At 46.6% G+C, this 115,343-nt stretch carries 104 protein-coding genes, 2 tRNA genes, 1 other RNA gene, 15 pseudogenes and 1 other annotated feature (1 of these 123 running past the window's edge); of the genes and pseudogenes, 13 read left to right on the top strand and 109 right to left on the bottom strand.

Annotated elements, in window-relative coordinates:
• Positions 1–230: 230 nt before the first annotated feature.
• The 10 genes and pseudogenes from DW996_RS09250 to DW996_RS09285 form a co-directional block, all read right to left on the bottom strand.
• Positions 231–836 carry a hypothetical protein gene (locus tag DW996_RS09250; RefSeq protein ID WP_330428885.1) on the bottom strand — a complete coding sequence of 202 codons (606 nt, stop codon included), beginning with the start codon at positions 834–836 and terminating at the stop codon, positions 231–233.
• Between the two features lie 6 nt (positions 837–842).
• Positions 843–2,284 (bottom strand): annotated as a pseudogene (locus DW996_RS09255) (TIM-barrel domain-containing protein); the annotation flags it as partial.
• A 129-nt stretch (positions 2,285–2,413) separates the two neighbouring features.
• Positions 2,414–2,662 (bottom strand): annotated as a pseudogene (locus tag DW996_RS09260) (MFS transporter); the annotation flags it as partial.
• A 187-nt stretch (positions 2,663–2,849) separates the two neighbouring features.
• Positions 2,850–3,470, bottom strand: coding sequence for a zinc dependent phospholipase C family protein (locus DW996_RS09265; RefSeq protein ID WP_118281932.1), 621 nt, complete (start codon positions 3,468–3,470; stop codon positions 2,850–2,852).
• 142 nt (positions 3,471–3,612) lie between these two features.
• Entirely contained in the window at positions 3,613–3,954 is a 342-nt protein-coding gene (locus tag DW996_RS13420; RefSeq protein WP_147403551.1) for a hypothetical protein, read from the bottom strand.
• Positions 3,955–3,974: 20 nt separating this feature from the next.
• Entirely contained in the window at positions 3,975–5,297 is a 1,323-nt protein-coding gene (locus DW996_RS09270) for a methyl-accepting chemotaxis protein (protein WP_147403552.1), read from the bottom strand.
• 37 nt (positions 5,298–5,334) lie between these two features.
• Complete coding sequence (locus tag DW996_RS09275) at positions 5,335–6,177, bottom strand: aldo/keto reductase (protein ID WP_118281934.1); 843 nt, start codon at positions 6,175–6,177, stop codon at positions 5,335–5,337.
• A gap of 24 nt (positions 6,178–6,201) precedes the next feature.
• Positions 6,202–7,572, bottom strand: a complete 1,371-nt coding sequence (locus tag DW996_RS09280) for a GGDEF domain-containing protein (protein WP_118535526.1) — start codon at positions 7,570–7,572, stop codon at positions 6,202–6,204.
• 166 nt (positions 7,573–7,738) lie between these two features.
• A complete protein-coding gene (locus DW996_RS13625; RefSeq protein ID WP_279220163.1) occupies positions 7,739–7,864 on the bottom strand; it encodes a hypothetical protein in 126 nt (41 codons plus the stop codon).
• Entirely contained in the window at positions 7,861–8,772 is a 912-nt protein-coding gene (locus tag DW996_RS09285) for a LysR family transcriptional regulator (protein ID WP_118281936.1), read from the bottom strand. The genes DW996_RS13625 and DW996_RS09285 overlap by 4 nt, the downstream gene beginning before the upstream one ends.
• A gap of 123 nt (positions 8,773–8,895) precedes the next feature.
• Here DW996_RS09285 and DW996_RS09290 point away from each other — a divergent pair, with 123 nt between their 5' ends.
• The 3 genes and pseudogenes from DW996_RS09290 to sigG all read left to right on the top strand — a co-directional run bounded on the left by DW996_RS09290 (position 8,896) and on the right by sigG (position 11,966).
• The gene (locus tag DW996_RS09290) at positions 8,896–9,693 is read left to right on the top strand and encodes a DUF4866 domain-containing protein (protein WP_118535527.1); all 798 of its coding nucleotides are present in this window, start codon (positions 8,896–8,898) and stop codon (positions 9,691–9,693) included.
• Between the two features lie 13 nt (positions 9,694–9,706).
• A complete protein-coding gene (locus DW996_RS09295) occupies positions 9,707–11,050 on the top strand; it encodes a threonine/serine ThrE exporter family protein (protein ID WP_118535528.1) in 1,344 nt (447 codons plus the stop codon).
• Between the two features lie 114 nt (positions 11,051–11,164).
• Positions 11,165–11,966, top strand: a pseudogene (gene sigG, locus DW996_RS14870) (RNA polymerase sporulation sigma factor SigG).
• Here sigG and DW996_RS09305 read toward each other — a convergent pair.
• The 22 genes and pseudogenes from DW996_RS09305 to ssrS form a co-directional block, all read right to left on the bottom strand.
• Positions 11,935–13,536 carry an MBL fold metallo-hydrolase RNA specificity domain-containing protein gene (locus tag DW996_RS09305; protein ID WP_118535529.1) on the bottom strand — a complete coding sequence of 534 codons (1,602 nt, stop codon included), beginning with the start codon at positions 13,534–13,536 and terminating at the stop codon, positions 11,935–11,937. The pseudogene sigG and the gene DW996_RS09305 sit on opposite strands and share 32 nt — an antisense overlap.
• Positions 13,537–13,605: 69 nt before the next feature.
• On the bottom strand, positions 13,606–14,319 hold the full coding sequence (sigE, locus tag DW996_RS09310) for an RNA polymerase sporulation sigma factor SigE (protein ID WP_118281941.1): 714 nt from the start codon (positions 14,317–14,319) through the stop codon (positions 13,606–13,608).
• Between the two features lie 4 nt (positions 14,320–14,323).
• Positions 14,324–14,596 (bottom strand): sigma-E processing peptidase SpoIIGA, encoded by a 273-nt coding sequence (locus tag DW996_RS13630; RefSeq protein WP_158575302.1) that lies wholly within the window; start codon positions 14,594–14,596, stop codon positions 14,324–14,326.
• Positions 14,506–15,081: a sigma-E processing peptidase SpoIIGA gene (locus tag DW996_RS09320; protein WP_118535531.1), complete on the bottom strand. Its 576-nt coding sequence runs from the start codon at positions 15,079–15,081 to the stop codon at positions 14,506–14,508. The genes DW996_RS13630 and DW996_RS09320 overlap by 91 nt, the downstream gene beginning before the upstream one ends.
• A gap of 91 nt (positions 15,082–15,172) precedes the next feature.
• On the bottom strand, positions 15,173–16,411 hold the full coding sequence (gene ftsZ, locus DW996_RS09325) for a cell division protein FtsZ (protein ID WP_118281943.1): 1,239 nt from the start codon (positions 16,409–16,411) through the stop codon (positions 15,173–15,175).
• A 139-nt stretch (positions 16,412–16,550) separates the two neighbouring features.
• Complete coding sequence (locus tag DW996_RS09330; RefSeq protein WP_118535532.1) at positions 16,551–17,330, bottom strand: cell division protein FtsQ/DivIB; 780 nt, start codon at positions 17,328–17,330, stop codon at positions 16,551–16,553.
• Between the two features lie 28 nt (positions 17,331–17,358).
• A pseudogene (locus tag DW996_RS09335) lies at positions 17,359–18,482 on the bottom strand (FtsW/RodA/SpoVE family cell cycle protein).
• Between the two features lie 3 nt (positions 18,483–18,485).
• Entirely contained in the window at positions 18,486–19,847 is a 1,362-nt protein-coding gene (gene murD, locus DW996_RS09340; protein WP_118535533.1) for a UDP-N-acetylmuramoyl-L-alanine--D-glutamate ligase, read from the bottom strand.
• Between the two features lie 24 nt (positions 19,848–19,871).
• On the bottom strand, positions 19,872–20,825 hold the full coding sequence (gene mraY / locus DW996_RS09345; RefSeq protein WP_118281947.1) for a phospho-N-acetylmuramoyl-pentapeptide-transferase: 954 nt from the start codon (positions 20,823–20,825) through the stop codon (positions 19,872–19,874).
• 74 nt (positions 20,826–20,899) lie between these two features.
• A pseudogene (locus tag DW996_RS09350) lies at positions 20,900–22,647 on the bottom strand (peptidoglycan D,D-transpeptidase FtsI family protein).
• 31 nt (positions 22,648–22,678) lie between these two features.
• Positions 22,679–24,487 (bottom strand): peptidoglycan D,D-transpeptidase FtsI family protein, encoded by a 1,809-nt coding sequence (locus DW996_RS09355; RefSeq protein WP_178011081.1) that lies wholly within the window; start codon positions 24,485–24,487, stop codon positions 22,679–22,681.
• Between the two features lie 73 nt (positions 24,488–24,560).
• Positions 24,561–25,028 carry a hypothetical protein gene (locus DW996_RS09360; RefSeq protein ID WP_118535535.1) on the bottom strand — a complete coding sequence of 156 codons (468 nt, stop codon included), beginning with the start codon at positions 25,026–25,028 and terminating at the stop codon, positions 24,561–24,563.
• Between the two features lie 26 nt (positions 25,029–25,054).
• Positions 25,055–26,002, bottom strand: coding sequence for a 16S rRNA (cytosine(1402)-N(4))-methyltransferase RsmH (rsmH, locus tag DW996_RS09365; RefSeq protein WP_118281951.1), 948 nt, complete (start codon positions 26,000–26,002; stop codon positions 25,055–25,057).
• Between the two features lie 13 nt (positions 26,003–26,015).
• Positions 26,016–26,447: a division/cell wall cluster transcriptional repressor MraZ gene (mraZ, locus tag DW996_RS09370; protein WP_118281952.1), complete on the bottom strand. Its 432-nt coding sequence runs from the start codon at positions 26,445–26,447 to the stop codon at positions 26,016–26,018.
• 294 nt (positions 26,448–26,741) lie between these two features.
• A complete protein-coding gene (gene lgt / locus DW996_RS09375; protein WP_118535536.1) occupies positions 26,742–27,617 on the bottom strand; it encodes a prolipoprotein diacylglyceryl transferase in 876 nt (291 codons plus the stop codon).
• A 103-nt stretch (positions 27,618–27,720) separates the two neighbouring features.
• On the bottom strand, positions 27,721–28,029 hold the full coding sequence (locus tag DW996_RS09380; protein WP_118281954.1) for a DUF1540 domain-containing protein: 309 nt from the start codon (positions 28,027–28,029) through the stop codon (positions 27,721–27,723).
• A gap of 129 nt (positions 28,030–28,158) precedes the next feature.
• Positions 28,159–29,183: pseudogene (gene queA / locus DW996_RS14875) on the bottom strand (tRNA preQ1(34) S-adenosylmethionine ribosyltransferase-isomerase QueA).
• Positions 29,184–29,198: 15 nt separating this feature from the next.
• Positions 29,199–31,616 carry a phenylalanine--tRNA ligase subunit beta gene (pheT, locus tag DW996_RS09390; protein ID WP_118535537.1) on the bottom strand — a complete coding sequence of 806 codons (2,418 nt, stop codon included), beginning with the start codon at positions 31,614–31,616 and terminating at the stop codon, positions 29,199–29,201.
• A 20-nt stretch (positions 31,617–31,636) separates the two neighbouring features.
• The gene (gene pheS, locus DW996_RS09395; protein ID WP_118281957.1) at positions 31,637–32,656 is read right to left on the bottom strand and encodes a phenylalanine--tRNA ligase subunit alpha; all 1,020 of its coding nucleotides are present in this window, start codon (positions 32,654–32,656) and stop codon (positions 31,637–31,639) included.
• Positions 32,657–32,769: 113 nt separating this feature from the next.
• Positions 32,770–32,985, bottom strand: a binding site (T-box leader).
• 33 nt (positions 32,986–33,018) lie between these two features.
• A pseudogene (locus DW996_RS09400) lies at positions 33,019–34,017 on the bottom strand (YihY/virulence factor BrkB family protein).
• A complete protein-coding gene (locus DW996_RS09405; RefSeq protein WP_118535538.1) occupies positions 33,926–35,389 on the bottom strand; it encodes a SpoIID/LytB domain-containing protein in 1,464 nt (487 codons plus the stop codon). The pseudogene DW996_RS09400 and the gene DW996_RS09405 overlap by 92 nt, the downstream one beginning before the upstream one ends.
• 88 nt (positions 35,390–35,477) lie before the next feature.
• Positions 35,478–35,658, bottom strand: a non-coding RNA gene (ssrS, locus tag DW996_RS09410) — 6S RNA.
• Between the two features lie 130 nt (positions 35,659–35,788).
• Between ssrS and DW996_RS09415 the strand changes: the two genes are divergently transcribed.
• Positions 35,789–37,156, top strand: coding sequence for a citrate/2-methylcitrate synthase (locus DW996_RS09415; protein ID WP_118281960.1), 1,368 nt, complete (start codon positions 35,789–35,791; stop codon positions 37,154–37,156).
• Positions 37,157–37,194: 38 nt separating this feature from the next.
• Here DW996_RS09415 and DW996_RS09420 read toward each other — a convergent pair whose 3' ends face one another.
• From DW996_RS09420 to DW996_RS09430, 4 genes are read right to left on the bottom strand one after another with little or no spacing between them, the layout of a single operon-like run.
• Entirely contained in the window at positions 37,195–37,899 is a 705-nt protein-coding gene (locus DW996_RS09420; protein WP_118535539.1) for a sensor histidine kinase, read from the bottom strand.
• Complete coding sequence (locus DW996_RS14400; protein ID WP_330428894.1) at positions 37,896–38,126, bottom strand: response regulator transcription factor; 231 nt, start codon at positions 38,124–38,126, stop codon at positions 37,896–37,898. Before DW996_RS14400 ends, DW996_RS09420 begins: the two co-directional genes overlap by 4 nt.
• Entirely contained in the window at positions 38,032–38,292 is a 261-nt protein-coding gene (locus DW996_RS09425; RefSeq protein ID WP_330428895.1) for a response regulator transcription factor, read from the bottom strand. The genes DW996_RS14400 and DW996_RS09425 overlap by 95 nt, the downstream gene beginning before the upstream one ends.
• The gene (locus DW996_RS09430) at positions 38,289–38,636 is read right to left on the bottom strand and encodes a hypothetical protein (RefSeq protein WP_118281962.1); all 348 of its coding nucleotides are present in this window, start codon (positions 38,634–38,636) and stop codon (positions 38,289–38,291) included. Before DW996_RS09430 ends, DW996_RS09425 begins: the two co-directional genes overlap by 4 nt.
• A 166-nt stretch (positions 38,637–38,802) precedes the next feature.
• Between DW996_RS09430 and DW996_RS09435 the strand changes: the two genes are divergently transcribed.
• Positions 38,803–39,183, top strand: coding sequence for a response regulator (locus DW996_RS09435; protein ID WP_118281963.1), 381 nt, complete (start codon positions 38,803–38,805; stop codon positions 39,181–39,183).
• 3 nt (positions 39,184–39,186) lie between these two features.
• Positions 39,187–40,074, top strand: coding sequence for a chemotaxis protein CheX (locus DW996_RS09440; RefSeq protein ID WP_118535540.1), 888 nt, complete (start codon positions 39,187–39,189; stop codon positions 40,072–40,074).
• A gap of 70 nt (positions 40,075–40,144) precedes the next feature.
• Here the strand turns inward: DW996_RS09440 and thrC are convergent, their stop codons facing one another.
• Positions 40,145–41,629, bottom strand: a complete 1,485-nt coding sequence (thrC, locus tag DW996_RS09445; RefSeq protein WP_118535541.1) for a threonine synthase — start codon at positions 41,627–41,629, stop codon at positions 40,145–40,147.
• Positions 41,630–41,797: 168 nt separating this feature from the next.
• Between thrC and DW996_RS09450 the strand changes: the two genes are divergently transcribed.
• Complete coding sequence (locus DW996_RS09450) at positions 41,798–42,598, top strand: hypothetical protein (RefSeq protein ID WP_118535542.1); 801 nt, start codon at positions 41,798–41,800, stop codon at positions 42,596–42,598.
• A gap of 43 nt (positions 42,599–42,641) precedes the next feature.
• Here the strand turns inward: DW996_RS09450 and leuD are convergent, their stop codons facing one another.
• Together leuD and leuC are read right to left on the bottom strand one after the other, a co-directional pair.
• Positions 42,642–43,130 (bottom strand): 3-isopropylmalate dehydratase small subunit, encoded by a 489-nt coding sequence (leuD, locus tag DW996_RS09455; protein ID WP_118281967.1) that lies wholly within the window; start codon positions 43,128–43,130, stop codon positions 42,642–42,644.
• Between the two features lie 11 nt (positions 43,131–43,141).
• Positions 43,142–44,401, bottom strand: coding sequence for a 3-isopropylmalate dehydratase large subunit (leuC, locus tag DW996_RS09460; RefSeq protein ID WP_118282105.1), 1,260 nt, complete (start codon positions 44,399–44,401; stop codon positions 43,142–43,144).
• Between the two features lie 216 nt (positions 44,402–44,617).
• On the opposite strand from leuC, the gene DW996_RS09465 reads away from it, so the two are divergent.
• Positions 44,618–45,505 (top strand): LysR family transcriptional regulator, encoded by an 888-nt coding sequence (locus DW996_RS09465; RefSeq protein WP_118535543.1) that lies wholly within the window; start codon positions 44,618–44,620, stop codon positions 45,503–45,505.
• Between the two features lie 3 nt (positions 45,506–45,508).
• Positions 45,509–45,637: a hypothetical protein gene (locus tag DW996_RS13635; RefSeq protein WP_279220159.1), complete on the top strand. Its 129-nt coding sequence runs from the start codon at positions 45,509–45,511 to the stop codon at positions 45,635–45,637.
• A 73-nt stretch (positions 45,638–45,710) separates the two neighbouring features.
• Here DW996_RS13635 and ilvC read toward each other — a convergent pair.
• The 9 genes and pseudogenes from ilvC to DW996_RS09505 all read right to left on the bottom strand — a co-directional run bounded on the left by ilvC (position 45,711) and on the right by DW996_RS09505 (position 52,508).
• A pseudogene (gene ilvC / locus DW996_RS09470) lies at positions 45,711–46,738 on the bottom strand (ketol-acid reductoisomerase).
• A gap of 19 nt (positions 46,739–46,757) precedes the next feature.
• On the bottom strand, positions 46,758–47,258 hold the full coding sequence (gene ilvN, locus DW996_RS09475; protein WP_118281970.1) for an acetolactate synthase small subunit: 501 nt from the start codon (positions 47,256–47,258) through the stop codon (positions 46,758–46,760).
• 119 nt (positions 47,259–47,377) lie between these two features.
• A complete protein-coding gene (locus DW996_RS09480) occupies positions 47,378–48,373 on the bottom strand; it encodes an asparaginase (RefSeq protein ID WP_118535544.1) in 996 nt (331 codons plus the stop codon).
• Positions 48,370–49,047 (bottom strand): 4'-phosphopantetheinyl transferase family protein, encoded by a 678-nt coding sequence (locus DW996_RS09485; protein WP_118535545.1) that lies wholly within the window; start codon positions 49,045–49,047, stop codon positions 48,370–48,372. Before DW996_RS09485 ends, DW996_RS09480 begins: the two co-directional genes overlap by 4 nt.
• Positions 49,025–49,423, bottom strand: a complete 399-nt coding sequence (locus DW996_RS09490) for a DUF1284 domain-containing protein (RefSeq protein WP_118281973.1) — start codon at positions 49,421–49,423, stop codon at positions 49,025–49,027. The genes DW996_RS09485 and DW996_RS09490 overlap by 23 nt, the downstream gene beginning before the upstream one ends.
• Complete coding sequence (locus DW996_RS09495) at positions 49,420–50,796, bottom strand: glycoside hydrolase family 32 protein (protein WP_118535546.1); 1,377 nt, start codon at positions 50,794–50,796, stop codon at positions 49,420–49,422. The genes DW996_RS09490 and DW996_RS09495 overlap by 4 nt, the downstream gene beginning before the upstream one ends.
• 3 nt (positions 50,797–50,799) lie before the next feature.
• The gene (locus DW996_RS13640) at positions 50,800–51,240 is read right to left on the bottom strand and encodes a YitT family protein (protein ID WP_279220160.1); all 441 of its coding nucleotides are present in this window, start codon (positions 51,238–51,240) and stop codon (positions 50,800–50,802) included.
• Positions 51,228–51,668: a YitT family protein gene (locus tag DW996_RS09500; RefSeq protein ID WP_279220161.1), complete on the bottom strand. Its 441-nt coding sequence runs from the start codon at positions 51,666–51,668 to the stop codon at positions 51,228–51,230. The genes DW996_RS13640 and DW996_RS09500 overlap by 13 nt, the downstream gene beginning before the upstream one ends.
• 96 nt (positions 51,669–51,764) lie before the next feature.
• Positions 51,765–52,508 carry a DNA/RNA non-specific endonuclease gene (locus DW996_RS09505; RefSeq protein ID WP_330428897.1) on the bottom strand — a complete coding sequence of 248 codons (744 nt, stop codon included), beginning with the start codon at positions 52,506–52,508 and terminating at the stop codon, positions 51,765–51,767.
• A gap of 130 nt (positions 52,509–52,638) precedes the next feature.
• On the opposite strand from DW996_RS09505, the gene DW996_RS13430 reads away from it, so the two are divergent.
• Together DW996_RS13430 and DW996_RS09510 are read left to right on the top strand one after the other, a co-directional pair.
• Positions 52,639–52,815, top strand: a complete 177-nt coding sequence (locus DW996_RS13430) for a hypothetical protein (protein ID WP_243098743.1) — start codon at positions 52,639–52,641, stop codon at positions 52,813–52,815.
• A complete protein-coding gene (locus DW996_RS09510; protein ID WP_243069567.1) occupies positions 52,799–53,143 on the top strand; it encodes a hypothetical protein in 345 nt (114 codons plus the stop codon). The genes DW996_RS13430 and DW996_RS09510 overlap by 17 nt, the downstream gene beginning before the upstream one ends.
• On the opposite strand, the gene DW996_RS09515 is transcribed toward DW996_RS09510, so the two are convergent.
• The 36 genes and pseudogenes from DW996_RS09515 to DW996_RS09695 form a co-directional block, all read right to left on the bottom strand.
• Complete coding sequence (locus tag DW996_RS09515; RefSeq protein ID WP_118535547.1) at positions 53,144–53,554, bottom strand: YhcH/YjgK/YiaL family protein; 411 nt, start codon at positions 53,552–53,554, stop codon at positions 53,144–53,146.
• A gap of 67 nt (positions 53,555–53,621) precedes the next feature.
• Positions 53,622–54,062: a hypothetical protein gene (locus DW996_RS09520; protein WP_118535548.1), complete on the bottom strand. Its 441-nt coding sequence runs from the start codon at positions 54,060–54,062 to the stop codon at positions 53,622–53,624.
• Between the two features lie 92 nt (positions 54,063–54,154).
• On the bottom strand, positions 54,155–54,583 hold the full coding sequence (locus DW996_RS09525; RefSeq protein ID WP_118535549.1) for a DUF2812 domain-containing protein: 429 nt from the start codon (positions 54,581–54,583) through the stop codon (positions 54,155–54,157).
• A gap of 2 nt (positions 54,584–54,585) precedes the next feature.
• Positions 54,586–54,897 (bottom strand): PadR family transcriptional regulator, encoded by a 312-nt coding sequence (locus DW996_RS09530; RefSeq protein ID WP_118535550.1) that lies wholly within the window; start codon positions 54,895–54,897, stop codon positions 54,586–54,588.
• Between the two features lie 142 nt (positions 54,898–55,039).
• A complete protein-coding gene (locus tag DW996_RS09535; protein WP_118535551.1) occupies positions 55,040–55,765 on the bottom strand; it encodes a nitroreductase family protein in 726 nt (241 codons plus the stop codon).
• 22 nt (positions 55,766–55,787) lie between these two features.
• Complete coding sequence (locus tag DW996_RS09540) at positions 55,788–56,015, bottom strand: purine biosynthesis protein PurH (RefSeq protein ID WP_118281980.1); 228 nt, start codon at positions 56,013–56,015, stop codon at positions 55,788–55,790.
• Between the two features lie 15 nt (positions 56,016–56,030).
• Positions 56,031–57,161, bottom strand: a complete 1,131-nt coding sequence (locus tag DW996_RS09545; protein ID WP_118535552.1) for a DUF362 domain-containing protein — start codon at positions 57,159–57,161, stop codon at positions 56,031–56,033.
• A gap of 105 nt (positions 57,162–57,266) precedes the next feature.
• Positions 57,267–58,277, bottom strand: coding sequence for a GGGtGRT protein (locus DW996_RS09550; protein WP_118281982.1), 1,011 nt, complete (start codon positions 58,275–58,277; stop codon positions 57,267–57,269).
• A gap of 20 nt (positions 58,278–58,297) precedes the next feature.
• Complete coding sequence (locus DW996_RS09555) at positions 58,298–58,999, bottom strand: iron-sulfur cluster assembly scaffold protein (RefSeq protein WP_118281983.1); 702 nt, start codon at positions 58,997–58,999, stop codon at positions 58,298–58,300.
• A 141-nt stretch (positions 59,000–59,140) separates the two neighbouring features.
• Complete coding sequence (locus DW996_RS09560; protein WP_118281984.1) at positions 59,141–59,818, bottom strand: UDP-N-acetylglucosamine pyrophosphorylase; 678 nt, start codon at positions 59,816–59,818, stop codon at positions 59,141–59,143.
• Between the two features lie 18 nt (positions 59,819–59,836).
• Positions 59,837–61,920, bottom strand: a pseudogene (locus DW996_RS09565) (DNA topoisomerase).
• 4 nt (positions 61,921–61,924) lie between these two features.
• Complete coding sequence (locus tag DW996_RS09570; protein WP_118535553.1) at positions 61,925–63,286, bottom strand: ATP-binding protein; 1,362 nt, start codon at positions 63,284–63,286, stop codon at positions 61,925–61,927.
• A gap of 139 nt (positions 63,287–63,425) precedes the next feature.
• Complete coding sequence (gene asd / locus DW996_RS09575; protein WP_118535554.1) at positions 63,426–64,517, bottom strand: aspartate-semialdehyde dehydrogenase; 1,092 nt, start codon at positions 64,515–64,517, stop codon at positions 63,426–63,428.
• Positions 64,518–64,662: 145 nt separating this feature from the next.
• Complete coding sequence (gene argH / locus DW996_RS09580; protein WP_118281988.1) at positions 64,663–66,039, bottom strand: argininosuccinate lyase; 1,377 nt, start codon at positions 66,037–66,039, stop codon at positions 64,663–64,665.
• Positions 66,040–66,044: 5 nt separating this feature from the next.
• On the bottom strand, positions 66,045–66,680 hold the full coding sequence (locus DW996_RS09585) for an epoxyqueuosine reductase QueH (RefSeq protein WP_118535555.1): 636 nt from the start codon (positions 66,678–66,680) through the stop codon (positions 66,045–66,047).
• A gap of 3 nt (positions 66,681–66,683) precedes the next feature.
• The gene (locus DW996_RS09590) at positions 66,684–67,001 is read right to left on the bottom strand and encodes a hypothetical protein (protein ID WP_118535556.1); all 318 of its coding nucleotides are present in this window, start codon (positions 66,999–67,001) and stop codon (positions 66,684–66,686) included.
• Positions 67,002–67,081: 80 nt separating this feature from the next.
• Positions 67,082–68,011 carry a DUF5688 family protein gene (locus tag DW996_RS09595; RefSeq protein ID WP_118535557.1) on the bottom strand — a complete coding sequence of 310 codons (930 nt, stop codon included), beginning with the start codon at positions 68,009–68,011 and terminating at the stop codon, positions 67,082–67,084.
• A gap of 34 nt (positions 68,012–68,045) precedes the next feature.
• Positions 68,046–68,118: transfer RNA gene (locus DW996_RS09600), tRNA-Thr, on the bottom strand.
• 482 nt (positions 68,119–68,600) lie between these two features.
• Positions 68,601–69,386, bottom strand: coding sequence for a sporulation transcription factor Spo0A (spo0A, locus tag DW996_RS09605; protein ID WP_118281992.1), 786 nt, complete (start codon positions 69,384–69,386; stop codon positions 68,601–68,603).
• 100 nt (positions 69,387–69,486) lie between these two features.
• Positions 69,487–70,730, bottom strand: a pseudogene (gene spoIVB / locus DW996_RS09615) (SpoIVB peptidase).
• Between the two features lie 35 nt (positions 70,731–70,765).
• Positions 70,766–72,442, bottom strand: coding sequence for a DNA repair protein RecN (recN, locus tag DW996_RS09620; RefSeq protein ID WP_118535559.1), 1,677 nt, complete (start codon positions 72,440–72,442; stop codon positions 70,766–70,768).
• A gap of 40 nt (positions 72,443–72,482) precedes the next feature.
• A complete protein-coding gene (argR, locus tag DW996_RS09625) occupies positions 72,483–72,923 on the bottom strand; it encodes an arginine repressor (RefSeq protein ID WP_118535560.1) in 441 nt (146 codons plus the stop codon).
• Between the two features lie 45 nt (positions 72,924–72,968).
• Entirely contained in the window at positions 72,969–73,823 is an 855-nt protein-coding gene (locus DW996_RS09630) for an NAD(+)/NADH kinase (RefSeq protein WP_118535561.1), read from the bottom strand.
• 2 nt (positions 73,824–73,825) lie between these two features.
• Positions 73,826–74,629: a TlyA family RNA methyltransferase gene (locus tag DW996_RS09635; RefSeq protein ID WP_118281997.1), complete on the bottom strand. Its 804-nt coding sequence runs from the start codon at positions 74,627–74,629 to the stop codon at positions 73,826–73,828.
• A gap of 11 nt (positions 74,630–74,640) precedes the next feature.
• Positions 74,641–76,492, bottom strand: a pseudogene (gene dxs, locus DW996_RS14880) (1-deoxy-D-xylulose-5-phosphate synthase).
• Positions 76,493–76,504: 12 nt separating this feature from the next.
• A complete protein-coding gene (locus DW996_RS09645; protein WP_118535562.1) occupies positions 76,505–77,401 on the bottom strand; it encodes a polyprenyl synthetase family protein in 897 nt (298 codons plus the stop codon).
• A 2-nt stretch (positions 77,402–77,403) separates the two neighbouring features.
• Positions 77,404–77,622 carry an exodeoxyribonuclease VII small subunit gene (xseB, locus tag DW996_RS09650; RefSeq protein WP_118282000.1) on the bottom strand — a complete coding sequence of 73 codons (219 nt, stop codon included), beginning with the start codon at positions 77,620–77,622 and terminating at the stop codon, positions 77,404–77,406.
• A pseudogene (gene xseA / locus DW996_RS09655) lies at positions 77,604–78,829 on the bottom strand (exodeoxyribonuclease VII large subunit). The gene xseB and the pseudogene xseA overlap by 19 nt, the downstream one beginning before the upstream one ends.
• Positions 78,822–79,262 (bottom strand): transcription antitermination factor NusB, encoded by a 441-nt coding sequence (nusB, locus tag DW996_RS09660; RefSeq protein WP_330428904.1) that lies wholly within the window; start codon positions 79,260–79,262, stop codon positions 78,822–78,824. The pseudogene xseA and the gene nusB overlap by 8 nt, the downstream one beginning before the upstream one ends.
• A 99-nt stretch (positions 79,263–79,361) precedes the next feature.
• Positions 79,362–79,739, bottom strand: coding sequence for an Asp23/Gls24 family envelope stress response protein (locus tag DW996_RS09665; protein WP_118282002.1), 378 nt, complete (start codon positions 79,737–79,739; stop codon positions 79,362–79,364).
• Positions 79,740–79,805: 66 nt separating this feature from the next.
• Positions 79,806–80,735 (bottom strand): homoserine O-acetyltransferase MetA, encoded by a 930-nt coding sequence (gene metA / locus DW996_RS09670; RefSeq protein WP_118282003.1) that lies wholly within the window; start codon positions 80,733–80,735, stop codon positions 79,806–79,808.
• A 28-nt stretch (positions 80,736–80,763) separates the two neighbouring features.
• Positions 80,764–82,765 (bottom strand): annotated as a pseudogene (ligA, locus tag DW996_RS14885) (NAD-dependent DNA ligase LigA).
• A 1-nt stretch (position 82,766) separates the two neighbouring features.
• The gene (locus DW996_RS09680; protein WP_118535563.1) at positions 82,767–83,480 is read right to left on the bottom strand and encodes a pseudouridine synthase; all 714 of its coding nucleotides are present in this window, start codon (positions 83,478–83,480) and stop codon (positions 82,767–82,769) included.
• Positions 83,481–83,566: 86 nt separating this feature from the next.
• Positions 83,567–83,929 (bottom strand): SH3 domain-containing protein, encoded by a 363-nt coding sequence (locus tag DW996_RS09685; RefSeq protein ID WP_118535564.1) that lies wholly within the window; start codon positions 83,927–83,929, stop codon positions 83,567–83,569.
• On the bottom strand, positions 83,923–84,834 hold the full coding sequence (locus DW996_RS09690; protein ID WP_118535565.1) for a hypothetical protein: 912 nt from the start codon (positions 84,832–84,834) through the stop codon (positions 83,923–83,925). Before DW996_RS09690 ends, DW996_RS09685 begins: the two co-directional genes overlap by 7 nt.
• Before the next feature lie 45 nt (positions 84,835–84,879).
• Positions 84,880–84,953: transfer RNA gene (locus tag DW996_RS09695), tRNA-Arg, on the bottom strand.
• 144 nt (positions 84,954–85,097) lie between these two features.
• Here DW996_RS09695 and DW996_RS09700 point away from each other — a divergent pair.
• Both DW996_RS09700 and DW996_RS09705 read left to right on the top strand, forming a co-directional pair.
• Positions 85,098–86,132 (top strand): 3-deoxy-7-phosphoheptulonate synthase, encoded by a 1,035-nt coding sequence (locus tag DW996_RS09700; RefSeq protein ID WP_118535566.1) that lies wholly within the window; start codon positions 85,098–85,100, stop codon positions 86,130–86,132.
• A 20-nt stretch (positions 86,133–86,152) separates the two neighbouring features.
• Positions 86,153–87,487: a sodium-dependent transporter gene (locus tag DW996_RS09705; RefSeq protein ID WP_118535567.1), complete on the top strand. Its 1,335-nt coding sequence runs from the start codon at positions 86,153–86,155 to the stop codon at positions 87,485–87,487.
• A gap of 54 nt (positions 87,488–87,541) precedes the next feature.
• Here the strand turns inward: DW996_RS09705 and DW996_RS09710 are convergent, their stop codons facing one another.
• The 25 genes and pseudogenes from DW996_RS09710 to DW996_RS09835 all read right to left on the bottom strand — a co-directional run.
• The gene (locus DW996_RS09710) at positions 87,542–89,896 is read right to left on the bottom strand and encodes an efflux RND transporter permease subunit (RefSeq protein WP_158575306.1); all 2,355 of its coding nucleotides are present in this window, start codon (positions 89,894–89,896) and stop codon (positions 87,542–87,544) included.
• Entirely contained in the window at positions 89,893–90,207 is a 315-nt protein-coding gene (locus tag DW996_RS13645; RefSeq protein WP_118535569.1) for an efflux RND transporter permease subunit, read from the bottom strand. The genes DW996_RS09710 and DW996_RS13645 overlap by 4 nt, the downstream gene beginning before the upstream one ends.
• Positions 90,164–90,574, bottom strand: a complete 411-nt coding sequence (locus DW996_RS13650; protein ID WP_118535570.1) for an efflux RND transporter permease subunit — start codon at positions 90,572–90,574, stop codon at positions 90,164–90,166. Before DW996_RS13650 ends, DW996_RS13645 begins: the two co-directional genes overlap by 44 nt.
• Before the next feature lie 11 nt (positions 90,575–90,585).
• Positions 90,586–91,968 carry an efflux RND transporter periplasmic adaptor subunit gene (locus DW996_RS09725; RefSeq protein WP_118535571.1) on the bottom strand — a complete coding sequence of 461 codons (1,383 nt, stop codon included), beginning with the start codon at positions 91,966–91,968 and terminating at the stop codon, positions 90,586–90,588.
• A gap of 215 nt (positions 91,969–92,183) precedes the next feature.
• On the bottom strand, positions 92,184–93,668 hold the full coding sequence (locus DW996_RS09730) for a glutamate synthase subunit beta (protein WP_118535572.1): 1,485 nt from the start codon (positions 93,666–93,668) through the stop codon (positions 92,184–92,186).
• 16 nt (positions 93,669–93,684) lie between these two features.
• Positions 93,685–98,226 (bottom strand): glutamate synthase large subunit, encoded by a 4,542-nt coding sequence (gene gltB, locus DW996_RS09735; protein WP_199642639.1) that lies wholly within the window; start codon positions 98,224–98,226, stop codon positions 93,685–93,687.
• Between the two features lie 249 nt (positions 98,227–98,475).
• On the bottom strand, positions 98,476–99,093 hold the full coding sequence (locus DW996_RS09740; RefSeq protein WP_118282013.1) for a hypothetical protein: 618 nt from the start codon (positions 99,091–99,093) through the stop codon (positions 98,476–98,478).
• A gap of 65 nt (positions 99,094–99,158) precedes the next feature.
• Positions 99,159–99,703 (bottom strand): annotated as a pseudogene (locus tag DW996_RS14890) (NUDIX domain-containing protein).
• A gap of 96 nt (positions 99,704–99,799) precedes the next feature.
• The gene (gene rny, locus DW996_RS09750; RefSeq protein ID WP_442969794.1) at positions 99,800–101,296 is read right to left on the bottom strand and encodes a ribonuclease Y; all 1,497 of its coding nucleotides are present in this window, start codon (positions 101,294–101,296) and stop codon (positions 99,800–99,802) included.
• 169 nt (positions 101,297–101,465) lie between these two features.
• On the bottom strand, positions 101,466–102,080 hold the full coding sequence (locus DW996_RS09755) for a regulatory protein RecX (protein WP_118535574.1): 615 nt from the start codon (positions 102,078–102,080) through the stop codon (positions 101,466–101,468).
• A 10-nt stretch (positions 102,081–102,090) separates the two neighbouring features.
• Complete coding sequence (gene recA / locus DW996_RS09760; protein ID WP_118535575.1) at positions 102,091–103,119, bottom strand: recombinase RecA; 1,029 nt, start codon at positions 103,117–103,119, stop codon at positions 102,091–102,093.
• Between the two features lie 225 nt (positions 103,120–103,344).
• Positions 103,345–104,934: a peptide chain release factor 3 gene (locus DW996_RS09765; protein ID WP_118282018.1), complete on the bottom strand. Its 1,590-nt coding sequence runs from the start codon at positions 104,932–104,934 to the stop codon at positions 103,345–103,347.
• A gap of 637 nt (positions 104,935–105,571) precedes the next feature.
• A complete protein-coding gene (locus tag DW996_RS09770; RefSeq protein ID WP_118535576.1) occupies positions 105,572–106,192 on the bottom strand; it encodes a SpoIIIAH-like family protein in 621 nt (206 codons plus the stop codon).
• Positions 106,189–106,743 carry a stage III sporulation protein AG gene (locus tag DW996_RS09775; RefSeq protein ID WP_118535577.1) on the bottom strand — a complete coding sequence of 185 codons (555 nt, stop codon included), beginning with the start codon at positions 106,741–106,743 and terminating at the stop codon, positions 106,189–106,191. Before DW996_RS09775 ends, DW996_RS09770 begins: the two co-directional genes overlap by 4 nt.
• Complete coding sequence (locus DW996_RS09780) at positions 106,743–107,036, bottom strand: stage III sporulation protein AF (RefSeq protein ID WP_118282021.1); 294 nt, start codon at positions 107,034–107,036, stop codon at positions 106,743–106,745. Before DW996_RS09780 ends, DW996_RS09775 begins: the two co-directional genes overlap by 1 nt.
• Position 107,037: 1 nt before the next feature.
• Positions 107,038–108,099: a stage III sporulation protein AE gene (locus DW996_RS09785; RefSeq protein ID WP_118535578.1), complete on the bottom strand. Its 1,062-nt coding sequence runs from the start codon at positions 108,097–108,099 to the stop codon at positions 107,038–107,040.
• Entirely contained in the window at positions 108,096–108,473 is a 378-nt protein-coding gene (locus DW996_RS09790; RefSeq protein ID WP_118282023.1) for a SpoIIIAC/SpoIIIAD family protein, read from the bottom strand. The genes DW996_RS09785 and DW996_RS09790 overlap by 4 nt, the downstream gene beginning before the upstream one ends.
• Positions 108,474–108,484: 11 nt before the next feature.
• Positions 108,485–108,679: a stage III sporulation protein AC gene (gene spoIIIAC, locus DW996_RS09795; protein ID WP_118282024.1), complete on the bottom strand. Its 195-nt coding sequence runs from the start codon at positions 108,677–108,679 to the stop codon at positions 108,485–108,487.
• A gap of 4 nt (positions 108,680–108,683) precedes the next feature.
• Complete coding sequence (locus DW996_RS09800) at positions 108,684–109,199, bottom strand: hypothetical protein (RefSeq protein ID WP_118535579.1); 516 nt, start codon at positions 109,197–109,199, stop codon at positions 108,684–108,686.
• Positions 109,178–110,119 (bottom strand): stage III sporulation protein AA, encoded by a 942-nt coding sequence (locus tag DW996_RS09805; RefSeq protein ID WP_147403553.1) that lies wholly within the window; start codon positions 110,117–110,119, stop codon positions 109,178–109,180. Before DW996_RS09805 ends, DW996_RS09800 begins: the two co-directional genes overlap by 22 nt.
• Before the next feature lie 48 nt (positions 110,120–110,167).
• Positions 110,168–110,692, bottom strand: coding sequence for a ComEC/Rec2 family competence protein (locus tag DW996_RS09810; RefSeq protein ID WP_118535581.1), 525 nt, complete (start codon positions 110,690–110,692; stop codon positions 110,168–110,170).
• Positions 110,680–112,541, bottom strand: a pseudogene (locus DW996_RS15045) (ComEC/Rec2 family competence protein). The gene DW996_RS09810 and the pseudogene DW996_RS15045 overlap by 13 nt, the downstream one beginning before the upstream one ends.
• A gap of 7 nt (positions 112,542–112,548) precedes the next feature.
• Complete coding sequence (locus tag DW996_RS09825) at positions 112,549–113,499, bottom strand: GerMN domain-containing protein (RefSeq protein WP_118535584.1); 951 nt, start codon at positions 113,497–113,499, stop codon at positions 112,549–112,551.
• Positions 113,500–113,532: 33 nt separating this feature from the next.
• Entirely contained in the window at positions 113,533–115,026 is a 1,494-nt protein-coding gene (locus tag DW996_RS09830) for a sensor histidine kinase (protein ID WP_118535585.1), read from the bottom strand.
• 9 nt (positions 115,027–115,035) lie between these two features.
• Positions 115,036–115,343, bottom strand: partial view of a response regulator transcription factor gene (locus DW996_RS09835; protein WP_118282030.1) — the 3' portion only. The gene runs 385 nt beyond the window's last position; only the last 308 of its 693 coding nucleotides appear in the window; its start codon lies beyond the right edge, outside the window; its stop codon occupies positions 115,036–115,038.

Genomic DNA, 115,343 nt, shown 5'->3' on the forward strand with positions numbered 1-115,343 from the left:
ATTTGCCACAAGGAGTGTCCCTATTGGCTATTTGCGCCAAATGGGACACTCCTTGTGGCAAATGGAACGTCCCTGCGGCACACGAAGATATATTACCACATAAAGATAGGAAATACACCCTTTTTATGCCTTTTTTTACGCTCATGTCCTGTATTTTGTACATTTCCCGTATTCCTATATGCATTTAGGATGTACTCCCTATCGCCTACTAAAATAGTATGAAATTAAACTTATATCTGTATGCTGTATTCCATATTTCCATGCACATGATAAACCGTATCGCTTGCCCCAATGACCCGGATTGCCAATTTTTCGGTAGGACAGGTCTCCTCTTTTGTGACAAAGATCTCGATGCCATCCTCTGTCTTTTGCATGGAGAAGTCGATACCGCCTGCTTCATCTTCCAGGCGATACTTTCCATTACCTGCATATAAACACACTTCCAGAGATCTAAATTCCTGATCATTATTCCTGTAATCGGCAAGAAGCGGCACGATACCGCCCTCCTTTACAAAGACCGGTATGCGGTCCAGCGGCACAAAGAGTTCATAGGTATGATTGCCCTCAAAGACCTGACCGGTAAAGAAGTCTGTCCACTTGCCCCCCGGCAGCCAGACACTGACCGGTGCCAATCCCTCTTTATTTTGCCTGGTCACAACCGGAGCCACGATCATTTCCGTGCCAAAGTAATACTGGGTCTTTGCCTCATAGGCTTCCTTGCAGTCATGCAGATAATACATAGGCATGACAATAGGAAGTCCTTCCCGCGCCGTCCTGACATTTGCCGTATAAAGATATGGCAAGAGGCGGTGACGCAACTGCAGGAACTTGGTCACGATCTTTTCTGCCTCTGTCCCATAAAGCCATGGTTCCTTGCTCCATTTATCCCGGGTAGAGTGTAAACGGTTGATCGGAGAAAAGACGCCCAGTTGTACCCAGCGGTATAGAGTTCCGGATTGCCCTTGCTTCCCATATGCCCGCCAATATCATGTGACCACCAACTGTAACCCGTATTTGATGCTGCAAGGGTAAAGTACGGCTGGTAGGCAAGACTCTTCCAACGCACGATGGTATCGCCCGAAAATCCCAGCGGATAACGGTGGGAGCCGCATCCGGCATAGCGCGAAAGGATAAGTGGCGTTCTGCCATCCCGCCCGGCATCTAAGGTATGATAATGGTTGAGCAGCCACAGAGGATCCAGCCCCTGACGATTGGACTTGCGACCCTGCTGCCAGTCGATCCACCAGAAATCTACACCATCTTCTTCGTAAGGATGTAAGACCAGATCAAAATAGGAATCTACAAATGTCCGGTCGGTAAAGTCAAATTCTACCGGCTCCTTGCTTGCCGGATCAATGCCATTCGCCTTTGCCATGGCAGGATATTGCTTTTCAAAATAGCGGATGCCGTCATGGGGATGCAGGTTCATGGTAATAGCAAGCCCCCGCTCTTTTAAGTCGCGAAAGAACTGCTTGTAGTCCGGGAATAAGTCTGTATCAAAGGTATAGCCCGTCCAGCCCCTGCCCCAGAATTTGCTGTGGGTCGTCGCATCCTTTGGCACATTTTTTACCAGATGCCAGTCCATGTCGATGGTGGCAACGGTAAGCGGGATTCCCTTGTCTTTAAACTTATCCATCAGATCAATATATTCCTGCTGCCTATATGCATAGTAGCGTGACCACCAGTTTCCCAGTGCGTATTTGGGCAAAAGCGGTGTAAATCCTGTCAAACCGTAAAACTCGCGCAGACCGCCCAGATAATCCTTGCCAAATGCCAGAATATAGCGGTCGATATCGCCTGATCTTCTGGCAGATAAGGTGCCGTTTTCTTCCAGAAGATAGGATGCGGAATCATCGATCTCCGCTACCCCCTCCAGAGAAAAGATACTGTCCGATAATTTGACCGGTCCCTTATTTTCTCCAAATAAAATACGGTCGCCCAAGCCATTATCCAGGGTTCGGAATGTCCCACCCAGCGGATGTACCTGATGGCTGTCTACCCAGTAGTTCTCCAATTTCACGGACACAAGCAGGGTCTCCTTATCCACATGAAAGACCCGGTCTGCCGTCGTCACTTCGATATCCAGCATATTATCCTTTACCGAAAAAGACGGGCTGCCAAAATCACGATGCATGATCTTCTGCGTTGCCAGATCCGCAAAGGTATCTCCTTCCACACGCTCCAGACGCAAAATATGGTCTGTAATAATACTCAGACGTATCTGTCCGCTCACATAGGTCTTATTTTCTGCAATCGATGCAGCCTCCACATAAAAACGATCCATAGAAAAAACCTCCCGCACTCTAAGTTGTCATAATTATACCACAACTTGTGCGAGAGGTCGCAATTTTCAGATATTTTACATATTCTTTTTTGCCAAAGAAATTCTCCTCCGATCTCTGCGCCTTTTAGTCTGGGAATCCAGGAAAAAGGCAAAAACAGCGATCACTGTATAAGCCACAATACAGATCGGAATCAGATGCTTGGACTCATACTTCTGGGAAAGCCTTCCAAAGATCAATGCAGATGGAAATGCCACGATCTGGGTTACCAGAAGTGCTAAAAGAAGTCCGGTCGAATCCAGCCCCAGTGCTGTTCCATACGCTGTAGCCATATCGATAATGGTATATACGCCATCAATATAGCAGAAGAAATGCAGAATGACCCACATCATACAAAACCCAGGATTTTTCCAGTTTTGTCAGTTTCAGTTTACTCATTTTATACTCCTTTTACCTGCAAAATAATGTATCTGTCACAGGAGATAAAAGCTTCATGCCAGCGCACTCATCTCCCATAACAAATAACATTATAAAAGCACCCCTTAGGGTGCTTCTATCTGCGTTTTGTTAAAAGGTTGTAAACTGTCTGTAAAATCGCGGAAATTGCTGTACGCTCCATGTTGGGAAATCCCATAAGATCCTGCCAACGTATTGGGGTCTGTCAGCATAACAGAGGGTCGCTGCCAAGACCATGGATGAAATATATAAAAGATCGATCTCTAGGGATGGGTACAGGTCTGCGTAAGTATCATGATGCTCATGCAGGGCCTTGACATCAAAGGTAGGTAAGACCATCTTTTGAAATGGGATCTGTTCTAACAGGCATTTGTGCAAAGCACTTTCATACTGCACATGCTCGGCAAGACTGCCTGTAAAATAGCCATTGTGCACATGGGTAAAACTGTCTGCGATGTAATGGGTCAACTTGCCCAGACGGTAAAAATAGATCCCTCCACCCGGCGTCGACCGTTCCAGTTTTTTGATCAGATGATCCATGGTCTGACTGCTGTTCTCATAATTGTGTCCGAAAAACTTTTTATTACCTTTCCATCCATGCAGATAGGTGACCTTGTTGACATCCGGTGCAATTGCCCCATATATGTATGCATTTTTTTCCAGCATGGAAAAACCTCGCAGATACTGCCCTGCGATATGTTCTGCCAGATATTTGTGACTCAATGTTTTCATTTACGCTTTGCATCCCTTTCACACTGCGCCCAGTCCCGCGCTCATCTTTTCTCTTTTTACCTTACATATACCATTATCCACGTTCTCTGTAAAAAAGATACCACCTTTTGTGTAAAAGTCATGTTATTTCTGTGAACAGATGCTATTTAAAATAAGATAAAGCCTCATTTAAGAATCCTGCCTGCTCATTCATCTGTCCCGCCATTTCCGCCACACCATTCATCATGGCATTGAGTTCCTCAATATTGGCTGTCATTTCCTCGGTTGCGGCAGCATTGGAAGAACTTACATCCGTAAGTCCATTACTATTGTCCGTGATATTCTGATTCAAGCAAACCATCTGATCTACCAAGCCCTTGATTTCTTCCGCCTTGTCCGCTGTCCGACCAATCTGATCATCTAAACTAGCAAACTCCTGCAAGACGCTGCTGATCTCCTCTTTTTGCACAGCATTATCGGAAACAACTTCCTGAGATGCCCGCATACATGCCTGACACTCCTCTACTAATCTGAAATAATCTCTTTGATATTATTTAATTCACCGCTTGTATTATCAGATAGCACACGAATCTCTTCTGCCACCACTGCAAATCCTCGACCGGCATCTCCTGCACGGGCAGCCTCAATGGATGCATTGAGTGACAAAAGATTGGTCTGTCCGGAAATATCTTCAATTACGCCGATGATATCACTGACTTTTTCCACAACCGCATTGACCTTTTCCACACGCTCTGCAATAACGCCAATGCCTTCTTCCATCTTTTCACTGCTACTTTGCATATGATGCATCTTTTGGTTCATGATAGCACTGCTCTCCAATACAGAATGTGTCTGGGTTTCGATATCCAGAACAGAAGCATCGATCGTCTGTGTCTCATCATGCATACTTCCCAGATCCACATTGATATCGGAAATAGAAGTCGCCATATTGGTAGAACCGATCGCAACATCCTCTACTGCCTTACTGATCTCTCCATTGGCAGCCAGAGTCTGTTCGCTGGTATCATTTAATTTGCTGCTGTGTTGTGCCATAGCATCGCTGGTAGCACGAATCTTTTCTACGATACCGCCCAGTGTACCCGTCATATCTTTTACACTGGTTGCCATCATGCCGATCTCATCATTGGTAATTTTAATACCGGAAAAATCGGCATTCATATTACCATTGGCAACCTCCTCAATAATACCGCTTAAGGTCACAAGTGGCTTTACCAGCCTTCTGCCAAAAATAAGTGCCGCAATGCTGGCCAGAATAATGAGTACGATCAAAATACCAATGGCTGTCCTTGTTGTGGTATTGATTCCGGTAAGTGCATCATCTTCATCCGCACTGACAACAACAATATTGTTATTACCAATAATGGAATATCCGGCATATTTTTCTACTCCATTAAAATCATAGGTCACAACCGCATCTTTTGGATGCTCTCCCTCTGCCAATTGCTGTACCAAACCTTTGACGACTGTATTCTCTACCGGATTGCCTACCTTATCCTCCGTCGGATGATATAACATGGTGCCATTTTCATCGACCACATAGACATAGGAACTCTCCATCCCTTTTACACCGACATCGTCTAAGATAGCGGCATAGCCATCATAATCCAAATCATCTTTGCCACTTTGTTCAATATCCGTTTCAATCAACTTCGCATAAGAATCTACCATATCCAGCATGCTATTTTGCACCGCCGATCTGATGTATTTTCTACTGCTGGACACCAGTACACTCAGACAGATAATGTTAGATAGAATAACCATGATCAGCACAAGTGCATCAATTTTTACCGCGATCGTTCCTCTCTTTTTTGCTTTACTTTCTTTCATCTTTCATTCCTCCATACATCCTTTATATCTTAATGCCCTATGCCTGATCCGGACTATGCCCCGATGCCCCCACGGGATCCATGCCATCCAGCGTTTCCATATCATCATAAGACAATTCAAAATCAAAAATCTGCATATTCTCCGTCATCCGACTCGGTGTGACCGTCTTTGGTAGTACAACAATATCGTGTTGGTGTTCCCAGCGAAGTGCAATCTGTGCTACTGTTTTGTCGTATTTATTTGCCAAGGACAGCAAGGTCGGGTCATCAAAAATGCGTCCTCTGCCCAAAGGACTCCACGCTTCAACAATAATCCCCTGTTTCTGGCAAAAATCCACAGTTTCTCTCTGTAAAAATCCAGGATTGATTTCTATTTGATCCACCATAGGAAGCACTTCCATCTCCAAAATCGTCTCTAAATGCCGCACCAAAAAATTTGACACGCCGATGGCTTTCACTTGTCCGCTCCGATAAATATCGATCATGGCTCGCCAAACCTGCCGATTTGTCTCCTTCCAATCTGGGTCAAAAGCGTCCGATGCCGGCCAATGTACCAAATAGAGATCCAGATAGTCTAATCCCAAATTCTCCATGGTCTTTTCAAAAGATGCCATCACCTTATCATAAGTATTTTCTGTTTTCCAAACTTTACTGGTCACAAACAGATCTTTTCTTGCCAGACCCCCTTCTGCTATCGTGTCCCGGATAGCCTGACCAACCGCAACTTCATTTTCATAAAAAGCCGCTGTATCCACGTGCCGGTATCCACGACAAATTGCCTCTGTTACAGATTCTTTTGCAAGTGTCGGATCCGTGATCTTATAAGTACCAAATCCTAAAACAGGTATCTTTGTTTGATTTAAAAGTGTCATAGTCTGCATAAAAAGAGTCTCCTTTATCTGTATCTAAGCCTCATAATACACATATTGTCCCTTACCTCCCGCCTTGGCAGCGTATAAGGATTTGTCCGCTTTCTTGTAGAGGTCATAATAGCCGCCATCACAGGCGCTGGAAAGACAGATGCCCATACTGACGCTGATGACAAGCCCCTCATACTGGCAGGAAACACTATCAAAGATGCGCTCAACGATATCCTTGATGTCATCCTCCTGCTTGTAAGTCATGAATACGACAAACTCATCCCCGCCGTATCGTGCGGCAATGTCCTGTTCCTCACGGATGCAGCCCTTGAGGCAATCGGATACCTTTTGCAAGACACAGTCTCCGAAATAATGTCCATGGGTATCATTGATCTTTTTGAAAGAATCTATGTCAAAAATGATAAATGCAGCGTCCACGTACTTTTCGTTATCGATCTTGCTCTTGATCAGAAGTTCGCCAGTCACATGATTGTAAAGTCCGGTCAATAGATCCAGTGATGCCTGCTTTTCCAAAGACTCCCGCAGGTAATCCTGCCGATAGCGGTCTGTAACATTGCGCAGGCTGACAATACCGATAATATCTCCCTGGATATTGTCCTTGGTCAGATAGATCGTCTTATTGATCCACATCTCTTCTCCCGTGGAATCCAGGGTGCGGTAATCCTGTCGCAAGAGTGTCTTCCCATCCTGATAAGCCTCCACCATATAAGACGCAGAGGAAAACTTGCGGTATTCCGCCAGCGTATCCTTTGACACTCTGCCCTGCCATCTGGCGCAATATTCATCATAAGCACATGGTGTATGGATGCCTACGGTATTCAATACCCTTACCATGCCATTGGTCTTTTTATCTCTTTGGAAGATCTCATTCTCGATCAGGTTTTTTGAAAAATTGACCTGATATAAGACAACCGATTCAGTCAAGAGAGCATCCCGATACTGTTCCGCAGTCTGTAACATCCGCCTTAATTCCATATTCTTTCGTCGTATGATCTCATCATACTCATAGCGATGGGTCACATCGCGAAAGGTCACCGTGATCTGCCCATGCGCAGGATCCGGCACCAGCATCAGGTTGATCCACCGGTAGCCCTGCTCGATCATAAAACGGAAATCCCTGCTGATCTTGTCTGTCTTTGCCTCTTTTTTCCCTAGCAGAAAAAGAGAATCCTCTGCCAAAACAGATTGTAGATTCTCTTTGTCTTCCGGATGGCAAAGTCCGACCAGACGATCTCTCCAGATGTCACGATCCAAAACGTCATCTGTTCCCCATGCATCCCGTCCGTCATAGATGCAGATGACCTTCTTGTCCGCCAGGTTCAACTGATATATGCCCTCATATTGTTCAGATATCATTGCCAGAACCCTTTTTTCCAGTTCATATCCTTTCCCCATATTGTATTGTCTCCAAATCCTTGCATTTTGCTTTGGAATTATCTATCGCAATATGTATATTATACCATCCTTTATTCGTTTCTCCAACTAATAAGTGTATTTTGTCGTCAAAAAATATACTGGATCTTGTGCTTTTTCCTGCAAAAGATGTATTGGCATCCTATCATCATGCATCCTGCCATACTTCTTCTGCCACTTCCTTGACCAGTTTTAATTTTGCCCACTGTTCCTCCTCTGTGATCGTGCCCACCTCCGCTACGGTGATGACATATTTTAATTGTTGCAGTGTCATGCTTTCTTCTCCTCCATCACATCTTTATCGATCAGTATCTTTTTGAGTTTCTGTGCTGCAGCGTTCATCGGGCGTTTGGCATCGTAGACCAGACAGATCCTGCGCGCCGGGATTTCTTCCTCCAGTCGGATCCCGATCACCTCCTGCGCCATAAGGGCAGGTTCCGCCATCTTTTGTGGCAGAAAAGCCAGTCCCAGATCACTTTTTACCAGAGGCAGTACCTGGTCGCTCGTCGCCACCTGGGTTTCCGGCAAAAATTCCTCTCCCTGCGCCCGGAACCACTCATGGTAAAAGCGGTAGGTCGTTGTCTCCTGCCCCAGACAGATCAAAGGATAGCCCTGCAGATCCTTCAACTTCTTATTTTGTCCCAAAAGATCTGAAAACATGGGACCACCGATCAGAATATCCTGAAAATCCTCCAGAGGAACTTCTTTGAGCGGCGCTTCTACCTGTATGGGCGTCGTCACCACGGCAAAATCGCTTTCTCCACTGCGCACCGCACGGATCGCCTGCGGGGTCGAATGGTTGCTGATCTTTAGGCGTACCCCCGGATACTCCCTGTGAAAAACCCGCAGATGGTCCAGAAGAAAGATATTTAAGGCGATCTCACTGGCGCCTACGGAGATCGTTCCGTGTTCCAAACCTACACAATCCGACAATTCTTCCTCTGCCAGTTGAAATTGCTGCATGGCGGCAGACACTCTGACATAGAGTTTTTCGCCCTCCGGAGTCAGATAAACCCCACGGTTGGTGCGGACAAAAAGGGTGCAACGCAACTCATGTTCCAGACAATTCATAGCCCGGGTCACATTGGGCTGGCTGTTATTTAAGGCATGTGCCGCCTTGGTAAAGTTCTTGTATTTTGCCACATAGTAAAAGATCTTATAATACTCAAAATTGACATTCATAGGCCTTCCTCTATCATATCAAATCATGATCATTATCATATCAATAATATCTTTTATTTATTGCTACCATAAAATTATAATCACATTAGAAAGAGAAAACAACTAAAATAGGAGATGATTTTTATGTCATTGGTATTACCAAGAGAAGAAGAAGTGGAAAATATGTTTTCCAGAATCCTGTCTTCTGACCAGTATTGTGAACGATTGATGGATGCTTTTTACGATCATCTGTGTGATGACAAGCGCACAACGGACCCGGATCCCCATCATTTTGCAGAAGTCCTGCTGGGCGCTTACAAAAACGGTGATGTCAGTGCCTTACTGCTGGAACTGTTTAACCGCAGCATGTTTGACCTTTTAAAGGAAACTTACCTTATCCCGAAGCGTTTTCATGGGAAGAATGGAGAAAATCCTGTCCTTTTGACCGATGTGGACGGAAACCTGCTCAATGACAAGGCAGACCTTGTCTCCAGACATGAATATAAGAAATTCCATGAGATCTATCAGGCGCATCATGCCGCCCCACGTTCCAAACTCTATCTCGCCGACGCCTATGATCTGGTTCGCTACTACACCTCCGGTATGGATATCTGCGAGAAAGCGGAAAACAGGGAGCGCGGCATCCTCATCCTCTATGCCCTGCCGGATACCAAAAAATTAGGTCTGACCGAAGCCCAGGCTTATGATGTAATCTGGTCGACTTTCCATGATATTCAGGAAGAAGCCTATTCCGCTATTGTATATTACGGACAGGAAACCGGCATCCGCTCCGGCAAATCGTTTGATGAACTCGGCGTCCTGCTTCCCATCCATCAGTTTGAAAATAAGATGCTGCAGCACCTAAGTGTGATCGACGGACTGGTACTTTCCTGCCGTGAAGAAATGATAAAGACTGCCGGCAGTGACAGTCTGGATCTCTAGGAAAAGAGGCAGCATGATGAATACATTACAAGCCCAACCCGGCATCAAAAAAAACCATATGGATATTTTATGGCATGACTACAGCGACCCCAACGATACCATGCCGATCATCTCTGCCACACTGCCTGCCAAGGCATCTGTCATCGGGCGTGTCGGCATCATGATGTTAGCATGCGGAACCGGAGCCTGGCGTGTCCGCAGTTCCATGAATACCCTATCCGAACTCATGGACATCACCTGCACAGTGGACATTGGACTCATGTCGATCAACTATACCTGTATTGACGGAAACGACAGTTTCAGCCAGTCTCTCTGCCTGACCAATACCGGAGTCAACACTTCGCAGTTGAACCGTCTGGAAAAGTTTGTTTCCAATTTTTCCAAAAACGAACGACAGCAGACCTGTGAGCAGATTCATTCTGCTCTGGATGATATCGAAAAAATACATGGCTTATACTCACCACTCACACTAGCCGCCTCTGCCGCTCTAGCCTGCGGAGCCTTCACTTTTCTGCTGGGCGGCGGCATTGTGGAAATGCTCTGCGCCTTTGTCGGCGCGGGCATCGGCAATTACATCCGCTGTAAACTGTCCAAGCACCACTTTACCTTATTTTTGTGCATCATTGCCTCCGTTTCCGCCGCATGCTTGTCCTACACGCTTTTATTAAAACTCTTAGAGGTCATCTTTGCGGTACGGCTGGAGCACGAAGCCGGCTATATCTGCTCCATGTTATTTATCATTCCCGGCTTTCCTTTCATTACAAGCGGTATCGATCTCGCCAAACTGGATATGCGATCCGGCACCGAGCGTCTGGTCTACTCGCTGATCATCATTACGGTCGCTACCATGACCGCATGGATCCTGGCTATGTCTTTGGGCTTACAGCCTATGGACTTTTTGCCTTTGAACTTAGTCCTCTGGCAATGGATCCTGCTCCGCCTGCTCGCCAGTTGCTGCGGGGTCTTTGGCTTTTCCATTATGTTTAACAGTCCCGTGCGACTGGCACTTGCCGCCGGTCTGATCGGTGCCATTTCCAATACCGTAAGGCTGGAACTAATCGACCTGCTTGCCCTGCCACCTGCCGCTGCAGCCTTTATCGGGGCTTTTATCGCCGGTCTCTTAGCCTCCACCTTAAAGGGATTGGCAGGCTATCCGCGTATCTCCCTGACCGTGCCATCCATTGTCATCATGGTTCCGGGGCTTTTCCTTTACAAGGGCTTTTATAATCTTGGCATTATGAACCTGACGGCTGCGGCTTCCTGGCTGGCATCCGCACTCCTTGTTATCTTAGCCCTGCCTCTTGGGCTGATCTTTGCCCGCATCCTCACCGACAAAACCTTCCGCTATTGCACCTAGATACCACAGAGATACCACAGGGACACTCCTTATGGCAAAAGGAACGTCCCTGTGGCGCATAAAAGATCTACAACTTGGCAACACTAAAAGTAGTTGAAGTTGGAGGTCTTTTTTATGAGCACATACAAGGTTGAGATCTGCGGTGTCAACACTGCCAAACTGCCCTTACTATCCGATGAAGAAAAGAATGAACTTTGGGATAAGATAAAAGCAGGGGACGCGCAGGCACGCGAGACCTATATCAAGGGAAATCTGCGCCTGGTGCTCAGTGTCTTAAAACGTTTTCCGGTCATGGGGAAAATCTGGACGACCTCTTTCAGATTGGCTGCATCGGGCTCATCAAATCCATTGACAATTTTGACCCGACTATGAATGTCAAGTTTTCTACCTATGCTGTTCCCATGATCATAGGCGAACTCCGCCGCTATCTGCGTGACACTTCCAGCAGTATCCGCATTTCCCGTTCCCTGCGCGATACCGCTTACAAAGCAATCGTTGCCAAAGAAAATCTCCTGCGCACCAGCGTAACAGAACCTACCATGGACGAGATCGCCGCTGCCGCAGGCATCCCGGTGGAAGATATGATCTATGCCTTAGATGCCATGCAAAGCCCCCTGTCCCTCTATGATCCTATCTACAATGATGGCGGCGATACCTTATATGTCATGGATCAGATCAGTGACAAAAAAATAAAGAAGAGAACTGGGTCGAAAGTCTCTCCTTAAATGATGCCCTTGGAACCTTAAGTCCAAGAGAATCCCATATCATAAAATTGCGTTTTTTTGAAGGGAAAACCCAAATGGAAGTTGCCTCTGAGATCCAGATCTCCCAAGCCCAGGTTTCCCGCCTCGAAAAAAACGCCTTAAAATCCATGGAGCACTATCTTACCGGCTCCACTTGTCGCTCAAAGCATTGATCTGATCGGCAAATTTTGCCAGATCCTTATTCGCCATGCCCTCGCAGTCCCGGATCACGCGCATAAGCCGCTCTCCTGCGGCAAGCAGTCTGGCGAATACATTGGAAGATGCCTTGGAGGATGGCGTCTTCTTTTGTTTTACCTGTCGGCTGCCCTGCTCCAAGCAGGCTCCGGTCAGAAGATCAAAGCGGTCGCCGGAATAAGGTGCATACGCCTCATAGCCGTATTTTTCATGGATGGCATCTGCAAAAGAATCACAGACAGCATCCTCCCCATGTACGACAAAGACCTTCTTTGGCGCCTTTTCAAAGCCGCCCATCCAATCCAGCAATTTATTCTTATCGGCATGACCACTGATCCCCGGCAGATTTTCAATCCGTGCCTCCACATGGACAGTCTCACCAAAGAGTTTGACCTCCTTAGCCCCATTTAAAAGGTTAAAGCCTAGAGTCCCCGGCACCTGATATCCCACAAAAAGAATGGTAGATTCCGGTCGCCAGAGGTTGTGCTTGAGATGGTGGCGGATACGGCCTGCCTCACACATACCGGATGCCGAAATAATGACCTTTGGCTTCATGTCAAAGTTGATCATCTTGGACTCATCACTGGTCACTGCCATCTTTAAACCCGGAAAACGGATCGGATTCTTGCCCTCGGCGATCAACCTCTTTGCTTCCTGACTAAAACATTCCGATACATTATCATGAAAGACCGCAGTTGCCTCCACCGCCAAGGGACTATCCATATAGACCTCAAAATCCTCTAAATCAGACAGCATGCCCTCCTCTTTGATCCTGCGGATAAAGTAGAGCATTTCCTGTGTCCTGCCGACGGAAAATGCCGGTATGACCAGATTGCCTCCCGCCTGAAACGTAGATCGCATGATCTGTGCCAAAGCCTTGGCAAAATCGATCGGCGCCTCATGCAAGCGGTCTCCATAGGTGGATTCAATTAACACATAGTCTGCCTCTTTTAAGTATTCCGGCTCCTTAATGAGCGGTCGGTTTCCCTGTCCGATATCCCCGGAAAAAACCATCTTTCGCTTTTCATTTCCTTCTGTCAGCCAGACTTCAATGGACGATGATCCCAAAAGATGTCCGGCATCTACAAAGCGGACCGTGATCTCATCGCAGACCTTGATCGTCTCATGGTAATGCACCGGCACAAATTGCTCCAAGACACCTGCGGCATCCTCAACCGTATATAAAGGTGTGACCTCCGGCCTTCCGGCACGTTTTGCCTTACGGTTCTTCCACTCTGCCTCAAAAGTCTGGATATGTGCGCTGTCCTTTAACATGATGTTGCAGAGTTCACACGTCGCCTCTGTCGCATAGATCTGCCCCCGGAAACCATGCGCATACAAAAGTGGCAAAAGCCCCGAATGGTCGATATGTGCATGGGTCACAAAGACATAATCAATACTGCTCGCCTGTACCGGGATCTCTTGGTTTTCATAGATATCCGGCCCCTGCTCCATGCCGCAGTCCACCAAAAACTTCTTATCGCCCACTTCCACATAATGACAGGAACCTGTCACCTCATGGGCTGCCCCCAGAAATTCAATGATCATACCTTCTCCTCCGTTTCGTCAGAAAATTTCCTGTTCCATATCCATATTATATAACATTTTTCCAAAAAATCACACTACTTTCATACCATTTTCCTGCCGTGCCATCTCCCGATGCAGCCGCTTCATGATCTTTTTTTCCAGACGGGAAATATAGGATTGGGAAATTCCCAAAAGGTCTGCCACCTGCTTTTGCGTCAGTTCTTCCCCATCTTTGCTATGTAGCCCGAAACGCAGTTCAATGATCATCTTCTCCCTGCCGTTTAAGGTCTTTAAGGCCTGATGTAATAGTTTGAGATCTGCCTGCGTCTCCAAATCCCGGTAGATCACATCCTCGTCCGTGCCTAAAATATCCGACAAAAGAAGTTCATTTCCATCCCAGTCCACATTGAGAGGTTCATCAATCGAAACCTCCAGTTTCTGCTTGTTATTTTTACGCAGATACATAAGGATCTCATTTTCAATACAGCGCGACGCATAGGTCGCCAGTTTGATGCTCTTGGAGGCATCAAAGGTATTGATTGCCTTCATCAGACCGATCGTGCCGATGGAGATCAGGTCTTCGGTTCCCACCTTGGTATTATCAAATTTCTTGGCGATATAGACGACCAGACGCAGGTTATGGGCGATCAGTTTTTCCTTTGCCTCCTTATCCTGATGATCCTGCATAGCCTCGATACATGCCTGTTCCTCTCTTGCATTCAAAGGTTCCGGAAGCACCTCACATCCACCGATGTAAAGCAATTCCAGTTTCTCTCTCGTAAGCCATCGAAACAATAAACGCATATGCTCACTCCCAACAAAAATCTTTATGTAATATCATCTGGTAATTTTTCCCCTGAAACAAGGATGCCTTGCCAAATCCCAGCAGGATCTCTTTCTGGCTGACCATTTTTCCCGCCTCTTTCATCAGGAATTTATCTGCTGCCACGATCTCCATAAAATCCTGCCCTGCCACCGTCTCATAGGCGATCAGACGCATCCGCTCTGCCGGGATCTTCCATTTCTCCTTATAGTCTTCCGACACCACGCAAACCGGTCTGCCACTGATGGGGTCACGCAAGAGATTTCCGGTATCGGCGAGTGCCTGCATTTTTCCACATGCCCACACACTAGGATCGCCACTTCCCGCTGCTCTCTTTTTCTTGCCTGTAAGATCGATGCAATGACCGTAAGCAAAAAAAACAAAGCACATGCCAGAGGCAATAAGAAGTCCCGGATCTCCGCCGGCAGATACAGATCCAACAGGGACACCAGCCCGCCCAATCCTGCATAAACGATCAGCAGGCGAAAATAAAGGACTGCCAATGCCTTAGGGGCTGTCCTTTCAAATGCCAGTAACAGCATGAGTGGATTGACAAGAAAAACGACAAAAATGACATAGCCCCAAAAGGAATGTAAAAACAGATATGCCAGACAGCCAAGCCCCGTAGCAAGCAGGCTCGCTAAGACCAGCCTTGGCACCGACATAGATTTTTCCTGCCAGATCGCAAGGGCTAGAAGACTTGCCAGATCCAGCATAAGATTTTGTAGAACAAGAACATCCAAATAAACGACATAAATAAAAAGCCACCTCCTTTTGATAAGATCAATTATAAGGAAGTGGCTTTATAAATTCTGTCGAAACGAGCCTGCTAGATTATTTTCTTGTGTTCTTTAAAAATTCAGGAATCTTGATGTCTTCCTGCTTGACTGTGCTGGTCGGCTGCTGTGGCTTGGTCAGTGGTGGGAAGTTGCCCATACCGCCTCCTACAGATGCTCCACCAGCCTGTGATGCTGCCGATGGTCTCGGTGCCTGTGTCGTAGGCTGTGTATGTACGCCTGCGCCAAATCCGCTTACGGATGGCTTTGGTGTGCCAAGCCCGCTGGCATACTGCATATTATTTAAGAGAGAACTGCCCATAGATGGCTTTGGTGCTGCTGCCGGTGCGTCCTCTAAGCCTGTAGCAATGACTGTGATCGTTGCTTCATCCGGCTTGGACTCATCATACTTGGCACCGAAGATGATATTGACAGAATCTCCTGCAAGATCCTTGACATAAGTAGATGCTGCATTGGCATCCATAAGAGAAATATCTCCGGAAATATTGATAATGACATGTGTTGCGCCATTGATGGTCGTATCCAAAAGTGGACTCTCTACTGCCATACGAACAGCCTCTGTTGCCTTTTCGTCACCCTTGGCTGTACCGATACCGATATGAGCAAGACCCTTGTCCTTCATAACAGTCTGGACATCTGCGAAATCCAGATTGATCAGAGCCGGCAGATTGATCAGGTCTGTAATACCCTGTACTGCCTGCTGTAATACTTCATCTGCCTTCTTGAGTGCTTCCGGCATAGTCGTTCTGCGGTCTACAATCTCTAATAATTTATCATTCGGGATCACGATCAAAGTATCAACATTTTCCTTGAGTCTCTCAATACCGGACTCTGCGTTGACCATACGTGTCTTTGCTTCAAACTTGAATGGCTTGGTCACAACACCAACGGTAAGGATGCCCTGCTCCTTGGCGATCTTGGCAACAACCGGTGCTGCACCTGTTCCGGTTCCGCCACCCATACCACAGGTAACGAATACCATATCTGCGCCCTTGACATTGGCTGCGATCTCCTCTGCGGTCTCCTCTGCTGCCTTCTGACCGATCTCCGGCTGTGCGCCTGCACCAAGACCCTTGGTCAGTTTCTCACCGATCTGGATCAATGTCGGTGCCTTGCAAAGGGAAAGTGCCTGCTTATCTGTATTGATCCCGATAAACTCAACACCTGCGATATTCTCATCAATCATTCTATTCACAGCGTTATTTCCTGCGCCACCTACTCCGATCACGATAATCTTGGCACTGGTATCCGCTTCATTCGTCATTATTTCAAGCAAGGTCTTAATCCTCCTTCTTCCTATCTCAAAATCTATGAGTGAACCCATAAATCCTATTCTACAAACCCATATAGATTATAATATATAAATTTTATTCATTTATCAACCTATTTTTCAAAAAAATTGAAATTTATACAGGCTATTCTTTTGGTCTTTCAAACACAATATCTGTGTTATCCGGTGTCCAGTTTTCTAAATGTAGTGTTCCGCTTTGTCCTTCCAGATTTGGCAGGATATGTGGCAGACGCATGATCTTTTCTTCCACGTTAGTATCATTTCCCACACAGATCAGAATACTTCCGTAAACGACCGTAATGTGGCCTCTTTCATCAAAAGAAAGGCTGCTGATCGCAATGTCGTACTTCTTTAAGATCTTTAAAAGATTTAACATGAAGGATAACTGGTCTTTTTCCAGCCCGACCTTACTGCCGACCTTTGCCTTATCCAGGGTGATCCCGGACACCTGCATCACATTTTCAATGACGCGGTCCGACACCTCCACCACTTTTCCATCTTCATCAAAGTAAGCCATACGGTTGTCCGAAAGCAAAACGCATCCGAAAAGTTTCTTTTCCGTCACGTCGATCTCCAACTTGTCATAGCCCTTGATCTTTACCTTGATCGCGGACACAAAAGGAATATCGGTCTTTGGCTTGATGAGGTTCTTGCCCCAGGCATAGACCGTATTCTTGGAATAGGAGTCGTCCAGTACCAACTGCTTGATCTCCTCCTCCGTATAGACGGTATTGCCTTTGACCGTCACCGTATGCACCGTACAAAAAGCATAGATCGCCATAGCTGCGACAAGCAGGCAGATGATCACACCCAGGACTATATTAAAAAAGTAAAAGCGGAACTTGGAAAATTTCTTCTTTTTTTTCTTTGGGATCTCTTGGTTGTTTCTTCCTTTTCGTTTCATCAATCACAGTCTCCATCCTCTTTCTATCCTAAGTCTCCACATGCGCACTCTTTGACACGCTGAGGGCTACGCCCATCTCCGCGATCAGAAACATGATGGAGGTTCCTCCATAACTGACAAAAGGAAGCGTAACACCGGTGTTTGGCATGGAATTGGTCACAACGGCAATGTTTAAGATAACCTGTAAGGCGATATGCACCATAATGCCGATCACCAGATAGGATCCAAACATGTCTTTGGCATTGGTCGCGATCAAAAGCAGACGCCACAATAAAAGAATATACATAAGTATCACACAGATGGCTCCGAAAAGTCCCAGTTCCTCACAGATGATGGAAAAGATCATATCATTCTGCGCCTCCGGGACAAAGCCCAGTTTCTGGATACTCTCGCCCAGCCCCTTGCCAAAAAGTCCGCCGGATCCGATCGCATACAAGCCCTGCAGGGTCTGATAGCCGGTGTCGTAATTTTCCGGGTGTAGCCAGATCTGCACACGCTCCTGCCGGTATGTTCCAAAAATAAAGACAACCGCCAGTAAAGCAACGCCCACAAAAGCAAGGATAAACGGTGCCGTCTTGGGACTGGAAATAAAGACCATGATAAAGGCGATCCCCACAATAATGATGGCGGTACTCAGGTTGTTATAGGCAACCACCACAAAGATAGGCAAGATCGTTGCCAGCAGTTTTATATTGCCCTTGAAGGTGCGCATAGCCATCGGTCGTTTACTGATTACCGTTGCCAGATATAAGATCACGGCAACCTTGGCCAGTTCGGACGGCTGGAAGGAAAATCCTGCAATGTTGAGCCAGCGGGAGGATCCATGACTACTGGTTCCCACAAAGTTTACCGCCAAACACAGAACCGTCGCCAAAAGATACGCCACACCCGCAAATTTGGCAAAAAATGGTAATCCAGTTTGACACAGATATAAAGCAGAACAAAACCAAGTCCTGCTGACATCGCCTGTCTTTTCAGATAATAAATGGAACTGCCGAACTTCAAGGTTGCATTATAGGCACTGGTACTATACAACATGACAAGACCAAAACCTAAGATACATATGATCATCAGCAGTAAAGTATAGTCGATATATTTGGTTGTTCCGGTGCGCTTTCTTTTCTTTTTTTGCGCAGTCACGGCTCTCTCCATGCATTACTCCTTTAGATTTCTTACATATGCTTTAAAGATATCTCCACGCTGTTCATAATTGTCAAACATGCCCCAACTTGCACATGCCGGTGATAAAAGAACAGCCTCGCCCGGTTCTGCTGTCTCATAGGCAATGTCTATGGCTTCCTCTAAAGAATCCGCAAAGACATAATCATGAAAATCATGTGCATCGGCGCAGACCGCGATCTTCTTCGCCGTCTGTCCGATCAGGACCAGTTGCTTGACCTTGCCATCAAAACTATCGATCCACTCATCATAAACGGACTCCTTGTCATAACCACCACCGATCAGGACTGTCCTGCGGTTCATGGCACAGATGCCCTTGATCGCGGCATCCGGGTTGGTTCCCTTGGAATCGTTGTAAAAGGCAATGTCATTCTTTTTGCAGACAAACTCGATACGGTGTTCTACTGCATGAAAGTCTCTCAGTCCCTCCCGGATCGTCTCCATCGGCACGCCCATGCCATCGCAAAGTGCAACCGCTGCCATAACATTTTCATAATTGTGTGCACCTAAGATATTGAGTTCTTCCACCGAAATAATATGCTCGGTCTTTCCATTTCTTGCCCACAGGATCTCATTTTCCTGTAGATAGAGCCCAGCATCCAAAGTCTCGGTGCTGGAAAACAAGACGACTTTTTGCTCTAAGGTCTTTCCAAAGGCACGCAGGACTTCATCATTATAATTGAGCACACACAGATCATCCCTGGTCTGGTTCTTTACGATGCTCTCCTTGGCAGCAATATAATTTGCCATGGTATGATGGCGGTTCAGATGATCCGGCGTGATATTTAAGATCGCAGCCGCTTTCGGTGCAAACGTATCAATGGTCTCCAACTGGAAACTGCTGATCTCTGCCACAACAACCGTATCGTCTGTCGTCTCCTCTGCCACGCTCGTATAAGGAATACCGATATTTCCAACGACTGCCACATGTGCAAAATGTCTTGCCATGATCTGACCGACCAAGGTTGTTGTCGTCGTCTTACCATTGGTTCCGGTAATGGCTACCACGTGCCCCTTGCCAAGGACATATGCCAGTTCGATCTCGCCCCAGATGGTCATGCCCAAAGCTTTCATCTTTTCTACCAAAGGAATATCCAGCGGCACGCCCGGGCTCAAAACGGCAATATCAAAGGACTTTAACATATCCTCCGATACATCCCCCAGGATCAGTTCCACCGGTGTCAGTTCCGGGTTCTTGCTGCGGAATGCTGCCACATCCAAAGCCTCATTACCATCCTGTATATATACCTTTTTTGCATGATGCAGCAAGAGTTTTGCTGCTGCCACGCCACTTTTTCCTGTTCCTACGACAAGTACTGTCTTATTTGAAATATCCACAATCTGCCTCCTGACTTTTCTCGTTTAAAGTGCTGCATATCCGATCAGGCAAAGCAGTGCCGTGATGATGGAAAATACGGCTACAACTCTGGTCTCTGACCAGCCGGAAAGTTCAAAATGATGATGGATCGGTGCCATCTTAAAGATACGTTTTCCGTGTGTCAGTTTAAAGAATGTCACCTGGATGATCACGGATAAAACCTCTACCAGATAGATCAGACCCACGATCAGGATAAAGAGTGGCATCTGTAACATATAAGCCGTTGCTGCCACAAAACCGCCCAGTGCCAAAGATCCGGTATCTCCCATAAAGACACTTGCCGGGTAGACATTAAAGAGCAAAAATCCTAAGAGTGCTCCCACGACCGCACAGGTCACCGGCTCGATTCCACTGTTCATCCCTACGGCTACCACCGTAAAGAATACTGCAACCAATACCGTTACCGAAGATGCCAGACCATCCAGTCCGTCTGTAAAGTTGACGCCGTTGACCGTACCGATCACGGCAAAATACATGAGCGGAATGGCAAGCCAGCCCAGATCAATGTAATGTCCGCCGGAAAACGGCACCAGCATGGTCAAAGAAACATCCGTGTAACGCACCAGATATACGGCAAAGATCGTTGTCACCACGATCTGTAAAAGCATCTTCTGCCATGCCAAAAGTCCATCCGAACGGCGCAGAACAACCTTTAAATAATCATCCAGAAATCCGATAACGCCAAAACCTACCGTAAGAAATACGATCGGTATGATCTTGGGATAACGTGACACATAAAAAAGAGATGTGATCACGATCGCTGCCAAAATGATCAGGCCGCCCATGGTCGGCGTTCCTGTCTTGATCTGATGCGACTCCAACTCCTCACGCTCCGTCTGTCCAACCTTGAGTCTTCGTAAAAAAGGAATAACAATAGGTCCTAGAATCGTTGCTATCCCAAATGAAATAAGTACCGGAAATAAAATTTTTTCAACCATAACGACTCCTTGTTTATTATGCATTCTTTTGCAAATTTCATTTTTTTCAACTAAATAGTATAAGTGTTTTGGCACTATTGCGCAACTGCACTATCCGTATTTTTTTCGGTCTCTTCCACGCCCAGATAAGGCAGGATGTTTTCAAACAACTGGCTGCACACCGGTGCCGCGATCGTGCCGCCATAATAAATGCCTTGGGGCTCATGGATAATAACGATGGCTAAGACCTCGGGATCCTCTGCCGGGGCAAACCCGATAAAGGAAGCGATATACTTTCCGCTCCCGCGAGGAAGCATCTGCGATGTCGCCGTCTTGCCTCCTACGGCAAAGCCTGCAACCTGACCGTTCTTACCGGTCCCCTCCGCTACCACCTGATGCAAAAGACCTCGCAGGATCTCAGAGGTCTCCTTTGATACGACACTGCCTTTGTCCTTGGTCTTGTAAGTTCTTGTCACCTTGCCATCGCGATCCCGGCAGGTCAGTGCGATATGCGGGGTAACGCGCTCTCCCCCATTGATCAGAGAGGACACTGTAGATGCCATCTGTATGGGCGTTAATTGAAAAGACTGACCAAAGGAAATGGTCGCCAGTTCCACTGGGCCTACATTTTTTAACTGGTGCATGATGGTCGCTCCTTCGCCGGGCAGGTCGATCCCGGTCGTCGAAAGCATCTGGAACTGTTCAAAATAATGAAAGAAACGCGGCGCTCCCAGACGCAGTCCCAACTGGATAAAGACCGGATTGCAGGAATTCATGATGGCATGGGTAAAATCCTCGCTCCCATGTCCCGTTGTCTTGTGACAACGGATCCGCGTATCCTCCACCGTGATACTGCCATTACAGTAAAAGGATTCCTCCGGCGTGACTACCCCTTCTTCCAGTGCCGCAGCCGTTGTGATAATCTTGAAAGTCGATCCCGGTTCATAGGTATCACTGATACAGATATTGCGCCACATCTCATTTAAAAGATCGGTCTTCTCCCCAGTCTGCCCCGCCATGTATTCCGTTAAGGTAAAAGGTTCCTGCAGGGAAAACTCCGGTACGTTGACCATGGTATAGATCTCCCCATTTTTCGGATTCATGACAATAATCTCCACACCGGATGCCTGATGGCGCTGCATGGTCTGTTCTGCCAACTGGGTGGCGAAACGTGAAATATTGTAGTCCAGCGAGACATAAAGATCATCCCCTGCCTCCGGTTCCAGCCGAACCTCCCCCAGTTCGGCGACCTCCACGCCTCTGGCATCCGTATAGGTCAGAATCTTTCCATCCTCTCCCTGCAAAGCCTCATCATAATAAGCCTCCAGCCCGATGATGCCCTGATTGTCGCCACCGGTAAAGCCTAAGACCTTAGATAAGATGCGATCATAGGGATAATAGCGCTTGTAGTCATCATCCACCTTGACCCCTGCAAGATCATAGGCACGGATGGCATCCCCAATGTCTTTTTCCACATTGGTCTTGATCTTTCGATGGAGGACACCTTTTCTACTTTCTTTCGTATTTCTTCCTCCGTCAGCCCCAGTTCCTTAGTCAGACAGGAAATGACCGCCTCCGGATCCTCGATCTGGTTATGTATGACGGAAATTGTGCATACCGTCTTATTTGACGCAAGAATTGCGCCATTTCTATCAATAATGCGTCCTCTTGCCGCCTTCACCTTGCGCTCCCGCTGCTCCACCTCTACCGCCAGTTCCGCGTAATGGCTTGCCCGAAAGATCATCAGATAGCCTACGCGCAGCCCTAAAGCCAGCAAAACGACGATAAAGGTCCCACCGATCAGTTTTGCCTTTCGGTGGGAGTACACACGCAATCGTTCCATGCCAAGCCTCCATAAAACGCTTTATCACATTTTATTCTGCTGCCACAGAATCCATACGTTCAATATTCATATAAGGTAAGATTTGTGAAAAGATATTCTTTGCAATGTAGGAGGATTGTGAGCAATGTGACTGGTCTGCCACATGCGGCTCATCCACGACCACATAGACCACGACCTGAGGATCGTCTACCGGAGCAAATCCGATAAAGGATACCACATAGTTACCGGATCCACGCGGCACTTTTTCCGCCGTACCGGTCTTACCACCGATAGCATAGCCCTCAACTGCTGCCTTGGCACCGGTTCCCTCACTGACGACTGTGTACATATAGTCGCGCAGGGTGTCACTGACTTCCTGGGAAACCGTCTCCTTGGTCACGACCGGACTGATCTCCTGCACGGTATTGCCGGAGCCATCCACGATCTTTTTTACCACATGCGGCTGATAGATATTGCCACCATTGATCAGGGAGCAAAAGGAGGATGCCAACTGGATCATAGTCACATTGAAGCCCTGTCCGAAAGAAGAAACGGCAAGGTTTGACTCCGTCCGCGCCAACTGTTCCTCACTAAAGATCAAAGATGCCGTAGATGCCTCACCCGGCAGGTCGATGCCTGTCTTTTGTCCGAACCCGTATTCCCTGCTGTATTTGGCAAAGTTGGCAGGTCCGATGGCGCGCACCATCTGCATCAGGGCATCGTTGCAGGAATCCCTCAGAGCCCCACGCAGGTCTTCGGTACCATGACCACTACGGTTGACACAGTGGATCTCATGTCCGCTGACCCACTCGCTACCATCGCAGATATAGGTCTCATCCCCACGCAGGCTGCCGGAGTCCAGTCCCATAGCCTCGGTAAACGGCTTAAAGGTAGAACCCGGTTCAAAGGTATTTGAAATCGTATAATTCTGCCAGAGTTTATTGAGTTGGTTCATCTTGTCTTCATCCGACATTCCCGCCAGTTCTTCCTCTGTAAAGTATGCACTCAGATCCTTTGGATTATTCAAATCAAAGTTCGGATAGGATGCCATGGCAAGCACATCCCCGTTTTGTGGATCCATAACAAGGACTGCCGTATTATTACTGCCGGTCGCCTGTCCTTCCGTCTCCTGCTTCATCTCTTCGTTTGCCTGTAAGATGGCACTCTCCACGATGGACTGGATATTGGTGTCTATTGTTGCCACCAGAGAATAGCCGTTTTCCGGTTCAATGACCGTCTGCTCCAGATTGCTGTCAGCATTCAGATACCCATAAGATCTGCCATTGGTACCGTTTAAAGTATCGTTATACTGATTTTCCAAGCCGATCACACCGGTCGTTGCATTAGCAAAGCCGATCATGGCACTTGCCAGCGAATTGTAAGGATAAGTCCTTGTATATTCTTTTTCAAACCAGATCCCCGCGATCTGATCCTTGGTATCTTCGCCGTTCATTAAGGCTTCAAAAGCCGCCTTTTCCTCATAGGAAACATGCTTTGCCAGCACTGTATATTCCCGATCCGGGTTGTCTGTGATCTCCTGATTGACCTGGTCCGCCGTGATCTCCGGGAAGCACTGGGTCAGATAGGCGATGGTAGATGAAATCTTTTCCTCGTTTGCATGCAAGACCTTGCTGTCCAGGATGACATTATAAACATCTACGCTTGTCGCAAGAACCGTCCCCTTGCTATCCACGATGTCACCGCGCTTATACGGAATGATCGTACTGTCATATTCCTGCTGTGAGAGCACGATCTTTTCGTATTTCTCCCCACTCGTGTATTCGATATACATGAGCCGGAAGATCAAAGCCACAAAAAGAATGCATAATACTCCAAAAACAATGTAAAGCTTATTATGCATTCTCCTAAGTAACTTTTTCGGTTTTTTCCTTCTGCTTCTTCGTATCTGTCTAGCCAATCAAAAAACTCCTATCCTATGGAATATTGTGATACTGGTTCATATAATCACTGCTATCCATATCATAATACACGATCTGGTCAGCATTTGCATAGACCATGCCCATCTCATTGATGGCAACCGTCTTGATGTCGCCTAAATTGGTCGCACTGGCGATGCGGCTCTCGGTCGCACTGTTGGATGCCTTGAGATCAGAAATATTCTGCTCCAAAGCCGAAATATTATCCATATGTGTCGTGATGCTGTTGGTCAGATTGATATAGCCTACAAAAAGGCCCACCAATGCAACTGCCACGGATACGATATACATAGAATAGACACGTTTGCGGCGCATAGCTGCCTGTGCCTTGCGTCTTGCCTGTCTTCTCTTTCTTTCTCTTTCTTCACGGATCTCACGCTCTCTGGTATGGCGATCCGGAAGCGGCTGTTCTACCTGTCGTACGGTATTGCCGTCTGTATAATAATAAGTCTTTACCTCAGTCATAGTCCTCTCCTTTTTCAAACTCCCAACTATCTGCTGCTTGTCCCTCTTTCAAATACACGTAATTTTGCGCTTCGTGATCTGGTATTTTCTTCCAGTTCCTTTTCGGATGGAAGGATCGGTTTTCTTGTGATCACACGTCCTTTGGACTTCTTTCCACATACACATACCGGAAAATCTTTCGGGCAGGTACATGGATCCTGATTTTTCTTAAACGTATTCTTTACGATGCGGTCTTCCAAAGAATGAAAGGTGATGATACAGATCCTGCCATCCTCTGCTAAAAGATCGATAAATGCATCCAGATTCTGCTCCAGCACATCCAATTCCCGATTGAGTTCAATACGGATCGCTTGATACGTGCGCTTTGCCGGATGTCCGCCGGTAACCTGTAATTTTTTCGGGATCGACCGTTCAATGATCTGATTTAACTGTCCTGCTCTTGTGATCCGCTCTTTTTGACGTTCTTTTACGATATTCTTGGCAATGTTCTTTGCAAATCGATCTTCTCCATAGTCTCTGATGATGCGATAAAGGTCTTCCTCGGAATAGTCATTGACGATATCCGCTGCTGTCATCGGATTGTCCTGATCCATGCGCATATCCAAAGGTGCATCCTCGACCATGTAGGAAAATCCTCTCTCCGGTGTGTCTAACTGAAAAGAAGATACGCCAAGATCTAAAAGAATACCGTCTACCTTATCAATGCCAAGTTCGTGGACTCTCTCAACCATGGCTTCATAATTGCTGTGTACCAAAGTCACACGGTCTGCAAATGGTCTTAGTCTCTCGCCTGCGGCTTCCAGCGCATCATAGTCCTGATCGATACCGATCAGGCGTCCTGTCGTCAGCCGTTTGGCGATCTCATAAGAATGTCCGCCACCGCCGAGTGTCCCGTCTACATAGATGCCGTCTTCTTTGATATGTAATTGTTCGATTGTCTCCGGTAAGAGTACCGAATAATGCTTAAAGTCCATCTATGTTCCACTCCTAAATACTCAGTCCCAACTCAGCCATATGCTCTACGATCTCGTCCATGTCATCATAAGAACTTGCATCCGCATAACGATCCTTGTCCCAGATCTCGATCTTGGTCAGAACACCTACTAAGACAACATCCTTTTCCAGTCCTGCAAATTCACGAAGTACCGACGGAATCAGAATACGTCCCTGCTTGTCCACCTCACACATGGCAGCACCCGCAAAGAAGAAACGCATAAATTTACGTGCGTCTTTTGTTGTCAGATTGACTTCGCGGAACTTCTCCTCGATGCGTTTCCATTCTTCCTGGGAATATACGTACAGACAGCCGTCCACGCCTTTTGTCACAACGAACTGATCGCCCAACTGTTCACGAAACTTTGCCGGAACAATAAGTCTGCCCTTGGCATCTACGTTATGACTATATTCTCCCATGAACATAACTGCTGTACCTCCTTTCCCCTAGCATCTTATCCACGAAATTATCCACTTATCCACCACTTCATGACACTATATACCACTTCGCACCACTTTTATGATTATTTTATGGTATTAAAGGGCAAAAAGCAAGCCCGAAAACCTTGTAAAATCAAGGCTTTCGGGCTTGTGGTAGATGGTGGTGGCAAATCCCACTACTATTTCTTGTGTCCTTTTATTTTTAAGCACAAGTTCTTGTGGTTTTGTCCCTTTTTATACGTTTTTCTTCCAGTGTATAAAAATTTTTACAATATTTAATTATAATTTTTGTGCATTATTTTGTTTGGACTTGTGCAGACCGAGGGCAAAAAGGATCAGGGCAATCGCCATCAGAACCAGTGCCAGTGCCTGTGATACCGGAAATCCGGTGACCCACATCTTCAACTGGTCGGTACGCAGTCCTTCGATCCAGAAGCGTCCCAAGCCGTAAAAGAAGAGATAAAAGTAGAAAAACTCTCCGTGAAACTTCTTGTGTTTTGTCATTGCCAGTATAAAGATCAAAAGTGCCAGATTCCAGAGGGATTCATACAGGAAGGTCGGATGTACCTGTACATAGGTCACGCCGTCTGCCACTCTCGCGTGTGCCAGCATCTCCTGCGTGATGTCATCCATGGACCGTACAGCATTTAATGGCAGTTCCATGGCAAAGAGTCCATCCGTGTATTGTCCGAAGGCTTCCCGGTTGAAGAAGTTGCCCCAGCGTCCCAAGATCTGTCCGACCAGAAGTCCCGGTGCCGCCAGATCTGCGAACTGTAGGAATGGGATCTTTTTGATCCGGCACATGATATAGGCTGTCAGGACCCCGGCAAGCACACCGCCGTAAATGGCAAGGCCGCCCTGTCTGATATTAAAGACCGACAGCAGATTATCCTTATAATAATCCCAGGCAAACACCACATAGTAGATCCTCGCCCCGATCACGGCAAAAATAATGGTAAAAATGCAGATATCCAGACATTGATCCGGGTCCAGTCCGTCTTTTTTTGCCCGATGCAAGATCAGTGATACGCCCAGCAGCATGCCAAGTGCAATGATCATGCCATAGTAAGCGATCGTGATGCCAAAGACGTTTATGTTCTTTCCTACATGTTCCAGATAGATATGTAGGTTTGGAAAATTGATATCCATATTCATTTTAAAAATCCGCCTTTCCTTTTCCTATTTCCATACTCTAGCACATTTTATGCCATAGAAAAAGACCCGCAAAAAAACTTGCGGATCTTTTTCATCTTTTTTCTTATTTCATGGCAAAACTTGCACACATGGTCTGTCCGACACCTGTACTGTCAGCAATATCCACACTTCCCGCCTCACACTTGCCAGAGGCATTGTAATGGCAGTTCTTGGCATCGCAGGTGATCTCTGTCACACCGTCCGGCTCTCCGGCTCTGTTGCAGGCGCATCCGTCTTTGCCCACTTCATAGTTACCGCAATATGTCTCATCACTCTTCTTTGCGCTTGTACCTTCCACAGTGATACCTGCTCTGGCACACATCTTGTCCGCATTGTAACGGCACTCTGTCGCTCTACAATCTAATTGTGTCATACAAAAACTCCTTTCTCGCCATAGGGCGAATGCAAAATAGCAGCCTGCCTTATGCAAGCTACTATAATATTATGTCCTCTTAAATTTCTCCTATGCGACCAGGAAGATTGTATTTTAAAAAGCGCAATTTTAAATGATGAGCATGGCATCGCCAAAACTAAAGAAGCGATATCGTTCCTTTACTGCCTCCTCATAGGCTGCCATGACATGTTTCCTGCCGGCAAGGGCAGAAACCAGCATGACAAGCGTGGATTCCGGCAGATGGAAATTCGTGATCAGTCCATCGATGACCTTGAACTGATATCCCGGATAGATGAAGATATCCGTCCAGCCGCTCTTGGCATGTAAGGTGCCGTCCGCTTCTGCCGCCGCCTCCAGTGTTCTCGTGCTGGTCGTCCCAACAGAAATGATACGTCCGCCGTTTTTTCTGGTCGTATTGATCAGGTCTGCCGCTTCTTCCGAGATCTGGAAAAATTCGGAATGCATATGGTGGTCTAAGACATCATCCACCTTGACCGGGCGGAAGGTGCCAAGTCCCACATGCAGAGTGACCTCCGCAATGGATACACCCATGTCACGGATCTCCTGTAAGAGTTCTTTTGTAAAATGCAGACCTGCGGTCGGTGCTGCCGCAGATCCGTCATATTTGGCATAGACCGTCTGATAGCGGTTCTTATCCTTGAGTTCGTGTGTGATATAAGGCGGCAGGGGCATCTGTCCCAACTGGTCCAGGATCTCCTCAAAGATTCCTTCATAGGAGAAACGGATCAGGCGGTTGCCTCATCCACAATATCGATGACCTGGCCCTTTAAAAGTCCACCGCCAAAGGTCAGGCGTGTGCCGATCCTTGCCTTTTTGCCCGGTTTTACCAGTGTCTCCCAGACATCATCGCTTTTCCGCTTCAAAAGCAGGATCTCAACCTTGCCTCCGGTCTCTTCGCGCTCGCCATACAAACGCGCCGGTATGACCCTGGTGTTGTTGATGACCAGACAATCGCCCGGTCTTAAATATTCCTTGATATCATAGAAATGGCGATGCGTCACATCGCCACTTTTTTTATCAAGGATCATAAGTCTCGAATTTGATCTTTTTTCCAGAGGATCCTGTGCGATCAGTTCCTCCGGAAGATCATAATAAAAGTCTTTTACATCCATTTTCTTTTTCCTTAATTACTTTCTCAACTGAATACCCATGGCTTCCAGTGCCTTTAAAATGCGGTTCATGGCAGCCGTGATATCTTCTTCCTCCAGGTTCTTATCTTTTGCTCTGAAGATCAAAGAATATGCAACAGACTTATGCCCCTTTAAGATCTGGTTGCCCTCGTAGATATCAAAGAGTTCGTAAGACTCCAGGTAATTGCCGCCCTTGGTCTCAAAGACTTCCTCGATCTGTCCGACCAGGATCTCCTTCGGAACCACCATACTGATGTCTCTTGTTGCAGCCGGGAACTTGGCAATGCCTTCGTACTTCTTGTCAAAGGATACAAATTCCATCACTGCCGGCATATCGACAACAGCGATATAGGTGCGCTCTTTCATACCGTAGTTTGCACATACCTTCGGGTGTACCTCACCTAAATATCCAATGACCTTATCCTGATAAAGGACATTTGCCTGACGACCCGGATGTAAGAAGTTCTTACCGGATGCCGGATCATAGGTCAGTTTTGCATCCATGCCAAGTTGTGAAGTGATCTCCTCAATGACCCCCTTCATGGTAAAGAAATCACCCTCTCCATACATACCAAGTGTCAACTGCATTCTTTCTTCCGGCAGTTCAGTAAGTGGCAACTGCTTTGGCAGATAGATATTTCCCATTTCAAACAAGCGCACGTCCTTATTACGACGGTTTGCATTGATTGCCAAAGATGTCATCATACCATTCAAAGGAAGGGTACGCATGATGCTGAAGTCCTCTCCCAAAGGATTGGAGATCACGATCGCCTGACGCAGTACATCATCCTTGTCCAGAAGGAGTTTGTCAAATACCTTTGGACTTTCAAAGGAGTAGGTCATGCCCTGTGAGAAACCACAGAACTGTGCAACATTGCGCACGATCTTTTCTACCTTTAACTTTTCAGAAAGACGACCGGTGGTTGCCTCTCCGCTTGGCAGTGAAGTCGGGATCCTGTCATAGCCATAGAAACGGGCAACTTCTTCTGCAAGGTCAGCATAACTTTCCAGATCCTGTCTCCATGACGGCACCAATACCTCATTGGTCTTTTCGTCATAACCTAAGTCCAGACGTTTGAAGTATTCCAGCATGTCTTCCGGTGAAATATCGGTTCCCAGCATATGGTTGTATTTATCCGGTTCAAACGGCAAACGTCTGCCTTCCATCTTCTTGGTATAAATATCGATGGCACCGCCAACGACCTGACCTGCGCCCAATTCTTCTACCAACTGGCAGGCACGATCCATAGCATCCATGGCATTGTTTGGATCCAGTCCCTTTTCAAACTTGCCGGATGCGTCGGTACGCAGTCCCACACGCTTGGAAGAAAGACGGATATTGGTTCCGTCAAAGCATGCTGCCTCAAATAACATGGTCGAAACATTGTCTGTAATCATGGAATTTTCACCACCCATGATACCGGCAATGCCAATGGCTTTCTTGCCGTCACAGATCATCAGTACATTTTCATCTACATTTCTTTCCTGTCCGTCCAAAGTCACGAAAGTCTCACCTGCATTGGCACGGCGAACCCGGATCTCATGCCCTTCGATCGTATCCATATCATAGGCATGCATTGGCTGACCGTACTCTTCCATCACATAGTTGGTGATATCGACAATATTGTTGATCGGACGGATGCCCTGTGCGCGCAGGCGTTTCTGCATCCATTCCGGTGAAGGAGCGATCTTGATATTCTTTACCACTCTTGCCGTATAACGTGGGCAGAGATCTGTCGCCTCTACAGACACCTTGATATAATCGTTGACATCCTCGTCATTTCCTGTCTTTGTAACAACCTGTGGTACAAATTCTTTTTTAAAGGTTGCTGCTGCTTCTCTTGCAATGCCAAGAACAGCAAAGCAGTCTACACGGTTGGATGTGATCTCATATTCTACAACGGCATCATCCAGTCCCAATACCTTGACAGCATCGGCTCCCACCTGGGTATCCTCCGGGAAAATATAAATGCCGTATTCCGGTGCATCCGGGAACATATTGCGGTCTGAACCCAGTTCTTCGATCGAACACATCATACCGTTTGATTCTACGCCACGCAATTTGCCCTTCTTGATCTTGATGCCGCCCTCGGTCTTTTCACCGTCATGACCGCCGGCAACACGTCCGCCATCTAAGACAACCGGCACCTTTGCACCTTCATATACATTTGGTGCACCGGTCACGATCTGGATGGTCTCGCTTCCTACATTGACCTGACAGATGACTAGTTTGTCTGCATCCGGGTGCTTTTCGATCTTTTCGATCTGTCCGACTACGATCTTTTCCAGATCCTTGTCCATACATTCATAAAATTCTACTTTGGAGCCTGACAAAGTCATAGCATCCATAAATTCCTGAGGCGTTGCTTCCAGCCCTGGTACTAAATCTTTAATCCAATTTAATGATGTTCTCATGCTATTTCTTCCTCCTACTCCTAGAACTGCTTCAAGAAACGATCGTCGTTCTCATACAAGAGTCTCATGTCGTCAATTTCGTACTTCAAAAGTGTGATTCGCTCCAAGCCAAGTCCGAAAGCAAATCCCTGATATTCATTCGGATCGATACCGCTCATCTTGAGTACCTTTGGATGTACCATGCCACAGCCTAAGATCTCGATCCAGCCCTCGCCCTTACAGAAACGACAGCCCTTGCCGCCGCACTTAAAGCAGGAAACGTCCATCTCTGCACTCGGCTCGGTAAATGGGAAATGATGCGGACGGAACTTAACCTTGGTGTCCGCGCCAAACAACTGCTTAACGAACTCCTGCAAAGTTCCCTTTAAGTCTGCAAAAGTAATGTTTTTATCGATAACCATCCCCTCGATCTGATGGAAGGATGGAGAATGGGTCGCATCTACTTCATCGGAACGAAAAACTCTTCCCGGTGCGATCATACGGATCGGCAGTTTGCCCTTTTCCATGACGCGCACCTGTACCGGTGAGGTCTGGGTACGAAGCAAAATGTCCTTATTGATATAGAAGGTATCCTGTTCATCCTTGGCAGGGTGATTTGCCGGGATATTCAAGGCTTCAAAGTTGTAGTAATCATATTCTACTTCCGGTCCTTCTACGACTTCATAGCCCATACCAACGAAAATATCTTCTACTTCCTGCAATACATTGGTGTTTGGATGTAAATGTCCGATCTTTGCCTTCTTTGCCGGAAGGGTCACATCGATGACTTCGGATTTGAGACGGTGATCTAACTCTGCCTCTTCCATGCGCTCTTTTGCCTCAGCGAGTTTCTCCTCGATGGCACTTCTGGTCTCATTTACCAATTGTCCTACTGCCGGTCTGTCTTCCGGCTTCACATCTTTCATGGACTTTAATACAGCGGTCAGTTCACCCTTTTTTCCAAGCACTGCCACACGCACATCGTTAAGTGCAGACATTTCTTCTGCTGCATCAATCTGTTCCATGGCTCTTTTTGTGATTTCCTGTAACTTATCTTTCATTTCTATCTCCTTTTCTTTATTTTCTCTTCAAAAAGTCCTTTTAGCACGAAGTGCCTTTTGTGATAGGGAATGTATCAGATTTCTATGACACAAAAAAGCGGAGGCTTCATCCCGATAGGGACGAAATCACTCCGCGTTACCACCCTGATTCCAGATTTCTCTGACACTCATATGCTTAACGTGCACTATCCGTCGCGACTTACTTCTTTCAGTCACGCAGCTCCTGCGGGAAATTCACCTGCCACCTTACCTTAGACGGGCTTTCAGCCGATGACCCATCCTCTCTGAAAAAAGTATGACATGCTACTGTGCGCATTCAAAGCCTTTAACATCTGACATTCTAGCATAGCCTGAAAAAAACATCAAGATTTATTTCTCAAGCGAAAGGCTTTCCATTTATCCTGTATTTTTCCCATCTGCTTGCGCATAAATCTCCCCAGCACCTCGGCGAAGAAGACATTTGCCTCCGCGCACATAAACATGATATACATACACGAATACAGCCAGAACATCATGAGCACGATCGTCGACATACTGCCATAAATAGAAAAACGATCGTAAAAATTCACATATAAAGATAGAAAAATCGAAAATACATACCAGATTGCTGCACAAAGAAGTGCGCCCGGGATCTGCGTATAAGCCTTGATCTTCTTATTTGGCAGGGTCGTAAAGAGCCATACAAAAAGTCCGGTCAGTATGGCAAAGACTACCAGCCCTCGGATCAGCGGGCGGACACTGACAATGGCTACCAGTATGCCCCAGACACCAAACGCCTGATCTTAAAGGCTCTGGATATATTCCGTAAATACCATGAGGATCAGCACGATGATAATGGCAAAAATAAATACGATCGTATAGACAATCGCCCAGAAACGAACGACAAACCAATTTCTGGTCTCATCAATGCCATTTAAGACATTCATGCCTGCTGTCATATATTGCAGGGCCTTTCCTGCCGCCCACAGGGCAACGATCGCCGTGAGGGATATGATTCCGACCGGCCGGGAATATACTTCATTTAAGATCGGCTGCAAGAGCGGTTCGATATATTTTGGCATGGCTTTACAGAGCAGGTCCGTGACATATTCCTGTGAAATATTGGTGTACTGTAACAAGGAAGTAAACACCATCAAAAAAGGAATTGCCGACATAATGATAAAAAATGCCGCCTGTGCCGCGAAAGCACCGATATTATCTCTTTTACATTTATCCAGATATGTCTTTACATATCCGATGACCATCCATATCATAATCTGTCCTCTATCTTTAATATACCTGCTGCAAGGCGGTTCCCTGATAAAAATATCCCAGGATATCCGTATAAGCATAACCGGCTGCCGCCAAGGCTTTGGCTGCATTCTGGCTCATGCCAACACCATGTCCGAAACCACCGCCATAGACCAGAAACTTCCCGTCCCCCTGCTTTTCGATGGAGATCGCCGCACTCGGAAGTGTGCTGACGCTGTCTAACCTTTCCTGATCCTGCAAGATGACATAGCCACATAGATCACCTAAGATCTGCCGGATATGTAACTGGTCCTCTATCTCTACCTTTCCCTCAGAAAAAGAAATGCTGATGTACATGGCTGCCCCGCCGGGATTGCGTTTTTCTACCGTGATATTCTTGATCTGCCCCAATGCCTTATCATCTGTCAAAGAAGTGTCTGTGATCTTCTTTTTCATCTTCCTGTCGCAGGAAATACTATCGTCCGTGGCAAGGTAATTCTGCAAATGTGCCCGCAGTCCGGAAAGATCATCCCCTGTAAGACTTGCCTGCCAGCGGAAATAACGCTCGTTTGCCTCATAGGCATGCTCGTCCCCACTGCGCAGATAAGTATCAAAATCCTGTCCGCTTTCCTGTAAGCCGATATAGCCGGTATGAAAGATGCTGCTATCCATATTACCAAAAAGCGTGCCGTCCTGCATATAGCCACAGGATGTCGAATAATACAGGGCATCGACCACAGTTCCATCCTTCATAAGGATCTGCCCTGCGGTAGAACGGATCGCCTCATTGGTCTCCGCAGATTCCGTTCCCTGATTATACACCTGAAAAGAGACGGTGTCATCCATATTTCCTTTGACATCGGGATAGGCATAAGAATTGCTGTGCCCATAAGCATAGGTTCTTGCACACACCACCTGTGCCTTTAATGCCTCTGCCCCATAGGTCCTTGGCATCTCGCTTGGCACGACGCGCTTTAAATAATATTCCATGGGAATCTGGTTGACCAGCACAAGTCCATTCGCCTGTCCCCAGATCTCCAGCGTCCCCTCATATCCATTGGAGGTCACGCCGTCCTCATTGACCAGATACCACTGGCTGCCCTCTGCGCCTGTGACCGTGATCGTCTCCCCGGCGCTGATCTGGTCTGCGCTCATGCTATAGGTCGTCCCTGCCGCCAGATCGCTGGTCTGCCCTGCCCGGTTGATGGTCAGATTGCTGTCTCCGTAAAGGCTGATAGAGCCCCGGTATATATCTTTGTCCCGATCCATAAGTACAATGCGAAGATCCGAAGAATAAGGCATTGCCTCCGGCGTATCCGGGACCTCCTCTTGTATCTTATCCTCTTCCTTGGTTGTCTGTCTCGCTATAAAATCCTGTAAAATACGCATTTTTCCTTGGGTATAAAGAATCAATAAGATCAAAAAGACACACAAAAGGGTCAGAAAAATAACCATGCGATAGTCTTTTGGCTTTCGTAATGTATAACGCGTCCGTTTTTTCAATTCTTTCCTCCCTCCCAGGAATTTTTATTACACAAGAAAGGAAGTCACCGGACGGCAACTTCCTTGTCTTATGTGTTTTATCTTTTTAAGTATCCCCAAAATGCCGGGCCTGATATTTTGACTCCTAGCAATGCTAGGTGGGTAACCGCAATCTGACTTCTGCCTTCCACTGCAAACGGAGGCCTGACATCCATCAGACAATATAAGAATCCCTTTTAAAGTAAATGTAGGTTCAAAACAACAGGTTGAATCGCACATTTCAGGTTAAAAAAATCTATTGCTATTATATGATATCTTCAAATAAATTACCATAGTAAATTATGGTTTTTTTCATATCTTGCTTTTACACGGTAACTCATGATAATATAAATAGTATATACGCAAAAGGAGGTAACCATTGTGACAAATCAATCATTTAGCGAAATTACTCCTCAGTTAGTGCATTTATCAGAATTATCCAAGAAATCTTCTTACATCGACCCGGAATTATACACCAAATACGATGTAAAAAGAGGTCTTCGTGATTTAAATGGTAAAGGTGTCTTGGTCGGGATCACCGAGATTTCCGAGGTCAATTCCACCAAGATCGTGGATGGCAAATCCGTTCCTTGCGACGGTGAGTTATATTACCGCGGATACAATGTGCAGGATCTGATCGCAGAACTGCCGGATGACTGCTTCTTTGGTTTCGAGGAATGCACCTATCTGCTCCTCTTTGGCAAATTACCAAACAAACAGGAACTGGGCGAATTCTGTGAATTGTTGAGCAATTATCGTTCCCTGCCACAGAACTTTGTCCGTGATGTCATCATGAAAAAGCCAAGCAAAGACATGATGAACGCATTAGCACGTGGAGTTCTGACCTTATATTCTTATGATGAAGTACCGGACGACACATCCGAAGCCAATGTCCTGCGTCAGTGCTTACAACTGATCAGTATGTTCCCGCTTCTGTCCGTTTACAGTTACCAGACCTACCGCCACTACTACAATGGCGAAAGTCTGATTATCCATCCGCCAAAGAAAGAATATTCTACCGCAGAAAACATCCTGCATTGTCTGCGTGATGACAGTAAGTTCACACCACTCGAGGCAAAACTTTTAGATGTTGCCCTGATCCTGCATATGGAACACGGCGGTGGTAACAACTCCACCTTTACGACACATCTGGTTTCCTCCTCCGGCACGGATACCTACTCTGCCATCGCTGCTGCGATCGGTTCTTTGAAGGGGCCAAAACACGGCGGTGCCAACATCAAGGTTGTCAAGATGTTTGCAGATATGAAAGAACAGGTCAAAGACTGGACCAATGAAGAAGAAGTCGGCAATTATCTGCGTGACCTTCTGGATAAAAAAGCCTTCGACAAGGCAGGTCTTATTTATGGTATGGGTCATGCCGTTTATTCTCTGTCTGACCCGAGAGCCGTTACCTTCCATTCTTTCGTAGAACGTCTGTCTGAGGAAAAGGGCTATGAAAAAGAATTTGCCCTCTACTCTTTGGTAGAGCGCTTAGCACCGGAGATCATTGCCGAGAAGCGCAAGATCTACAAGGGTGTCAGCCCAAACGTCGATTTTTACAGTGGTTTTGTATATCAGATGCTTGGTCTTCCACTGGAACTCTATACACCGATCTTCGCCATCGCGCGTATCGCCGGATGGAGCGCACATCGTATGGAAGAAGTATGTCACAAGGGCAAGATCATGCGTCCTGCCTACATGACCGTATGTCCGCACAAAGAAGTAACTCCTATGGACGAAAGAGAATAGATGCAAAAAAGACAGAAGGGACATCCCTTCTGTCTTTTCTATTTTTCCACGATTTCAAAGGCAAACCAGAAATCTGCCCCCATCCCGGGCTTTGACTCTACACCATAGGTTGCTCCGTGCAATTCCAAGATCTTTTGCACAATGGAAAGTCCCAGACCTGTGCCTGACACCAGACGTTTTCTCGCCTTATCTCCCTTATAATAGCGATCCCACACATAGGGAATATCCTGCGCCGCAATCCCCTCGCCGCTGTCGATCACATCCACGCGTACATGGTGTTCGTGCAGGCTTTGCCGCACGATGATCTTTTTATCGGCTCCGGTATAATTGATGGCATTGCCTATCAGATTGCAAAGTACTTGGGTGATCTTGTCTGCATCTCCCATGATATAGACTTCTCCATCTGCAACAAATTCCATGACATAACCATCCTGCTCCTTTAATTTGCCATAACGCAGCATGACCTGTCGCATCAGGTCGGTCAGATCAAACTGCATACTGCCCATATATTCGATCTGTGTTTCTCCGCCGGATGCCTGTGCCTGGGCATACAGTTCTTTGAAGGTATCCTGCGGCAGGGTATTCATAGTTCCCCGCGGATTGTACTGTGCACTGTAAAGCGTAGCACCGTCTGCATCTGTGACCAAAAGTGATACGCCATTATCCAGCGCCAGTGTCTCCAAAGCCTCCGACAGATCGTCACTATCCTCCGCACTTACCAGAATTGACTTCCAGTCCCTCATAGGTATAGATATCCATTTTTTATTCCGTCGTTTTCTGCCGGCTCATGACCACCTTGGCGCATCATCAACTCTTTTGGAGAAAAAGGCTTTACCACATAGTCATCCACGCCACACTCAAAGCCATGGATCCGGTCATATTCCTCGCCCCTGGCAGAAAGCATGATCACCGGAATATCTTTTGTCTTTTTGATGGCGGCACAGGTAGAAAAACCGTCCAGTTCCGGCATTCATCACATCCATGATCAAAAGGTCGTAGTCCTGCTTCTGGCACTTTTCTACGACTTCCATACCATTGGCAGCCTCATCGATCTCATAACCTTCAAATTCACCATACTTGCGGATGATCAGACGGATCTTCTCCTCGTCATCTACTACAAGAATTCTGCTACTCAAAAGAATTTCTCCTTTCCCTTGCGAAGTTGCATGGAAAACCATACCCATGCGACGATAAAGACCACGATCATGATGACATTGACGATCTGTCCCAGATTCAAGAACATATCATTGCACACGCCCTCGATGCCAAAGATAGCAGACACAAGCCCAAAGATGATCGCCCGCGGGAAAAGAAAGGCAATAAAGCCCGGCTGATCTTTACATTTGGTCATCTCCTCTACCGGCACAAATAAATTCGGCACCATGCCATCCTTTTTCATCTTTATCGTAGAAAAGATAATATAAGATCCCATAATCGTGATGATCACATCAAAAATAACCATCATATCTGCATTTGTCATTTTACACCTCTCTCATTTATTTGTAATCATTATAACGGTAAGATTTTTTTCTTTCAATAAAAGTCTAAGGTTTTACACAATTTGTTTGAATAATTATGTCATTTGATGTAGTATTATAAGTATATTTAGATAAGTTAGGAAGAAATAATTGCAAGGAGTTATAGATATGGATTTATCGAACAAAAGCATACTGATCTGCGACGACTCAATATTAGCCAGGAAAAACCTAAAGGATGCCATCAGCGAATACGCATCCGGGGCTACCTATTATGATGCTGTCAACGGCGAGCAGGCCGTTGAGCAGTTCAAAAAATATCATCCGGACATGGTATTTCTTGACATTGTCATGCCGCTCAAAGACGGCATCGCTGCGACCAAGGAGATCATCGCTGCAGATCCTGACGCAACGATCATCATTGTCTCCTCTGTCGGCACACAGATGCAGTTAAAGAAGGCGATCGAAGCCGGAGCAAAAGATTTCATTCAGAAGCCGATCAGTCAGCCACAGGTTGATCGATTGATTGAGGTACACTTAGGGGGAAAATAAAGTATGTATTCACAGTTTTTTGGCTCTTATCTGCTCAGACGCGATGCCATTACGCCTGAACAGTTGACACACGCGATCTCACAGTTGTCTGCCGCGCACATCAAGTTAGGTACCCTTGCCATGCACAAGGGCTATATGGTTGCCTCCGAAGTGGACGAAGTATGCTTTCTGCAGACCAGAGAAGACCGCAGATTTGGCGAGATTGCCATAGAGCGCGGTTATCTTACCGAAGACCAGGTACGCGAACTTTTAAAGACACAGATTCCGGACTTTATCCTCTTTGGACAATGTCTGGTCGATGATGGTGCCATTTCCTATGAGGAACTGCAAACGCTGGTCTTGGACTATGAAGCCGAAAATGAGATGTATGACATCGATCTGAATATCGAAAGCAAAGAAAAGATCACCCAGTTGATCGAACGTTTCTTTTTGGTGGCAGAGGTTCCGATCACGGAATACAGCATCATGTATATGGAACTCATGTTCAATAATCTGGTGCGTTTTATCGGGGATGACTTCACTCCTCTCACACCGATTCCTTGTGATGAGTTCCCGGTCAACTACTGCGTATCCCAGCGTATCCACGGCAAGGTAAACTGCATTTCCCGTGTGGACATGGAAGAAGATGTTGCTATTGCTTTCGCATCGCGCTATGCCAAGACAACTTTTACCGAGTTTGACGAATATGTGCAGGCATCTATTGAGGACTTTATCAATCTGCACAACGGACTCTTTATGGTCAATATGTCTAATGAACACTCCATCGAGTTATCCTTGGATCCACCTTCCGTAGATACCACAGAAGCACTGTCGCTTTCTTCTACGACTTTCATTCTGCCGGTCATCTATCCGTTTGGTGCTATTCATTTGATCATCAGTTTATATGCTTAGTATGAAAATCCATATTTTAAAAAGAGGGCTTCCGCTTGGGAAACCCTCTTTTTTGTATCTTGTATATTTTTTATTTCAGGAAATCTCTTACTACCTGTGGCATCTGATCCACGGCACAAATGGTCTTGTGACGTACCGGAGCACTGCGGATCTCTTCTACGGCTCTTGGCACCTCGACACGGGAGATCTCGCTCAACTTATCGATCAATGCGAAATCATCTTCCTTTGCATAGGAAGCATCAATGGCAGTCATGACGCTCTTGGCAAACTTGAAAGGACTTGCGGTAGAAGCGATGACCGTCGGTGTCTCATCCCCTGTCTCTGCCTTATATTTGCCGTAAACACCGGCAGCAACCGCGGTATGAGTATCGATCACATAGCCTGTCTTTTCATAGAGATCATGAATGGTCTGTCCGGTCTCTTCCTCGCTGCTGTAATTGCCATAGAAATCCTGCAAAGCCTGACGCATCTGTGGCGTGATCTCATAGCGTCCTTCTGTCGTAAGGCTCTGCATCAATGCTGCATTTGCCTTTGCGTCCTCACCTGCAATGCGATAGATCAGGCGCTCCAAGTTGCTGGAGATCAGAATATCCATAGACGGTGAGTTGGTAAGGATAAATTCTCGGTTCTTGTCATAGACACCGGTACGGAAGAAATCAAATAATACTTTATTTTCATTGGATGCACAGATCAGTTTTGCGATCGGCAACCCCATATTTTTTGCATAAAATGCGGCTAAGATATTTCCAAAATTTCCTGTCGGCACAACCACATTGATCGATTCTCCCGCCTTGATCTTGTCGTTGGCAAGCAGACGGCTGTATGCATAGACATAATATACGATCTGCGGTACCAGACGTCCGATATTGATGGAATTGGCAGATGAGAACTGATAGCCTGCTGCGTCCAGTTCCTTTTTCAGATCTTCGTCAGCAAACATCTTTTTCACACCGGTCTGTGCCTGATCGAAATTGCCGTCGATCCCAACAACCAGTGTGTTGTCCCCTGTCTGGGTCACCATCTGCTGCTTTTGGATCGGGCTGACACCGTCCTTTGGATAAAAGACAATGATCTTGGTGCCCTCTACGCCTGCAAATCCGGCAAGGGCAGCCTTTCCGGTATCTCCGCTGGTCGCAGTAAGAATGACAATATCATTTTTGATCTGGTTCTTTCTGGCTGATGTGATCATCAAATGCGGCAGGATAGATAATGCCATATCTTTAAAGGCAATGGTAGATCCATGGAACAGTTCCAGATAGTAAGCGCCGTCTGCATATACCAAAGGTGCGATCTCCTCGGTGTCAAACTTGGCATCATAAGCGCGGTTGATACAGTTTTCCAACTCTTCCTTGGTAAAATCTGTCAAAAAGAGTTTCATGACTTCATAGGCTGTCTGCTGATAAGTCATCTTGCTCATGTCTTCCAAACTCACATCCAATTTTGGAATAAAGGTTGGGACAAACAACCCGCCACCATTTGCCAATCCTTTTAAGATCGCCTGTGATGCGCTCACCACTTCAGATGCATCTCTTGTGCTTACATACTGTAATTCCATTTTCTTACCTCTTCCTTTTTCTTCACTCACTTCGTTTGTAACTTTGACACGTCACTACGCTGATTTCCATTATACGTTATACCCAAAAGCCGTGTCAACGTAGGATTTCTCAAATCCAGACCCTTATGCTATAATAAATGCCATATAAATAATGAAAGGAAGGAATTTATGTCAACCGGCGTATATCAAACCTCAAAAAAAGATGGCTCTCTTTATTATCGTGCCAGCCTGACTTATCATGCCAAGCATATCAGCCTTGGTTCTTCTTCTGATGCTGCCATCGCCCACGCCATCTATCGGGAAGCCATGGACATCTTATCCAGCCCTGCGATCACGCCGGAAAACTACACTTCCCGCATCCGCCACCTGTCTTTTGAAAAAGCCATCAGCCTTTTGAATTTCCGGGATCACGGCATGTATATCAAAACACCGATCTACCTGCAAAAGGGATTTTTTTCCTATTATCTGGAGGCAGATTATGATCTCAAATTTGACAATGACGATCTTTTCTACTATTCCAGCCATAAGATCATGCGGCGCGGCAATCACCTCTTTGTCAATGACTATGGCATGCAATACAATATCGCCCAACGCTATGGCATCAAGAATTACGGTGTAGCCGGACGGGATTATGTCTTTGTCAACGGGGATCCGACCGATTACCGCTATGCCAATATCCGCATCATCAACGCCTATCACGGCATCACCCAGACCGAGAAAAAGGGCAAACGCCTCTTTGTTGCCAGGCTCCACCTCAATGGTGATGTCATCATTGGAAAATATACAACGGAGATCAAGGCTGCCATCGCCTACAACAAGGCGGTCGACTACGCCAGAGATCACGGCATCCAGAAAAATTTTATCCAGAACTATATCGCAGACCTGTCTGCCCGGGAATATGCCGATATTTATTCGGCACTAAAACTCTCCCAGACTTATCTGGATTATATCGATTCCTTTGTCCTATAACTTGACCCGATCTGTCAAACAGACCGGGTCTTTTCACATTCTTTTATTTCTGATTGATATAATTGACAAGTCCTTCGCAGTCAATGATCTTTTGCATAAATGGCGGGAACGCCTGCCCCTGATAGGTCTTATTGGTCGTCTTATTGGTGATCAGACCACTGTCAAAATCAACATATACCTCGTCTCCATCCGAAATATCTTTTGCCGCCTCCGGGCACTCTACGATCGGAAGTCCGATATTGATGGCATTGCGGTAAAAAATTCTCGCAAAGGTCTCTGCGATCACACAAGATACGCCGGCTGCCTTGATCGCGATCGGTGCATGTTCTCTGGATGATCCGCATCCAAAATTCTTGGTTGCCACAATGATGTCTCCCGGCGTTACCTTTTTTACAAAATCTGCATCGATATCTTCCATACAGTGTGTTGCCAGTTCCTTTGGATCTGATGAATTCAGATATCTCGCCGGAATAATAACATCGGTATCTACATTATCGCCAAACTTAAATACTTTTCCTTCTGCTGCTTTCATATTCTCACCTCTTATACGTTTTCCGGTCCGCTGATCTTACCTGTCAAAGCACTTGCTGCTGCCACTGCCGGGCTTGCCAGATATACTTCGGAATCTACATGTCCCATACGTCCGACAAAGTTTCGGTTAGTTGTCGAAACGCATCGTTCGCCTGCTGCCAAAATTCCCATATAACCGCCCAGACACGGACCACAGGTCGGTGTACTAACAATGGCACCAGCCTCAATAAAGGTACGGATGAAACCTGCTTCCATGGCATCCAGATAGATCTGCTGGGTTGCCGGGATCACGATAACACGTAAGCCCTTCTTGACTTTCTTGCCCTTTAAGATCTCTGCCGCTGTCTTTAAGTCCTCAAATCTGCCGTTGGTGCAAGAGCCGATCACAACCTGATCGATCTTGATATCGCCGACCTCGTCAATGGTCTTTGTATTTTCCGGTAAATGTGGAAATGCGATCGTTGACTTTAAGGTTGAAAGATCGATCGTATATTCTTCATCATAAACAGCGTCCGCATCTGCCTCATATACCTTGTAATCTCTCTTGGAATGTTCTGCCATATACTGCTTAGCCAGATCGTCAACCGGGAAGATACCGTTCTTTCCACCGGCTTCGATGGCCATATTTGCAATGGTAAAACGATCATCCATGGATAAGTATTGGATGCCTTCGCCGACAAATTCCATGGACTTGTAAAGTGCGCCATCCACACCGATCATACCGATGATGTGCAAGATCACGTCTTTACCGCTGATGTATTTATTCGGCTTGCCAACCAGATTGAACTTGATAGCGGACGGTACTTTGAACCATGCCTTACCGGTTGCCATGCCTGCTGCCATATCCGTACTTCCCACGCCGGTAGAAAATGCTCCGAGCGCACCGTAGGTACAGGTGTGTGAGTCTGCTCCGATGATGACATCACCGGCTACGGTCAAACCTTTTTCCGGCAAAAGGGCATGTTCGATTCCCATCTCTCCCACATCAAAATAATTGGTGATCTCATTTCTGCACGCAAACTCACGGACGCATTTGCAATGCTCTGCGGATTTGATGTCCTTATTTGGTACAAAGTGATCCATGACAAGTGCAATCTTGTCCTTGTGGAAAACGCCGTCTACCTTCATTTTTTCAATCTCATGAATGGCTACCGGTGAAGTGATATCATTGCCCAGTACCAGATCCAGATCTGCCTCGATCAACTGTCCTGCCACTACGGAATCCAATCCGGCATGTGCCGCAAGAATTTTCTGTGTCATTGTCATTCCCATGACATGTTCCTCCTTTTTCTCCTGATCTATACTTATGTGCTTCTTATGTCTGATTTTCCTGCCTGTGACACCGGATACGTTTGCAGCCATACCCCATATCTCAGGCAGTTTTCTTTTGTTCAATATTGATTTTACCATGAAAGTATATATAATAGAAATACATATTAAATATATTTACTATAACTATAGGTTATATATCATCAGAAAGGAAATACCATGAACAATCCACTGTCTGCTTATCACATTTTTTATGAAGTTGCCAAAGCCGGAAGTTTTTCCAAGGCAACCAACCAATTATATATCAGCCAGCCTGCCATCAGCAAATCCATCCAGAAGTTGGAAGACGCTCTCCATACCCGCCTCTTTTTGCGCAATTCCAAGGGTGTTCGGCTGACACCGGAAGGGCAACTCCTCTTTCAGCATTTAGATACCGCCTTCTCGGCAATCACAAGTGCAGAGACCAAGTTGGAGACACTGACCCGGACCGATGGCGGCACCCTGCATATCGGGGTCAGCACGACCCTCTGCAAATATCTCCTGCTTCCCTACCTGGCCGCCTTTATCCGGGAACACCCACAGATCAATATCCGCATCCGCTGTCAGTCCTCCAATGAGACCCTCAAGATGTTAGCCGATGATGCCATTGACATCGGGCTTGTCGGCATGCCGGAGCATAAGACTGGCTTCATCTATGAAAATTTAGTGGAGATCGAGGACATCTTTGTGGCGACTTCCACCTATATGTCGCATCTTCCGCAGGATATGACTTCCACGCGGGAGATCTTGGAAGCATCCACCCTTATGCTCCTTGATAAAAATAATATGACCCGTCAGTACATTGACGATTACCTCGCCAAGAACCAGATCCAGACCAAGGACTATATCGAGATCTCCAATATGGATCTTTTGATCGAGTTTGCCAAGATCGGTGTCGGTGTTGCCTGTGTCATCAAAAACTTTGTGCAGGAGGAACTGGCAGACGGACAGTTGCAGCAGATTCCGCTTGACATCCCCATCCATAAGCGCGATGTCGGCTTTGCCTACAAAAAGACGCATCTGCAAAACGATGCGTTGTCCTGCTTTCTTGATTTTTGCCGTGGCTAGGCAATGCGACAGCAAACTTCGCGGGAGCAGATGGCTGGCAGGGGGGCAGGGGATGGGCTGGCGCAGTATGCGGGCGGCAAACTGCACCAGCCATCCCCTGCCCCTGCCAGCCATCTGCTCCTCTATATCTGATAACACATCGCCCTATCCCCAAGACGAAAAAAAGACAGTGCGACGAGCGCACTGTCTTTTATGTACAGTCGACTTAGTTGTTGACCAACTTGTCTTCTTCGTTATTCCAGCTGTAAAGTTTACGGATCTCCTCGCCAACCTTCTCTGAAGGATGCTCAGAAGCCAACTTTCTCATAGCCTTGAAGTGAACCTGACGACCTGCAGGTGACATATCCAGTAAGAACTCCTTAGCGAAAGAACCATCCTGAATGTCAGAAAGGATCTGCTTCATAGCCTTCTTGGTGTCTTCTGTAACGATCTTAGGTCCTGTGATGTAATCACCATACTCTGCTGTGTTAGAGATAGAATATCTCATGCCTGCGAAACCTGACTGATAAATCAGATCTACGATCAACTTCATCTCATGAATACACTCGAAGTATGCATTTCTTGGATCATAACCTGCTTCGCAAAGTGTCTCAAAACCAGCCTGCATAAGTGCACAAACACCACCGCAAAGAACTGCCTGCTCACCAAAGAGGTCTGTCTCTGTCTCTGTTCTGAGGTTGTCTCCAAAAGACCTGCTCTTGCGCCGCCGATGGCAAGACCATAAGCAAGTGCCATGTCAAGAGCCTTTCCTGTGTAATCCTGCTCTACAGCAACCAGACAAGGAGTACCCTTTCCTGCCTGATACTCAGAACGAACGGTATGACCCGGAGCCTTAGGCGCGATCATGGTAACATCTACATTCTTTGGTGGCTTGATGCATCCGAAGTGAATGTTGAAACCATGAGCAAACATAAGCATGTTGCCTTCTTCCAAGTTTGGCTCAATGTCTTTCTTATACATATCCGCCTGTAACTCATCATTGATCAAGATCATAATGATATCTGCTCTCTTTGCAGCTTCTGCTGCTGTATATACTTCAAATCCCTGCTTTTCAGCCTTTGCCCAAGACTTAGAGCCTTCGTACAAACCGATGATCACGTTGCATCCTGACTCCTTTGCATTCAATGCATGGGCATGGCCCTGGCTACCATAGCCGATGACTGCAATCGTCTTACCATCTAACAATGATAAATTACAGTCTTCCTGATAAAAAATTCTTGCTTCCTGTGACATCTTTTTTCCTCCTTTAATATCAATCAATTATAACAACATCCTTAGTACCTCTGGTCAGACCGGTAAGACCTGTCCTTGCCAATTCCAAAATCTCATAATCAGCTAACATATCCAAGAATGATTGTAACTTGTCCTGATGGCCGGTAACCTCAATGACCATGGAATCATGGGTCACATCCACTACCTTGCCGTGAAAAATGTCCGTAATGGTGAGTACCGACTGGCGATCCTCAGCCTTAGCGGAGATCTTGACGATCATGAGTTCTCTCGTAACGGATGAGCCCGGCTCTAAGATCTTGACATCTACCACATCCTCTAATTTAGCAAGCTGCTTCTCGATCTGCTCTAAGATCAATTCGTCACCGCTTGCCACGATGGTAATTCTGGTAAATCTCGGATCTGCTGTCACTCCGGCAGAAAAACTGTCGATATTGTAGCCTCTACGGCTAAAAAGCCCGGATACATGGCTCAAAAGCCCCGGTGTATTTTCTACCAAAATGGACATTACCTGACTTCTCATACGAAAAAACCTCTCCTCTGTCATTTGCAGACAGACACTTGTCCGTCTCGCGCTTAAAAATTATTCTAGCACAACACTTCGTTTTGTCAACGAAATTCTATGATGAAATATATGCCGGCTCACAATAAAATATCTTTTTCGACAGGCGTGTAAAATATCTCCGCGATCTCTTTTGGATCTCTGGTAATGCCCAGGATCCACATCAATTTGGTCACGATCGCCTCTGTTGTCATGTCAAAAGCCTCGATCAGGGACAGTTTTTGCTTGATGGTCTGCCCCACTGCATAGACCTCCATATCACTACCCTCATGCGCCACCTGGGTGGTGACGACCAGGACTTTTTTCTCCTGCGTCCACTTGCTGATCTCCGCCTCAAAAGCATGGTCACCGTAATAAGGCACGCCGCCCACACCAAAACTTTCCAGAACGACCGCGTCATAGTGCTCTTTCAGATAATCAAAGATGGCAGGATCGATCCCCGGTATCATTTTCAAGACAAATACCCTCGCCGAAAAATCATGGTAAAAAATAGGATTGCCCTCCGGCTTTGGCTCCTCGATATAAAAGACCAGTCGGTGATTGCGAAAGATGGCGATTTGTGGATAATCAATGCTGGAAAAAGCATTATAACTTTTTGTCCGGGATTTTCTTGCCCGCGTTCCCAGGATGACCTTGTTATCAAAGATCACATGCACACCGCATGCACGGTCATCCGCCGCATAGATAAAAGCATTGAGCAGGTTGTCTCTCGCATCCGTATTCTCCGCCGCGATCGTCACCTGGGATCCCGTAATAACGATAGGCTTTCTGCTGTTTTGGATAAAATAGGACAGGGCTGCCGCTGTATAAGCCAGCGTATCCGTTCCATGCGTCACGACAAAGCCATCGTAAGCCGCATAATTTTCCTCGATACAGGAAACCAGTGCCTTCCAATGCTTGGCATAGACATTGGTGCTGTCAATATTAAATAACTGAATGGCGTCGATCTGACAGAGTTTTGACACTTCCGGTATATAGGTCAGGATCTCCTCTGAGGTGATCTCCGGTCGCAATCCTTCTTTTGTCTCAACGGAAGCGATCGTTCCGCCAACAGCGATCATACAAATCTTTTTCATTTTCTATCTCTCTTTTCTTCTCGGCATAGACAATATGTGGCAACTGCATCTTTTAAACATATGGTCTCAAAATATATATCATATCCACCGTAGGTCAGGTTTCCAAGTCCATGCATGCCTTGTGACGGCTTTGTTTTTAAAGTTTGTAAAAGCGGACTCATGTTGCAATTTTGGCACACTTCTGTCAATGCTATATCCAGACATTTTGCTAGTGCTTCCTTGCATGTCCAAAGAAGGGTAAAATAAAAATCGGTCTCGGTTGTCTTTTGCAAAAAGACCTGCTCCGCCTCAGTAAAAAAGCGTCTGCACAGACTGTCCCGATAGCGTCCCAGCATCTCAACATCCACTCCCACCATCTGATCCGCCACGATACAGGCACACCAGCCTTTACAATGTGACAGGGAAAATTGAACGTCCTCTAAAAAAGGTTTGCCCCTCTCCGACATGCCATAGGAAAAAGGTGCAGACAGCCCCCGGACTCGTAACATATCTTCCAAAAGGTGACCGGCGCAAATGCTCTGCCTACGGGAAGATCTGCTTTTTATGGCATCCGCCTTTTCTTTTCTGGCAGGACTTAACGATGCGTAGTAGTCTTTGATCTTGGCATCCGCTTCTTCCGTATCCGCAGGCGGGATCTGCTCCAGCCCAAGATCAGCAAAATCTGAAATCTTCATAATGACAAAGCCCCTGTTTGTACCATTCACACTTACTGCAAGACGACTCAAATACTTCTTTTGTCAGATACTTGTCTGCCTGCTGCATGAGCTGACCATATGTGTAGGTCTGCCCCTCCAAAAGATGCAGAGGTTCCAGCAGATGCTGATCCTTGCTCTTGACATGATTGGTCGCATCCATGCAATATTTACCCTCCACCAGATTCGGACATTTTTTGCAGATCTCATCCGGATCACTCACCAGTAAAAGCGGCTCGTCTGCGTGATCTTTGAGCCAGGTGACCATCTTAGTCATATTCTGGCAAAATGCCCCGCTGTAACCATAGCCCTGATATAAATTGGTACACATAATGTGATGTACACGAAAATGCTTCATTTCTTTTCTCCCTCGTATACCGGCTCTTCTGTATCCAGCCCAAAATACGCTATCTTTTCCACATCCTGTGCCAAGATCTGACTTCCCAGATCATAAACGATATTGGAAAGGACATACTCATCCTGATTGACATAGATTTCTATAATATTTGCATCCACATAAATATCAAGATGCCTGCCATCCTGCAAGATGGGCGTGCAAAACTCCTTGCCCACTTGGGCTTCCTCGCCAAAAAGATCCGCTCTTTCTATGGCCAAGACCTTGCTTCTGTCCGTATAGACCTTTTCCTGATAAAAGCGGATGACATAGCCCCCGATATCTATATGTGCTCCCTCCAAAAGATCCAGACTGATCTTTAATGGTCTTTGATCCCGCAGGACGTCTTCTGCCTGTTCCTTTTGCAAAACTCTTGTAAAAAGGCTCTCCACCGCCGGATGCAGTCCAAAACGCAAGTCACCCTCTTTTTGCCTGACCAGACGCGGAAAGGTCAGCATACCGATCCTGCCGTCTGCAAGCGGACGCGGCATACGCATCCATGCCATGACAATGCGTATGCCTTTTTCATCCAGTGTACTTTGCGGTGCATAAAGATCCATGCCATAATCTATGAAACGGGGGTGTGACAGGATCTTTGCCTGTTTTTTTCCCGGATCAAAGGACAATTTTGTCCAGACTGACTGATTGGGATAACTTGTCCCGGTCTTTTCTATGCCAATGGGCGACATGATCAGATAATGTTCTCCGTCTATGGAAAAAATATCCGGGCATTCCCAGGTATGGCTCTTGATGCGCTCGTCGCTTACCACGGATGCAAATTGCCAGTGCAGACCATCCCTGCTGCTATAGAGCAAAAGATTTCCCTGCTCCCCCTTACGGCTGCCCAGGACCATAAAATACTGTTCCCTTTCCTGCCAGACTTTTGGGTCTCTGGTATCTCCGGGATGACCGACCTCATTTTCCGAAAACGTCGGGATGATAATGCGTTTTTCTTCCGCCGGAAAATGCATGCCATCCGGGCTTTCCAGCATTGCCTGACATGCGATCAGCCCACTGCCGCTCACATGAATATTTGCCGGATCCATGGATGCATAGACGATCGCAGTGTAGTACAGATACATTTTCCCATCGATCTCTATGGCAGACCCGGAAAAACAGCCATTACGGTCAAAATCCCTGCTGGGATATAAGGCGATCCCCTCATCTTTCCAATGCACAAGGTCTGTCGAGGTCTTGTGCCCCCAGTGCATGGTTCCCCACCGGCTTTCGTAGGGAAAATATTGATAAAACATGTGGTATTTGCCCCGGTAGTAGATAAATCCATTGGGATCGTTCATCCAATGGTCTCTGGGCAGAAAATGTAACGTTACCGCCATCTCTTACGCCTCCTCATGCGTCAGTACGTCCGATACCTCCGTGATCGTCACATAGGCATGCCGATCCTGTTCCTGCACGATCTGTCTCACTTTATTGATCTGGAAACGGTTGACAACAAAATAGATCATGGTCTTATCCTTATCCGAATAGTAGCCCTTGGCTCCCAGAAGCGTGATCCCGTTACCAAATTCAGAAGAAAGTGCCTCGCAGATATTGTCGGGATGGTTGGTGATGATCATGACGGATTTCGCCTTATCCAGACCTTCCGCAACAAAGTCCACTGCCTTGAGCGCGATCGCATATGTGATGATCGAGTAAAGCGGCAGGATCCAACTGCCCATGACAATGCCCGCAAACACATACAAAATAACATTGTAGCCCATAACAAAAGTTCCTACCGTAATGCCAAGTTTTTTTGAAAAAAGGATGGCTAAGATCTCCACGCATCGATGGCACCGCCGTAGCGTATGGTCAGACCACTGCCGATACCGGAGATCAGTCCGCCAAAGATGGCACAGAGCAAAAGATCCTGCTCTGCCAAAGGCGAGGCGATCGTCACATCCACCGGCAGGATATCCGTGATGATCCAGGTTCCCATAGAATAGACAAAAACGGCATAGACCGAATAGAGGGTAAAGGATATGCCCATTTTTTTGTAACCATATAAAAACAAAGGGAAGTTTAAGAGCAAAAGAAATACCGACAGGGACAGATAGCCCGGTGTCACCTGCGCCAGCAACATGGAAGTACCTGAGATCCCAGAGTCATACAGATTGACCGGGTACAAAAAACAGGCCACGCCAAAGGCGTTGATCAAACCTGCGATCGTTAGCATAACAAAGTTTTTGGGTTGTAATACGTCTTTTTTCATCTAGTCTCCTCTCATTTCAAACGGCGTTTACAAGACTTCATAAAAACTAAAATATGCTTTATTGTACCAAAAAATGCCCCTTGTCTCAACCTATGCTTACTCTCTTTGACTGTCGCCTGTCACATAATCAATGACAATGCCCGGCTGCACATTATAGCAAAAGACATCAAAGCAGATGCCCTGTCCTGCATCTTCTACCGACCATGCTTCCATGTGCACGCCCCGCGCCACAAGATCGTCTCCCGAAAAGATCGGCCTTACCCGGTACAAAACATGGTTTCCGGTCTCATCCACATACGCGTCTACCATATCCTCAAAAGGCAGCATGCCCTCCACATTCAGATAACGCGTACCTGTAATGAGATTTTTTTCATTGGCATTTTCTCCGGTCAGTTGATAGCCGATCAGATGGCAGCGGTTATACAGATAATTGCCGTCGATCAGATCGTTATATTTGACCGTATGCCAGCCACTCGGCCGTACCTGTCCGATCTCCCCGCGCTTCTCTGTCGGCTGGGTCTGGGGACAGACATTGGCAAAGGTCAGTGTACATCTTCCCAGATCGTCTAGATCTCCATAGTAGGTAAATGCCTCAGTGGTCTTCTTTTCCTCCTCTGTAAAATCCGGCACATTGTCCCCTAAGACTACATAGGGGGCTCCACTATAGTCCGGTATGTCACTTAGTTCTTCCGCACCTACTTCTGTCGTAATGCCGTTCGGGAGTTTCTGGTCCGTGGTATCCTGCCCCATGCGTCCCAGATTCATGCCGATCAAAAGTGCCACGATCGCCATAGCGGTTGCTGTCATCTTATTTCTTTTTAGCTTTTTATATCTGCTCATCATCTTTTCCTTGTCATGTATTTTATTCTTTTTATGCCCGTCTATTATAGCGCATTTTTCCTCTGCCTTGCATCCCCTTTTATTTTGTGATTTAATAAGCGCGAAGATGCAAAAAGGAGGTTGATTTCCAATGAAGAAAGAATTGAACTGGGCAGTGATCGGTACCGGCGTGATCGCTAATGAAATGGCACAGGCACTGCAAAAAATGGACAAAAAACTCTACGGTGTCGCCAACCGCACACAGGAAAAAGCCCTTGCCTTCCCCAACCGGCTCCGACGAGCAGGCGACCATGCTTTTACAAAATGATCTGGGGCAGATGGCTACCGTAGCCTTATCCATGCATTCCAAGCAGCCAAAACGCGCCATGATCAGTTTAGAAAAAGGCTATATCGAGATCATGGAATACCCACGAGCCGATAAAGCCTTTATCGTCGATGCCGCAGCGGGCGACAGACGCGAGATCTGCGCCGGTCAAGCGGCAAATGCCCTCTATTATGAAATGAAGGATATGGAAGATGCCATCCTTTCCGGGGATGACAGCATCATGCGCCTTGCCCAGTCTAAAGATGTCATGGATATCATGACAAAGGTCCGTAAAGACTGGAATCTAAAGTACCCGGGCGAAGTCTGGTAATTAGTGAACGCGCACCTTTCCCACACATTTTTTGACCGGGGATGCCTGACTTCCTGCACGCATGCCAGGTTTATGTGCGATGCTCGGTGGCAGGATCGCGTAGGAACCGGAAGATAATACCATATGGCACATTTCTGCAGGTTCCTGCCAAAATGCCACGTCACGGTCTGCGTCATAGGCTTCCTCTACAGTAAGCCCTGCCACATTTACCGTATCAATGGCTTCCTCGCCGGAAATGATCCACTGAATATCCGTATAGTTCTTGTGGGTTTCCAGGCGACAATCTGCCACTTCCTTGGTCTCATACTCCTGGATCATAAAGTAGAAATCTCCATCCACTTCATAAGTGCCGACTGCCATAGTGGCTAAGTCCTCTTCTTTTAAATATGCTACTGCTTCCTCTAAAGTCATTTGTATTCTCCTTTGTCAAAAATCTTATCCTCTACTCTAGCACTTTTTCTATCTGTATGCAAAATTGCTACTCCAGGTTTACCTGAATGCTGCCTCTCGCATGTCTTCCCTTACAAATAATGCGATACCTGCCATCCTTAGGAACCACTATGGTCTGGATATCCTCACTCCAATCTTCATAAGATTGACTTGCAAGGACTTGACCCTCGCTATCCTCGATCGTGATCTCAATATAACCATCATCAATATCATGCCCGATCGCGATCTGATCCCCTTTTTGCGCCTCATACTCGCGTTCCAGTTCCGTATTCATCCGTTTGCTCTCTATGGAAAAACCATTCTCCCGGTCTGTGACCGAATAATCGGAACGATTGGCATATAGGATCAGAATACCGGTCACCAGAGCCAGCGCTACCCAAAGTACCGCCAATCCTATATATTTGTACTTAACGCCTTCTGCCGCCTCTGTTTCCTCTGCCAGTTTCTTTTCACATTTATAAAATTGCATTGTCAATACTCCTAAGTATAAGAGCGCCAGCAGAATGGTTATCCAAAGTATCATGGTGATGATGAGTCCGCTTTTTCCGGATCCCATGTAGATCAGTGAATCCAAGCCGATCCAAAAAATAATATCTGATACGCAAAGGGTAAGATAAGGAATATATCTTGCCTTAAAAACACGCCGTACCATGCAAGCCGGGATACATCGTCACAAAAAATATCTTCATCCTCTGCGATATCCTCTTTTTTCTTCCGAAAATAAGAACTCTCATCAAAATCAAACAAATATTCCCAGCCGCAGTCCGCAAACATCTGTATATAGGCGTCTCCACCGGTCTGATCATAGTCGGTGCGGTAGATCACATCCTCCGGCTGACACTTTTCAAAAATATAGGCACGGACATAGAGATAACGGAGTGATATCTTTACCAGTTTCCAGCCTTGCTGATGCATTTTGCGCAAATATGCTTCTTCTTTTTCATATTCTGCAATGGAAAAATACTTAAAAGTGATCTTCTTATCTTTCATAGCTACATCTCCTTCATATTCCGGTACAATCGGTCAATTCGTTTCTTTTCGGTTTCCAGCACTTCCCTGCCGAGTGCCGTGATCTCGTATATTTTCCGCTTGTCCTCCTCTCGCACAAAAGAGATCAGTCCGTCCTTTTCCATCTTTGACAGACTGCCATACATGGTTCCCGGTGCCAATACAATGTCACCACCCGTCATAGTTTTTACCTCTTGCACAATGCCATAACCATGGTTGGGTTCCTGTAAACACAGTAAAATGTAAAAACCTGTCTCCGTCATTGGCACGTATACTTTTTTGATATGCGCATCCATGATAAAACCTCTTATATTCCAGAATATATATCGCACTTCGATATATCATATTGTATCGCAGTGCGATATATGTGTCAAGGAGTTTCTGTGCCCATACAAAAAGGCAGGAATTTCTTCCTGCCTTTCACTGTACTTTCTTCTTTTAATGATATTGCTTTAAATATACTTCCACTGACCTTGTCATTTCCTTAGAAAAGTCTGAATTGTATTTGCGCTCGCAGAATGCTGCGCACCAATCTTCAAAAGATCTTTGCTTACAATGGTGTGCCAACATACCACGCAGTTCTGCTCCATCCATACTGTGATACGTGTTTTCATGCACAATGTATTCCTGTGGGCAGCGTTCTGGTTTCTTGCGCATCTTTTGCTGGTCGGTCGGCCATCCGTAAACCAACATGGCTGCTGGAAATACATAGTCCGGCAAATGCAAAAGTTTTGCGACGTCTTCCTGATTTTCTATGATGTCACCGATATAGCAGGATCCAATGCCAAGACTTTCTGCCGCCACGACCGTATTTTGCGCTGCGATCGTCGCATCCGTGACCGCAAGCATGAGATCTCCCACACCGGGATGTCTTGGGCTGCAGCCTGCCTCTATATAGGCATCATACCATTTCTTACAATCTGCACAAAATACCTCCACCATATCTGCCTTTGCGATAAAAGGCTGATGGTCACAAAAATCTGCCAGCGTATCCTTGATCGCCTGATCCGTCACATCAATGATCGTATATAACTGCTGACATCCGGCAGAAGGTGCCTGCGCCGCCGTCTCTAAGATCGTCTCTTTCATGTCTGCCGGGATCGGTCTGTCCTCAAACACACGTACAGACTTTCTGTCATAAAGGCTTTTTATGATCTCATTCATGCTTCCTGTCTTCCTTTGCTCCCTATAAGTACATACACCCAGATCTTCCCGGCATATCATCACCTTTTACATAACGGGCATTGAATTCCATATTGATTTGTCGAAGTTCCTTTTTCCCGTCAATATAATCCTGATACATTTCTGCTAATCCCGGCATACAGCCGTCACAACTTGCTTCTATATTTCCAAGTGCATCTGCAACGATTTTCTCCCGTTCTTCCTTTGTTGTTTCTGCAATCAAATAACTCATATGTTTTTCGTCCTTCTATATCTGCACTAATTTATACGTTCTCGTTCCAAGCCCCATCTTTTGTGCATGATCAAGACAAGATTCCCATTCTGTATCCGGGTGCGTCATCTTAAAATGATCGTGTCCACAATGTGCATGCACTTCTTCTGGTAAATTCTTTTCATTTTCATCTAACAGACTTCCTGACATCGCAGGCATTTTATTGCAAAGGTCAGCACATGCCTGGTCTAATGCTACCGGGTCAAAAGATGCAAGCATTCCGATATTCGGAATAATTGGAATATCATTTTCTGCATGGCAATCACAGTTTGGCGACACATCACAGATCAATGAAATATGAAAACATGGTCTGTCTTTGCAGACTGCATATGCATATTCTGCCATTTTACAATTCAACATGAAAACAGAATCTGCAAAATTCGCTGTAATCGCATCCTTTGGACAAACAGCCAGACATCTTCCACATCCCACACATCTGTCATGATCAATCGTCGCTTTTCCATCTGTAATAACGGGTGCTCCATGTGCACAAATGCGACTGCATGCGCCACATCCCACACACAGATTCTTATCTGCACTCGGCTTGCCCTCACAGTGCTGTTCCATCTTACCGGCTCTTGATCCGCAGCCCATACCGATATTTTTGATCGCACCGCCAAAACCTGCCGTCTCGTGTCCCTTAAAGTGTGTCAGAGAAATAAAGACATCTGCATCCATAATGGCATGTCCGATCTTGGCTTCCTTTACATATTCCCCATCGATTGGAACAATCGTCTCGTCCGTTCCCTTTAAGCCATCACCAATGATCACATGGCAGCCTGTCTGTAAGGGCGAAAATCCGTTGACATAGGCTGTATCCAGATGATCCAGCGCATTCTTTCTGCTGCCGACATAAAGGGTATTGCAATCCGTAAGAAATGCCTTTCCGCCGAGTTCCTTGACATAATCTGCAACCACCTTGGCATAATTTGGACGAAGAAATGCAAGATTTCCATATTCTCCAAAATGGATCTTGATGGCAGCATATTTTTCATTAAAATCAATGTTTTCAAATCCAGCCTGCTTCATAAGACGATGCAGTTTCTGGATCAGGTTCTCATGTTCTGTCGTTTTAAAAGATGTGAAATATACTTTTGATTCTCCCATGATCTTCCCTTTTCTTTCTCTTAAATACTTATATGTACTATAAAATCCCCGTGCCAAATAGCACGGGGATCCCATGATCCCAGACCGGGATATTATTGTCTATTTTTAGAACTTGCCAGCGTCAGCAGCCTCTTGAACGGATACAGCAACAGCAACGGTAGCACCTACCATTGGGTTGTTACCCATACCGATCAGTCCCATCATCTCAACGTGAGCCGGAACAGAAGAAGAACCTGCGAACTGTGCATCAGAATGCATACGTCCTAAAGTATCTGTCATACCATAAGAAGCAGGACCTGCTGCCATGTTGTCCGGATGAAGTGTACGTCCTGTACCACCGCCTGATGCTACTGAGAAGTACTTTTTACCCTGCTCGATACACTCTTTCTTGTATGTACCTGCTACCGGATGCTGGAAACGTGTTGGGTTGGTTGAGTTACCTGTGATAGATACACCAACGTTCTCAAAGTGCATGATCGCAACACCTTCCTGAACATCATCAGCACCATAACACTTAACAGATGCACGAAGTCCATCTGAGTATGCCTTTTCATATACTACATTAAGTTTTGCTTCCTTGTAGTCATACTTTGTCTCAACGTAAGTAAATCCGTTGATACGGGAAATGATCTGTGCAGCATCTTTTCCAAGACCATTTAAGATAACACGCAGAGGTTTCTGACGAACCTTGTTTGCCTTTTCAGCGATACCGATCGCACCTTCTGCTGCTGCAAATGACTCATGTCCTGCTAAGAAGCAGAAGCACTCTGTCTCTTCCTCTAATAACATCTTTCCAAGGTTACCATGTCCAAGACCTACCTTACGGTGATCTGCTACAGAACCAGGGATACAGAATGCCTGAAGTCCTTCACCGATTGCAGCTGCTGCATCAGCGGCTCTACGGCATCCCTTCTTGATTGCGATCGCTGCACCTACTGTGTATGCCCAGCATGCATTTTCAAAACAGATCGGCTGGATCTTCTTAACCTGCTCATATACATCAAGTCCAGCATCCTTTGTGATCTTCTCAGCTTCTTCGATAGAGCTGATACCATAACTATTTAAAACAGCATTGATCTGGTCAATTCTTCTTTCATATGATTCAAATAAAGCCATCTTCTTACGTCTCCTTTCTACTACTCTACTCTTGGGTCGATGATCTTAACAGCGCCCTGCTCTGGTGTAACACGTCCGTAAGAACCGGAAGCCTTTTCCCAAGCAGTATTTGCGTCATCACCCTTTTTGATGAAGTCTGTCATCTTTCCAAGGGAAACGAACTGGTAACCGATAACTTCGTCGTCAGCATCAAGAGCAATACCTGTAACATAGCCTTCTGCCATTTCCAGATAACGAACACCCTTTGCCTTGGTTGCGTACATAGTACCAACCTGGGAACGAAGACCCTTTCCTAAGTCTTCCAGACCAGCACCGATAGCAAGTCCATCATCAGAGAATGCAGACTGTGTACGTCCGTAAACGATCTGTAAGAATAACTCTCTCATTGCTGTATTGATAGCATCACAAACAAGGTCTGTGTTTAATGCTTCAAGAATTGTCTTGCCCTGCAAGATCTCTGCTGCCATTGCTGCGGAATGTGTCATACCAGAACATCCGATTGTCTCTACCAATGCTTCTTCAATAACACCGTTCTTAACATTCAAAGACAACTTACATGCGCCCTGCTGAGGAGCACACCAGCCCACACCATGTGTAAAGCCTGAAATATCTTCAATCTTCTTAGAATGCACCCATTTTCCTTCTTCAGGAATTGGAGCTGGTTCATGTTTTGCGCCCTTTGCAACAGGACACATGTTTTCAACTTCCTTTGTGTAAATCATTATAAGACTCCTTTCATAATACATAAAGCATGCATCATATGGCTATGCCTTGCTTAGTTAAAAAAATAACTAACACACTCTGCTTATTTTCTCACATTTTCTGCGGTTCGTCTAGACCTTTTTCTCTTTCCGTGCGCTTTCCTACGCTTCTTTTTTTACCACGTGGTCTTTATCTTTAAAAATGGAGTTTGCCGGGATGACTCCGCGTACACAAGATACTGGATAAATATTAGAATGTGAGCATACCACCGTACCCGGATTTAATACACTGTTACATCCAACTTCTACATAATCGCCAAGCATTGCACCGAATTTTTTAAGGCCTGTCGCAATCTCTTCCTTGCTTTCATAGCGGTCTTTTACAACCACAAGTGTCTTATCACTCTTAACATTAGAGGTAATGGAACCAGCCCCCATATGTGAATGGAAACCAAGTACGGAATCTCCAACATAATTATAATGTGGTACCTGAACAACATTAAACAGAATAACATTTTTCAATTCTGTTGAATTCCCTACAACACAGTTCTTACCAACAATAACATTGCCACGGATAAATGCGCCCGGACGTACTTCGGTGTCTTCATCAATGATGAGCGGACCATTTAATGTAGCTGTTGCTGCAATGGATACCGATTTTGCAATCCAGATATTTTCTCCGCGTCGTTCAAAAACTTCCGGATCAAGCTTTGGTCCGATTTCTTTAATGAACTCTCCGATTTTTGGCAATGCCTCCCATGGATAATCCACGGTTTCAAGCAATGGTGCTGCCAATGTCTGTGTCAGGTCATACATGTTTTTTACTTTGCAATGTTCCATTTTCTTTTCCATCCTTTACTATTTTTTATAATATTGTGCTGCTGCACGGTACATTCCCTGCATGGCATATTGATTGTTATTCGCCAGCACACGTGCTGTCTTTTGTTTGATAAAATTTTCCAATTTGACCATATATTCATCCGCCGTGATCTCACCGTCTGCCACGTAGGTCAGCCCCTTTTCCCAACTTGCCGTCAACTCCGGATTTAAAAGTGACGGGATCGAAGCATTCACGACGTCAAAGATCATTCTCCCTGTAAGGTCGGGGTGTAGATCTGGGTCTTTTTATTTAGAGCAATATACTTGTTATTTACCAGTTTCTTTAGGATCTCTGCACGCGTTGCAGAGGTTCCGATACCGCTTCCCTTGATCTGGGAACGCAATTCCTCATCCTCTATTAGTTGCCCGGCATTTTCCATGGCAAGGATCATAGCACCGGAATTGTAGCGCTTTGGCGGTGAAGTCTCGCCTTCCTTGATCTGCATGCTGCCGATCCCAACCTCATCGCCCTTTTTGATCTGGGCAAGGACTTCCGCCATATTGATGTTTAAATTCTCGTCCTCTTCGCCCTCGTTTTCCTCCGAGCCATTATCCACCGCTGCTGCCTCCTTGGCATCCGCCGTGGCAGTTTTTTTCTTGCGGAAAGAATATTCCATCAGGCTAAGATAGCCCGGCTCTTTTAAATATTTCTCGGATGCAAAGAAGTATTCACTTCCACTTTTTATAGTAAGATTTAACTTTTCATATTCTGCCGGCGGATAAAAGATCGCCAGAAAACGACGCACGATCGTCTCATAAATATAAACCGCCCTGCTATTTAATCCCTTTAAGGCAGACAAGCCCTGTCCGGTCGGAATGATGGCATAGTGGTCGGTGATCTGCTTGTCATTGACATAACGTGTCTTGGCAAGCCCCTTATACATCTCCTGATCCAGGATGGTCTGCGCGTAGTCCCGGACACCCGGAATGCCTAAAAGTCCACGGATATTCTTGTGGATCTCCTTTGCCACAGCCGTCGATAAGACTCTGGCATCCGTTCGCGGATAGGTGACCAATTTCTTTTCATAGAGTTCCTGCACGACCGCAAGTGTCTCGTCCGGGCTGATCTTAAAGAACTTGGAACAGTCATTCTGCAATTCCGCTAAGTTGTATAAAAGCGGCGGCTTTTTCTTTTCTTTCTTCTTTTCGATCTTCTCGATGCTTCCCTTTGCCTGTCCCATGATGCGCCGTTCTTCATCTAAAACCGCACTGCCGGGCTCCATCTCCAAGGTCTCCTCGATCAGTTTGACGGCACTCGCCATCTCTTTAAAGCCATTTTCCTTGTAAAGCAAAGGCGAATTCTCATAGCGCGATCCCACGACCGCTTTCCACTCCATGGAAAGATTGGCACCTGCCACATCGACCCCCGCCAGCACGCGGTAAAATGGTGTCTTTTCAAAATTGCGGATTTCTCTTTCCCGGCGCACGATCATGCCAAGAACACAGGTCATGACACGTCCGACCGACACCACACAATATTTTTCATTCAAAAAATTTGCCATGGAATTGCCATAGCGGATCGAAAGCAAGCGTGAAAAATTGATCCCCATCAGATAATCTTCTTTGGCGCGCAGATAGGCTGCATCGGACAAATTGTCATATTCCGAAAGATCTTTTGCCTCCTTGACCCCACGCAGGATTTCCTCCTCTGTCTGCGAATCAATCCAGACACGCTTTCTGACCTTGCCGGTCACGCCAGACATCTGTTCCACCAGACGATATATGTATTCTCCCTCACGTCCCGAGTCCGTACAGACATAGATGGTATCCACGTCGTCCCGCTTCATCAGGCTGGTAACAATACCATACTGCTTGGCACTTGAAGATATGACCTCGTATTTGAACTCCGTCGGTAAAAAAGGAAGTGTCTCCAAACGCCATTTTTTGTATTTTTCATCATAAACATCGGGATAACTCATAGTCACCAGGTGTCCGACGCACCAGGTAATGACCATATGCTCTCCCTCCAGATAACCGTCACGTCTGCTCAGATTTTCATCCAAAGCCGCACCAAACTGCTGTGCAACGCTCGGTTTCTCTGCGATAAATAAGGATTTACCCATAAAATTATAACTCCGTCATATCTACCAGCACGATCTCTGCATGTTCTGCTGCCAGTTTTTCGATCTCTGCATCAAATTTCTTGGCAGAGAAGAGATAGATCACATTTGCAGAAATCTTTGCCTTTTTCATCTGCACCAAAAGTTTTTCGTATCTTCCATAGGAAAATTCATCCTCTGTCCAGCTGCAGATGCCAACTACATTTTCCCGCTGCGCATTTTGCCCGATAATATCAATGGATCCCTCTTTTCCTACCCAGGTTCCCATTTTTACAAGTTTGATCGGCACCTGTCCCACATGGTTTAACAGTTGCAGGTATTCTGTACAGACACTGACAAAATACTGCTGCAGATAGGTATCCAATTCCTTTTCAATATAAGTTTCATAAAATGCTTCCGCACTCATGACATAAAGATCTGACAAATGCGGATAGATAAAAGTGAACCAGAAATTCACAAAATGATTGCGAATGTGATAAACCCCTTTCTTGGAGTTATCCCAGCCGCCGGTCTCGAAGGAAACCACTTTTTCAACAACATCAAAAGCCGCCAGATTTTTCATATACACACTGATCTTTGCCCGCGAATAGCCGGTATCCATAAAAAGATCATTTAATTTTTCATGTCCGGATGCGATCGATGCCAAGATCGTGTCATAGACAGACAACTCCCGCAGTTCGCTTCCAATGAAATCCTCTGCCTCCGAAAACAGATAGCCATGCGGCCGCAGGATATTATTGCAGATATTTTCCTTGATGCTCTTTTTCCCATTCCAGCGGTTGAGATAATCCGGCACGCCGCCGATGATACCATAAGTCTCAACACACTGTGCCACCGAATACTCCGGGAAGGCACGGACGACATCCAGAAAACTCATATCATCCAACTTCATGACCTCATCGACCTTTGCCATGGCATCCCCCAGACAAGTTGCCATATCCTTATGCGCCCACGCTAAGGACGAATGACAGAGCAGGATCATGACCGGTCCCGGATAAAGCCTGCGCGCCTTTAATTTTAAGATGCTTTCCATAAAATGCGGATCTTTTTTTACAATGCGGTCAAAAGCATCGATCATAAGAACCAGTTTGGACGCATCCCCACTCTTAACGCGGTTAAAGCACTCATCATAGGAATCGCGGGTCAGATTGACCTCGTACTGTTTTTCAATTTCCCTTTGCATCTGGTGCAGTTGTTCCTCGGCAGAGGCATTTCTGGCATGATAATAAAAGCACTTTTTATCCCTTGCAAAGAGTTGTAAGAGCAGTTCCATACCGCAACCGCTCCTGCCATACAAAATATACAACTGGTTGCCGCTCTTTTTATATAATTCTTCTAATTTCTTATACTCTGTGGCTCGTGTGATCATCTATGTTTCCCCATTTCTTTTTATCTCAAATACATAAATCTGCATTTAACAAGTCGCAATTTCTATTATATCTTTGCAGGAGAAAATTGACAAGAAAAAAAGGACGAAGCCCTAAGAACTTCGTCCCGATCCACATGATCTATTTCTTTGTGATATATCCCTGTGCCTTTAAAAGTTCTGCACAAAGAACTGCGCCGCCTGCTGCACCGCGGACTGTATTATGAGAAAGTCCAACGAACTTCCAGTCATATACCGTGTCCTCACGCAAACGTCCCACATTGATACCCATACCATTTTCATAGTTGACATCCAATGTGACCTGTGGGCGGTTATCCTCTTCCATGTAACGGATAAACTGCTTTGGCGCACTCGGAAGGTTTAACTCCTGTGGCAGTCCGGAGAATTTCTCCAACGCCTCGATCAACTGCTCTTTGGTAGGATTTTTCTTAAACTTCACAAATACGGCTGCGGTATGACCATTTAATACCGGAACACGGATACACTGGCAAGTGATGACCGGGCTGGTTGCCGGTACGATCTCGCCCTTTTCTTCATCCACATAGCCCCAGATACGGAGTGGCTCTTTTTCACTCTTTTCTTCTTCACCACCGATGTATGGAATGATATTTCCTTCCATCTCCGGCCAATCCTTAAAGGTCTTTCCTGCACCGGAAATTGCCTGATAAGTTGTCGCTACCACTTCATACGGCTCAAACTCTTTCCATGCGGTAAGTACCGGTGCGTAAGACTGGATCGAGCAGTTTGGCTTTACTGCCACAAATCCTCTCTTGGTTCCCAGTCTCTTCTTCTGATATTCGATCACATGCATATGTTCCGGGTTAATCTCCGGTACAACCATAGGTACATCCGGTGTCCATCTGTGTGCACTGTTATTGGAAACGACCGGTGTCTCAGTCTTAGCATATGCTTCCTCGATCGCCTTGATCTCATCCTTTGTCATGTCAACCGCAGAGAATACAAAATCCACCTCCGCTGCCACATCTTCTACTTCATTGACATTCTTTACCACTATATCTTTTACGGCTTCCGGCATTGGTGTGTCCATTTTCCAACGTCCACCCACAGCATCCTCATACCGCTTGCCTGCACTTCTTGGGCTGGCTGCGATCGTAGTTACCTCAAACCATGGATGATTTTCCAGCAGAGAGATAAATCTCTGTCCAACCATACCTGTTCCACCTAAAATACCAACTTTTAATTTTTCGCTCATGATGCTCTCCTTCTCACATGTCCGCTCTACGCAGACAACTGTCTTTCTAGGAAAATATGTTACGTTATTCCATAAAAAAAAGCAAGCACTTTTCCAATTTTACACAAATTCCACAAATGCCTGCCTTTTTCCTTATTTCTTTTGGTTATTTTTTCAAAAATTCCTTGTAAGACGCAATGGCTGTTTCCATTGCTTCCTTGCCCGGTGCTCCCGTCGTCAGACGCTTGTTGACACAGGTGTACATGGAAATGGCATCATAAATGTCCTCTTCAAAGACATCCGAGAACTCTTTCAATTCCTCCAATGACATATCATCGATCGCGATACCCTTATCAATGCAATAGAGAACCACACGTCCGATAATGCCATGCGCATCCCGGAACGGTACGCCCTTGCCTACCAGATAATCTGCGGCATCGGTCGCATTGGTAAAGCCATGTCTGGCGCTCTTTTCCATGACGTCTTTGCGGAAAGTCATGGTCTCTAACATGCCATCAAAGAGTTGGATGCAGCCATTGACCGTATCCATCGCATCAAATGCCATTTCTTTATCTTCCTGCATATCCTTATTATAGGCAAGCGGAATGCCCTTCATGGTCGTAAGCAGTCCCATCAGCGCCCCATAGACACGCCCAGTCTTACCACGCACGAGTTCCGCGATATCAGGGTTCTTTTTCTGCGGCATGATACTGCTTCCGGTACTATAGGCATCGTCGATCTCAATAAAACGGTATTCATTGGAATTCCAGATGATGACTTCTTCGGAAAAACGGCTCAGATGCATCATGATGGTAGACATGGCACTCAGGTATTCGATCAGATAATCCCTGTCGCTGACACCATCCATACTGTTGACGGTCGGTCCGTAAAATCCCAGCAGTTCTGCAGTATAATCACGATCCAATGGATATGTCGTGCCTGCCAATGCGCCGGAGCCCAAAGGACAATAATTCATGCGCTCGTATATATCGGACAAGCGCAAAACATCACGCTTAAACATTTCAAAATAAGCCCCCATATGATGCGCAAGCGTGATCGGCTGTGCCTTTTGCAAATGGGTAAAGCCCGGCATGATCGTCTCTGTGTTATCTTCCATAATGGAAAGAATGGTCTCAAGCAGATGATGGAGCAGATCCTTGGTATGTTCTACCTGACTTCTGGTATAAAGGCGCATATCCAATGCCACCTGATCGTTTCTGCTGCGTCCGGTATGCAGTTTCTTGCCCGGATCACCGATACGGTCGATCAGATTTGCCTCCACAAAACTATGAATATCCTCGTATTCGGATGTGATGGCAAGTTTGCCGTCTGCCACATCTTTTTCGATGCCTTCCAGTCCGACTAAGATCTCATCCCTTTCCTCTTCCGTAAGGATGCCCTGTTTTGCAAGCATCTTGACGTGTGCCTTGCTGCCCATGATGTCTTCCGCAAAAAACCGCTGGTCGAATCCGATGGAAGCGTTGAAATCATATACTAACTGATCGGTTGCCTTGGTGAATCGTCCACCCCATAACTGTGCCATAATACTTAATTCCTTTCCTCTTTTTCCTGCTGTCTGCTACGATATGAAAACACACACCCACAGTAATCCTGCCGATACATGCCATACTCTTTTGATAATTCTACGCTGCGCTTATAGCCCTCGCGTTTCTTAAAATCCGAATACAAATACGAAATGCCATAGTCTTTTGCCAGCGCTCCGCCGATTTCATTGAGCATCTGGGCATTTTTCATGGGACTGATGGAAAGTGTCGTCGTAAAATAGTCCATCTGCATTGCTTTTGCCAGTTTCGCCGTCTCTTCCAACCGAAGACGAAAACACTGCTGGCACCGCTTTCCACCCTCCGGCTCCTTCTCCAGTCCCTTGGTCACTTCATAAAAACGCTCTTTGTCAAAGTCTCCCTCCACAAAAGAGATCGGATGCTTTGCCGGAAAACGTTCGATAAAAGCCTTTTGTTCTGCCACACGTTTGTTATATTCTTCATCCGGGTAAATATTGGGATTGTAATAGAATACGGTGATCAAAAAATAAACGGACAGATACTCCAAGACATAAGAACTGCAGGGCGCACAGCAGGCGTGCAAAAGAAGTCTCGGCACCCTGCCCTGCTCCTGCAACTGAAGAATCGTTTGATCCAAAAGACGTTGATAATTCTGCTTCATGTACTATGCTTCCTCAGATGTCCAAAGATATAAAAATGCCACTGCCAGTACATATACGATTGCCATGAGTACCATAAAAACGGCTCTGCCAAAGCTAAATCCTGCCGCGATCTGTGCGATCACAAGGAGCCCATGTACCCAAAGCGGGATCCGGTTTAAAAGTGCGCTGAGCAGCACTTCCAAAATGGCGATCGAACAGATTGCCACAATGGGAATATTTAATACCGCAAAACTCACGACGATCAATACTACGGTCACCGCCAGAAAAATTCCAAGTGGTATGATTGGTTTATTTTTAAATACTTTGATTGCTTTTGTCATTTTAAGTGTCCTCTCCTGTTCTTTTCACTTAGCCCATTATAGCAAGTTTTAAAAGAAGAAACAACTACCACCTTTTCTCATCAGGAATAACTGATGCGATTGTTGACATGGTCATAATAATACACATGGTCGGAAAGGACTTCTTCCGGCATCACACAGGTAGCATTGACCTGACGTACCAGGGCAGACATTTCCTCCAGATCAAAGCGATTTTGATAAGGCAGCAAGATCAACTCATGCACACTGCTCGGCAAGATAACAAAATCGCTTTCTGTCACTTTCGCACATTTTTGCATGATCTGCGGATACAACATGACTGCCGCCCCAAAATACTGGTTGGCATTGGTCAGCACATACATCTGAAAATCTGCCAGATCTTCCATGTCTTCAATTTCCGGCAGACTCTGCCCTGCTGCTTCCAGCATAGAATCCACCAGTCCCGAAAAGGAATGCATCTTTGGTGCAAGCAATTTTGGCGTGTTGCGGCGGGCATAAGATAAGAGTTCTTTCGGCGTGATGTGCCAGATATCTAACATATCATTTCGGATCAGGATAGACGCATTACTCCTTGTCATTTGCTCAGGGAAGGTCTCATCCGCCAAAATATAATAGCAAAATACCACTGCTAGATCCAAATAGGGAACAAACGGCACTTCTGCCAAAAGTTCTTTGTTCTTTTCCATATTGACCAGTTTGTAGATAATATTTTCCCGCACTTTGGAAAAATCCGTGAAAAAAGATAGATCCACATCCTCTTTCAGGCGATACTCAGAAAAACTGGAAAGTATGCGGTCTGCGATTTCTGTCAGGGACGATCCCTCTTGAAAAATCTCATAACACGTATGTAAATAAATGGTTGGGGAAATGTTGACAGATGACTGAAGGATGCTCAGTCCGTCTAACCATAGATCGTTGTTCTTGAGAACAGGGCGCACATCAATCTCCTGATCCGCGTCAATCCGCTCCTCAAGTAAGGAAATCAATTCCTTTTTAAATATTTCGTATGTCATAAACCCTCCGATTCAGACATGCGCAAATGGAAAAAGCTCCGAATCAGACTCGAACTGACGACCCCTTCATTACGAGTGAAGTGCTCTACCAACTGAGCTATCGGAGCAACGAAATTATTATATCGAAAGTTTTCTGTTTTGGCAACGATTTTTTTATCTTTTTGCAAATCGAAGATGCGTTCCTTTGGACTTGGGGCTGGCACAGACTAGCAGGCGGACAGGGCACAGGATGCAGGGGGCAAAAACTGTCGCAGAACAGGGAGTCTCTGACGAGAAACTTTTTCTTTCTCTGATTAAAACTGTCTTTGCAAAGTTCGACAACCGTCTTGGATGATGTTCGCCTCTGTCAGATATGAATGCAAACGCATTAGAGATGCCCTGAATATCTGCCAGAGGCGGACACATCCTGACGGCAGTCGAAGCTGTGCAAGAGACACTTTATTAAAAGAAAAAGATTTCTCGAAGAGACTCGCCTAACCTGCTCCAAAGTTTTTGCCCCCTGCATCCTGTGCCCTGTCCGCCTGCTGGTCTGTGCCAGCCCCAAGTCCAAAAGGAACGCCCCTCATGGCAAAAGGAACGTCCCTCCTGCCTAGCGTAATTTGTAGTCCAAGCGGATCTTATCTGTGATCAGGGCGATAAATTCCGAATTGGTCGGCTTGCCCTTGCCATGATTGATAGTGTATCCAAACAGTGCATCAATAGTATCCATCCTGCCCCTGCTCCATGCCACTTCAATCGCATGCCGGATGGCACGTTCCACACGACTCGTGGTCGTATCATATTTCTTTGCGATCGTCGGATACAAGACTTTCGTAATGGAATTGAGCATCTCAATATCCTGTACGGACATGACGATCGCATCCCTTAAGTACTGGTAACCTTTGATATGTGCCGGTACCCCGATCTCATGAATGATATTTGTCACATCTGCCTCTAAGGCAGCCTCGGTATGCTCCTTCGTCTTTTTCTGATAAAAACCGGGCTCTACAAAGGCACGGGTTCTTCTTGTCTTTTTGATCCGCTGAATGATCGTATCTTTATCAAAAGGCTTCATGATAAAATAATCTGCCCCAAGAGCAAAGGCATCCTCTGTGACCTGTGGCTGGTTGACGGCACTTACCATGATAAAGTTCGGTGTCTTTTTAATACTCGTATCCCGCTGTACTTTATCCAGAACCCCCAGTCCGTCCATCTTTGGCATCACGATATCAAGCAGTACCACATCCGGCTCTTTCTCCTTGATCATCTGATACGCTTCTTCCCCATCTTTTGCTGTTCCAACTACTGAAAGTTCTTCATCCGACTGTACGATGGTGTCTAGCAACTGACGCATCAGATCATTATCGTCTGCGATTGCCACATTGAGTTTGTCCATACCATCCTCCTACTTTCTTCAAAATCTACGTTCCTCATTATTCAGCATATTTTGTATGTATGCTGTCGAAAGTAGTCGCGAAAAATGATATTTACAAATCCTATAGCATTTCCTCAATGAAAATGCCGTATCCTTTTGTAGGATCATTGATAAAAACGTGCGTTACTGCGCCAATGATCCTGCCTTCCTGATGATGGGCGATCCACTCATGCCCTGAACGATCCCGCCCATCTGGTCGATGAGTTTTTCATCCGTCACATGAAAGACAAAAGATTTATTCTTTTCCTTTGGTTCATAATCGATCTGGTCGATCATGATCTGATAAGCCTCCACCGCATCGCCTTCGCCAAACAGGATGGTCGCCCCCTCCCGCTTGATCTCCTGTTTATAAGCAACCGCATAGGAGTTTCCCGCATATGCCGTCTTTGCCGTCCCATTCATCTTGCCATAAATGCCCACATTGGAATTGCGCGTGATCTCTCCCAGCCGCGCCGCACTGCCATAATGGATCAGACCTGAGATCTCCCCCGGCGAACCGATGCTGCTAGGCGTGATCCCGGTAATGCTGGTCTCATACAGATAGCCCTCTTTCATACTAAGCGCCTGACTTCCCGATGTCGCGCTGATACCATGTCCCAGCGCCCCAAAAGAGCCATCCTCCTTGACATAGGTCAGGGTTCCTACCCCTGCCACATCATCTTTGACCCAAATGCCTAACTTATATGAGCCATCCTCCGTTTCCTGCGGCCGGACTTTGACTTCCATTTCTTCCCCATGTCTTACGACGGACAGGACCATGGCCTGCCCTTTTGACGCTTCTACCGCCTCCTGCAAGTCCTCCTTGTCTGAAAGTTCTTTTCCATCCCGCCCCGTAATGTAGTCTCCCTCCTGCAAAATATAAGCACAGGGAGATACTTTTTCTCCGGATACAGTCTGGATCTCTTTTAAACCGGCAACATAGATGCCCTGAGTCTGCAGATAAATACCGACCGGTCTTCCCACCGCATCCACGGACTGATCTCCGACAACGGTCCCGCTCATGGTCGCGATCGGGATTAGACCAAACAGTTTACAGGTATAGGTCTTTTGTATGCCCTTGGCATCGCTTCCACGCTCCGTCTGCACGGTCTCTTCTGTATGGGCTTCCTGCACACGAATAGGTGCCGCCAGTGAGATCTTATCACTGGCTTTTTGCAAAACAACCTCTTTGGGAATATAGGATAAAAGCATAAAATAGCAGGCTATGACATATACAATGCCGTAGGCTACGGCTGTTTTTTTGCGATTTTTCTGATACCATGCAAACATAAGCAAAACCTCCATGAAAAAGAAAAGGAAGGACATTTGTCCTTCCTTTAGTATGTTAGTTTTGCCTTATTTTAAACATCTTTCTTGCCTTGTGCCAGATCTTTCATCTCCTTGGCATTGTCTAAGACCGTCTGCGTGATGGTCGTTCCGCCAAGCATACGCGCCAGTTCCTTGATGCTGTCATGATAAGAAAGTGCCTCGATCGAAGATATGGTCTCATTGCCTACCACATCCTTCTGGATCAGATAATGATGATCTGCCATGGCTGCGATCTGTGGCAGATGCGTGATGCAAATGACCTGATGTTCCTTTGCGACCAGATGGAGTTTCTCCGATACTGCCTGCGCTGTACGACCACTGATTCCGGCATCGATCTCATCAAAGATCAAAGTATCAATATCATCATGCTCTGCCAGTACCGTCTTAATTGCTAACATGATACGCGACATCTCACCACCGGATGCTATATCCTTGAGCGGACGGATCGGCTCTCCCGGATTGGTACGGATCATAAACTGTGCATCGTCATAACCGTCTGCGCCGATATGATCTGTCTGCAAAAATTCCATGGAAAAATGCACATCCAGAAAATTCAAATCCATCAGGGCTTCTTCTACCTTGCCGGAGAGTTCCTTAGCATAGCGTTTGCGCATACCGGACAGGGCAAATGCCGCATCCTCTGCTTCTTTTTTGGCGTCATTTAAAGCCTGCGTCAACTTGGCAAGATAGGCCTCGTGGTGCATGAGTTTTTCCAAGCGGTCTTCCTTTTCCTGCTTTGCCGCCAGAATATCCTCAATGGTCGCGCCATATTTGTCCTTGAGGCGGTTGATCTCATTGAGTCTGCCGTCGATCTGGGCAAACATTTCCTCGTCAAACTCTGTCTCAGCCATATACTGTGACAGATCACGGTTGAAATCAGAAAGCAGGCTGTCGATGTCATTTAAACTTTCAAACATAGGCTCTAAGGCTTCATCATAAGACAGGATCTGATGCAGACGCTGCACAGCCCTTCCTACCTGTTCCGATGCCCCATCACTGCCGCTGGTCTGCTGGTATGCCTCGGAAAGTGCCTCCATGATCCGTTTGCTGTTGGATAATCTGCGATACTGATTTTCAAAGCGCGCATCTTCTCCGATCTCCAAATTTGCCTCTGTGATCTCTTTGATCTCATACTCTAAAAATGAGATCTCGCGCTCCCTGTCGCCATCCAACTGGTTGGCTTCCTTCCATTCCTGCTGCTTTGCGGCATAGGTCTTGTAGGCTGTCTGCATACGCTCTTTGAGCGGTCCTACTTCATTTTTGGCATACTCATCCAACATTTCCAGATGCTTTTTTTTGTGGAGCAGGGATTGATGGTCATTCTGCCCATGGATATCCAAAAAGATATCCCCCACCTGTTTCATCTTGATCGCCGGTACCATCTCGCCATTGATCTTTGCAACACTGCGGCTCTCCGTGATCTTACGGCTGAGGATGACCTCATCATCATAAGGCTCGATATCCAATTCTGCCAACTGCTTTCTCTGCGAGTCCCTGGTGATGCGAAAGACAGCCTCGACCAAGGCTTCCTTTCCGGGATCCCGCAACATGTCTTTTGACACCTTTCCACCAAGTGCCAGACCAAGCGCCCCTAAAATAATGGACTTTCCGGCACCGGTCTCTCCGGACAGGATATGCAGTCCGTCCAAGAAGGTGATGTCCTCCTCCTCGATGAGTGCAAGGTTTTTGACGTGTAAATTTTCAAGCATACTTGCTCCTTTCACTCTTCTTAAGCATTTTTATTCTCAACTAGTTCCTTAATCTACTCATGATCACAATGGTATCGTCTATACTGCGGACCGCGCACATGATCGTATCATCCCCGGCGATACTTCCCACGATCTCCGGCAATTCCATATGATCGAGTGCTGCTGCCACTGCCATCGCCATCCCGGAAACGGTCTTGATGACAAGAATGTTCTGTGCGTTGTCCATAGACACATATCCATCCCGGAAAATGCGGATATATTTTTCCGCCATCTTCTCTTCGGTCTTACGATATGCCACATAGCGTAGTTTTCCATCGCTCATGGCTACCTTTGTCAGTTTCATCTCTCGAATATCTCGGGAAACCGTGGCTTGTGTTGCCACAAATCCGGCACGTTCCAATTCCATGGTCAATTCTTCCTGCGTGCCAATCTCCTTTTTTACGATCAGATCCAAGATCTTTGCCTGACGTTCTGCTTTCATGTCCTTACCTCTTATACTGTATCAAACAACTCTATCTATACTCCATCAATCGTCATCCGCCTGTAACTTGGTACGGATGCGATCCAAAAAACTCACATCCCGCAAATGAATCATCTTTGTGGTCTCCTTTGCCCGATGTACAACGAGTTTTTCTCCCGGATGCAATAATCTCTTGTGATTGCCGTCAAAACTGATCTCGGCTTCCTCTGTCCCATCTTCCCTGCGCGACTCGATCTCGATCACCAATTCATCATAGGGATCCAGAACAATGCTTCTGGCATTTAGGGTATGCGGATTGATCGGTGTCAGAAGGATGAGATTGGTCATAGGATTGACGATCGGACCATTGGCGGAAAGATTGTATGCCGTTGATCCGGTCGGTGTCGCAAAGATTACCCCATCACAATTATAGGCATAAAGATACTGCCCATTGACATAAACGACAACATGCATGACCTGCAGGCCTGCACTCGAACAAAGCACAATATCATTGAGTGCCTGGATCTCTTTGCCCGCATTGCCCTGGGCATCTACCATATGCCCGGACAACATCATCCGTTCTTCAATACTGTAATCGCCTGCCATCATGGCATCGATGGCATCATAGACCGATGCATCATCCAGATCACACAGATAGCCCAGATGCCCGCGGTTGATCCCGATCATTGGGATATTTTTTCCAAAAATATTCTGTGCAGCCCGGATCACCGTACCGTCACCGCCGGCAACTAAGATTCCCTGTGTGTCCTCCGGCAAATCCAGTTCTGCTTCTAATGCATCATCCGGATTGATCCCATAGGAGCAGGTTCCGCCCTTTTTTTCGATATAATCCGTCAGTTTCTGCACAAATTCTAAGATTTCTTTTTTATCTTCTCTTGCTACAACAAAAAAATGTTTCATGCCTATTTATCCAGTTCTCCATGGGCTGCCGCTACAACTGCCCCCACATCAATCACTTCTTGGCTCTCCGCCTCGGCATCCTTTACGATATGTACCAGATACTCGATATTTCCTTCCGGTCCCTTGATCGGCGAATAATCCAGATGCAGGATGCCAAATCCGATGGACTTTGCAAATAAGATCACGCGCTCGATCACCTCTTTATGTACTGCCGGATCCCTTACCACGCCTTTTTTTCCGACCTTGTCCTTACCTGCTTCAAACTGCGGTTTGATGAGACATACCATCTGTCCGCCGTCTTTTAAAAGTTCCTTTGCCGGTCCCAAGACCTTGGTCAGGGAAATAAAAGATACATCCACGGACGCAAAATTCAAAGCGTCCCCGATGTCCTCCGGTGTCACATAGCGGATGTTGGTCTTTTCCATGCAGACCACCCGCGGATCCTGCCGCAGTTTCCAGGCAAACTGTCCATATCCTACATCCACGGCATAGACCTTCTTTGCTCCGTTTTGTAACATACAATCGGTAAAGCCTCCGGTCGATGCCCCGATATCCATGCAGACCTTGTCATCTAGGGTAATGCCAAACTGTGCCATTGCCTTTTCCAGTTTCAGTCCGCCACGGCTGACATAACGCAGGGTATTGCCATGGATCTCAATATTCACGGACGGATCAAAAAAAGTGCCCGCCTTATCTTCTCTCTGGTTGTCTACAAAGACATTACCCTCCATGATCATGGTCTTTGCCTTTTCTCTGGAAGGGGCAAGTCCTTTTTGCACCAATAAAACATCCAAACGTTCTTTCATGCTTATCTATCCTATAATTTTTCTAAGATCTGCCGCGTGATACCATCGGCATCGATCCCTAATTCTTTTTGCAAGACTGCCACATTGCCATGCTCTACAAAATGGTCTCCGATCGCAATAGAAAGGATCTGTCCTTCATAGCCCTCCCGACGAAGGAAACATGCCACATGCTCACCAAAGCCGCCCAAGGCTACATTTTCCTCCAAAATAACGATCATAGAGTGCTTGGTCATGGCTTCTTTTAAATATGCCACATCAAAAGGCTTGGCAAATCTGGCATTGACAAGCGTTGCCTCTATGCCTTTTTCCTTTAACTGCCCGCAGACAGCCTCGGCGGTCTTTACCATACTGCCCAAAGCAAACAGGAGTATATCCTGCCCCACTGTGATCTCCTCACACTTGCCGTAGACGATCGGCTGACGGTGTTCCTGCAAGCCGTCATATGCCTCTCCTCTCGGATAACGAAGGGCGATCGGTGCATCATAAGCGATCGCATACTTTAACATATCGGAAAGTTCCCATTTATTTTTCGGTGCCATGACAGTCATATTCGGCATTTCAGTCAAATAGGACAGATCAAAAACGCCTGATGGGTCTCTCCATCACTGCCGACAAGTCCCGCCCGGTCAATAGCAAATACAACCGGAAGATTTTGCATACAGACATCATGCAGCATCTGGTCATAGCCTCTCTGTAAAAAGGAGGAATAGACCGCAAAGACCGGATGCATGCCTCCTGCTGCAAGTGCAGCGGCAAAGGTCACGGCGTGTTCTTCCGCAATCCCCACATCAAAGAAACGATCCGGGAACATATTGTGAAAACGCTTGAGTCCACAACCGTCTGCCATGGCTGCGGTGATGGCAACTAACTTGTCATCCCGGTCTCCCATCTTGCGCATAACGGTTGAAAATACATCGGTATAGGTCGCTTTCCCATGGGAAAGCGGGATCCCTGTCTCAATATCAAAAGGTGCCGTACCGTGGAAACGGGACGGATGTCTTTCTGCCGGGCGGTAGCCATATCCTTCTTGGTAAGAACGTGCACTAAGACCGGTCCCTGTACCTGCGAAGCCTCCTGAAAGACTTTGAGCATAGCGGATATGTCGTGCCCATCCACAGGTCCTAGATACATGATCCCCATATCTTCAAAGATCATCCCCGGGATCACCATCTGTTTGATACTGCTCTTGGTCTTGCGAATACCGGATACAATGCGCTCGCCATAAACCGGGATCTTTTCCAAAGAAGACTGCACGCCCTCTTTTAATTCCACATAGTTCGTGCTGGTACGCAGTTTTGACAAATGTCTGGACATCCCGCCGACATTTTCTGAGATCGACATATTGTTATCATTTAATACGATGATAAAATTCTTCTTGAGGGCGGCGGCATTATTCATCGCCTCATATGCCATACCGCCTGTCAGGGCTCCGTCACCGATCACAGAAACCACCTTGTAGTCCTCATTCTGTAACTCTCTCGCCCATGCCAGTCCAAGTCCTGCGGAGATGGAAGTAGAACTGTGTCCGGTATCAAAGGAATCACACGGACTCTCTGTCCGCTTTGGGAAGCCACTCATACCACCATACTGGCGCAGATGATCAAAGTCGTCCTTGCGGCCAGTCAGGATCTTGTGGGTATAAGACTGGTGTCCCACGTCCCACACGATCTTATCCTTTGGAAAATCCAAAAAAAGATGCAATGCCATCGTCAGTTCCACGGTTCCTAAGTTGGACGCCAAATGTCCGCCGAGTTCTGAGATCTTTTCGATCAAAAAAGTACGGATCTCCTGTCGTAAGACATCTATCTCTGCCGGTGTCAAATTCTTAATATCATTTTCTTTTTGTATCTTATCTAACACCATAAGTCTCATCCTCTACTTATCGCGAAGCACCATCCATCGTAAAAGTTCTGTCAAAAATGGATTTTCGTATGGAAGTTCTTGTAAAATAGCGATCGCATCGTCTGTCAGATCTGCCACTTCCTGCTTTGCTTTTTCTAAACCTTCAAATACAACATAAGTTGCCTTCTGGTTCTTCTCATCACTGCCAACGGATTTACCGATTGTCTCTGTCTCACCGATCACATCCAAGACATCATCCTGAATCTGGAAAGCAAGTCCGATCTTTTTTGCCACATCTTCGATCTGTTCGACTTCTTCATCCGTCGCGCCACCTAAAATAGCACCGATCATCATAGCTGCCTCGATCAGGGCTCCGGTCTTCAACTCATAGATAAAGTCCAAACGATTCTTGGAGATACCGTATTGTTTCTCGGCTTCCACATCTACGACCTGACCGCCGATCATGCCATAAATACCGGCTTTTTTTGCCAGAACCTTGAGTGAACGGATGACAGCCCTGTTGTCTGCCCCCTTGGTCTCATCCAAAGTATCCAGCGCAATCTCAAAGGCATAATTGAGCAAGCCATCACCTGCTAAAACGCCCATAGCCTCGCCGAATTTGGCATGTGTCGTCAATTTGCCACGGCGCAATTCATCATCATCCATGGCTGGCAGATCATCATGCACCAAAGAATATGTGTGGATCAGTTCGATCGCTGCCACAAAAGATTCGATTGCCTTGTTGGAACCACCGAATAATTTGTAAGTCTCCAGCATGAGGATAGGACGGATCCGCTTGCCCCCTGCCAAAACACTATAGTTCATTGCCTGAAATACTGTCTTCTGATAACCTTTTTCCGCCGGTAACACACGGTAGATCATACGGTCTGCGTCGCTTGCCTTATAGGCGATTTCCTTATTGATATCCATAACTACACCTCTTCAAATGTTTCTAACTCACCATTACTGTTCAACATCTGTACCTTTTGCTCTACGGCATTCATCAGGTCATTGCAGTGCTTGATCTGCTGCATACCTGATTGATATAACAAAAAAGAATCCTCCAAAGTCACTTCATTGGACTCTAACTTGTTCAAGATTTCTTCAATTTCTGCAAAACTCTGTTCTATGGTCAATTCTTTTTCTTCCATGCTACATCCTCATCGATTTCTTTTATGACAGCCTGCATCCTGCCGTCACGCACATAAACCTGCACAGGATCTCCTATGCTACGCCTTTTATCGAAGACAGGCAATGTCCGCTCTCATCTGCTACATAGGCATAGCCTTGTGCCAGTTTTTTCAAAGGCGACATGCCCTCCAAACGCTCTGCCAAAAGCCGCATCCGCCCATCAAAGCCGTCCAGCCTCCTTCGCATCGTCTGCTGCAAACGGTCTTCCAAATGCATGGCATACTGTCTTTTCTCATTGAGCCGCCCCATTGGACTCAAAAGCAGCATCTGCCTTTTTAGCCCTTCCAAGGTCTGTCTGTCCTTTTGCAGATGCATCTGCATGGACTGCTGCATACGGACCTGGACGGATGTCAAAGCACCAGCGACCTCCTCATAGGAAAAGACTGCCAGTTCGGCTGCCGCCGACGGTGTCGGTGCGCGTAGATCAGCCACAAAATCACAGATCGTCGTATCGGTCTCATGCCCCACCGCCGAAATGACCGGTGTATTGCAGTTGAACACGGCTCTGGCTACGGCTTCCTCATTAAATGCCCATAGGTCTTCGATCGAGCCACCGCCTCTGCCGACGATCAAAACGTCTAAACCCATGGCATCCAGCGCCATGATACCGGAAATGATACTCTCCACGGCGCCCTCGCCCTGTACCAAAGCCGGATATAAGGCAATGGATACATGAGGATTGCGTCTTTTGGAGATCTGGATGATATCCCGCACGGCTGCGCCGGTCGGTGCCGTCACAATGCCGATCCGTTGTGCAAAACGGGGAATAGGCTTTTTGTACTCTGCGGCAAACATGCCCATTTCTTCCAGTTCTTTTTTTAACTGTTCAAAACGTACATACAGATCTCCTGCCCCATCCAACGTGATCTCTTTTGCGTAGATCTGATAGGTACCGCCCTTTTCATAGACGGAAACGGAACCTGTGACCACGACCTTATCTCCATCCTTCATAGGAAAACGCAGACCCTTGACACGGTTCCCGCGAAAGAGGATGGCAGAGATCGCTCCGCCTGCGTCCTTTAAGGTGAAGTAGATATGACCGCTGGAATGATATTTGCAGTTGGAGACCTCTCCCTTGATACGGATATCACGGAGTAAGAAATCCTCTGCAAACATACGTTGGATATAGGCATTGACCTGCCCTACACCATAGATATTTTTATTCATGGATCCTTGCTAATACTCCGTTGACAAATCCTGCTGACTGATCTGTGCCATAGGTCTTTGCCAGTTCTACGGCTTCATTGATGGCAATGCCCTTTGGCAATTTCTCATAGCGAATCTCATAGACTGCCAGACGGATCAAAGACAGGTCGACCTTTGCCATACGGCTGGTCTTCCAGCCCTCCACTGCCTCATCGATGATCGCATCGATCTCCTCAACGTGTGCAAAGATGTCACTGCTCTTGTCAGCAATGTATTTTTCCTGTTCTAATTCCTTATCGCTCTTGACCGGGAATTCTTCTGTCTCTTTCTCCGGCTCGCTCTCATCCTGCAAGAATAGGTCTACCTGTTCCGGTAGATCTTCCTGCGCATGAAAATCCGCCTGAAAGATGATCTTAAATATCTCTTCTCGTATTTGTCTTCTTGTCATTGTCATAGACCTTTTTCGCTCCCTCAATGTATTGATAATATGGTAAAAAAGGATGTCTTTTCAGACACCCTTGATTATAGCGCAATCCTTGATAAAACAAAAGAATTATTCCCCTGCAACCGCTACAGATGCAATCTTGATATCTACGCTGATGACCTCAAGTCCAACCATGTTCTCGATCGCATTCTTGACCTTGTCCTGCACCTGCTGGCAGATCTTTGGGATCTCATAGCCATAAGAGATATTCACTCCCAGACGTACTGCAACTTTGTTTTCTTCTTCTGTGATGATCTTTACACCCTTGGATAACTTGTTCATCCCAGCCTTGCTGATCACTTCATTGGTCAGATTTCCAGCCAGAGAAGATACACCTTCCACCTCTGTAGCAGCAAGTCCTGCGATGATTGCAACTACTTCATCTGTGATATTGACCCCACCATTTTCGCTCTCTTTGATAACAAAACTCTTTCTATCTTCTGCCATATCGGTAGCCTCCTAAACATATTCTTAGCATTATTATATCAGACCTCCCGTAAATTGGGAAGTTTTTTATCTTTTGTCTTTTGGCAGCCAGTGCAAATCGTACGGTGTCATCTGGTAGACATAATAATCCAGATAATTGGTATATAAGCAATTTGCATGGGAACGCCATTGTAAAAACGGTCTTTCGTTCACATCATCATTAGGATAATAATTGACCGGCATCTGGATATCCATGCCTTTTTCCAGATCCCGCTTGTACTCTTTATCCAGGGTCAAACGATCGTATTCCGGATGTCCCATGCAAAAGATCTGGCTGTTATCCTTGGACAGGATCAAAAAGATGCCTGCTTCTTCCGACTCTGCCAGCACGATCAGATCCGGGTTGTTTCGGATGGCATCCTCGTCCATTCTGGTGTGTCTGGAATGTGGTGCCATGAAATAATCATCAAAACCGCGTACCAATGGGATCTTGCGGTTTTGCACCCTGTGCTTGTAGACACCAAAGATCTTTTGATCTAAGATCTCCTTTTTGATACCGTAGTGATAATATAGCCCTGCCTGTGCGCCCCAGCACTGGTAAAAAGTACAGGTCACATGGGTCTTTGACCACTCCATGATCTCGACCAGTTCATCCCAGTAATCCACTTCTTCAAAATCATGCAGTTCCACCGGTGCTCCCGTGATGATCAGGCCGTCCAGATTACGGTTTTTGATGTCACCAAAGGTCTGGTAAAACTTGTTCAAATGGCTCATGGACGTATTTTTTGAAATATGGCTCTCCACTGCGATAAAAGTAATGTCTACCTGAAGCGGGGAATTTGACAGGGAACGCAGCATCTGCAGTTCCGTATCCTCTTTTAAAGGCATAAGGTTCAGGATCCCGATCTCGATCGGGCGGATATCCTGATGCAATGCCCTTTCCTCGTCCATAACAAATATATTTTCATGCTCTAAGATCGCCTTTGCAGGCAGATCGCTCTGTGTTTTGATCGGCATAATTGCCCCCTCTTTCTATCTCTATTCTCTAGGCTTTGGCCTGAAGCATTTCTAATAATTCTTCCTCTGTAAGCACGGTGACTCCTAAAGCGTTCGCCTTATCCAATTTGCTTCCTGCATTTTCACCCGCCAGTAGGTAGTTTGTCTTTTTGGAAACAGAACTGCTGACCTTGCCGCCGTGGCGTTCGATCAATTCTGCTGCTTCCTTTCTTCCCATGCCGGGGAGTGTTCCTGTGATCACAAATGTAAGATCTGCCAGCACATCGTCACTATCTGCTGCCTGAAGGCGTGCCATATTGACACCGTGCTTTTGCATTCGCTCCAAGATCCCCAGACTGACCGGATCACGAAAATAAGCATAGATGGCTTTTGCACTGATCTCGCCAATATCATTGACCTCGACCAGTTTTTCCGGCTCTGCCTTTGCTACCGCATCGATCGAACCAAAATAGTCCAAAAGCGATTTTGCCGCTGCTTTGCCAATCCCCGGTATGCCCAGTCCTGTCAGAAGGCGGTAGGCATCATTCTCCTTGGATGCCTCGATCACTCCGAGAAGTTTATCTGTATTTTTTTCTTTGCCCAGGATACCCTTTTCGATCAATTCGTCCCGGTATTCATAGAGTCCATAAATATCCGCAATGTCGTGCAGATAGTCCTGATGGATGAGTTCCTCAATATAGCTGTGCCAAATCCCTTGATATCCATGGCATCGCGCCCCACAAAATTGATGATATGGCGTTCCAGTTGTGCCGGACAGGTCGCAGAAGAACACTTGATATCTGCCGTGTTTTCTTCCCGATAGGTCGGCGCTCCACACACCGGGCACTTATCCGGGATCACAAAGGTCTTTACCCCTGCCGGACGTTTGTCATGCAATACCTCTTTGACCTTTGGAATGATCTCTCCCGATTTGTAGACAAGGATGGTATCGCCGATCCCGATATCCAGATCATTGATAAAATCCTGATTGTGCAGGGTTGCCCGGCTGACCGAAGTCCCACACAGACGGATCGGTTCAAAATGGCAGTCGGTGTGATACGCCCCGTACGCCCTACCGATAATTCGATATCCAGTAATTTGGTCTCTTTTTCCTCCGGCGGATACTTGTAGGCGATCGCCCAGCGTGGCACTTTAGATGTATTTCCCAAAAGTTCGCGGTCGGAAAAACGGTTGATCTTGACCACCGCTCCGTCAATATCATACGCCAGATTGCCACGGTTCTCCCCTATGGCACAGATGGCATCCCAGACTTCCTCGCCACTGTGGCAGACCCGGTAATCCTCAATGACCGGGATGTGCTGGGATTTCATATATTCGTATGCCTCGGTGTGGGTCAAAAATTCCCGTCCCACCGATTGCTGTAAATTAAAAATAAACATGGAAAGATGGCGTTCCTTTACCACCTTGCTGTCCAACTGCCGAAGCGTGCCCGCCGCACAGTTTCTTGGGTTGGCAAAAGTCTTTTTGCCCAGCAGTTCCTGCGTCTCATTCACATGGGAAAAAGCGGCTTCCGTCATGTAGACTTCTCCACGGATCTCCAGATAGTCCGGTGCGTCCTTTAAGGTCGTCTTTACATCTTCGATCACCTTGGCATTTGCTGTAACATCCTCGCCAAAGTTGATGCCATCACCTCTGGTCTCTGCCAGCGCAAGTTTGCCCTGCTCGTAGCGCAAGGACATGGAAAGCCCATCGATCTTGTACTCAACGACAAACTCAGGATCTTCCAGTTTTTCCTGCATTTCTGCCACAAAGTTCATGACCTCTTCCTTAGAGAAGACATCCTGCAAACTCAGCATTGGCACATTGTGACGCACCAGTACTCCTGCCTCTCTCTTGGCATTGCCACCGACTTTTTGTGTCGGAGAAGACGCGTCCACCAGTTCCGGATGCTCTTTTTCGATCTGCTTTAGACGCTGCATGAGCATATCATACTCATAGTCTGTAATCTCCGGTGCATCCATATTATAGTAACGATTGCTGTGATATTCGATTTGTTCCCGTAATGTTTTTACTTCTTCCTTAATATCCATATCAACCTCTAAGTAATTTCTGTAACTCAGCAAATTCTGCCGCAGTGATCGGGCGATACTGCCCTTCCGCGATACCGTCCAGCGTCAGGTTCATGATGCGCACACGTTCCAGATCCCGTACATGATAACCGCATTCCATACACATGCGGCGGATCTGGCGGTTGAGTCCCTGGGTCAAAATAATGCGAAAAGTAAATTTGGATAACTTTTCTACTTTACAGGGTCTGGTCGTAACTTTCAGTTCTGACAGATAGACTCCTGCTGCCATACGCTCTACAAAAGCTGCATCAATCGGACGATCTACGCGTACGATATACTCTTTTTCATGATGGTAACGACTGCGCATGATCTGATTGACCAGATCTCCCTGATTGGTCATCAAAAGGAGTCCTCTGGAATTTTTATCCAGACGTCCTACCGGATAAAGCCGGGTCGAATAATCAATATAATCGACCACATTGTGTTTCTCCCGCTTTTCTGCCGTACAGACAATCCCAACAGGCTTGTTGAATAAAAGTAGGACATCCTTGGGCTTTCCTATGACCTCTCGTCCACAGTATTCCACACAATCGGACATTTTAACCTTTTGTCCCATGCCAGCCACTTTGCCGTTGACTAAGACTTTGCCTGCCTCGATACACCGGTCCGCTTCTCTTCTGGAACAAATACCTGCTTCGCTCAAATATTTATTTAGGCGGATCTCTTCTTCTGCCATGGGTCTCCTTTCTGTCCGATTCCTATAAGGCTACGAAAGGGACAGACCATATGGACTGCCCCTAAAGATACATTATAAAACTGCTTTTACTGTAAGTATTCTGTCTTGCAGTATCCCTGCTTGCCGTTGTAATTGACCTTGGTCCATCCATCCGCATAAGACTCGATCACAGTGACCTGTTCGCCTGCGTATGCAACTGCTACCTTGGAAGCAGTCTCACTCATGCTCTCGCGAACATTGACCGTATTGGCAAGTGTGATCTCCTGTCCCTGGCTCAGGTTTGCACTGCTATTTGTTGACTGGCTTGTATCTTGTGTACTGTCACCAGATACATCTGCCAGATAATCTGCCTTTACATATGCCTTGGTGCCATTGTAGTCGATCTTTGCCCAGCCATTTTCATCTGCATACCAGGTAACCTGCGTACCGGATGCCAACTGTCCTAACAAGTTCCATCCTCGGATGCGGCATCACGCACATTGATCTTGTCGGTTGTGACCTTTGTCTTAGCGTTTGCTGCCTCTGCTGCTTCGGCTGCCGCTGCTTCCTCTGCTGCCTTGGCTTCTTCTGCCGCCTTGGCTGCTGCTTCTTCCTCTGCTGCCTTGGCTGCTGCTGCCTCTTCCGCTGCCTGGGCTACGGATGCCTTATAATCTGCCGCCCACTGCTTGATAGCATCCTGTAAGGTCGTATTGACAAAGGTGTTCAGATTTTCGTCTGCAAGCATTGCCTCGTTGCATTCCTGCTGTACTTCTGCCTGCAAAGCAAGGACATCACTCTGTTGTTCAAAGGTAGCGATCAAGGATGCGATATCCGTATCCATGTCAAATTCGCCGTTGGACTGGTTGAATGAACCATATACATTGTTGATGTAAAGGCTTCCATCATCCTTGGTCTGGACATAGAAGAAATCAAGCCCTGCAACCGGTGTATCTATATTTGCAAACTTGATCTGCAAATATACGGAACACAGATAGGAATCCTTGTCCAAGCCACGCTTTGTGTAAACCTTTAAATTCTGGTACTTTTCAATATATTGACTATAGAACTGGATATAACTGACTTCTGCATCTGAAATCGGAGTAGCGATTTGCTTGAGAGAATCGGTATCTCCTGCTGCATAATATTCGTAATATTTGGTAATCAGGTCATTGACTTCCTGATTGTCACTTTCCGCATACTGCTGATATGCGCCTGCCATCGGATCCTTGTCCGATGTCGTACCATCTGTACATCTGGCAAGGATGAGTACCATAGCCACAAAGACTGCCGCTGCGCCAAAATATCTCGCATTCTTTTTAAGGAATTCTGTAATTTTATCTATTTTTATCTTCTGAAAGAATTCTTTCACCTTCAACAATATCACCTCCAAAAAAGTTTCCCCAACACATAGTGTTTTGAATGTAGACGACTGGATTCGAACCAGCGATCTTCGGAGTCGGAGTCCGATGCGTTATCCAGCTACGCTACGCCTACTTAATACAAATCTTGTTTATTCTATCAAAATCACGAGCCAAAGTCAATGTAAGAAACATGCCAATGTTTGACAGAGCCAACAATTTCTTATAATATAGTTATTGTTAATTTTATGTCGCAATCTGCGACAGAATGGAGATTATCATGAGTTTTTCATATTTAAAAAAGATGCCGGATCCGGACACCATCAAAAGTGAATTTGCCTTAACACCGGAGATGAAGGCATTAAAGGCTGACAGAGATCAGCAGATCGCAGATATCATTACAGGAAAAGATGACCGCGTGCTCGCCATCATCGGACCATGCTCCGCAGACAACGAAGATTCTGTCTGTGAGTATGTCAACCGCCTGACCTCCGTACAGGAAAAGATCAAAGACCGTGTGCTCATCGTTCCTCGTATCTATACCAATAAACCTAGGACCACCGGTTCCGGTTACAAGGGCATTGCTTCCCAGCCGGATCCTACCAAGGCACCGGATATGGTCGAGGGTCTGATCGCCATGCGTAAAATGCACCTGCGTGCCATCCGCGAAAGCGGTTTTACCTGTGCAGACGAGATGCTCTACCCGGAGAACTGGCCTTATGTTGAAGACCTGCTCTCCTACGTTGCCATCGGTGCACGTTCTGTAGAAGACCAGCACCATCGTCTGACCGTCAGTGGTTTTGATGTAGCAAGTGGTATGAAAAATCCGACCAGCGGTGACTTTTCCGTTATGCTCAATTCCGTATATGCAGCACAACATGCACACCACTTTACTTTTTCCGGTTACGAGGTGCGCACAACCGGCAATCCTTTGGCGCATACGATCCTGCGCGGGGCTGTCAGCAAGCATGGCAACTGTGTACAGAACTACCACTACGAGGATCTGGTTCGCCTTTCCGATATGTATGCCTCTATGGATCTTGTCAATCCGGCTACGATCGTGGATGCCAACCACTCCAACTCCAACAAGCAGTTCAAGCAGCAGATCCGTATCGTCCGTGAAATCATGATGAGCCGCCAGTTCTCAAGCGATGTCAAGAACCTGGTCAAGGGCGTCATGGTAGAAAGTTATCTGGAAGAAGGCTCCCAGAAAATTTCCGATCATCAGGTCTATGGCAAGTCCATCACCGACCCATGTCTTGGATGGGAGGATTCTGAGAAGTTGCTTTATATGATCGCCGAGTTGAATAAATAAGAGGGGATTTATAGATTTATATGAAACGTGAACAATTAGGAAGTCGTCTGGGCTTCATCATGCTATCGGCGGGGTGCGCTATCGGCTGTGGAAATATGTGGAAATTTCCATGGATGTGCGGGCAAAATGGTGGCGGCTCTTTTATGCTGGTCTATATCATCTGTCTGATTATCCTCGGCATTCCGGCTCTTACCTTGGAATTTGCGATCGGCAGAGCCGCACAGACCAGTCCTCTCAATATGTATAAAAAATTGGAAAAGCCGGGTCAAAAATGGGGTGGTTTCGGCATTATCTGTCTGATCGGTAATCTGGCACTGATGGCATTTTACACCGTGGTATGCGGATGGCTCGTCTATTATTTCTGTAAATTTGTTGCCGGTAGGCAGCAGACTTTAGGATTTGCCTCCATGATCGCAAGTCCTACGATCAATGTGACTTTCCTGTTCATAACGGTTGTCCTTGCCTTTTTCATCCTGTCCTTCCATTTACAGGGCGGGCTTGAGCGGATCACAAAATTTATGATGAGCGCACTTTTAGTGCTCATGCTGGTACTGGCAGTCCACAGTCTTTTGTTAAAAGGTGCCGGACAAGGCGTACTTTTTTATCTGAAACCGGATATTTCCAAGATCAACGGATCTGTCGTGGTTGCCGCCATGAACCAGGCATTTTTCACGCTTTCCACCGGTATGGGAAGCATGGCGATCTTTGGCTCTTATATCGGAAAAGACCGCACCCTCATGGGCGAAGCCCTGCATGTCATCACGCTTGATACTTTAGTCGCTTTTTTAGCAGGTGTCATCATCTTCCCTGCATGTTTTACCTATGATCTGGAAGTCGGTGCCGGACCGAGCCTTTTATTTGATACGATGGCAACCGTCTTTAATAATATGCCCGGTGGGCGCGTCTGGGGATCCTTATTCTTTTTGTTTATGATCTTCGCTGCGCTCTCCACGGTGCTGGGTGTCTGCGAAAATATTCTTGCCATGGTCCGCGAACTGACCGGTTGGTCCAGACCAAAGGGAAGTCTGGTCTGTGGCATCATCGTCTTTTTACTGGCACTGACAACAGCACTCGGATTTAATGTCCTGCATTTCCAGCCATTTGCTGAAGGGACGACCTGGATGGACTTTTGGGACTTTGTTGTTTCTACTAACATACTGCCGCTGGGTTCTCTCGTCCTCGCCCTCTTCTGCTGTCATAAGTTTGGCTGGGGATGGGATAATTTCTTTAAGGAAGCCAATACCGGTGTCGGGCCTAAGATGAAGAACTGGCAGAAGCCCATTTTTACCTTCGTGGTACCTGTGATCATCGCCATCATTTATATTTATGGCATTGCGACTTTTTCTTGGAAGTAAATATTCCTATCATAATAAAACGCTGTAGGTTTGACCCACAGCGTTTTCTTTTCCTTATTCTGTTTCTTTCTTGCTCTCCCGCAAATAATAAATCGTCGGCACGACCACCATGGTAAGTATGGTAGAAAAGAGCAGTCCGAATAATAGCGTTACCGCCATCGGCGCTGACATGGGATCCTGTGATACGATCAGCGGTACCAAACCGATACAGGTCGTAACACTGGAGATCATGATCGGACGGAATCTTGCTGCCACCGCACTGCGGCAGGCTTCCCGGACGCTCTCGCCATTCCTTCGTTTCTCGTCGATGACCTCGATCAGAAGAATACCATTATTTACCACAATGCCAAAGAGGGCAACAATGCCCAAAAGCGCCATCGCCTGAATGTTCATGTTTAAGATCCAGAGTCCAAAGCAACAGCCGATCAGCGACAACGGTATGGAAGTCAGTATGTTGAGCGGCTTTCCAAAATCCTTAAACTGCAGAAGCAGGATAATGTATATGATCAAAATCGCCACACCTGCCGCCTTGATCAGATTTCCGACCAGAGTCATCATATTGCTCATCTCGCCCTGTTCCACAATGGTAAGTCCCTCGCTATCCATTTTGTCCAGATATTGTTTTTCAAAGTTTGATTCGATCGTGCCGGATACATAGCCGGATTGCACACCGGATAAGACCTTGACATACCGCTTTCCGTTATAATGGTTGATCAGCGGAATAGTCGGCTCCAGCGTGATGTCCGCCACCTGCCCCAACAAAACATGGGTATCACTGACGGAGCCGGAAATTGGCAGATTTTTCAGTTGTTCCAGACTATCCACCTTTGCCCTAACGACTATATCCATCTCATCCTCTGCGCCGGTATAAGTGGATGCCGTTGCCCCCATAAGGCTGGTATTGAGTTGCTTGACCACATCATATTTCAAAAGTCCATAACTGGATAATCTCTCACTGTCCAGATTTACCTTGTACTCATATTGTGCATTTACGGAAGTGTCACGCACATTCATCGTTCCTTCTATCTGGGACAGGTCTTCTACCATCTGTGCCGCAAATGCATTGATTTCATCCAGATCATCCCCCGATACCGTATAAACGATCTTATCATCTGCCGGCAGGGAGTATTCCAGACATTTGACCTCAATGCTTGCGCCGGTAACCTGCTCATTGATTTCCTCTTGCAGTTGTTTGGCAGCCTTTTCCGTACTGCCAACCTTTTTCAATGCATCCTCATCTAACTCCAGCATGATGCGTCCGGCATTGTCTGCATCATTCATGGAAGGTACCGATATGAAGAAACTCGGCAGTCCGCCGCCGATGGCTGTAGTATAATGTGCCACCAGTTCATCCTCTTTTAAGACATCTTCCACCTGATCTATGACTTTTTCCGTCGCATCCAGATTCATGGTTTCTCCACTGACATCCAGATAGATCACCGGCTTTGATGAATATGGGAAAAACTGCATGCCAAGTTGTGTGACTAAAAGCGCTGCCACGCCAAGCGTTGCAAAGGAAAACACCAGCGTCCGCTTCGGATAGCGAAGCCCGATCCCCAGCAGGCGGTCAAAAAATCCATGCACCGGATTCGGCTTTTTATTTTCTTTTTCCTTTTCCGGTTTAAAGAAGAAATATGCCAAAACCGGAATACCGCACATCGCCATGATATAGGAAGCGATCAGGGATGTGATAACAACCGTAGGGATCGTTCCTGCCACCTTACCGATCGTCCCCGGGATAAAATAGATAATACTAAAGGTCACGATCGTTGTAAGTGTACTGGTCAGTACCGGCAGCCAGGTTTCTTTGACACCGCCCGCAATGGCTTCTTCTTTTTCCTGTCCGGCGTTCATGCGCTGTTGGATCGCTTCGCTGATCACAACCGCATTATCCACCAAAATACCCAGACTGATGATCAAGGCTGCGATCGATATAAACTGAAACTCGATATTTAAAAGATACATGACCGTAAAAGTCACCAGAACACTGATTGGCAGTGCCGTACTGATGACAAGTGCATTGCGGATACCGACACCGATCAGGACAACCACCATGATCAGCAGGACACTTTCGATCAGATTCAAGATAAAGCCGTTGATATTTTCGCTGATTGCCTCCGGCGCATACATGACTTCATGGAAATCCAGATTTTCCGGCAACTGCTTCTTGATCGTATTGATCTGACTGCGGACATCTTTGCCGACATTTACCGCATTGACACCATCATCAAACTTGCCGACCAGAAGAATACAGCCTTTTCCGTCCTGCTCATAATGCTTATCACTGGTGTTTTCCACATAGACATTTGCCACATCCTTTAATTTTACAAAAGAAAGACTGTCATCCGCACCGCCGATCACTGTATTCTCAATATCTGACAGGCTGGTAAAAAGTCCGTCACTGGTCACCGTGACCGTACCGGAATCATAAGCAATACTCCTGCCGGAATATTAAGGTTCTGCGCCTGCATCAAGGATAAGATATTTTCAATGGAAACATTGTAAGACTGCAATTTCTGGATGTCAGCCTCCACCACAACCTGTTTCGTGCTGGCGCCCTCAATGGATACCGATGCCACATGATCGATATCCTCCAGTTGATCCTTGATCGTATCTGCATAGGCTACCAGTTCCTCCGAAGAATAGTCTTCTCCCGACAAACTAATGATAAATTGATTATTTGAGACCAGATCCGTTTTTACTGTACTTGTCTGGCACATATCCGGCAGGTCGCCCTGCACATCCCGATACACATTCTCGCAACTTGGATTCCACCTGGTCGATCGTCACATCTGTGGTATAATACACGATCACGGCGCTTGCAGATTCCATACTCATACTGGTTGTATAGTCCACATTCGCCAACTGCCCAATGGCATCTTCCAATTTATCTGTCACGTATTCCTCTACCTCTTCCGGTGAAGCTCCCGGATAGATAGTCGTCACGAGCGCAACCGCTATGGACGTGTCCGGATTTTCCTGCTTTGGCACCAGATAATAAGAAATGCCGCCCAGTAAAACAATGATCGCCAGAAAGAATACCACAATATAGCGATTATGTAATAAACCTTTTGTTAATTTATCCATGCCCTGCCCCCTTATTCTGCCTTGTCATAGGACACAGCACTACCTGTACGGACCAGCTTCATGCCTTCGCAGATGATCTTATCCCCTGCTTTTGTTCCTTCGACCAGCACCTGATCATCACTGACTTCCAGGACATTGATATACTCACGCTTTGCCCTGTCATTTTCCACCACATAAACATAATCATTGCCATCATTTAGGATCACCGACAAAGGCAGCCAGATGCCGGTCCGTTCTCCTATATTAATCTCAACGGTTGCCAGTTCTCCCAGATATACCTCCGGATCCGCGGTATCTACCGTCACATCCGTCGCATAAGTCCTGGTATTCTCATCCGGCGTCACATCTATGCTCTTAATATTTCCGGCAAAAGTCTTATCTCCAATCTGGATCTGTGCGGCCATACCGGCAGAAAGGGATGTAATATCTGTCTGTGACACACCGAAATTGATCACAACATCATGCGTTGCCAGAACAACCGCCGGCATGATCGGTGTTGAAACACTGCCCTCTGTCGCAGAAACATTGACCACATATCCCGCCTTGGGTGCTTTCAGCGTACATTTATCTACTGCACTCTGTGCCTTTTCCACATTGTCCGCAGCATTATCATAGGCTTCGTTGGCATTATCCAAGGCATCACGCGCAGAGTCCAGCCGTTCTTTCTGGGCTTTTGCCTCATCGGAATCTGCCCCTTCTTTTGCCTTTTTATCATAGGCTTCCTGAGCACTGTCTACATTTCGCTGATAGACTTCCAAGGTGCTTTGTGCAGAATCCAGTTCCAACTTGGTAGAATAATACTCGGTATTGGTCTCCGGCATATTGCCAAGGCTGCCGTTGCCCGGCTTGTACTGCGACATGCCATCCAACTTGCTCTTGATGGCATCCACCTTTTTCTGCTGCTCATCCCTTCTTGCTATGGCATCATTTAGATTTTCCAATTCACGTTTGGTACCGCAGGCTGTCGCATAGTCCTCCTGGGCATTCTCATAAGATTCCTGCGCATTTTTTCTTGTCTTGTCCGCATATTCCAAAGTCCGATTGGCACTATCCAACTGATCCTCTGCATCCCCGGCATCCATGGTACAAAGGATCTGTCCCTCTGCGACTTCCTGCCCTTTTTCGACATTCACGGTCTCAATCGTCCCAACCGTTTCAAAGGTACATTGGATGGTTTCTTCCGGCTGGACAATCCCCGTATAGGAAAGACTTACATCACTCCCGGTCTCCCCCGCCTCCATGACCTTGACCTGATATACCTTTTCCGCCACCTGTTCTTCCTTTTGCTTCTGCTTGCGGAGAACCACGATAAAGCCGATCGCCACCGCCAAAATTATCAGAAGTAAAAATACCCAGACCTTTTTATTTTTCAATAATTTTTTTCCTTTTTCCATAATAAATCACCTGCCATTTTCTTACTTTAATTTTAAGGCATAGCGACTATCTTTTACAAGGAAGGACATAAGATTCAATTCTTAAATTTTTATAAATTAAGCCACGGATGGGCTTTATACCATACACGGTGTACATATCCGGACACAAAAAGACACCGAAGGCACAAAGTCGTCTTCTGACTCTGCACCGTCGGTGTCTTTTCCGTAAATCTAAATTATAAATTAGAATATCCCATCAGATATTCATCTACTTCTCTTGCACAATCACGTCCCTGTCGAATTGCCTTCACAACCAACGACTGACCGGTATGCATATCGCCCGCGGTAAAGATCTTGTCTACCGAAGCGGCAAACTTTCCTGCCTCCGTAGCGACATTGGTTCTGCCGTCCACCTTTACCTTAAAGGCATCGGTCACATAAGACTGGCTTCCCAAAAAACCTGCGGCGATCAGCACCAGTTGGCATGGCACTTCTTTTTCTGTACCTTCCACCGGCACCATCATGCGTCTGCCGGTCTTTTCGTCCGTCTTGGATTCCAGACTGACAAGGATAACGCTCTTTAGGTTGCCGCTGCGGTCTTTCTTGAATTCTTTAACCGTCGTTGTATAAATACGCGGATCATGTCCAAAGACTGCGATTGCTTCTTCCTGACCGTAATCTGTCTTGCAGACCAGCGGCCACTGTGGCCAAGGATTGCTCTCCCGTCTCTCATCCGGTGCCTTCGGCATCATTTCCAGTTGTGTGATGGATTTGCAGCCATGACGCATGCAGGTACCCACACAGTCATTACCGGTATCACCACCACCGATCACGATCACATCTTTATCCTTTGCAGAGATAAAAGTTCCTTCTTTTAATCCATTGTCCCACAGGCTCTTGGTCGTGGAGGTCAAAAAATCTACCGCAAAGTAGATACCTTTTGCCTCTCTGCCCGGCGCCTGGATGTCTCTTGGATTGGATGCCCCGCATGCTAAGATCACAGCATCATATTCTGCCAGGAGTTCCTTTGGCTTGATGTCCTTACCAACATCTACATTGGTCTTAAAGGTAATGCCCTCTTCTTCCATAACAGCGATCTTGCGGTCAATGATCTGCTTTTCCAGTTTCATATTTGGAATACCGTAACGGAGCAATCCACCCACACGGTCATTTCTCTCATAGACCGTCACTGCATGTCCTCTGGAATTGAGTTGGTCTGCTGCTGCAAGCCCGGAAGGACCGGAACCGATGACCGCGATCTTTTTGCCGGAACGATTGACCGGCGGCTTTGCGTCTGCCAGACCGTGTGCATAGGCGTATTCAATGATAGCACGCTCATTTTCCCTGGTCGTGACCGGATCTCCGTTCAGCCCGCAGGTACATGCCTTTTCACAAAGTCCCGGGCATACACGGCAAGTAAATTCCGGGAAATTGCTGGTCTTGTGCAAACGCAGGTACGCCTGCTCCCAGTTGCCATGATAGACCAGATCGTTCCACTCCGGTATCAGGTTGTTGAGAGGACACCCCGAGGTCATCCCCTTGATCGTCATACCCGACTGGCAGAAAGGAACACCGCAGTCCATACAACGTGATCCCTGTCTCTGCTGTTCTTCTGTTGAAAGTGGAATATGAAATTCGTTAAAATTCTTGATTCTCTCCTTTGCGTCGATCGCCTGTGACTCCCGACGCTCATATTCTAAAAATCCTGTTGCTTTTCCCATTGGTATCTCCTTTCTCTTACTTTGTCAAAGCGTTGAACGCTTCGATCTGTGCCTGCTCACTGCTGAGTCCTTTTTCTTCCATCTGGACAATAGTCATCATCATCTTCTTGTAGTCGTGAGGCACGATCTTTTTGAATTTCGGCAGATACTGGCTAAAGTTGTCAAATATCTCCTTGCCCTTCTTGGAATTGGTGTAAGCAACATGTTCCGTAATGATCTCCTTTAATTCTAAGACATCATACTTATCTGTCACCGGTTCCAAAGATACCATGGTCTTATTGAGTTTTCGGTAAAGGGATGCATCTTCATCCAGTACATAAGCGATTCCGCCGCTCATACCGGCAGCAAAGTTCTTTCCGGTCTGCCCTAAGACTACGACACGTCCGCCGGTCATATATTCACAACCGTGATCGCCACAGCCCTCTACAACCGCAGTTGCACCTGAATTTCTGACACAGAAACGCTCTCCGGCCACACCGTTGATAAAGGCTTTACCGCTGGTCGCACCGTAAAGTGCCACATTACCGATAATGATATTTTCGTCTTCTTTATAAGTTACACCTGTTGGCGGGTAAACGACTAACTTTCCACCGGAAAGTCCCTTACCAAAGTAATCGTTGCTGTCGCCGACAAGTTCAAGCGTCAGCCCCTTTGGAATAAAGGCACCAAAACTCTGTCCACCGGCACCGTTACACTGTACCGTAAAGGTATCTTCCGGCAAAGATTCGCCAAAGCGTCTGGTGATCTCCGCGCCAAAGAGGGTACCTACGGAACGGTCGGTATTGGTCACATCAATCTGTAGACCCTTTTTGCTTCCGTTTTCCAAAGCGTCCTTAAACTGTTTCAAAAGGATCTTTTCATCTACCGTCTTTTCCAACTGGAAATCAAATACAGTTTTCTTGTTGTAGCAGATCTTTCCTGCATCCTTGGCATATGGATTGTCCAAGATCGCAGAAAGGTCGATCTTTGCATATCTGCCCTGTTTTGCACTCTCCTTTACTTCCAAAAGATCCGTGCGACCTACCAGTTCATCTACGCTGCGCACGCCAAGTCTCGCCATGTACTCACGCAGTTCCTGTGCGATAAAACGCATAAAGTTGACAACATATTCCGGTTTTCCGGTAAAGCGCTTGCGCAATTCCGGATTCTGGGTTGCAATCCCCACCGGACAGGTATCCAGATTGCAGACACGCATCATCACGCATCCCATGGTAACCAGCGGCGCTGTAGCAAAGCCGTATTCCTCGGCACCAAGCATGGCAGCGATTGCAACATCACGACCACTCATGAGTTTACCGTCTGTCTCAATGACAACCTTGTTGCGCAGACCATTCATAGTCAAGGTCTGGTGTGCTTCTGCAAGTCCAAGTTCCCACGGAAGTCCGGCATTGTGAATGGAACTTCTCGGTGCGGCACCGGTTCCTCCGTCATAACCGGAAATCAAAATAACCTGTGCTCCTGCCTTTGCCACACCGGAAGCAACCGTTCCGACCCCCGCCTCAGAAACCAGTTTTACAGAAATTCTGGCGTCTTTATTTGCATTTTTCAGATCGTAGATCAACTGTGCCAGATCTTCGATCGAATAAATATCATGATGTGGTGGCGGCGAGATCAAGGATACGCCCGGTGTGGAAAGTCTTGTCTTGGCGATCCAAGGATAAACTTTCTTGCCCGGCAAATGTCCGCCTTCACCCGGTTTTGCTCCCTGTGCCATCTTGATCTGGATCTCCTTGGCGCTTACCAAGTAACGGCTGGTAACACCAAATCGACCGGATGCTACCTGCTTGATGGCAGAGCAACGGTTCTTTCCGTCCTTGCCGATGGTAAGGCGCTCTTCTTCCTCACCACCTTCACCGGAATTGGATTTTCCGTGCAGCATGTTCATGGCGATCGCCATAGTCTCATGTGCTTCCTTGGAAATAGATCCATAGGACATGGCACCTGTCTTAAATCGCTTAACGATCTCATCTACGGATTCTACTTCATCAATGCTGATGCCCTTTTTCGGATATTTGAAATCCAAAAGTCCACGCAAGTTCATAATGGTATCATCCTCTTTATTGACAAGTGAGGTATATTCCTTAAAGGTATCATAGTCGCCGGTTCTGGTAGAAAGCTGCAGCAAGTGGATGGTCTGTGGGTTATACAGGTGTTCCTCCTTGCCACTGCGCATCTTGTGTGCGCCCTTGCTGTCCAAGGTATTATCCGTATGCAGATCCAAAGGATCGAATGCCTGTGAATGCAGCATTTCTACATCCTTTTGGATATCCTCGATACCAATACCGCCGATACGGCTGACCGTTCCCTTAAAGTAACGGTTTACCACATCCTCATTGATACCGATGGCTTCAAAGATCTTGGCTCCCTGATAAGACTGGACGGTAGAAATTCCCATCTTGGATGCGATCTTGATGATGCCGCTGATAACGGCTTCATTATAAGAATCCACTGCCGCATAATAATCTTTGTCAAGCATGTTGAGATCGATCAGTTCCTGGATGCTCTCCTGTGCCAGATATGGATTGATGGCAGATGCACCATAGCCCAAAAGGGTTGCAAAATGGTGTACCTCTCGCGGTTCTCCACTCTCCAGGATCACAGAAAGGCTTGTCCTCTTTTTGGTCTGTACCAGATACTGCTGTAAAGCAGAAACTGCAAGCAGAGATGGGATGGCTACATGGTTCTCATCCACGCCGCGGTCAGACAGGATGATGATATTAGCACCCTCTCTGTGCGCACGATCTGCCTCTACATAGAGGTGATCGATGGCTTTTTCCAAAGATGTATTCTTATAATATGTGATCGGAATAGTCTCAACCTTAAATCCCTCCACATCCATATTCTTGATCTTGAGCAGGTCTGTATTGGTCAGGATCGGATTGTTAATCCGAAGCATCTTACAATTTTCTTCTTTTTCCTCTAAGACATTGCCGCTCTCGCCCAGATAGATGGTCGTAGATGTCACGACCTTCTCACGGATGGAGTCGATCGGCGGATTGGTAACCTGTGCAAACAACTGCTTGAAATAGTTAAAGAGCGGCTGATGCTGGTTAGACAGTACTGCCAGCGGTGTATCGATACCCATGGCACCGATGCCCTCTGCCCCATTGAGTGCCATTGGCAGGATGGAAGTCTTTAAGTCCTCGTAAGAATAGCCAAAGGCTTTCTGCAACTTGGCACGTTCTTCCTTGGTGTGGTTCGGTACACGTTTATTCGGGATCTTCAGATCATGCAGATGTACCAGATTCTTGTCCAGCCACTCACCATACGGCTGCTTGGTCGCATAAGCGGTCTTTAATTCATCATCATCGATCAGACGTCCGGCAACCGTATCTACCAAAAGCATCTTGCCCGGCTTTAAACGGTCTTTGGATAAGATCCTGCTCTCATCGATCGGCAGTACACCAACTTCGGAAGAAAGGATCAGATAGTCGTCCTTGGTCACATAATATCTGGATGGACGCAGACCGTTTCGATCCAGAACTGCTCCCATGATATCTCCATCTGAGAAAAGAATGGATGCCGGTCCGTCCCAAGGCTCCATCATGGTCGCATAATACTGATAAAAGTCCTTGCGCTCCTGATTCATTGCCTGATTGTTGATCCACGGCTCCGGTATGGTCATCATGACGGCAAGCGGCAATGGCAGTCCATTCATGACCAAAAATTCCAAAGTATTGTCAAGCATTGCTGAGTCAGAACCGGAAGTGTTGACAACCGGTGTGATCTTAGAAAGTTCTGTCTCTAAGAACTCAGAATACATAGTCTCCTCACGGGAAAGCATGCGGTCTGCATTTCCCTTGATCGTATTGATCTCTCCATTATGTACGATAAAACGGTTCGGATGTGCTCTCTCCCAACTTGGATTGGTGTTGGTGGAGAAACGGGAATGTACGATAGCGATCGCTGACTCGTAATCTTCATCATGCAGATCAGTAAAGAAGGTGCGCAGCTGTCCTACCAGAAACATACCCTTATATACGATCGTACGGCTGGAAAGTGAAACCACATAGGTATTCTCACAGGTCTGCTCAAATACACGTCTTGCCACATACAACTTGCGGTCAAAATCGAGTCCTGTCTTAACATCTGCCGGCTTTTTCACAAATCCCTGCATAATATAAGGCATGCAGTCGATTGCTTTCTTTCCAAGAACCTTTGGATTGGTCGGTACATCTCTCCAACCCAAGAATTCCATGCCTTCCTTTTCCACAATGATTTCAAACATCTTCTTTGCCTGATTGCGGTTCAACTCATCCTGGGGGAAAAAGAACATACCTACACCATAGGTTCTCTCCTCTCCTAAATCTATGCCAAGATTACCCGCGATCTTGCTAAAGAACTTATGCGATACCTGCAACATGATACCAACACCGTCGCCCGTCTTCCCCTCAGCGTCCTTGCCGGCTCTGTGTTCCAGATTCTCTACGATCTTTAGAGCATCTGACACTGTCTGATGTGTCTTGATCCCTTTCATACTGACAACGGCACCGATACCGCAGTTATCATGTTCAAATTCCTGTCGATATAAGCCCGTCTTCTGATTCTTATTCTCCATCGTATCCATCCTCTCTGTATATCTTTTCCTTCCCGAAAATTCATCTGTCGCTAACTAATATACTCCTGCTTTTCCCGTTTGTAAACAACTTTTTCTTTTTTATTGTCTGATTATTTGACTATTTTATTACTTTTATATAGTTATCTGTCTTTATATGTTATTTTCATATATGCACGTACTATTTGTACGCTGTACAGGTACATGTGTACGCGTAGAAAAACACTTTTCCAGTATTTGCCGGACATCTTTTTACAATACAAAGAGATTTTTGACGAATACGATCAAAAGCGGATTGACAAAACACTCCAAATAAATACCGCTTGCCATCATCCCAAAAAGTCCCAGCACATATAAAAGATATCTTGGCAGGCTTTCCCTGCTCTCCAACTCTTTACGCCGAATGAAAAGCCAATACAAATAAGCAAAGAGCATGCCGTAGACGATCCACTGTGGGAGCAAGGCTGCTGCTCCCAGTAGCAGACCTTTCCAACCGTAGATCTTTAGAAAAGACATGAGGAAAATTCCAAGCCAAATGCCACCCAGTCCACTGGCAATATAATATAAGGCTTTTCGCATTCTCGTCAGCCCACACAAGGTCAAGAGCAAGAGAAGTTCACTTCTTCGTATGACCACATACCAGAAAAAATTCCTGCTGTCGCTGATATTGGCATCCAACCGTTCCAGACAGATCCTGCTCCAGCCTGCCACCTCCGTGATCTCCTCCCACAAGAAAAAGCGCACCAAGACCAGGGCAATAAAAAAAGACAAAAGAAATACCCCTCTCTTGCTCCGCCAGCGATGCAGGCGGATCGTCATCGGGAATTTCCTCTGTCTGTGATATGCATCATAATATGAATACTGCTTCATTTGGTTTCACTCCCTGTCCAAATCATCCTTATTCATCTTATGATACCGTACTCGTTTTATGCTATTTATCCTTGCTGTAAGACCTTGACCTGATATGCCAGAATTGCCGAAACCGTCTTGGAATCCTGCATACGCCCGGCATAGATCTCTGTCAAAAGATCTTCCATCTTCCAAGCCTTGATCTCGATGGACTCTGCCTCGTCCAAATGCTGTTGTCCCGGATGGAGACCGGTTGCCAGATAGACATCGATAAATTCATCGCAAAAGGCAACGGTGGTCTTTAATGAGATGAGCGGCTCGATCCGGTCACAGGTGTAACCTGTCTCCTCGGTCAGTTCCCTTCTTGCACAGACCATAGTATCTTCCGTCACGGAATCTCTGGATCCTGCCGGGATTTCCCATGTCATACGTTTTAGGCATGGCGGTACTGGTGTACCAGTACAATCCTACCATCCGGCAGAACCGGTACGACTGCCGCCGCCCCTTTTCTGTGGCTCACAAAATCCCAGGCTTCCTTGTGTCCGTTTGGCAGGCGCACGGTGTCTGCATAGACATCCAGGATAGAGCCTTTATAAACCAGTTCTCTCTTTTCCACCTCTACGTGTTCCATCTTTCTCACTCATTCTGATAAAAAGAATGTGCCTTCCGCACATTCCCGTGCCGCGATAAGTTTGTAAAAAAATAGTCAGCTTTCGCTGACTATTTTTTATTTTGCATAATCCGTTACTCTTGATTCACGAATTACATTTACTTTGATCTGTCCAGGATAATCTAATTCTGACTCAATTCTCTTAGAAATATCCCGCGCCAACAATACCATCTCTGCATCGTTGACCTGTTCAGGAACTACCATTACCCGAACCTCTCTACCTGCCTGAATAGCAAAAGATTTTTCGACTCCCTTAAATCCATCGGTAATCTCTTCTAACTGTTGTAATCTGTTTGAATATGCTTCTAATGTCTCGCGTCTTGCACCAGGTCTTGCCGCACTGATCGTATCAGCAGCCTGTACCAAGCATGCGACCAATGATTCCGGTTCTACATCGCCGTGGTGCGCTTCAACCGCATTGATAACAATCGGTGATTCCTTGTATCTCTTGCAAAGTTCTACACCGAGTTGTACGTGTGTACCTTCCATCTCTCGGTCGACTGCCTTACCAATATCATGAAGTAACCCAGCACGCTTTGCAAGTCTGACATCCTCGCCAATCTCTGCGGCAAGCAGTCCTGCTAACTGTGCTACTTCAATAGAATGCTTTAAGACATTCTGACCATAACTGGTACGATATCTCATCTTACCAAGAAGTTTGACAAGTTCTGGATGTACGCCATGAACACCAACTTCAAGTGTTGCGGCCTCACCCTCTTCACGGATCAAAGTCTCAACTTCCTTCTGAGCCTTCTCAACCATTTCCTCAATTCTAGCCGGGTGAATACGACCATCTACGATCAACTTCTCTAAGGCAATTCTAGCCACTTCACGTCTGACCGGATCAAATGCAGAAAGAATAACTGCTTCCGGTGTATCATCAATAATCAGTTCTACACCTGTCAAAGTCTCAAGGGTACGGATATTACGTCCCTCACGACCAATGATTCTTCCCTTCATTTCATCATTCGGAAGCTGAACAACAGAGATTGTTGTCTCGGCAACATGATCTGCGGCACACTTCTGGATTGCAGTAACCACAATGTCCTTTGCCTTCTTGTTTGCTTCCTCTTTTGCCTGCGCAACGGATTCTTTGATCAGTTTTGCAGTGTCAAGTTTTACATCTTCTTCAACAGTTTTTAAAAGTATTTCTTTCGCTTGTTCGGAGGTTAATCCTGAGATTCTTTCTAGTTCCTGTACTCTTTGCTGATTTAACTTCGCAACTTCTTCTTTCTGCTTGTTAACCGCACGTTCCTTGGCAGTATATTCAGCCTCACGCTTCTCAAGAGCCTCTAATTTTTTATCCAGATTCTCTTCCTTCTGAAGCACACGATGTTCATTGCGCTGAATTTCTGCTCTACGCTCACGAATCTCTTTTTCGAGTTCATTCTTGGTATTCATAGACTCTTCCTTGGCCTCTAAAAGAGCTTCACGCTTCTTGGTCTCTGCATTCTTGACAGCCTCATCAATGATCTCACGAGCCCTGTCTTCTGCACTGCCAACCTTCTTTGCAGATGCCTTCTGGTAGGAAGCATTTGCGATGGCAAGAGACACCGGAACTGCAACGACTAACGTAACAACCGCTGTGATTATTATCGTAAGCACAGGAGCACCTCCCTTATTTAATTTTATTGTACATACATCATGAAAAATTACTAATCTGCATATAAATACAACAATTAAATTTTATACTTTCTTATATGGCTTGTCAAGAATATATCCCTCAATCCCATTCCGAAAATCCGCCTCGCAGGACACGACTGATCTCACTGGATGCGAAGCCTCTCTGCATAAGGAAACGATACATTTTGGCTTCTTCCTGCCGCGTTGCATTCTCCGGATCATAGCCTTTCTTCTGCAATAAAACTGCAATCAACTCCATCTGGGATTGCTCCAATTCTTCTTCCATACAACGATCAATGATCTCACGATCGATCCCCTTTTTCAAAAGATCCTGTGTCATGCGCATGCGACTGCGGCTGGTCTGATAAAAGCGGATGTGGGATCTTGCAAGGCGTTCATCATCCAGATAGTGGTAACTTGTTACATAGGCAATGGCACTCTCGATCGCCGGTTCCGGATAGCCGCCCTCGCGCAGTTTGGTCTCCAACTGTCTGGTCGACCGGTCCATCTTTTCCAGCAAGTGCATAGCACGGCGCCTGGCTCTGGGTATAAGGATCTCCTCTAGGACCTCTTCATACATATCCTCTGTGATCTCGTCATTCTCCTGCAAATGCAACTGGCGTACTTCACCCTTGTAGAGTGTAAGATCCACCCCATTGCTGAGGTGGATCTTACATTTATTTTTTCCTGTTGTGTCAATCGATTCTATGTACACTCTGACACTCCTATTCTTCTTCTACAGTCTCTGTCCCCTCTGCTTCTTCCGGCTTAAAGTGTGCTCTGACCTGTTGCTCGATCTCATCACGCACTTCTGGATGTTCACGCAGATAAGTCTTGGCGTTTTCACGCCCCTGTCCGATCTTGTCTCCATTGTAGGCATACCATGCACCGGACTTGTTGACAATATCAAGGTCTGCCGCAATATCTAGGATATCTCCCTCTTTGGAAATACCCTGACCAAACATGATATCAAACTCTGCCTCTCTAAATGGCGGTGCGATCTTGTTCTTTACGACCTTGATACGGGTGCGGTTGCCAATGACCTCCCCCTGCTGCTTGATCGCCTCGATGCGACGAACATCCAGACGTACGGAAGAATAGAACTTAAGTGCTCTACCACCGGTCGTCGTTTCCGGATTACCGAACATAACACCAACTTTTTCACGCAACTGGTTGATAAAGATAACGATACAATTTGACTTGCTGATCACCGCAGTCAACTTACGGAGTGCCTGTGACATCAGACGCGCCTGTAAGCCCACATGGGAATCACCCATATCACCGTCAATCTCTGCCTTTGGAACCAAGGCAGCAACGGAATCCACGATCACGATATCAACCGCACCGGAACGCACCATGGTCTCTGTGATCTCCAGAGCCTGCTCACCGTTGTCCGGCTGGGAAATATAAAGATTGTCGATATCTACCCCGATATTCTTGGCATAGACAGGATCCAGCGCATGCTCTGCATCAATAAAGCCTGCGATACCGCCTGCCTTTTGTACCTCTGCGACAGCATGTAATGCGACTGTCGTCTTACCACTGGACTCCGGTCCGTAGATCTCAATAATTCTGCCCTTTGGCAGACCGCCCTGTCCCAGGGCAATATCAAGACTGAGAGAACCGGTCGGTACGGTCTCGACCTGCATCTGGTTGCTGGTGTCTCCGAGTTTCATGATCGAGCCCTTGCCATACTGCTTTTCTATCTGGGAAATCGCTGCGTCTAACGCCTTTAACTTATCATCATTTGCCATAACTAAAAACCTCCATATCGAACTTTTGTTCGTTTTCATATTCTAATACTATTATACTTCCACAAAAAAGTCAACCTCATTTTGTGTTCCTTTGTTATTATCCTGTATCATGGGGATTGTAAAACGAAAAAAGACAGTAGCAAATCGCTACTGCCTTATTATATCCAGTGGTCGTCCCATCTGTCAAGACTCATCTTGGCACCGGCCTTTCCTATCCGGATGAACTTAACTGCGTCCAAACTCTGATAAGATCAATCCCTCGTTTCGATCCAGTGTCATGCCAACGCTCCAAGAGTTGACGAACAAAAGAAGCGGTCTGCCCTTGAGATCTTTGATCTTCTTCATGTCCGAGGTACCGGAGATCTTATCCAGATCAATATCCTCATTTTCGATCCAGCGGATATGCTCATATGGCAGATTTTCCATGCGGATCTCGACATTATATTCGTTATTCAGACGATACTTTAAAACATCAAATTGCAGAACACCGACAACACCGACAATGATCTCCTCCATACCGGTATTGTATTCCTGGAAGATCTGGATCGCACCTTCCTGGGCGATCTGGCTGATGCCCTTCATGAACTGTTTACGTTTCATGGTATCGACCTGGCGCACACGGGCAAAATGTTCCGGTGCAAATGTCGGAATACCCTCAAAAGCAAATCTGTTTTTTCCGCTGACGATGGTATCGCCAATAGAAAAGATGCCCGGGTCAAATACACCGATGATATCCCCGGCATATGCCTTATCCACGATCTTTCTTTCCTGCGCCATCAACTGCTGCGGCTGGGAAAGTTTCATCGCCTTATTTCCCTGCACATGAAAGACTTCCATACCGGCATCAAACTCGCCGGAGCAGATACGCATAAAGGCGATCCTATCGCGGTGTGCCTTGTTCATATTTGCCTGAATCTTGAAGACAAATGCGGAAAAATCCGGTGAAAACGGATCGATCACACCCTGGTCGGACATTCTCGGCAATGGGGATGATGTCATCTGTAAAAAGTGCTGCAAAAAGGTCTCAACACCAAAGTTGGTAAGCGCCGAACCAAAAAATACAGGGGACAACTCGCCCTTGGACACCAGTTCCATATCAAATTCTGCACTGGCACCGTCCAGAAGTTCGATCTCATCCAATAAGGTCTGTCTCTGATCTTCTCCGATCTCATCTACAAGTGCCGGATCATCAATAGCGATCTCTTTTTCGGTTCCTTCTTTGGTTCCCTTTAAGGTATCTGCAAAGGTCATGACGCGCTTGGTATTTCTGTCATACACGCCCTTGAAGCCCTTACCGGAGCCGATCGGCCAGTTAATCGGACAGGTCGCAATGCCCAGTTCCTTTTCAATATCATCCAGAAGTTCAAAGGTGTCGTTTGCATCACGATCCATCTTGTTGATAAAGGTAAAAATCGGGATATGTCGCATCACGCATACCTTGAACAATTTTCTTGTCTGTGCCTCAACACCCTTGGAGGCATCAATGACCATGACGGCAGAATCCGCAGCCATAAGGGTACGATAGGTATCTTCTGAGAAGTCCTGATGTCCCGGTGTATCCAAAATATTGATGCAATAACCATCATAATGGAACTGCAATACAGAAGATGTAACCGAAATACCTCTTTCCTTCTCAATCTCCATCCAGTCAGACACCGCATGTCTGGCAGTCGCTTTTCCCTTGACAGAGCCTGCTAAATTGATGGCTCCACCATATAAGAGAAATTTCTCCGTCAGGGTCGTCTTACCTGCATCCGGGTGAGAAATAATGGCAAATGTCCTTCTCTTTTCAATCTCTTTCACTAAATCTGACACAGTATGTTCCTCCCATTTATCCTGCGCTCCCGGTATTGCCGGGATCTATATACTATCTATATCTTATCTCAAACTAATTTAGTTTATCTTACATTCACATTCCTTGTCAAGTCTACGTCGGGCATCCGCAAGGCGTGGAAAAGCAGGCGGCAGGGGGCAGGCGTGTCCTGTTGGGCAGAAAATCTTTGGAGCAGGTTAGGTGAGTCTCTGTGAGAAAGTGATTGCTTGCCGTAAACTGTCTCTTGCACAGCTTCGACGGGCGACAGGATGTGTCCGCCTGTGACAGATATTCAGAGGCGTCACACATAAGAGACTCTAATAACTTGGACGTTTTGCTGTATCCAAAGTCGGCAACCGGCGCAAACGAACATCCGTGTACGGTTGCGCCTCTCGGGTACATCCCTGTACCCGAGTTGCCGGAATGCTTTCAAGTTATAAGAGTCTCTAATGCGTTTTGCATTCATATCTGTCACAGGCGAACATCATCCTAGGCGACTGTCTAACTTTGCAAAGACAGTTTTTATATGCGCAAGCAATGCTTTCTCACATAGAGACTCCCTGTTCTGCGACAGATTTCTGCCCAACAGGACACGCCTGCCCCCTGCCGCCTGCTTCTCCACGCCTTGCGGATGCCCTCCTAGTTCATGGTCGAGATCACGATATGGTCCGGTGCAATACCAGCCTTACGGTTGACAACATCTTCTACCTGCGCCCGCTGTGCATCGGTCACCTGACTGGCATTTAAAATGACATCTGCATTTTCTCCTGCGATGGAGACCACGGCTTCCTCAAAGCCCTTGGATGCCAGCATCATCTCGCAGGCAGCCTCCTTTTCTGCCACTTGAGTAAGTGCCGCCAATTCTTCTACGGCTGCCTGTTTTTCCACATCCGTCAAAGCAGCATTATTGACCACTTCCATCAGCGTTGCCTTACTGGCTGCCCTGGTCTGCTCCCGATCCATCTTAAGGCTTGCCGCTTTTGACACCTGCACATTAGTACTGTCCGTCAGTACCGTCTCCCCTGCACTGTCATCCCCCATATCATCACTGCTCGCCTCCGTATCGGTCAGGATCTCCTCCTCGCTCAGGGATGCCGTCGCCTCCGTATCTTTTGCTTTTTCCTCCTTGCTGTCCTTTGCCGCCATAGTCGCAATATCTTTTTCATCATTTTCATATGTATAATTGAGATAACCGGCTCCGGCAATGAGAAGTGCCAAGGCTGCTACCACGATCTGATTTTTTCGGAATATACGTTTCATGTTCCCTCCTGTGATCCCATTTCTACTATTGATATCTTATGTGCGTCCACGGAAAATAATGCCTGAATCGCCTCATAGATCGCCACTTTTGTCCGATTGTCCGATGCTCCCTCCGCCACCACGCAGACCCCACGGATCTTTGGCTCAATGGTCTTGGTCTCATAGGGTGCATCCTGCGAGAGTACGGTCGTGCGGTCAGAACTCATCTCCTCCTTGGTCGTCTCCCCCTCTTTGGTCGTGGATGACTGGCTGCTAATGTCCTGTGCCACGACATTCTCCCCCTGATCTTCCAAGGTGATCATGACCCGGACCGCTCCTACGCCATCCATCTGCCCCAACAGGTCTTCCAGTTCTCTCTCCATCTGTTCCACATAAGAAGAACTTTCCGTTTCCGTGGTCTGTACCGACTCTTGCGTTCCGGCATCCTGCTTCTTGGAATCGACCGGTATGGCTATGACCAAGAGCAACACACCGATCAAAATGCACACGATCCATTTCTGCCTGTCCATATTCTTTAGCATTTTTTCTGCCAATTTCTTCCAGTTTTTCATCATTCCTCCTGCCCATTTACCACTGCATCTATATAATTCTGATCCAAATAAGAATAGTCCTCGGCTTCCTTTTTCCTTTGCTCCCACTGCGCATAATACTGGGAAAAAGTCTGATTCCACTGCTTTTCGTAATCTTGTTTTCCGATCCCTAAAATGGAAGTCAGGCAAAAGAGTACCAAGACCATCTCCAGAAAAAAGCGCAGATATCTGCGATACTGCCCGGAGGGGAGCAGGTACAAAAACATGGCAAAGATCAGAAAAAGAGAAATATACGCCTTGATCCACGCGATCACATCATCTGCCTCCTATTAATGTTGTCATTGCCACCGTGATAAAGATCAGTATGGCGCAGTTGGTCAACAGTTTAAAAAGCATACCGCCTCCCTTTGCCGCCACCAGTATAGCATTGCTGATCCTTTTATCTGCCACCGGCTCCACAAAGGCTGCCAGAACCCGGTAAAAAAATGTCATGATTCCCACTTTGGACAAGGGTACGGCAACCAGGATCACAAGTACGACCAGAGCCGCCGCCCCGATGCCGCTGCGTATGACATCGCTTGCCGCCAGAAAAAGATCCGATGCCGCCGACAAGGTCGAACCGATCCCCGGCACAAATGCCAGCGATTTTCTCAGCGTCTGTCTGGCAAAGGTATCTGTGACCGGGGCAATGGCATTCTTGATGATATTTAGCCCAAGAACTACGGATGTTAAGATCTTGAGTGCCCAGGAAACCATATTTTCCAAAAGATCCGTCAGTTTGGAAAATCTTCCTTCCTCCATGACATAATTCAAAAGCCCCATGACAACATATATGCGGATCAGCGGCACCAGACCGTCCGCTAAGATCCACTGCACCAGATAGACCACAAGAAAACCCAGTTCATAAAATCCCATAGCCGTTGCATCCCCGCCCGCCACCACAACGGTCGTCGCAAAGACGGGGACAAATGCCGTCATAAAATCCAGCACCACCGCAATGGTCTGCTGCACGACCTGATCCAATAGCAGTACCGACTTCATCAATAGCACCATCAAAAGTGCATAGACCAGTAAAAAGCAGACATTTGATATGTAGGACTGTTCAAAGACCTGCGCAAAATTTTTCAAAAGGGAAAAGGCAATCGTCAAAAGCAGGATATAGATCAGATACTTTCGGTTGGTCTCCCACTCGCCCCAAAAAAATTGCCAGACCATCTGCCCCAAGCCCTGACTGATGTCATATTCCCCAGAGATCAGTTTTTCTACAATTTGTTCAAACCGCAGATCTCCCCATCCGTCACTGCCCCTTAAGGCATCTTCAATACCACTTAAGTCCAATGAGGAAAACAGGCGATCCACTGCGCTTCCTTCCGTCATAAAAATGCCTCCACCGTCGATAAGAACGCCATCAGAACCGGCATTCCCAGTGCTAAGATCGACAACTTCGCCAATACCTGGATCTGCCCGGCAATGCTGGCATAACCCGCATCTTTGCAGATGGCAGATGCAAACTCAGAAATATAAGTAATGCCGATCATTTTTAAGATCACGCCCATATACAGGGCATCCACATGGATCAGGTCTGCCAGACTCTGTATGTAATCCATGACATCCCTGATCTTTGCCAGCACACAAAAAAAGATAAAAAGGCAACAAGCCAAGGAAAGCATCATGGCAAATTCCGGTTTCTGCTGCCGGAACAAAAGTGCCAGCAAGACCGTCACAATGCCAGCCACCGCAACACCTATCAAAGTACCGCCCCCTAAAGATCAAATAATTTTTGCATCATCTCAAAGAGATCTAAAATGTAAGGCACAACCCAGAACAAAACGACCAGAAGTCCGCCCAGCGAGATAAAAAAAGCCTGTTCATCCCTGCCACTGTGTTTTAAAACCTGATTTAAGATAGTCACGATAATACCAACTGCTGCAATTTTAAATAAGAGTTCAATGGGCATATCCTTACAGTAACAGCACCAGAACCAGCATGAGACCCATCCCGGTCGTAGCCGCCGTCACCTTTCCCCTTTCTTTTTTTGTTTGTTGCTCCTTTTCCAGTAACTTTGCAAAAGAATCGTAATAGATACCAAATTCCTCCGCCTGTCCGGGCAGGCAGGCAGAAAATAAGGAGCAAAGAGCCTGTACAAACAGACGTCTTTCCTCCTCTTTCGTAAGCCTTCGCATATCCGGTGTCATTTCTTGCCAGAGCGTCGGTTCCATATCTTCTTTTTTATGCTTCTGCATTTCCCTTAACACTGCCGCAAAGTAATCGGATAAAACCGGGATACCGTGCCCGCTTTCCTGCCTTAGGATGGCATGCATGGGCAGGTTTCTCTGGGCTACCGCCTGCCGTATCCGAAGCAGACTCGCCTGCATTTCCTGTAAAAAGTACCATCTTTGTCGGGAATTATACCACTGCTGTAGCAAAAGTCCCGCTCCCCCCAAAAGAAAGGTGGCTATGCCGATTCCTTTACACATAACAGTTCCCCCGCTTCATCATATAAGAAAAACTGCCGTCTGCCGGACTTTTTGTCGATCCAGAGCAGACGCCGGAAATGACATTTTTCCAAAAGCGGCTCCCACTCTCTTTTCTGCTGATACTCCAAAAGGCTTCCGGCATGCATGGTCGCAAGGACGCCCACCCCACAGTGCATGGCATAGACCAGACTTTCCAGATCCTTTTTCCCACCGATCTCGTCCACCGCCAAGATCTGCGGCGCCATGGTGCGGATCGCCTGCATACAGCCCGCCTCCTTGGCGTAACCGGAATAGACATCCGTATGCAGTCCCACATCATTTTGCGGAATGCCAAAATTGGCTGCCGCCAGTTCATATCTTTCGTCGATCAATGCCAGCCCCCGACAGGTCGGACGGTCGGATAGAACCCGTACCAGATCTCGCAAAAAAGTAGTCTTTCCCATGCCAGGTGCCGCCAGGATCAGTGTATGTAAAAATGTCTCCCCCTCTATGAGCCATGGCTCTATCCACGCCGCGCATCCCTTCTTCTCATGGGGAATGCGGATGGAAAAATACATGGGATATTCCATGCCTATCCGTCCGTCTTCCTCTGCCATATACTGCCCGCATAGTCCCAGACGGATGCCGCCATCCAAGGCGAGAAATCCCTGCCGCATTTGCCTGGCATAGGCATAGCGGGAATACTCACAAACATAGGTCAGCATTTCCCGCAGGTCTTCCTCCCCCAGTGCAAGTCCGCCTTTTGCCTGTGTCATCAGGCGCTTTTCCCGGGGATCCAGATAAAAGGATGCCTGCGACGTCACAAACTGTACCGGTCTTTGGATGCGGATGCGGATCTCTTCTAAATTCTCCCGATACCATGTCACCTGCGACAGGATCTCCCGCAACTTGACCGGAAATATTTTCATTAACTCGTCCATCTGTTCTTCAGCCATAGTCTAATATATGAATGCTTTACCATTTTATGATCATTTTGCAAATTTTACTTGGACAGGGCTTTCCTGATCGAATAAAATTCGGATCTGTCCTGCATCCATAGTGATATAAATATCATCTTTTCCCATCACATCTTCCAAGCGCTCCAAGGTCTCCTTGCCGGGATGTCCGTAAGAGTTATTCTTTCCACAGGAGATCAAGGCAATCTCCGGTGCCAAGGCATCCAAAAAGTCCTCGCCACTGGAATACTTCGAGCCATGGTGCGCCACTTTTAAAAAGACCAGCGTCCCATTCTCTCCAAGCGCGCTTTGAACCTCTGCCACCAAAGACGCTTCCTGGTCCATGGCTATATCTCCGGTAAAAAGTCCTTGAAAATCTCCACAGGTCAATAAAAGACAAAGGCTCATGGCATTGCAATCCGCGGCAAAATCCCTGCTGATCGCCTGAGTCGGTCCGACACATTGCAGTCTCAGGTCTCCGCTGATCAGCCGATCTCCCACTTCCATATAAAGGATCTGGCTTCCCTGCTTTTTTGCCGTCTGTATCAGTTTCTCCATGGCATCCCCATCTTCCACCCCCTCCTTTTGCGCCTTAGCAAGATCAGGTGCTCGATCTCATAACCACTCTCCAGACACTCCTGCAAGCCGTTGATATGATCCAGATCCGTATGGGACACAAACCAGTAGTCTATCTTGCGGATGCCATGGTATTTTAAGAAAGGCAGGATCCGATACGTGCCGACCTTGGTCACATCCGTACTTCCCCCATCTATAAAAAAATGATCGCCAGCACTACTTTGCAGATAAATGCCATCCCCCTGTCCAACATCCAGCATGACCATCTGATTCTGCGTCTTTTTGGGACAGAACAAAAATACAAGTCCAAACAGTCCGCAAAGCAGAGCCTGCCCATATCTGCGCCCCACTTTTTCCTTCTTCTTTTCCTTCGTCCTGCCATTTTTACCCTTGAGCAAAAAAAGTCCCAGATATAAAAGCCCATAATAGAGAAAGATCCTTCCCCATGCCGGAGCGCCCACGATCTGTCTTGCCCCCGGCAGACGCAGGGTCAGATCTGCCATCCATTCGTAAAAATACAGGAGCACATGACAGATCGTAAGGATCTTGCCCGCCAGCCCCTGCCAAAAAAGACCTACCAACCCACCGATCAGTCCACAGCCCAGCAAAAGCCCCAGCAAAGGAAGTAGTACCAGATTTAAAAAGATACTGTATAGCGGGATTTCATAATAAAACCTTGCCACCAGCGGCAGGGTAAACAACTGTAGCCCCAGTGAAAAGACAAAAGCATCCACTGCCTTCCCTTTCCCTTTTACCACTTCCACCAGAGGTGATGCAAAGGAAATAACACCAAGTACAGCCACAAAAGAAAAGATAACCCCAGTATTTTTCATACAAAGCGGATCTTGCACGACCAGAACAATCCCTGCCAGCATGAGGCATTGCCCGAATCATAGACCTCCCCCAAGACATTTGCCAGAAGATAGATTCCATACATAAAAACAGCACGTTTGGTCGAACTTCCCATACCGCAAAGGATGCCATAGGAGACCACCAGACTCCCCGCAAGGATACCGGCGGTAAAGAAGCCTGTGCCCCTGCGTCGTAAGAAATTATAGATTGCCATGCCAACGACCGAGATATGCAGACCTGATATGGCTAAAATATGCGACAGTCCTGCCATCTGATATAAAGACTTGACCTCGGCATCCAGTCCGTCACGCTCCCCCAATGCCAGCGTTTTCATGACACCGCTCTCCTCGCCCGGCAGCCAGTTTTCATACGAGCGCGCCATATTTCCACGCAGATCATATAAGACCTGCCGCAGACAAAAACGCGGGACTATGCTTTTTATTTTTGCTGTCTCTTCCAACTTTGCGACGATCCCACTACTCTCATAATAGGACAATTCATCAAAATTGCCGTCATTACGCGCCTGTCGAAATGCCTGTATCCTTGCCTTTCCTATATAAATGCTTCCTATGATTTCATCATCCGATCCCGGATAAAGAATAACTGATGAGCAAGTCATCTGCTCTTTTTGATCCCGCAGGATGACATCCCGCAGATAATAGATTGGCTGATCCGCCTTTTTCTCTTTCTTGTAGATCTCCCCTTGAAATTCGATCTCTTTTGCATCTGCCAAGAAATCCTGAATGTTCTTCTGCCTTTCTACTGCCCTCATGCCCCAGATGCTTCCCAAAAGAAATGCCATACACCAAAACAGCATCCGCCTCTTTCGCATGTTTACCGGCAAATATGGTCTAAGCCCCAGCAAAAGCCACAGAACATAGACCGCAAAAGCCGGACACCAGTAAAGGCTGTCATATATTTTCCATCCAACCCCAAGGAGAAATGCCATGCCGATCTGGCATAGATTTCTTCTTAACATGATCCCCTTAGTCTCCTTCTTTCATCAGGTCACGCTCTACCGCCTGCATGACCATAGATGTATCTCTTTCATAAGATGTTCCCAGTGAAAATTCCAGAGTAGAATCCGATGTGCTCTGCGCACCGTCTACCAGGATCTGCACCTTATTGATGTTATCCAGTTCCGTCAAAGAATTGACGATCGCATACAAGACAACATTGCTGTTGATCCCGGTTGGCGTCTTTAAAAATGCCGAATCCAGATTGACATAGCAGACACCGTCTGTCACCGTTACATTTAAGATCTTTGTCCCGGATGGAAAAACGGACTTAGCATCATCCGAATCCGGTCCCTTGAGCAAATAATCCATAATCAGGCGCTCTCTGGCTACATTCTTATTGTAATAAACATCCTTTTCCTGCTTGACCAAAGACTGCCCATCTGCACTGGCAAAGTACAATGTCAGTTTTGTCTTTTCCAGACTTCCGGTCTCTGCACCGTAGTCATTGATAAAAGTATCATCATTCATACTGCCGACCAGCGAGCCGTTGGCATCCAGAAGCGGATCTTCGCCAACATAAAAGGCAACACTGTCGATTCCCTTGATCTGTACCAAAGTCTTTACAATGGCTGCCCGCATCAGAACCTCCGTATAACCGGTCAATTCCTCATATTCCCGGTCAAAATACAGACTGAGCAGTCCATTATCCAGAACATGGTCTGTGATCTTGATACTGTCTGAGATCGTCTTGCGATAGTCGACACTGTCCGGATCTGTGGCAAGTGCCTGTAAGGCTTCATCGATCATAGCATCCGTCTTTGTCGCATCCATATGATAACCGACAGCACCGATCCCATCTCCCAAGGCATTGATATAATAGATCTTCATATTCTCTTTTTCTTTGGATCCGCCACATCCCGTCAGCAGACCACATAGCATAACGAGCGCCATGAGACACCCGATCCCTCTTTTTTTCATAGAAGTGTGCTCCTCATCACATTGCTTCCTGCCTTAATCATGTACCATCTTATGCTGTTTTCTGTTTTTATGGCTTCCGGCACTATTCTGTGGGCTGATATAGTTCAGCGGAATACGCACATCAAACATGGTTCCCTCACCCAGGACGCTATGTACCTTGATATCGCCATTGTGCATGGTGATGGCATTTTTCGTGATGGCAAGTCCCAGACCAGTACCACCGATCTCTCTGGAATGTGACTTATCCACACGGTAAAATCTTTCAAAAATAAAGTCCAGACTCTCCTGTGGGATTCCCATACCGGAATCCTCGACCTTAATGTAGCAATACTGATGGTCTGCATTCAAGGACACATGCACCCAGCCTCCCTCCTGGTTGTACTTGATCCCGTTTTCGACCAGATTGGTGATTGCAAGGGATATCTTGACTTCATCCACCTCAGCCGCAACCGGACGGAAACTCTCAAAAACGACCTCGACCTGCTGCTTTTCCGCGATCGGTCGTAAGCGTTTTAAGATCAGTTCAATCAACTCATTCATATTGACAGCGGACACATTCAAAGATGCCGCTGCACGATCCATCTTGACCAGACTTAAAAGATCATTGATGATCTTGGTCTCGCGGTCGATCTCCTCGCCGATATCTGCCATAAATTCCCGGTAGAGTTCCACCGGCACATTATCCTGCCCGTTCAGGGAATCTGCCAGCACTTTCATGGAAGTCAGCGGTGTCTTTAATTCATGTGACACATTGGATACAAATTCCTGTCGGGACTCATCTACTACCTTCATACGGGCGATCAGGCTGTTTAATTTTTTGGAAACCTCAGCCGACTCCGTATAATTATCTACGGCGATCTCCTCTCCGTTATCGCTGCCCTTTTCCCTTGCCTCAATGGCTACGCCAAGTTTGCGAAAAGGTCTGGTAAAGCGGCCGGAAAAAAGAATCGCCAGTGCGATCACGACCACATATAAGACCAAGAGGGTAATGATGGCTACCGACTGGAAATATTCCAGATTGGTCGTGATATAAGTCATGGACTTATTCATCACCAGTACCCCTAAGACTTCATTATCATCCTTGCTCGTAGATAAAATGGGTATGGCTACTACCAGATAAGCATTTTCCTTATCATAATAGGATGCCGTCTTGCCGGTAAATGCCGTGATGACATCCGACCAGACGATCGTCTTGCCCTCGTCCACCCCATAGGTATCCTTGATGACATTTAAGGAAGAATTTACGATCATCATTCTACCGGAATAGGTCAAAGACAAGGCACTCAGTTGCTCATCTACATTTTTGGAATCTTTTTCATTCAGATAGCCGCTCGACATGATCTGCTTACCTAAGATCTGTCCATTGGCAACCATGTCCGTCACGTCGCTCTCCACGGAGCGTCTCACATATAAACTGGAAAAAAGCACAGAAAACAGCGTAGCAGGCAGGATCCCCACCAAAAGGACCACCACTACAATATGTGCCCTAAGACTTTTGATCATTTCTTTGAGTTTCTGTTTTTTCATGTCCTACCTCTAAACCTGCTGATAGTAGTAGCCTACACCCCACTTAGTGTGCACATACTTTGGTTCACTGGCATTTGGCTCGATCTTCTCACGCAGACGCCGGATATGCACATCCACGGTACGCGCATCTCCCGGATAGTCCTCGCCCCAGATAGCACGGAGCAACTCATCCCTGCTGTAGACCTTGCCCGGATTGGTCACTAAAAGTAAGAGCATATCAAATTCTTTGGAGGTCACATTGATCTCCTGATCTAAAATAAAAAGACGACGGTTTTCTGTATTGATGGTAAAATCTCCGCTTTTGATCTCTGTGATCT

The sequence above is a fragment of the Roseburia sp. AM51-8 genome, from assembly GCF_003478275.1.
Taxonomy (GTDB): domain Bacteria; phylum Bacillota; class Clostridia; order Lachnospirales; family Lachnospiraceae; genus Pararoseburia; species Pararoseburia lenta.

What these genes read in the sequence shown, in the direction of transcription:
- DW996_RS09465 (WP_118535543.1), top strand. Translation starts at nt 44,618, where the DNA reads ATGAACAATCCACTGTCTGCTTATCACATTTTTTATGAAGTTGCCAAA.
- DW996_RS09515 (WP_118535547.1), bottom strand. Translation starts at nt 53,554, where the DNA reads ATGACTTTAGAGGAAGCAGTAGCATATTTAAAAGAAGAGGACTTAGCC.
- DW996_RS09635 (WP_118281997.1), bottom strand. Translation starts at nt 74,629, where the DNA reads ATGAAAGAACGTTTGGATGTTTTATTGGTGCAAAAAGGACTTGCCCCT.
- DW996_RS09440 (WP_118535540.1), top strand. Translation starts at nt 39,187, where the DNA reads ATGTATTCACAGTTTTTTGGCTCTTATCTGCTCAGACGCGATGCCATT.
- spoIIIAC (WP_118282024.1), bottom strand. Translation starts at nt 108,679, where the DNA reads ATGCCCATTGAACTCTTATTTAAAATTGCAGCAGTTGGTATTATCGTG.
- DW996_RS09490 (WP_118281973.1), bottom strand. Translation starts at nt 49,423, where the DNA reads ATGAAGCATTTTCGTGTACATCACATTATGTGTACCAATTTATATCAG.
- thrC (WP_118535541.1), bottom strand. Translation starts at nt 41,629, where the DNA reads ATGGAATTACAGTATGTAAGCACAAGAGATGCATCTGAAGTGGTGAGC.
- DW996_RS09805 (WP_147403553.1), bottom strand. Translation starts at nt 110,119, where the DNA reads ATGGACGAGTTAATGAAAATATTTCCGGTCAAGTTGCGGGAGATCCTG.
- DW996_RS09430 (WP_118281962.1), bottom strand. Translation starts at nt 38,636, where the DNA reads ATGACAAATGCAGATATGATGGTTATTTTTGATGTGATCATCACGATT.
- DW996_RS09570 (WP_118535553.1), bottom strand. Translation starts at nt 63,286, where the DNA reads ATGATCACACGAGCCACAGAGTATAAGAAATTAGAAGAATTATATAAA.
- DW996_RS13430 (WP_243098743.1), top strand. Translation starts at nt 52,639, where the DNA reads ATGAAGAAAGAATTGAACTGGGCAGTGATCGGTACCGGCGTGATCGCT.
- DW996_RS09810 (WP_118535581.1), bottom strand. Translation starts at nt 110,692, where the DNA reads ATGGAGAAACTGATACAGACGGCAAAAAAGCAGGGAAGCCAGATCCTT.
- DW996_RS09500 (WP_279220161.1), bottom strand. Translation starts at nt 51,668, where the DNA reads ATGAAAAAAGACGTATTACAACCCAAAAACTTTGTTATGCTAACGATC.
- DW996_RS09585 (WP_118535555.1), bottom strand. Translation starts at nt 66,680, where the DNA reads ATGAAGCAGAATTATCAACGTCTTTTGGATCAAACGATTCTTCAGTTG.
- DW996_RS09725 (WP_118535571.1), bottom strand. Translation starts at nt 91,968, where the DNA reads ATGGAAAAAGGAAAAAAATTATTGAAAAATAAAAAGGTCTGGGTATTT.
- DW996_RS09360 (WP_118535535.1), bottom strand. Translation starts at nt 25,028, where the DNA reads ATGACTGAGGTAAAGACTTATTATTATACAGACGGCAATACCGTACGA.
- leuC (WP_118282105.1), bottom strand. Translation starts at nt 44,401, where the DNA reads ATGGGAATGACAATGACACAGAAAATTCTTGCGGCACATGCCGGATTG.
- DW996_RS09630 (WP_118535561.1), bottom strand. Translation starts at nt 73,823, where the DNA reads ATGAAACATTTTTTTGTTGTAGCAAGAGAAGATAAAAAAGAAATCTTA.
- DW996_RS09730 (WP_118535572.1), bottom strand. Translation starts at nt 93,668, where the DNA reads ATGGGAAAAGCAACAGGATTTTTAGAATATGAGCGTCGGGAGTCACAG.
- DW996_RS09265 (WP_118281932.1), bottom strand. Translation starts at nt 3,470, where the DNA reads ATGAAAACATTGAGTCACAAATATCTGGCAGAACATATCGCAGGGCAG.
- DW996_RS09785 (WP_118535578.1), bottom strand. Translation starts at nt 108,099, where the DNA reads ATGACGGAAGGAAGCGCAGTGGATCGCCTGTTTTCCTCATTGGACTTA.
- DW996_RS09770 (WP_118535576.1), bottom strand. Translation starts at nt 106,192, where the DNA reads ATGAAACGTATATTCCGAAAAAATCAGATCGTGGTAGCAGCCTTGGCA.
- gltB (WP_199642639.1), bottom strand. Translation starts at nt 98,226, where the DNA reads ATGGAGAATAAGAATCAGAAGACGGGCTTATATCGACAGGAATTTGAA.
- lgt (WP_118535536.1), bottom strand. Translation starts at nt 27,617, where the DNA reads ATGAATATGGATATCAATTTTCCAAACCTACATATCTATCTGGAACAT.
- DW996_RS09330 (WP_118535532.1), bottom strand. Translation starts at nt 17,330, where the DNA reads ATGAAACGAAAAGGAAGAAACAACCAAGAGATCCCAAAGAAAAAAAAG.
- DW996_RS09525 (WP_118535549.1), bottom strand. Translation starts at nt 54,583, where the DNA reads ATGAAAGATAAGAAGATCACTTTTAAGTATTTTTCCATTGCAGAATAT.
- DW996_RS13625 (WP_279220163.1), bottom strand. Translation starts at nt 7,864, where the DNA reads ATGACACTGCAACAATTAAAATATGTCATCACCGTAGCGGAGGTGGGC.
- DW996_RS09825 (WP_118535584.1), bottom strand. Translation starts at nt 113,499, where the DNA reads ATGAAAAAAAGAGGGATCGGGTGTCTCATGGCGCTCGTTATGCTATGT.
- argH (WP_118281988.1), bottom strand. Translation starts at nt 66,039, where the DNA reads ATGGCACAGTTATGGGGTGGACGATTCACCAAGGCAACCGATCAGTTA.
- mraZ (WP_118281952.1), bottom strand. Translation starts at nt 26,447, where the DNA reads ATGTTCATGGGAGAATATAGTCATAACGTAGATGCCAAGGGCAGACTT.
- DW996_RS09555 (WP_118281983.1), bottom strand. Translation starts at nt 58,999, where the DNA reads ATGATTTACACAAAGGAAGTTGAAAACATGTGTCCTGTTGCAAAGGGC.
- sigE (WP_118281941.1), bottom strand. Translation starts at nt 14,319, where the DNA reads ATGCGTTTATTGTTTCGATGGCTTACGAGAGAGAAACTGGAATTGCTT.
- leuD (WP_118281967.1), bottom strand. Translation starts at nt 43,130, where the DNA reads ATGAAAGCAGCAGAAGGAAAAGTATTTAAGTTTGGCGATAATGTAGAT.
- DW996_RS09435 (WP_118281963.1), top strand. Translation starts at nt 38,803, where the DNA reads ATGGATTTATCGAACAAAAGCATACTGATCTGCGACGACTCAATATTA.
- DW996_RS09495 (WP_118535546.1), bottom strand. Translation starts at nt 50,796, where the DNA reads ATGGCGGTAACGTTACATTTTCTGCCCAGAGACCATTGGATGAACGAT.
- DW996_RS09480 (WP_118535544.1), bottom strand. Translation starts at nt 48,373, where the DNA reads ATGAAAAAGATTTGTATGATCGCTGTTGGCGGAACGATCGCTTCCGTT.
- DW996_RS09285 (WP_118281936.1), bottom strand. Translation starts at nt 8,772, where the DNA reads ATGAATGTCAATTTTGAGTATTATAAGATCTTTTACTATGTGGCAAAA.
- DW996_RS09275 (WP_118281934.1), bottom strand. Translation starts at nt 6,177, where the DNA reads ATGCAGACTATGACACTTTTAAATCAAACAAAGATACCTGTTTTAGGA.
- DW996_RS09420 (WP_118535539.1), bottom strand. Translation starts at nt 37,899, where the DNA reads ATGAGGGACTGGAAGTCAATTCTGGTAAGTGCGGAGGATAGTGACGAT.
- DW996_RS13635 (WP_279220159.1), top strand. Translation starts at nt 45,509, where the DNA reads ATGCGACAGCAAACTTCGCGGGAGCAGATGGCTGGCAGGGGGGCAGGG.
- DW996_RS13420 (WP_147403551.1), bottom strand. Translation starts at nt 3,954, where the DNA reads ATGCGGGCATCTCAGGAAGTTGTTTCCGATAATGCTGTGCAAAAAGAG.
- DW996_RS09530 (WP_118535550.1), bottom strand. Translation starts at nt 54,897, where the DNA reads ATGGATGCGCATATCAAAAAAGTATACGTGCCAATGACGGAGACAGGT.
- DW996_RS09665 (WP_118282002.1), bottom strand. Translation starts at nt 79,739, where the DNA reads ATGGCAGAAGATAGAAAGAGTTTTGTTATCAAAGAGAGCGAAAATGGT.
- DW996_RS09830 (WP_118535585.1), bottom strand. Translation starts at nt 115,026, where the DNA reads ATGAAAAAACAGAAACTCAAAGAAATGATCAAAAGTCTTAGGGCACAT.
- DW996_RS09485 (WP_118535545.1), bottom strand. Translation starts at nt 49,047, where the DNA reads ATGAAGATTTCAGATTTTGCTGATCTTGGGCTGGAGCAGATCCCGCCT.
- DW996_RS09775 (WP_118535577.1), bottom strand. Translation starts at nt 106,743, where the DNA reads ATGAAAAACTGGAAGAAATTGGCAGAAAAAATGCTAAAGAATATGGAC.
- xseB (WP_118282000.1), bottom strand. Translation starts at nt 77,622, where the DNA reads ATGGAAGAAAAAGAATTGACCATAGAACAGAGTTTTGCAGAAATTGAA.
- pheT (WP_118535537.1), bottom strand. Translation starts at nt 31,616, where the DNA reads ATGAGAACATCATTAAATTGGATTAAAGATTTAGTACCAGGGCTGGAA.
- asd (WP_118535554.1), bottom strand. Translation starts at nt 64,517, where the DNA reads ATGAGCGAAAAATTAAAAGTTGGTATTTTAGGTGGAACAGGTATGGTT.
- pheS (WP_118281957.1), bottom strand. Translation starts at nt 32,656, where the DNA reads ATGAAAGATAAGTTACAGGAAATCACAAAAAGAGCCATGGAACAGATT.
- DW996_RS09505 (WP_330428897.1), bottom strand. Translation starts at nt 52,508, where the DNA reads ATGAGCAGATATAAAAAGCTAAAAAGAAATAAGATGACAGCAACCGCT.
- DW996_RS13645 (WP_118535569.1), bottom strand. Translation starts at nt 90,207, where the DNA reads ATGTGCCAGACAAGTACAGTAAAAACGGATCTGGTCTCAAATAATCAA.
- DW996_RS09280 (WP_118535526.1), bottom strand. Translation starts at nt 7,572, where the DNA reads ATGGGGAAAGGATATGAACTGGAAAAAAGGGTTCTGGCAATGATATCT.
- DW996_RS09560 (WP_118281984.1), bottom strand. Translation starts at nt 59,818, where the DNA reads ATGGAACATTGCAAAGTAAAAAACATGTATGACCTGACACAGACATTG.
- ilvN (WP_118281970.1), bottom strand. Translation starts at nt 47,258, where the DNA reads ATGAGAAGTCAGGTAATGTCCATTTTGGTAGAAAATACACCGGGGCTT.
- DW996_RS09705 (WP_118535567.1), top strand. Translation starts at nt 86,153, where the DNA reads ATGAAACGTGAACAATTAGGAAGTCGTCTGGGCTTCATCATGCTATCG.
- DW996_RS09510 (WP_243069567.1), top strand. Translation starts at nt 52,799, where the DNA reads ATGCTTTTACAAAATGATCTGGGGCAGATGGCTACCGTAGCCTTATCC.
- DW996_RS09295 (WP_118535528.1), top strand. Translation starts at nt 9,707, where the DNA reads ATGATGAATACATTACAAGCCCAACCCGGCATCAAAAAAAACCATATG.
- DW996_RS09380 (WP_118281954.1), bottom strand. Translation starts at nt 28,029, where the DNA reads ATGACACAATTAGATTGTAGAGCGACAGAGTGCCGTTACAATGCGGAC.
- DW996_RS09595 (WP_118535557.1), bottom strand. Translation starts at nt 68,011, where the DNA reads ATGACATACGAAATATTTAAAAAGGAATTGATTTCCTTACTTGAGGAG.
- DW996_RS09550 (WP_118281982.1), bottom strand. Translation starts at nt 58,277, where the DNA reads ATGGCTTTATTTGAATCATATGAAAGAAGAATTGACCAGATCAATGCT.
- DW996_RS09540 (WP_118281980.1), bottom strand. Translation starts at nt 56,015, where the DNA reads ATGAGTTATTTGATTGCAGAAACAACAAAGGAAGAACGGGAGAAAATC.
- DW996_RS09520 (WP_118535548.1), bottom strand. Translation starts at nt 54,062, where the DNA reads ATGCAATTTTATAAATGTGAAAAGAAACTGGCAGAGGAAACAGAGGCG.
- DW996_RS09290 (WP_118535527.1), top strand. Translation starts at nt 8,896, where the DNA reads ATGTCATTGGTATTACCAAGAGAAGAAGAAGTGGAAAATATGTTTTCC.
- DW996_RS09700 (WP_118535566.1), top strand. Translation starts at nt 85,098, where the DNA reads ATGAGTTTTTCATATTTAAAAAAGATGCCGGATCCGGACACCATCAAA.
- rsmH (WP_118281951.1), bottom strand. Translation starts at nt 26,002, where the DNA reads ATGGACTTTAAGCATTATTCGGTACTCTTACCGGAGACAATCGAACAA.
- DW996_RS09270 (WP_147403552.1), bottom strand. Translation starts at nt 5,297, where the DNA reads ATGAAAGAAAGTAAAGCAAAAAAGAGAGGAACGATCGCGGTAAAAATT.
- mraY (WP_118281947.1), bottom strand. Translation starts at nt 20,825, where the DNA reads ATGGTTGAAAAAATTTTATTTCCGGTACTTATTTCATTTGGGATAGCA.
- DW996_RS09680 (WP_118535563.1), bottom strand. Translation starts at nt 83,480, where the DNA reads ATGGCAGAAGAAGAGATCCGCCTAAATAAATATTTGAGCGAAGCAGGT.
- DW996_RS09305 (WP_118535529.1), bottom strand. Translation starts at nt 13,536, where the DNA reads ATGATCATTGAATTTCTGGGGGCAGCCCATGAGGTGACAGGTTCCTGT.
- recA (WP_118535575.1), bottom strand. Translation starts at nt 103,119, where the DNA reads ATGGCAAATGATGATAAGTTAAAGGCGTTAGACGCAGCGATTTCCCAG.
- recN (WP_118535559.1), bottom strand. Translation starts at nt 72,442, where the DNA reads ATGCTTGAAAATTTACACGTCAAAAACCTTGCACTCATCGAGGAGGAG.
- metA (WP_118282003.1), bottom strand. Translation starts at nt 80,735, where the DNA reads ATGCCGATCAAAACACAGAGCGATCTGCCTGCAAAGGCGATCTTAGAG.
- DW996_RS13650 (WP_118535570.1), bottom strand. Translation starts at nt 90,574, where the DNA reads ATGGATAAATTAACAAAAGGTTTATTACATAATCGCTATATTGTGGTA.
- DW996_RS14400 (WP_330428894.1), bottom strand. Translation starts at nt 38,126, where the DNA reads ATGCCGGAACTGGACGGTTTTTCTACCTGTGCCGCCATCAAAAAGACA.
- DW996_RS09590 (WP_118535556.1), bottom strand. Translation starts at nt 67,001, where the DNA reads ATGACAAAAGCAATCAAAGTATTTAAAAATAAACCAATCATACCACTT.
- nusB (WP_330428904.1), bottom strand. Translation starts at nt 79,262, where the DNA reads ATGACAATGACAAGAAGACAAATACGAGAAGAGATATTTAAGATCATC.
- DW996_RS09355 (WP_178011081.1), bottom strand. Translation starts at nt 24,487, where the DNA reads ATGCATAATAAGCTTTACATTGTTTTTGGAGTATTATGCATTCTTTTT.
- DW996_RS09535 (WP_118535551.1), bottom strand. Translation starts at nt 55,765, where the DNA reads ATGAATGAGATCATAAAAAGCCTTTATGACAGAAAGTCTGTACGTGTG.
- DW996_RS09645 (WP_118535562.1), bottom strand. Translation starts at nt 77,401, where the DNA reads ATGGATATCAATAAGGAAATCGCCTATAAGGCAAGCGACGCAGACCGT.
- DW996_RS09740 (WP_118282013.1), bottom strand. Translation starts at nt 99,093, where the DNA reads ATGAAGCAGTATTCATATTATGATGCATATCACAGACAGAGGAAATTC.
- spo0A (WP_118281992.1), bottom strand. Translation starts at nt 69,386, where the DNA reads ATGGACAAACTCAATGTGGCAATCGCAGACGATAATGATCTGATGCGT.
- DW996_RS09545 (WP_118535552.1), bottom strand. Translation starts at nt 57,161, where the DNA reads ATGGGAGAATCAAAAGTATATTTCACATCTTTTAAAACGACAGAACAT.
- DW996_RS09800 (WP_118535579.1), bottom strand. Translation starts at nt 109,199, where the DNA reads ATGTGTAAAGGAATCGGCATAGCCACCTTTCTTTTGGGGGGAGCGGGA.
- argR (WP_118535560.1), bottom strand. Translation starts at nt 72,923, where the DNA reads ATGAAAGCAGAACGTCAGGCAAAGATCTTGGATCTGATCGTAAAAAAG.
- DW996_RS09450 (WP_118535542.1), top strand. Translation starts at nt 41,798, where the DNA reads ATGTCAACCGGCGTATATCAAACCTCAAAAAAAGATGGCTCTCTTTAT.